The organism is Acinetobacter sp. TAC-1 (genome assembly GCF_029025845.1).
Classification (GTDB): Bacteria; Pseudomonadota; Gammaproteobacteria; order Pseudomonadales; family Moraxellaceae; genus Acinetobacter; species Acinetobacter guillouiae.
The window spans coordinates 2,765,631-2,880,973 of record NZ_CP118892.1; the positions used below are offsets into that span (position 1 = coordinate 2,765,631).

Genomic DNA, 115,343 nt, shown 5'->3' on the forward strand with positions numbered 1-115,343 from the left:
AAATGAGGATACTTGCCAAATCTTTGACGCTTTTAATTCACTGGCACACTGCTGTTCGATTAAAGGTTTTAACATCTTATGCGTAATCGTTTCTGTGCTTGAATCAGCACATGCAACAGTCACAGGTAAAATAATGAATAAGGTTAAACTTGTTAAAAATTTCATTCTATTTTCCTCATGAAAAAAAAGCAGTGTTCACACACTGCTTTTATAGGCTTAAAGAATATAGCTTGATTTAAGCCAATTGATCAATTTGATTGTTCCATTTTTGCTTTTCTTCATTTGAAATAAATGATGCTTCAAATGAATTTTTTGCCAATTGCTTTAACTCTGTATTGGAAAGATCTAGCGCTTCAGCAATCGAAATAAAATTATCATTCATATAGCCACCAAAATACGATGGGTCATCTGAATTGACAGTCACATGCACACCTTTTTGCAATAAACGGTGAATATTATGTTGTGCCATATCATCCACCACACATAATTTTAAATTGCTCAGTGGGCAAACAGTCAAAGGCATCTTTTCTGCAATTAAACGTTGCATCAGTGCTGGGTCTTCTTCTGAACGCACCCCGTGGTCAATACGGTTTACTTTTAATAAATCTAAAGCTTCCCAGACATATTCAGCAGGCCCTTCTTCTCCCGCATGCGCAACCACCAAGAAACCTTCTTTACGTGCTTGAGCAAAAACTCGTTCAAATTTAGCTGGTGGATGCCCAACTTCGCTTGAATCTAAACCTACAGCAATAATTTGATCTTTATATGGCAAGGCTTGCTTTAACGTTTCAAATGCTGCTTCTTCACTTAAGTGACGTAGGAAACACATGATCAAATGAGAGCTTATACCCAACTTTGTTTGAGCATCATCGCATGCACGCTGTAGGCCATTGATCACCGTTTCAAAGGCAACCCCACGGTCGGTATGTGTTTGTGGATCAAAGAACATTTCAGTATGTACAACTTTATCCTCTGCACATTTTTCAAAATATGCCCAAGCTAAATCATAAAAGTCTTGTTCATTGATCAGTACATTGGCACCTGCATAATAAATATCAAGGAAAGACTGTAGATTATGAAAGTTATATGCTTGTTTGACTTCTTCTACAGATTTATACGGGATATCAATTTGATTACGCTGAGCTATCGCAAACATCAGCTCAGGCTCAAACGTGCCTTCGATATGTACATGGAGTTCTGCCTTGGGTAAGGCACGAATAAGTTCTAATCTATTCACGTTTTTCCTCAAACTTATTAAATTAAATTTCAATCATCCAAATCGCTTGGATTCATTTCAATCTGATTAAAACAAAAAAGGGTGCAAACTTGAGTTTACACCCTTTTCTTACTTAAATTTATTAACCACCAAATGCAACGAATTTAATCACCCAAAGCACAGCAATGATCCAAACCATATATGGAACTGTTTTTGCTTTACCTGTAAATAATTTAACCAATGCATAGCTGATAAAGCCCATTGCAATACCGTCTGCAATAGAATAAGCAAATGGCATAAATACAATGGTTAAAAATGCTGGAACTGCCTCTGTAATATCATCCCATTCAATATTGATGATGCCTTGAATCATCAACACACCAACGAATAATAATGCTGGAGCAGTCGCAAATCCAGGAACAGATTGTGCCAGTGGTGCTAAAAATAAACACGCTAAGAATAAAATACCAACAACAACTGCAGTTAAACCTGTACGTCCGCCTGCAGCAACACCCGCCGATGACTCAATATAAGGCGTTGTTGATGATGTACCCAAAGCAGCACCGGCAACAATTGCAGTTGAATCAGCAAATAGCGCCTTTTTCAAACGTGGTAATTTACCATCTTTCAATAAACCAGCACGATGTGAAACCCCGACCAATGTTCCAGTTGAGTCAAATAAATCAACCAAGAAAAATACGAAAATCACGCCCACTAAACTTACCGTAAATAAGTTTTCAAAATTCATTTGCATGAATGTTGGTGCAATAGAAGGGATTGAACCAACAACCCCTTTAAATTCATTTAAACCTAAAGCTGTTGCAATACCAGTGACCGCTAAAATACTGATAATAATTGCGCCACGAATTTTATAGTGGTGCATAATCACGATCAGGAAAAAACCCAGTAATGTCAGTAAAACTGTAGGTTGTTTTAAATCGCCCAAACCCACCAAAGTTGCTTGATTTGCAACAATAATGCCTGAGTTTTTCAATGCAACCAGTGCAAGGAATAATCCAATACCACCACCGATTGCAAATTTCAATGACATTGGAATCGCATTGACAATGGCTTCACGGATTTTAAACATGCTAATTGCGATGAAGACAAGTCCGGAAACAAATACAGCAGCCAAAGCGGTTTGCCATTCAACGCCCATACCTAAACAAACGGAATAGGTAAAATAAGCATTCAGTCCCATACCTGGTGCAAGTGCAATCGGATAGTTTGCAACAACCCCCATGACCAAACAACCAATCGCAGCGGCCAAACACGTTGCCACAAATACGGCGCCATGATCCATACCTGTTTCTGAAAGAATCAATGGGTTAACAATGATGATGTAGCACATTGTTAAAAATGTCGTTAAACCTGCCAGTATTTCGGTTCTAAACGTTGTTTTGTTTTCGCTCAGTTTAAATAAGCGTTCAAGCAAACCCGCTGAAGGATTTGGATTCGTCATTGTTGAGCCCCTGTTAAGTTTGAGCTATTCGTTGATAAAATCGAGTTCATTTAAAAAATGCTAAATGCCGTCAATTAAGGCCATAATTCAGCATTCAATAAACATACCAAAATGACATTTCCGATAAAAAACTTGAATTAAAAAAGCTGCAGATTAGCAGCTTTCGTTTTCTAGAAGGTTTAACGGTCGTTATCGATTACATATTACAAATTATAACATACAGTTTAAATAATTTTATCAATCTGACGCTTTTAGTCATCCAATTCATGTGAACTCAGAAGTTTAATGCTTTAAGGATATACAGTGCCTAAATCAAATCACAGTATTACTTAGTTTGAGATGATTGTGATTATTAGGATTAGACTCAATTTTCCGAATGGTTAAATTCGCATCTTTGATAATATCTTGCATTTCTTGTTGTTTTTTTTGTTGCGAATCGACATAAGAAAAATAGCCTAGAAATATCACACTACTCAACACGAAAAAAGTTACAAGCTTTACCATTTCAAAATCAAATCAAGGTATAAATTTCGCTGATTATACACATAAATGTGACATAAATAACACTTTAACAATAAAATTGTCTGACAAATCACAAGTATTAACTTGCGCTTTCATAGTGCATACTAAATTTTAGAGCCTGCTATACATCTAAAATGGTGCTATTTATTTTAAATAATGATTAAAAAACAACATTAAACTTAATCAATCAAACACAGCTTTTAAATACATAAAGTTTTCAATAACAATAGTTTAGACTGCTTAGCTTACACACTTTAAAATGCATGTAAGATTTTAAAGTGTGTAAGCTTTTAAATCAGTAATGTTCAAATACGCTATTCAAAGATTTAAGCCAAGTCACTTAAGTTTTTACATCGTGCCTTCAACTTATATTGCCACCTAAGGCTGCAATCAGTTGGGCTGTATTTTTTAACTGCAACTGCTTGAGCTGTAAAGTTGCCTGTTCCGCCTGTAAGGTTAAATTCTGTGCTGTAACCACCTCTAAATAACTGACTAAGCCGGCATTATAGCGACGAGTTACAACTTGTTCATTTTCTAAAGCAAGTTTAAATAGTTGAGCCTGCTCAGATTGTTGCTGTTTAAAACTGGATGACTGTAAAAGCGCGTCTTCCACCTCTTTCCAGCCCGTTAAAACAGCCTGTCTATACGCTGCTGCTTTTTCAGCATAACTCGCTTGTGCTTGTGCAATCTCAGCCTTACGTTTTCCACCGTCAAATATCAATGCCGTTGTTTGTAAGCCCGTCGACCACAAATACTGTGGTGCTTGAAACAGTTGACTCAACACACGGCTATTTAATTCACCCGTTAAACCAATACTGAGATCAGGTAACCATGCTGTTTGAGCCAAGCCCAATTGGGCATGTGTTGCCGCCAATTCACGTTCAGCACGGATTACATCAGGACGCTGGATCAGCATCCGACTTGGTAACTGAGTGGGTAATAGTGGAACTTGAAAGTGCTGTTCCTGTTTGGCCAATTGAAATTGAGCAACTGTTTTACCTTGTACCACAGCTAAAATATTTTCTTGTAAATCACGTTGCCGCTGGATTTCTATCTGCTGGATTTGCACTTGTTTGAGCTGTGTTTCAGCCTGTATCACATCCGCGCGCGCGATCATTCCAGCAACATATTGGTTATTTAAAATTTTGACGGAACGCTGATAACTGTGTTGGGTTTGTCGTAAAACATCCAATTGTGCATCCAGTACTCGGATATTCCAATAGGTTTCTGTGCCCAATAATTGTTGATTGAGTTTGACTGCGGCTAAGTCAGCCTGTGAAGCCTCTAAATTTGCCTGTTGTCCTTCAATCGCTTTGGCGACTCTGCCCCATAAATCAGGAATCCAACTGACCTGAACACCCGTCGTAAATTGGTTGTTTGGCGTACTGTCCTTTGTTCCACTCCGTTGTGCAGAACCATTTAACTTTAAACTTGGCAAACGGTTAGCGCGTTGCTGCTCAAGTAAGGCATTGGCTTGTTGATAGCGTGCTTCAGCTTGTTTCAGACTCAAATTTTCTTGATTCAATTGTTGCATCAATTGACTGAGAATAGGGTCTTGATAGATTTCCCACCAAGTGTTGGCATTGACGTCTAAGCTTGAGGTTTTTTTCCAATTTAAAACAGCATATTTATAATGATCATCCGTTTGAAGGACTGGCACTTTATATTCAGGCGGATGCAACACAACAGTAGAATTGCATGCAGTCAATATCAAGAGCACACTAAGGCACATGACATTTTTAATGATTAAACTCTGCATTATATTTTCCTATTTACCTCAATGAAGTGCGTATTTATTTTTTAATTTCAAACAAGATTCAGCACATTTTTCCAACACCAAATACAAGACAGGCGTTGTATACAATGTCAACAATTGACCCAAGGCTAAACCACCTACAATGACCACCCCCAAAGGCTGACGTAGCTCTGCCCCTTCTCCCCAGCTAAGTGCCAGTGGAATTGCACCCAGTAACGCGGCAGTATTGGTCATCAGAATTGGACGGAAACGAAGTGCTGCGGCAGATAAAATAGCCTGATATGCAGTCTTGCCTGCTCTTCTTTCTAATAAAGTAAAATCAATTAAAAGAATGGCATTTTTTACAACAATTCCGATCAATAAAAACATGCCCAAGAGTGCAATTAAGGTGAATTGGAAATTAAATAACCATAAGGTCAACAAAGCCCCCAAAGCCACTGCGGGTACTGTCGATAAAATTGTCAATGGATGAAGTAGACTTTCATAGGTAACCCCGAGAACGATATAAATAAGTAAGATCACCACACAGACAAGTAACGGCGTAGATAAACCAGCCTGCAAACTTTCTGCCTCGACATCTTTATCTGTCATGATAAAAATTTCATTGGGTAACATGACTTCGGGTAAGACACTACGAATAGCTGCATCCGCTTGTTCATAGCTATAGCCTTGTTTAACCACATAACCAATCCCCATTGCGGCATATTGGTTGCGTCGATAAACCCGATCATTGGTGATGCCATAAGACCATGTGGCAAAATTACTGAGTGGTACAGCAATGCCTTGTTGGTTTGGAATGCGTACATTTGCCAGCGCTTCAGGGTGTTCAGTAAAGTGTTTATCGACTTCCATCACCACATAAAACTGTTGGGTTTGATCATAAATAGTCGAAATTTGGCGCTGCGAAAATGAGTTATTGAGTACGCTTGAAATATTGTCTATATCCACACCCAAACGACGTGCTGCTTCACGGTCTATGTCTAAAGTCACATGCTGGGCACCTTCATCGCCCATGGTTTCAACTTCTTCTAACTCTGGAAGCTTCTGCATTGCCTGAGCAACTTTAGGTACCCACTGACGTAGCAACGCAACATCATCAGATTGCAGTAACAACAAATAATCTTGCCCACTTCCACTTGAAAATGGATCATCCAATTCTAGCTCCTGTTTGACTTGTGCAGAAAAAATCGCACCTGCCAGCCATGGGGCATTTTTTTTAATTCTATCTACAATTTCATGTGAAGATTTGCCATCTCGCTCTGCTTTGGGTTTTAAACTCACCATTAAAAAAGAATTGGTGATTCCGCCAGCACCACCAGACGTACCAATCACATCTTTGACTGCGGGATCCTTTAATAGACTTTCACTAAAGGTGGCGATTTTGGGTTGCATAATTTGAAAGGAGAAGCCGTCATCCCCCCGAATAAAAGCTTCAACCCGTCCAGTATCTTGCTCAGGTAATACCCGTTTGGGTAATGTTTGATAGACATATACAGAAGCAGCGATTGCACCGCCCCATAGCAGAATGACCAAATAACCATGTTTAATCATCCATTTCAGTGAATGTAAATAAAGCTGACTCAAGCCTTGCATCAAACGATGGCTATAGCGATATAAAGCCTGGTGTTGATAACGCTCCAATGGTTTTAAACAGCGTGCAAATAAGCTTGGCGTAAGGACTAGGGAGACAAATACAGATAAAATAATGATAAAAATCAGTGTTAAAGAAAACTCCCTAAATAATCGTTCGATTACACCACCCATAAATAGCACGGAAATAAAGATCACCACCAAAGCCAAATTCATTGCCAGCAAGGTCAGACCGACTTCTCGAATACCATTTAAGGCAGCCTGTATAGGCTGTTCACCCTGTTCTATATGACGTTCTATATTTTCCAAAACCACAATTGCATCATCAACAACAAGTCCAATCGCAACAATCACCGCCATAATCGACAAGTTATTCAATGAAAATCCAGCGAGATAAACCAGACTGCATGCGCCAATCAAAGTCACCAGCAAAGCAATACTTGGTACAAGAGCACTTTGCAGACGACCTAACATCAGAGCAACCACAATAATCACCAAAAGCATGGAAAATAATAAAGTATCCCTTGCCTCATTTAAGCCTGCCCGAATAATTTCCGATCCATCCATCACTGTGGTCAGTTGTGAATCTGCTGGAATTAATCTGCTTAACTCTGGTAGTTTTTCTTTGATCTTTTCAATTGTGGCAACGGTATTTGCATTGGGCTGACGGCTGATTTTGATAATGACCGCGGGTTTACCATTGTGAAAACCACTTACATAACGGTTTTCGACCGAATCCTGTACCTCAGCCACATCTTTTAAACGGACAACGGTCTGACCATTTTGATGTACGATCAAATTGGCAAAATCACCCGCTTTTTTTAAATGACTTGGAAGCTCAACTTGCCAACGCAACTGTTCAGTTTCAATTACCCCTAAGGCTTGTACTATATTACTTTTTACAATCGCTTCACGAACTTGCTCCAAAGATACCCCTTGTGAAATCAAGGCATTTGGATTGAGCCGAATCCGCACAGCTGGCATAGACGCCCCGTCAATGACAACTTCACCAACCCCATTAATTTGCGCAAGATTCGGCTGCAACTGATTGCTGGCAATTTCATAGAGTTTGCCCGCAGAAAGATGTTCTGAACTCAAAGCCAAATAAAAAATTGGACTCTGGCTTGGATTGATCTTGAAATATTCAGGAGGGCTTGGCATTCCAGAAGGCAGCTGTGACATCGCAGCATTGATTGCAGCTTGAACCTCTCTGGCGGCTTCATTGATGTCAGTGTTTAAATCAAAATGCAAAACCACTTGGGTTGCGCTTTGATTACTTGAAGAATTAATCGCTTTTACCCCTGAAACGCCCATCATGGCACGCTCTAACGGCGTCGCCACGGTGGCAGACATGCTTTCAGGACTTGCGCCTGGTAAACTTGCTCGCACCACAATCGTTGGAATATCTGCCTGTGGTAAAGCGGCTACAGGTAAGCGAAAATAGGCCAATATCCCCAATAATACAATTGCGATTCCCAGTAAAATACTCGCAACAGGTCGGTGAATAAAGGTCGAGAGAAAAGTCAAAACTCTCTCCTTGTCGTATCATGCTCTGCGGGTAAATCATCTACCGATAAATCTGAATTGGTGTGTTGCAATGAATATTGCAGTCGATCAAAAAATAAATAAACCACTGGTGTCGTAAATAACGTCAGGACTTGGCTTAAAATCAAACCACCGACCATAACGATCCCGAGAGGCTGACGTAATTCTGCCCCTGAACCCGATGCAAGCATCAACGGAATTGCCCCAACCAGTGCCGCAAGTGTGGTCATTAAAATTGGGCGAAAACGCATTAGTGCAGCTTGATAAATTGCTTGCTGTGCTGACAATCCGTCATGACGTTGTGCAGCCAAAGCAAAATCCACCATCATGATGCCATTTTTTTTGACCAGACCAATCAATAAAATGATCCCAATCAAGGCAATCATGTCCAATGGTCGATTGACCATAAACAATGCCAACAAAGCACCAATTGCAGCAGAGGGCAAGGTAGAAAGAATGGTTATCGGGTGAATAAAACTTTCGTACAGAATGCCCAACACAATATACATGGTCACTATTGCTGCAATCACCAACCAAAAAGTATGTTGTTGCGAGCTCTCATAGGCAGCGGCTGCACCTTGCAGTTTTACTTTGACTTCTGTTGGTAGATTTAGACGCTGTTGTACGCGATCAATCGCTTTGATCGCATCCCCGAGCGCGACCCCTGATGCAAGATTAAAAGACACCCCATTGGCTGGAAATTGTGATTGCTGTTGCAGAATAATAGGCACGCGTTTTTGCACAATATTGGCAACGGAACTAAGTAATATCGGCTCTCCACTTTTATTGTGAATATAGGTTTGCCCTAAAGCATCTATACCTTGAGTGAATGTTGGGTCAAGTTCTAAAACAATACGATATTGATTAGATTGCGTGTATAAAGTTGCAATCTGGCGCTGCGCAAATAAATTTTGTAAAGCTAAACTGATATCTTCAATGTTTAAACCCAAACGTGCTGCAGCATCTCGATCGACATCAATAAATGCTTGTAAGCCTTGTCCGCCCTCTTCACTGGTGACTTGTGCAAATTCAGGTTGTTTTCGTAAAGCATCAACAAATATAGGGGTCCATTCGGCTAAATCTGTCGTTTTAGCAGCGCTTATACTCAGTTGATATTGAGTACGACTTATTTTATCTTCAATACTCAGCTCTTGTACTGGTTGCATCCAGCCTTGAATCCCTTCAACTTGAGCGAACTGTCCTCTAAGTCGTGCCATAATTTGATCTACAGGATCTCTTTCAGCATGCGGCTTTAGATTAATTAAAATACGTCCATTACTCAGTTTTGGATTATTGGCATCTATACCAATAAATGAAGACAAACTTTCCACAGCAGGATCTTTTAAGATCTGCCCCGCGAGTGCTTGTTGACGCTGACTCATGGCTTGGAATGAAATATCATCAGGCGCTTCAGTCACCACCTGTATGACCCCACTGTCCTGTACAGGGAAAAAGCCTTTGGGAATCATCCAATACAACAGACCTGCTAAAATGACGCTACTCAACATCACCGCAAGAGTCAGTATTTGATGCCGAAAAACCCACTGTAAAGCTTTACCGTATTGCTGAATAATTCGGTCTAGACTCCAGCGACTGTTTGAACTGGAATGTTTGGCATTTTTTAATAAATATGCGCACATCATTGGCGTCAATGTGAGTGACACCACCAATGAAATTGCGATTGCTGCTGCTAAAGTGACAGCAAATTCATGGAACAGACGCCCAACCACATCCCCCATAAACAGTAATGGGATTAATACTGCGATTAGGGAAATCGTCAGGGAAATTAAGGTAAAGCCGATTTCTTTAGACCCTTTAAGCGCGGCTTGCAATAAGCTTTCGCCGGCCTCTCGATGTCGTGCAATATTTTCCAACATCACAATTGCATCATCGACTACAAAACCTGTCGCAATGGTGAGTGCCATTAAAGTCAGATTATTGACAGAAAAGCCTAAAAAATACATGACGACAAAAGTACCAATAATCGACAGTGGTACGGCAATGCTGGGAATAATCGTAGCGGATAAATTTCTTAAAAATAAAAAAGTCACCATCACCACCAAGCACACGGCAAAAACCAATTCTTTTTGCACATCATCAATGGAGCTGCGAATACTCTCAGTTCGATCGGTTAACACTCGAATTTTGACATTTTCAGGCAGATTCTTTTCTAGCTCAGGCAATATTTGCTTAATCTGATCTGCAACTTGAATCACATTGGCATTCGGTTGGCGCTGTACATTGACTAAGATTGCAGCTTGACTGCCTGCCCAAGCCGCCATATAGCGATCTTCGCTCCCTTCTATGACTTTTGCCACATCTCTAAGACGTATCGGTGCGCCATTGTTCCAGCGTAAAATTAGATTTTCATAATCTGCAATCGAACGAATTTGATCATTGGCATCCAACATGGTGGTGCGATATGGTCCATCAAAACTGCCTTTGGGTTGATTTGCATTGGCAGAATTAATTGCGGAGCGCACATCTTCAGCACTCATTTTATAGGCAGCAAGTGCCGCTGCATTCATTTGCACGCGTATTGCTGGACGTTGCCCACCCGCAAGACTAATCATCCCGACACCTGAAAGCTGAGAAAGCTTTTGTGCAACTCGAGTATCCACCATGTCGTAGACTGTTGTTAATGGTAAAGTTTCTGAGCTGATGGCAAGGGTGATCACAGGAACATCAGCCGGATTTACTTTACGATAAATCGGTGGTGCTGGTAGATCATTAGGTAATTTACTGCTGGCGGTACTGAGTGCTGACTGTACTTCCTGTTCAACGACACCAAGCTCTGCGCTCAGTTCAAACTGCAAGGTAATAACAGATGCGCCCACTGAACTACTGGAAGACATTTGCTTTAAACCAGCAATTTTGCCCATTTCTCGTTCGAGTGGTGCGGTGATTGTGCGTTGTACCGTATCGGGATTAGCCCCAGGTTGAAAAGTATAGACTTGAATAATTGGATAATCGACCTGTGGCAAGGCTGAGACAGGTAGCAGTCGCCAAACCAAGAAACCGCTCAACAGCAGTGCTAACATCAATAATGTGGTTGCGACTGGACGTAAAATAAAGAATCGTGAAATATTCATGATTTATCCAGCAGTTGGCTTGGCCGTAGAAATTGGCTGTTGATTTTCTGCAACAATTTGAACTTCTTTGCCTTCCGAAAGACGATCAATTCCTTCAAGTACTACTTTTTCGCTCCCCTTTAATCCGTCTAAAACTTCAATTTGACCATTTGAGGTCATCCCCAGTTTTAACATGCGAATTTCGGCTTTGTTTTGCGGATTGATAATATAAACATAGCTGCCTTTTGCACCATGTTGTACGGCATCACTCGGGATACTGATTGCATTTTGAATGGTTTGAGTCTTTAAACGCACATTGACAAACTGATTTGGAAATAAAGCATCATCCTGATTTGTAAAAATTGCTTTTATTTTTAAAGTTCCAGTACTGATATCAATCTGATTATCTATTGCTTGTACATGCCCTAGCGCAAGTTGTTTTTGTTCTGTTTTATCCCAAGCACTTGCCAACACCTTATCGCCATTTTTTAAGGATTGACGCAGATTTACTAAATGGTTTTCTGCCACTGCAAATTGCACAAAAATTGGATGCACTTGAGTGATACTGACTAAACCAGCACTTTCATTGGCTTGAATAAGGTTGCCAGCATCTTTCTGTCTAAATCCAACCCGCCCCTCAATAGGTGCATAAATTTTAGTATAAGACAGCTGTAGTTTTGCAGCATCTACTTGCGCCTTGTTCGCCTGTATCTGACCTTTAAGCTGGTTGACCAGCGCCAATTGCTGTTCTACTTGTTGTTTCGCAATCGAATCTTGTTTAAACAGCAATTGATAGCGCTGCAACTCTGTTTCAGCATTGTGCAACTGTGCTAAATTCTGCTGCCGTGTTCCTTCAGCCTGTGCAAGTGCGACCTGAAATGGCGCTGGATCAATTTGTGCAAGGAGCTGTCCTTTTTTTACGGTTTGACCTTCTTTAAAATAAATCTGCTGTAAAACCCCAGCAACCTGACTTTGTACATTCACAGTATGCGTAGGAATGACTGTACCAATTGCTTTGATTTCAACCTGTAAATCTTGTCGTTGTACTGGCACAGTTCGCACGGGTACAGGTTTACTCCATTGGCTATATTCCTCTGCGGGTTTGGATGAGGTTTTTTTCCAATAGAAGCCTGCTAGTCCGAAAATAATCAGCAGCATAAATCCAATTAAATATTTAAACTTACGGTCAATAAAACTTTTTTTTGGGTTTACATTTACAGATGGCTTACTCATAAAAACTCTTATTCATACAGTCGCAGAACGATCAAAATTTACAATTGCGAAATAAATAAAGTGAAATTTCAAAGTTATTCATCATTTATCAATTAGATAATAATGTGAAATTTCACAATTACTAACCACCCATCTCATTAATAATCAAGAAGAAATAGTCTTTTAGCTCGCTAATTATCATGTTGCATTTTGTAATTCTTATTATTGCATTTAATAATCATTATCACTATCATTATTTTCAACACCTCCTTTAACCAATAAAACTCCATGTTGTTGGCTTTTCAAACAGGCAACGCTTATGAATTTGAACGTACAAAAGCAGCAATGGTTTGATCATATTTATCAAGACCATCAAAATACTTTACTTTTGTGGTTCAAACATAAACTTCACAACCATCACCACTCTGAAGATCTTAGTCAGGAAGTTTTTTATCGTGCATTAAAAAGTAACTACTGTTTTGAAAATATTAAAGAACCCAAAGCATGGTTATTGGGAATTGCGAAACACGTGATTATTGATCATTGGCGCCACCAACAAGTTGAACACTTATATCTAGATGCACTAATACATACACCACAGGATGGCTATCCATCTGTAGAACATGAAATATGTATTCGAGAAAGTGTCTATCAAGTTCAACAAACGCTAGAAAAGCTACCCGAACGCGTCGCACAGGTTTTTTTATTATCACAAATGGAAGATATGACTTACCGCGCAATCGGTGAAAAACTTAATATTTCTGAAGCCACAGTAAAACGAGATATGAAACAAGCTTTTTTAGCCTGTTCTAGTATTTATACTACGACATTTAACTCATAGTTTTTTTACTTATAAAACAAATGATTCAATAAAAATAAGTAGATAAAGCCGATTAGGTATATTTAAAAATCCATCTCGAACTTTCATGACATCAATCTATTGATAATACAAATAGTTATAACCCTCTTCCCTATTCGCGCCTGCTCGCTATTGTTGTTACATCCAACGATATCCCTCATTTAAATCATAAAAAAATGAGCTTTTTTTAAAATAAAAACGACTAAGTAGATGAATATGACTCATACGAGAATTTAATGAAGGAACATCAAAGCAAACATGCATTAGCAATTGCAATTCGAACTGCAATTTGGGGCGGATCTATTTGTTTAATACATGGATCTGTATTTGCAGCACCGAACCCATCTGATGGCCAAGAACAAAACTCTACTCAGCTTCCTACCATCACTGTATCTGCCAATAATACCAATAGCCTTACAACCGAAGGCTCTGGTTTATATACCGCTAAAGCTACTACCGCATCAACAGGCTTGGCACTCAGCCTAAAAGAAACACCGCAATCAGTTAGTGTCATGACTCAGCAAAGAATGCAAGATCAAAACCTTACACAATTGACTGATGTTGCAAACCAAGTTGCAGGATTAACCGTTAGCCAGTCTGGAAATGTAGGTTCCGATACTTCACCAATTTACTCACGCGGTAAAAGTGTAGATAGCTATTTACTTGATGGTGTAAAACTCCTAAGTACTTACTCTTCTATTTTTCAAAGCCAAGACACTGCACTTTTCGATAGAATTGAAGTGGTACGAGGAGCGACAGGTTTAATGACTGGTGCAGGTTCCGCCAGCGCTAGTATTAATATGGTTCGGAAAAAACCATTACAAGATTTTAAAGCATCAATCAGCACAGATCTTAGCTCATGGGATTCATACCGTTTCGATGGCGATATCTCAACACCTCTTAATCAATCGGGTACGCTTCGTGGACGTGCTGTCGTTGCTTATCAGAACTCGGACTCATACATAGACCGCTTCAATGAAGAACGCAAAGTGGCCTATGCGGTTGTTGACACTGATTTGTCAGATAAGACTCAAGCAAGTCTAGGCTTAAGCTATCAACAAATTTATATTACTGGACAAGCTCGTGGTGGTTTGCCTGCTTTTTATAGTGATGGGACACGAACAAACTGGTCTCGATCAGATTCAGCAGCACCCAGTTGGTCTTACTCAGATCGAACAACCACTTCACTCTTTGCCGATGTCAATCATCAATTTAATGATAACTGGAAATTAAAGGCTTCATTAGCACGTATCATTACGGACTCAGATGAATTAGTTGGCTATGCAAGTGGTGGAACACCCAACAAAGAAACTGGTAGTGGGGTTTCGATTTATTCTACTCACTGGGCTTATAAACCAATTCAAGACTTGTTTAATGTCAGCTTAAACGGCTCATTTGATTTATTTAATCAAACCCATGATGTGATCTTTGGTTCAACATTAACCAGAAGTGAAAATAGCCAGCCGTACTTTACCAATTGGTGGATTGAGGGTTGGAGTGGAAATATTGATAATATATATAAATGGGATGGGAATACGCCTGCACGTCCAAATAATCCTGCCGTAGGATGGACCAAAGAAAATAATACAAGTTCATCATTTTATACCGCAGCTCGGTTTAAATTAAGTGATGATTTAGCACTGTTGTTGGGATCACGCTTAGAAAATTGGAAGTTAAAAAAAGAAGATAACGACTATAAAGAAAATAAAATTACAATAACCAATCGAAAAGAAGAAAATAAACTCATTCCTTATATTGGCGTAGTTTATGATCTCACTCCCAATTGGTCTGCTTATGCGAGTTATACAAATATATTTGATATGTGCTGAATTAGCAGGAGACTTTCACTTGGGATATGCTAGGCAGCTAACCGATAAAAGTTCTCTGCTATTTGATTTGGCGTTTTAAAATCCAAACTCTTTTGAATTCTTCGCTGATTATAAAATAACACAATGTATTTTGTAATATCTGCTTTAGCTTCATCTCTGGTTTTATAGTTGCAATGATGCACTAATTCATTCTTGAGTATGCCCCAGAAACTTTCAATCGGTGCATTATCGTAACAGTCCCCACGTTTGCTCATTGAACCTTGAAAATCACATTTTTCCAGTATCTTTCGATATTCATGGCTGCAATATTGGCTGCCTCTGTCCGAATGAATAATTAAGCCTTTCGTTGGTTTTTGATTACGAATCGCCATAGTCAGTGCATTGCAAACAAGTTGTGCGGTCATACGCTCATTTAAGCTATAGCCAACCACTTGTTTCGTGTACAGGTCTTTTACTGCTGCCAAGTATAACCAACCTTCAGCAGTCCAAATGTATGTAATATCGCTTGACCATGCAAGATTGGGCTTAGTCATTGAAAACTGTTGCTCTAGTAAATTTGCGTAGATCGCTCGATTATGATCACTCTTCGTAGTTCTTTTGAAACGCTTATGACGCTTACAATACAGCTGGTTGAGCTTTTTTATTTGACGTACAGCATACGTACTGATTTTGATACCTTGCGCTTGTAAATGCTTAGTTAATCGAATATAGCCATAGCTTTGTTTAGTTTCCTCATGAGCTATTTTGACCAAAATTGTCTGTTGATTTCGCTGAACCAATCTTTTATTCATGCCTCGTTTTAGCCAATCATAAAATCGTGACACTGAAACGTGAAGTAATCTAGCCATAAAGCTAATCGGGAATAAATATCTTTGCTGTTTCATATAGGCGTACCTTACTGACTTTCTTTCGCAAAGTACGCTGCTGCCTTTTTTAGAAATTCACGTTCCATTTCAGCTGTTTTGAGCTGTTGTTTGAGCTTTTTATTTTCTTCGAGTAAGGCATTTAGATCAGGTGAATATTGTTTAGTGCCTGCTAAGGTGCCAGTCTTTGCTTTATTATTCCAATTTGAAAGAGTTTGCATTGAAATGCCAAGTTGTCTGGCTGTTTCCGATACATTGCCTTGATTGGCTTCAATCAATTTTATTGCTTCAACTTTAAATTCTGCGGTGTAAGTCTTCTGTTTCTTGCTCATGGTAAACTCCTGATGAGTGTCTATAGTTTACCAAGTTAAAACCTCCTGTTTTCTCAGCACACATCAATTTTCTCCACAAGATCTAAAAACAAAAGCTGGGGATTATATAGACCCATTAGAGGGAAATAGTACAGAACTTGGAATCAAGGGTGCTTTTTTTGACAATCAACTTAATCTAAGTGCAGCAATCTATGAAAATAAAGAAGATAATTTTGCGGTCGCGATTCCTGAACAGCCAGATGGCTCGCATTTAGCTCCTGATGGATCTCAGGCATATATAGCAGAATCTGGAACCAAAAGTCGTGGTATTGAATTAGAAGCCACAGGAAAACTCACAGATGCTTGGCAAATCTCCTCAAGCTTTGCCCGAAATTTAAGCCGAGACCGTAATGGCAAGCTATTAAACTCTAATATTCCAAGTAATACTGCCAAACTTTATACAACCTATAAACTTCCTTATCTTAATGAAGCACTAACCGTTGGCGGAGGTGTTCGTTGGCAAAGTGAAATTCAATCAGCAGATCAGAAATTTACCCAGAGTGAATACAGTGTTGTTGATTTAATGGCACGTTATAAAATAAACAATAAATTAACAGCCAATCTCAATATAAATAATCTTTTTGATAAAAAGTATTATTTAACAACAGGTAATAGCTACTACGGCGCACCGATTAATTTTAGAGTGGGGTTAAAATACGATTGGTAATTCTAAAATCTATTTATGATTAGCTAAACATTAGACTTCTTTCATAAGCCTATTTTAAAACATAGATCAAGATAAAATCCCCCTCTTCCTAGCCTTCTCCCAGTGGGAGAAGGGACTTTCAATAGCAATATGATTTACGCCATATAATCATTTTTTGATTTATGAAAGATCTTTATTGATTTAGCTTTAAATAAACCAATGAGTTAGATGTAGAAGAAATTAGCTTAAAAGTGATTTTCTCTACAAATTCAAATGTTATCAATATAACTAAAATTAACTCCTCTGCTGGTCTAGCAGTAAACCTCATCTATTGTTTTTCCGTTGATTGTTAGACTAACTATACCTATTTTTAAATTTATACTGAAATCTTTGTCAATAATGAATATTATTTATACAAATTAAAATTTATATAGGAATATTTTATGGCTCTAATTTCATGCTATGAGTGTAATAAAACAATTTCAAATTCTGCGAATTCATGTCCACATTGTGGTGCGCCTTCTAAAAATAATTTTAGAACTTATTCTCCCTTAGATACCCCATTTGAAGAAAATGCAATTTCTACAGAATATAAGAAAGTACCATTTTTTATAGCTCTTCTTATCGTTTTATGCCCAATCTTATTTGTGTGGCTTTTGCTTGATCGTAATTATTCCCCGAAGGATAAAAAAATTGGTTTCATATATTTAGCAATAAGTGTCATTTTCTTTATTTTTTTTGTTAAACCATTTGGAATTGAAAATCAACCAAATATTGAACCAACTGAAACTCCCTATCCAGCTTATAATCAAGAAAAAACACCTGCAGAAACAGTGGAAAACCACCCCATTCAAACTACAGCCCATCAAAAAAGTAAAACAAATATTCAGGTTTCAGCTCTAAAATATTATGCGGATTACCAACAAAATGAAGTTTCCGCAGATCAAAAATACAAAGGAAATACCTTACTGTTGCAAGGTATGGTCTTTGGTATAAACAAAGATTACAGTGATCAAATTTACCTTAGTATACTTGGCTCAAACAATTATTATGGTATAGATCGAATACATGCAAACCTCTTGCCAACCGAACTACAAACAGCATCCAAATTAGTTAAAGGTGATATTGTGCAACTTATCTGTACTGGTGGAACCATGATAATGGGATTCCCAATACTGGATGATTGTCAGATTCATGGTATAGATCAGGAACAACATCAAAGAATTACAGGAAGCACAAAATATCTACCAGCAAAACCTACTACTTCACCCTCCAATAATCCAAATTACACAGTTACATCACAAAAGATCGTTACTATTAACTCAGATGAAAGAGATAACGAAACAAGAATTACCCCAACTCAAAGTACTGATAATAAAAATAACTCTCTTTCTAATGAAGTAAATAATGAATTAAATAATGCAAATCCATCAGATAATATGGAACATTAAAACCTAATTCATAACACCCAGGGCATTATGTTTTATTTTAATGCCTTGAGCTGTCGTGACTTTAGTTGTTGTTACAGTATTGGCGTAGTTAGTATTTTGCACTGTTAAATTCACCTGTGGAGTCGTAACAGAATTTTATTACGTCCCTCCGTCATCATCCTGTTTAAAACACTTGCAGTGTACTTATTCTGACTTGGTTAATTAGGCGCAGATCACTTATTAGATGAATTGAGATTATTTGAATACCCAACGCGTTGCACCCGCCCCCACCATAATTATCAAGGGCTCGCTTTAGTACAAAATCAATAATTTTATGCTGAAGTTCAGGACTTGATATAAATTATTTCTAAGCTGCCTGTTTGGCAGTGAACGGTTCGCCCCATGTTTATACAAATATCACATGCTTCTAAGCTGCCTATATGGCAGTGAACGACATTCTTTGTGTAATCATCATTCTTTTCACTTTCTAAGCTGCCTATATGGCAGTGAACTTAACACCACCTTGTAAATATGCAACCCCATATTTCTAAGCTGCCTATATGGCAGTGAACGTGCTGAAACTGAAAATTGTTCTCCGATCGATTTTCTAAGCTGCCTATATGGCAGTGAACTTTACTATGTCATCCCACTACCAACTTTTATTTTTCTAAGCTGCCTATATGGCAGTGAACCCTGTCCGGATGCCATTGCGCAATGCCATACGCTTTCTAAGCTGCCTATATGGCAGTGAACCTTATTCAAATCAGCGCTCAGGAATTTTTGATTTTCTAAGCTGCCTATATGGCAGTGAACCTGTATATTGGCAAAAGAAATGGGTTTGGTTATTTCTAAGCTGCCTATATGGCAGTGAACAGCAAAAATTGCTTGAAATACCATTAACAGTATTTTCTAAGCTGCCTATATGGCAGTGAACGGATTCAACCCATTTCATCACGTCTACATCGATTTCTAAGCTGCCTATATGGCAGTGAACTATAATTTTAAATCAAAAAACATTCTGATAACAGCAAGTTAAATATAAAAACCATAAAATACCCAAAGTTATTTAGAACATATATAACCTACTGATTTTATTAAACTATAGAATTATCAAAAAAATATTGGGGGAAATTTTTGGTGCGAACAAAAAATTCCTAAATTCTGAAGATCATTGCTTTACTATTTTATATACAGCACTTGATTCATCGAAATAAAATCACTTCCTAATAAAAATACATAACAAAAAAACCATCCAAAGATGGTTTTTCTAACGCATGATTTATTAATTGAAGTGAAGTCAATCTTCATTTCAATATAATTGATTAAAATTTAAAGGTTGCACCTACAAATACTTTTTGACGCTCAACGAAGTATGTATCTGCACCATTTGACAATTTTTTATCAAGTAAATTAGTAAAGCCACCACGTACAGTGAGCTTATCATTGACTTGATAATTGCTTGCTAGATTTACAATCGTATGCGGTTTTTGCATCGTAGGAGTAGCGCTTTTATCAGTTAAATATTGCTTACCTAAATATTGCGCAGACAATTCTACATTGAGTGGATCTATCGGTTGCCAATTTAGGGCTGAATTTACCGTTAATTTTGAAGTGGTCAGTAAGGTTGCACCAGTATCTTCATTTTTTGCTTTTAAGAAATACGTTGCATTATTATTCCATTTTAGATTGTCTAAAACTGGGAAATTTACAACCATTTCTAGACCACGCGTTACTGCATTTTGAATATTTTCATTTCGAGTAAACCAAATACCACCTTCGTGACCTAACGGCGAATAAGTGATTTTATTTTTAAAATCTGTATGGAAGAATGTCAAACCTAAATCTGTACCAAAACCAGTATAATTTACACCAATTTCATAGTTTGTGCTTTCCTCAGGCTTAAGGTTTGGATTACCTGTCATAAAGCAGCTACCACCCGTATAGGTATCTGGCTTTTGCTTACTGTCATACCAAATTTTACCTCTTAACCCATTGCAACCATTCCCACCAGATTCAGTTGCCCCACCAGGAGATGATTCTTTCACAGTTGGTGCACGGAAACCTTTTGCGATCCCCCCTTTAATCACAAGATCATCCATTGGACTATAAACTAAATAACCGCGTGGACTATGGTGATCACCATATTTATCATCATGATCTAAACGATTCCCTACTGTTAATGTCAAATTATCGAGCAGTGAAATATTGTCTTCAAGAAATAATGCCCAATTTTTATTATCCACCTTAGGGTCGGTATAGCTTTTCCCATCCCAACTGCCACCAGGTAGAGTGCCAATTGTGTCAGTATTGGTTAATTCTTGTTTTTTCCATTGACCACCAACAGTTAAGACTTGTTTAAACATTGCCTCTAATGGCATGGTTAAACTACCTTCAACAATCATTTCATTTGATTTAGTCTTAGAACCAAGCACACTTGAATCATAGTCATTGTAGTATGCACTTAACTTAGATTTACCAATTGCCCACTCACCATCATGCGATACGCTATATGAATTATGTTCTAATTTTTTAGCTCCCCAACTGGTCTCCTGTTCTGCCCCTGTTTTGGGGTTAATTTGAGAACCTTTTTTATTCTTTTGAATACTGTGCCCTGCTTCAAAACTGAATGACTGTTTATCTGTTGGCTGATAGTGCAACATCGCATTGTAGTTTTGATCTTGAGAACCTGTGGTTCCGTTACCTGCTGAATATTTCTTATCTGCCTCTCGTTCAGTCATCCCTGCAGTCAAGCGCAGACCTAAGGTATCCGTTAATGGACCAGCAGCCATGACACCTGTTTGTAAAGAAGTGCCTAAATCAGACGAAGTTGTTGGCTGAGTATAATTTAAAGTGACATTACCGCCCCAAGCATTGGGAATCTTCTTAGTAATAATATTAATTACACCTCCCATGGCATCTGAACCATATAAGGAAGACATTGGACCACGAACGACTTCAATTCTTTCAATCATATCGGGTGTAATCCAGTTTAAATCCTGACGACCTAAATCTGGACGATAACTTACATCTCTTGAAGACCCGATACGCTTACCATCAACTAAAATCAATGTGTAATTGTCTGGTAAACCACGCAATTTAATCTTAGAACCTTCCTTCGAAGGACTAATTCCACCGGTTACCCCAGGAACTTTACTTAATAACTCTCCAAGACTACCCACAGGTTGTTTTTCGATATCTTCGCTTGTAATAACACTAATACTTGCTGGTGCTTCTTTAACATCTACAGCCTGACTACTCGCAGTCACTACAATTGTTTTTAACTTTGTCGCATCTTCAGAAGTATCTTTTGCATATGCTGAAATTGACATTGCGGTGAGTATAGAAATTGACAGAGTTTGAAATCGTAATTGTTTATTCATGTTAATACGCAACTTAAATTAAGGAGGAATTGTGAAAGAATTGTTGCGCATTGTATTTGAGCAAAACCTCAAATGCAATTGCTAATAATAATAATTATCATTTATTTAATTTTAATTTATGGTCAATTAACAGAAAAATACTTAATCATAATCATATGAAAAACAACGCTATAAAGGTCAAAACCAAGCTGAAGTTTTGTCAAAAATAAATTCAAAAAAATCTATTTTATCGTATTGTTTCTAGACTTTCTTTTCAAAAAAAAGAGCTTACAAGCCATAAAACGGCCTGTAAGCTCTCTTTTGCTTATTTTACTCAATATCATCAAGCTCAAATTGGTCAGCTTTACAGAATCAAATATATTAAAAATTTATAAATATCAAAATCATCAATAATTAGTACAACATTTTTGATCAATCTTACTCAGTTTTCTCTGATTCAATATAAATAAGACCCGCTTTTCCCCCTAAAAAGCACAGTCCCATTTCTTGATAAAATTGATAATTTAAATATTACTTTTTTGGTAAAGTCGGTTTAGTCGCGTAATCAACACCATGCTTTTCTAAATACTCACGAATCAATTGGCGAACCACTTGTGAAGGCTTTAGATCCTGACGGTTGCACAATTCTTCAAAAGCTTCCTTTTTGTTCGGGTCTATCAAAATAGTTAATCTTGCTGTTTTATTTTCCATATCCCCAATCTCTTAATTTATTTAGAAATAGAATTCTAATAACATTTATGAGATTTTCAATGATATTTTTTTATTTTATGCTATTCATATTTATAACTTTACATTCATAGACTTAAGTCGACTATTTCACTCAAGATTTAACATCTTTATATAGCCTATATTCGGGCTGTATTTATATGCTAAATATGCATTCTATTTTCTTAGTATTGATGATTTAAAATGGCTATTACATCGTATCCAATATAATAGCCAATTGCTGCTTTTAAGAAAAATCTAACTCTTTTTCAAAAATTCGAAGTTCATGTCTTGCCATCGCTAAGTTCGATTTTTGGCGATCCAATACTAGATATAAAAATAAATCGCTATTCTTTTCAAGTGGACGTAATAAATGGTACTGCTTCCCGAGTGTGATCAAAACATCATCAATCGTATCTTTCAAATCTAGTGCTTTTGCTGTTTTAATTTTTGCTCTTAAAACTTCCGTATTTCCAGCTGCAGCAAGCTCTAGATCGATCCCCGTTCCTTGAGCGGCAAGTGATAATCCGCTTGTATAGTCGACAAGTGCTGCTGCTGTGAAGCCATCAATCTCAGCCAATGGATTTAAGTCAATTTTAGCCATTATTTTTTACCCCTTTTTTTCAATATAAGATGATTTATATAGATTTATAACACTATATAACAACATAAAAATATCATAAAATGATAATAAAATATTATATTATTATAACAATATGTGATTTTTTTAATATTTTTCAGCACCTTGACACAAAAAAGCCCTCCAATGAGGGCTCTATCAAACTTTTGTACTTTTTAACTCAGTGCTTACATCCTTATAGTAGAATTAGATCTTGCTCTTTTAGCGACTTTGATAATTTTTGTTTGTTTTATTTTTCTTAGGCAAATAGTAAATAAGAAATCAGAGAAAATAATTACAGACCCAAAATATCCAATTAATTTTTAAATCCAACACCATGATTGCATAGCATTTTTTGACAATAAAAAACAGCCAAAAGTACTCTTACTCAAAACCACAAAATTAGTCGTCATTCTGCTTGAATGATATTTTCATTTGTTTAAAAACCAAGCCCGATGCGATAAAACCAAGGCATCCAATAACGATAAACTCAACAATAGCTTCCGCTAAACCGAGAACAAAAAAAACTATGGATAAGACTACCGATACAGCAAAAACGATCTTCCCAAACATTAGAATTAAGCCACTTTAAAGATCAATGTAAATTTAACTATAAAATCATAGTATATAAGTTTTATGAAATTAAATAAGTAACTATAAATTTCTGTGTAATCGTCACTGCACTGAGCTCAATGATTGTCTATGTTTTGGATTTGTAGTCTTGCTTTAATCCACTTTATTTTTATAGCGTTAGATGAAAAATCCTATTTTTAGAAAAAATCTGAATAAATTATCAATCTATTAAATTTAACTGCCCATCCGTTATTTTTAAATTAAATGAAGTTAAGAATTTAGCAGTTCTGTTCTTTTGAAGATGGATCCTTGGGTTTATATCTATCAGCTGCAATACAAACATTATGCACAAGCTGAAGATACGCCAAAGTTAAAATACGATATCGGCAATAGCTGCAGAAACATGATAAAAACACTTTTTTATCTCAAATTTTAGATGCACTTTTCATGTGATACAGGATTAATGATCAGGAAATTATTGATCTTGTCATGATAAAATCATTTTTTTTAAAGTAAGTCAAAAATCGTTTGGAAGAATTTTTCATGAAACTTATAGTAATTTTATCTACTTTTACGGTTTTACTTTCCGGTTGTGCTGCAATGAGTGTTGAACAATGTAAAACTGCAAATTGGTTTAACGTTGGCGAAAAAGATGGCGCTGCTGGAAATAAATCCCACATAGATAAATACTATTCCTCTTGTAAAAAAGCCAATATTACTCCTAGTCAAAATCTTTATGAAATGGGTTACCTAAAAGGTTTAGGGGCTTACTGTCAACCTGAAAATATCTTTTATGAAGCTTTAGAAGGTCGCGGTAATTTTAGAGTTTGCCCTGCAGAGAAACGTGAATCCTTACGTCATTATTATCAAGTGGCCAGTAACTTTTATCATGCGAATTCAGAATTTAATACTTCACAAAACAATCTAGATTACTATCTTGGAAAATTAGACAGCAAAGATCTATCTGCCAAAGATCGCGACGACTATAAAAAGAAATTATCTGATCTTCGTAGCAATAGCAGTCAAGTACGCTCACGTTATCAAGACGCACTTCGGAATCTGGAACGCTTTAAAGCTGAGCATGATCTCTATTAGTTTTAAACAAAGTCACAAACAACTACTCACGAGCGATTTCGAACACTGCTTTGGAATAAGTTATTCGAATAAAAAAGCCTCACATCACTGTGAGGCTTCCCCTTAATTTTGCGCTGATTAAGGATTATTGTATGTTTATTCACTATAATGAATTAACAATCACAGTTTTACTAAATAACGTGAAATGTGTCAATTTTAAATCATAAAATAAGCATACTTTTTCAACTATTCACCGTCATTCAATGATACAGACTTGTTTTCTTAATGGACTATCTCCTGCAAGATCGTCATTAGATGAACCAATACCATGTGTAATGCCATTTTCATCATAAAATGACAAATATGTATAAGTTTTATTTTTATCACAGTCTATATAATTGATCATTTTCATATACTTAAAAGAATTACCCTGCCTATCCTTAGCGACTCTTAGCATAACTGCTTTATATCTAGGCTGGTCCAATTTCGGCTCTCTTTTTACAAGAAAAAGCGACTTTTTTATTTTAGATGTATGTTTATCATCTAGCTCTTTTTTAAACTTTTCAATATCTAATTTTTCTTCAAGAAAAGTTGGTTTTATTGGATCAGCAAAGCTAAATTTCGAATTCAATATAAGAAATGCCAAGAGGATTTTTTTCATCATTGATTTAAATGTCATCTGTAAAAAAAGTTAAATCACATAAATTAAAACCCCAACTTTTGATGGGTACATTTGCGAATTAATTTTAAAGACTTATATCAATATCGATGTTGTTGGCAATATCAGAAACAATATCTTTACTCGTATTCACAATCAACCGACCTGTTTCCAAGATTAGATCAACGGCATCCAAAGGATTGATCGAATTCACGATATCATTCATTACGCTAGAATCTTTTTGCTCTGGTTGAGATTGCTGTTCTAAATCTTGATTTTCTAAATTATTCACTTTGTTCTTCCATAAGCCTCGCATAAGAATTCCACAATGAATTCAGGGGCTATTCAGTTGACTACATCACGATAGCAGAACTATGCCATATTGCCTCTACGCGGCCAATAGCTGACATCTATTCACTGATTTGATCCTGCAAGTGCAGAGTCTTAGATTGATCTTGTTGATATGTATCTTATTTTCGACAAATGATTCAATCCACAATAAAACGAGACAGACTATTGAAATGATTTCCATCGTTGGGACTGCCTTGATTGAAAAATTAAACTCTATTAAAAAGTAAAATTTAGTTCGTTTAGGTGGTGGAATAAAGTTGTGGTTATTTCCTTCAGGAGACATTAAAACTTACAGTACTTTAATTCCAAAAAACAGAAAATATTTTTTCTTTACCAGCATTTTTGATCCTCACCTTGTAGCCTGCTTTCTTAAATTCTTCACCCAAATTAATTATGTCATGTTGAGCAAAATCTTTAGTGATGTATTCACTTACAAATAACTCTCCTTGATCGGCTTTTAATCTAATTTGTGTTTTCAAAAATCTTTTAAGCTGCTCAATTGAAAAATATGGCGCTTGATTGGAATCTGTTTTAGTCTCATTCATTTTAGGTATTGGCATTTAAAAACTCACACTCGCAAAGTAAAAAAATATTATGAACAGCTTAACTTTGAATTGAGTATAAAAATTGAAATATCATGTATTCCATGTCATTTCATTTACATGATTATTTTTTAACAACTTTTAGACAATGATGACACACCGCCAACTCTCCGTCTTTACAATAGTGCGTATCAATCACACGATGAAAGCCAAACATACATTTTAATAACTGGATCAAAATCTATCCCTCCATAAAGTAAAAAGCCCATCTCAAGATGAGCTTTTCCATTGAGCAGTTTTATTTTGGAAACCATACGCCAGTTGGCACATTTCCCAACAGGTGTACCAGTAAAGTTAAGGCAATAAATACGGAAAAGAAAAAAACGATGTTTATTGATTTGTCTATCATGATTTCACCCTCATTTTATTGTTGTTTCTTTTTTATACAATAAATTATGTAAAATATCAAACAATTTAAGTAACTTAAAATATATTTTTTACCATTTGTTAAAATAATTTATCAAATAATCAAAATTGAAAATTCATGGATAATCCAAAATGATCACCATTTCACTGTAACCCAAATGCAGCAAGGCAAAATTAAAAAATATAAAAAAAGACGCCTTAGCATCTTTCATTTATATGAAGTTTATTTAAACAATAATATTTAATTTTTTAAGTAAAAAATTTTTAATAATTTCATTCTCATCTAATAACATCAGTTCATCAGATACCCAAAAAATATAAAATACGTTTTTAAACTGAATCTTTCTTTTAAAATAGTTTGTTGTTGAATTGGGTAATTTGCCTTTTACTTTAAAAGACTTTTTATTATCATTTCCTAGCAACTTACTTCCATGCCAGGGACCGCCTATACAAATATTCATAAGAATTAATTTTAAAGATGTTGTTCTGAATTTACATCAAATCTATAAATAAACAACCTATACCTTCGTATAAATTTTAAGCAAAACAATAATAGGCCACATCATTGGATCAAATAGCGCATTATTTGAACTCCAATGATGTCAAGTTAGAAAGCAGAACATCCGTTTACAGTAGCTATTCCAAATATGAATTCATTCATATTTATTAAAAGTGTGCTTAAAATCACATTAAATCCTCAATATTCTTTCAATAAAGCTTAACTATTCAGCTTTCCATCGATACTAATATTCATTTTTCAAATCGTTTTATGCTTTTAGATAGAAGCCAGATACTTATCATTTATTGATTAGGCTAAAATTAATAAACCCACCTAAAAAATAGGTGGGTTTATTAAAGACTTAAATACCAAGTCAAAGTGAAAAGCACAACCTTCTTCACTGGTTAAATTTTACACAATTCATATTAAGATTCAAGAAAATATTTTACCTTTTGGTAAAGCTTGATATATGTATCGTAAATTTTATGTAACAGGCTGCTTAAATCCTTAGCAAATCGCCTAAGGATTGTCGGTCTAAGCGATCTAAAGCTTAAATTTTCATGGATTACAATAACCACGCGCTTGATTCAAATATATCACACATATAAAAACTGGATTCAACATATTGATTAAATATAATAATTTATAATCCAAAAACGTAGCCCGATAAATTTTCCAATCGCCCCGTAAGTGAAAGTAAATATGAAATATTTAGAGGAATAAGCCTATTACTATAATACTCATACATAAAGTCATTCGCTTTTTAAAAATTTTTTAAGCTTTGGTTATTTATACTTATACGATCATTAATTGGGTTTTGACAAATGATTGACAATCTCACCTATTTTGCAAAAGTTATAAGAGCATATTTTGTCTCAGATAAGCAATATTTAACCAAACGTTTTATTAATAAACTTGGCTATATTCCCAATTTTGATCAACCCAAAAGTTTTAATGAAAAAGTTACAGCAAGAATGATTTTTGAAAGAGATCCATTACATACCTTATTGGCTGATAAATTGGCTGTAAGAGAAGTGATCAGCAATAAAATTTGTTCTTCTCATCTGGTCCCATTGATCGGTGTATACCAATCTTTCAATGAAATTGACTTTAGTCGACTGCCCGATAGGTTTGTTTTGAAATGCAATCATGATAGCGGCAGCGCAATCGTCTGCAATGATAAGTGTCAATTTGATCAAAGAAATGCGCAAAACAAATTAACGCATCATTTAAAGCAAAATATGTATTTCAGGAAAAGAGAATGGCATTACAAAAATATTAAGCCATCAATTTTAGCTGAGCAATATGTTGAATTATTGATTGACCAAGAAACTAAATTAACCATTACCACATGTAGAGTCCATTGCTTTGAAGGTCAACCCAAATTTATCGAAGTCGATGTACAAGATAGTCTCAAAAATGAATATTCAAATATTTACGATACATCGTGGACACTCCAACCATTTACAGTTGATTTAAAAAGCAATAGCCCTGCATATTTAAAAAAACCAGCTCGGCTAAGCATCTTAATTGAGTTATCACAAACGCTCTGCCTGAAATATGGTTATAGTCGAATAGATTTTTTGATATCAAAAAATAATATCTATTTCAGTGAAATAACCCTAACACCTAATGCTGGAAGAATGGTCATTGAGCCCAAAGAGTGGGATATGAAACTTGGCAGTTATTGGCATTTATTTTAAAATAATGTAAAAAACACCCACAAAGAGCTGGACTTGTGGGTATATAAATTATAAAAAATGAGTAAAAAACCCTCGAAGTTTAATTCAATAAAATATAACTTATTGCATGTAGTCTATATATCGCTACACAATAAATTTAAACTCAAATTTTCCTTTATAATCAATAGTATCTAAATAATCTTTGATGTCATGTGCTATATTCTTAAAGGTTTCTAAAACATCACTTGGTGGATCAATAACGACTTCAATTTTATAATTTTCATCTTCTTTTTTTGTAGTATGTGTATATACGCCATCACAGCTCATTTTTAATTTTAGATAATCCTCTAGCGTTTTAGTTAAATGATTTGTTACCAGCTCAATTTTTGAAAATTTGTGCATATCCCCTCTTTCCTAAATCACTAGTCATAACCAGATAAAGAATCTCGTATCTCCCCAATCAAATACTTTTTAACTTATCAGAAAGACCAGTTATCCAGACGTTGGTGCTTAAGTTACGATTCACTATATCGTATTTTATAGATATACTAATTCAATCTTAGGTTGAAAATCAACTACTATTCTTTTGAAATTTCTACTATTTTGAGATTTTATACCAATAAAAAAACAATTTTTAGTTATTTTCCCCTTCTATTCTTATATCTCCTAATATGTTTATACCCATGTAGTTCTTAAAAAAGATCTTTCATAAATCAAAAAATGATCATGTTGAGTGAATCAGATTGATATTGAAAGTTCCTTCTCGCCTTGGGAGAAAGCTAGGATGAGGAGGATTTTATGTTGATCTATGGTCTTACAAAGGACTTATTCAGATGTCTAAAATATAAAACTTAAAGTCATATCTACAATGGTTGCAACCGTTCATATCATTTTACACAGCACTAATCCAAGAGCGAGACAGTCCATGTATGACCTAATCTAAGTACAACCTAATCTAAGTTTGATGAATAAAACACGAAAATATTTTATCTTCAAATGACAACAAAATCAAAAATGTTATTGATTTAAATGAATTAATATTTATAAAACTCAGGATAGTGATTTTAAAACCAATGACAATAAATCATTTATCATCATGCGTTCATCTATTTTCATACAAGACTCATTTAGAGACGATTATAACAATATCTTAAAATTCTTATAACCAATAGACACTTAAATAAAAATTACTGATTAAATTAAGAAACTGATAGACATTTTTAAAGTTTTTTAAAGTTTTTTAAAGTTTTTTAAATGAATACTTTTTGTTTCATAACATTTCCAGCATATAAGTCTATCTATAAAAGTGTTATAGTATAACAATTCAAAAAAGAGCTTTTCATGACAAATCCATATATCAATAGCAAGTTCTATATTTTAATTTTGGTCTTATTTATATCAATTATGACCACTAATGTAATCCACAATGACTTTTCAGACAGCTTATTAACCATAATTAACTGTTTTATCATCATAAAAATATTACATGTATTGTCCATTCAACTTTTAAACACAATCTTTAAAATTTGCAATCCTTAATTCATTTAAACTATATAGTTATATTTATTCAATATAGATAAATAAAATGACCTACAGCAATGACCAAAATATTTAAAATAAAAATACTTATAAGTACAAATAAGTTTAGGAAATGCTAAAATCGTCAATTTAATTTTTATAGAAAAAAACCCTCAAATGAGGGCTCTTATACACTTCTTCTTAGTATCCAACAGTAAAACGTTGATTAATATGGTTGTTATTTTCAATTTCATCAGATAATGCTATTGCAAAATCTTCAGCTGAAATTTTACTGCCGTCTTTACCAATTATAAGTTCATCTTTGCCTAAACGAAATTCTCCTGTACGTTTTCCTGGACCAAACTCTGCCGAAGGTGATATAAAAGTCCATTCAATATCATCGACTTGTTTAAGTTTTTCAAGGAAATTTACAGCAGCTTCTGCTTCAGGTTTATACGCAGCAGGAAAGTCATCTGTATCCAATAAGCGTACATTTTTGTTGGGAATAGTCAATCCACCAGCACCACCAACAACCAAATAACGCTTAACTTTAGAATCCCGAATTGTGTTAATCAATGCATTCGCATCTAAGCCATGAAAAGGAACAGCACTTATCACAACATCTTGCCCTTTTAGAGCTTCTACAAGCGCTTCATGATCATTTAAGTCCACATCTACGGATAAGACACGCTCTGTATCTGGTACTTTATGTGTATTACGTGCGATGGCTTTAACGTAATGACCACGTGAAACAAGCTCTTCTAAAATACGTGAACCCGCCATACCTGTTGCACCAATTAAAGCAATCTTCATAATCGTTCCTCACTTATTTAAGATAATTCAAAAATTTTAATCAAATAGTTTTATAAATCTTTAAATATAAAACTTATAATGTTTAAAATTTTATAAATAATTTACATATGAAATAATCAACAATTTATAGATTAAGATTGATAATCCATTATCACCTATATAACTCCATTTTGAATTATTAGTTAAGTTTACTTTCTGTCAAAATCATGTAAACAATGTCACTTTTTAATAGCTCTCATGTATAAGTATTTATTTTAAGAATAATGATTTTAGTAACTAGCTTTCACTTGAATAAAGTTTATGCCTTATTTTAAAATATACCTACTAAGATGGCTGAGTTGCATTAACTGCCCCCATTAAAGGTGGTCAAGAAACAGAAAAACGTTATGATTATTCACTTCGGGTAGCTAAACACGCAGCCCTAAATTTTCATGTTTAAAAACTGCTAAGAGTGTAGCATCGTATATTCAGGATGTAGTTTTGATTAGTTAAGTTACTCTATGAGGTAACTCTTAGTCACTTTAGACCGATTAAATTAAAGCTAAAATTATAAAAATGAATTGAGAAGCTTAGAATATTTGATTCAACTGCTTCTCATCATTTGTCGTTGCTGGCGAACTAATCCTAGCTGCATCTTTCTCTCAAGTATTTCTTCTTCAGAGAATGATAAAGAATCTTTTAATATTTCAATAGGTAATGAACTATTTTCAATCAAATAGCAGTCTTGATCAGTTGACCATTCTGAAATCAATGCTGCTTTTTTTCGCTTATGTCTATGATGCATATAAATACCCTTAATCAAAAAGCTTATAGATTTATTTGCCGATCTACCCATTCCAAAAAATTATTTTTATTATTTATTTCGGGTGCGTTGACTATTACTATATTTTTTTTACTGCCAAATTTACCCGAGATTTTGTTTGGTTTCTCAAAATTGAACTCATCATCTGTGCCCTCATTTAAAGCTCTAAAATATTCAGCGATCTTCTCAAAATTTGTTTTACTATTAAAGTCAGGTCTTAAAAGTAAAAAATTATAAATTTGTTCTAAAACAAAATCATAGTTAATATTTTTCATAATGTGCTCAGTTCAAATTTATTTAAATGATTTAAGTACTTTCAAATTAATTATATCTAACGATAGAATGATTAAATTCTATCGTTAGATGGTTTATAGTGACTATACCTTTCCACGAGAAATAAAACCAATCACTGTAAGAATAACAGCGACAACCAATAGAATAACTGCAAAATCTTTTGAAAGACCTGCTACACCACCAAATCCTAAAAGACTCGCTATAAGTGCTATTACAGCAAAGATAATCGCCCAACGAAACATACTATATTACTCCCTAAAATATATTTTGATTTAAAATAACACTATAAATTAATATTTTAATTCAAGTGTTATTTTATGTGATTAAAATGTTCTAGTTTATAATATTTACAACTCAAAACAACATTAACACTTAAATTCATCAAGTAAGATCAAATTTGAATAAAAAAATAAAAAGCAATCATTAAAACTCACTTTTTATATAATTTATTAAAAATAAAAAATCGATCGACACGTGTATCCTTTAATTTCGGCATAATCATTTTTATAATCAATAAAACAGAGCAAGAAATAAAAAGCATGACGATGACTTCAACAGAATAACTTATCATGAATAAAAGGCTATAGAATCCTAAGAAGTAAGATAGACTTAGGAATACCTTTTGCAAATAAATTGTGATGAATACCCCATACAGTAAAGCTGATAAAAACAAGTTGAGTTTTTTATTCATCCCCAATTGATCAAAAATAATAATAAGCAATGAAATGCTCAAAACAGAGACAATAAAAATAACAATATTTTTTAAAATTTGCATTTCATCCTCTCTCATTTCATATTTATAAAAATGCTCCCCCCTTAGTTGTCCGACTAAGGGGGAAGACTCCCCCAATACACAACACTTTTTATTCAACACATCATTTTTATAATGAATTATTTTAATTTAAGCGTTAGCGACAATCACCTTAAATTAATATTCAGATTTATAATAATGATGAGCACTTGTGGTGTATCTAGGCAGTATAAATAATATGAAATTTAGCGATATAATCCATGGCTTACATGATTGTGAGAAATTTCGTACATTTGTACGTTTTTTAACCACGCGAAATTAAAAATATATTTATTAAATCTTTTATTTTCAAATATTTAATTTTAACTATAGGCTAAATTTATTTTGTAAAGTAACAAAACACTCAAACAGTGTTAAAAAACTTTACATTTCCTGTTTCGACCCATTGGTACGATTTGTTAGCTTTTGATTAATTATCAATGTATTGTAGTCATCGTTACTAATCTTTCTATGTGAATACATAAAGCTTATTAATAAAATTAAAGCGTTAGCACTAGTTCGAAGTAATTATTTATCGTGGAAGCCTTCTAATGGAATTTGTAAGAGTTTTATATGCAAGTAAAGCTACGAGTACTCATCCAGATCTTAAGAATGATTTGATAGAAATTCTTAACACAGCTGTTGATTTCAACTCTCGCAATGAAATCACAGGTGTTCTTTACTATGGACATGGATATTTTGTTCAATGTCTTGAAGGGCATAAAAGTAAGGTTGATGATCTGTTTTATAATCAAATTTTAAAAGATCAACGTCATCAAAATTGTGAAATTTTATATTACGAAAAATGCGACATAGCTTTGTTTAAGCATTGGAATATGAAATTTGCCCCTGTCAATAAAAGACTTGGTGACTTTTTCCTAGAAAATCATCGTGATGATTTCAATCCATTTCTTCTTTCTAGTGAGACAATCCCTTCTTTTATCGACCTTTTAGCGGGTGAATACGCTATGGAACCATATAATTTTGATATCAATGAATAAGTTTTTTTATATGAATCTACGCGACTTGAGAGAAGATGTATGCTAATTCGATTGTGCTATGCGAGTACTCGAAATGAATTAGCCAATGACCTTATTGAAGATTTAAATGCTATCTTAAATACTGCGCGTGATTTTAATGGAAAAAATAAAATTTTTGGCGTTCTATATTATGCCAATAATCATTTTTTTCAATGTCTTGAAGGTGAAAAGTCTATAGTTCAAGCGTTATTTCAAAGTATAAAAAATGACGCTAGGCATAATAGCATTATTGAATTTGAAATCATGGATATTGACAAAATTAGTTTTAAAAACTGGTCAATGAAATACGTGCAAAAGTGCTCAAAAGTTGATTTATTTTTTAATCAGCTTGGCTATGACTCATTTATGCCAGCTGCCCTCAATAATGCTCATTTAAATAGCTTATTAAATGAGCTTTTGAAAGAAAAGCAAACTCGAGTGCGTAAAAAGGTCGGTTTAAATCAGCGAGGAATCTCCTCTTTTCTTTAAATATCAAAAGAGAGGGTTATAGACCCTCTCTTTTAAAGAATTTCAAAGTTTGACCGATTGACTCGCACCCAGTTGCTCTGATTCACCAGATATAGATGCTTTTACTAATTTAAAAAAGCGACAAGCTTCCCAGCGCCATTACAAACCGAGACTAATTAATGAATGGATTAATCTCTTGATGGCTGCTTGTTAAGTTTTCACTTTTAATTTCCTATACCTATAGAGATGTATTGTTACCATCCCTAAATAGATAAAATTAAATCGTTTTTTACATTAGGTTAATGTTTTAAATTATTATGAAAATTATTTATCTTTAATATAATTAAGTTTTATGAGTAATTCATTTTATTGTTATTATTAATACTAACTACTTTAAAGTTACAATTTTTATAATTAATATTTTCGTTTATTTTTGCATGATCAAGTTCATCCCATAATTCAAAGTAAAAAAATTCAGATGTATCTGAGTAAATCCAAAACCACAAAGTAGATTCATCTTTTTTGACTGGGTCATAAATACTATCTTTAACTTTGACAAGTTTATGTAAATGAAATTTATCATCTTGAAGTACTATTTCATGAATACTCAATAGTGTGATTCCTGCAATTTAAAATCATTTAGACTATAACTCATTTTTATTTCTTTTTTTTATTATGATTTTTTTAAAAATGTAATTTAATGATTAAATGTAAATATTTCTTTCTATATTTAAGATAAATTTAAGGTAGGTTTGAAGCACCTTAGTACTTAACTTAAATACGCCAAGCATTGCTACATGGTCTCGATATTTTTATTTTGTTACTAACTGATTGCAAATAGATTGAATATACCGCCATTTTCTGCAATTTTTCTGATTTCACGAATAATAGAGATGCAACAAAAGCAAAAAAAAGACCTATAAGCTTTTGAATTGCTTATAAGTCTTTAAAAATCTTGGTAGGTATATCCAGACTCGAACTGGAGACCTCTACGATGTCAACGTAGCGCTCTAACCAACTGAGCTATACACCTGAAGTGCTGAGAATATTATTCATTTTTTAATAAGATGACAAGCCTTATTTCTTCACTTTTAATGCATTCGCACACTCTTTAAGCAATTTCTTGATATTTTGAATATCCTGTTGATTTTCATTACCTAAATAGACAATTTTTTGAAAAATCTGATTCACTTGTTCAAACAGATGGTTTTGTTCAGTCTGCAAGGCTAAACGCTGCATCCATTGTTGAAAGGTTTCTGACTCTGCTTTTTGATCAACCTCAGATAATTGATGATTAAATTGAGCAATGATTCGCTCAAGCGCTGACATTTGACGAGTGCGCCAAAATTGCGTCACACCCCAATAGATCAACAGTAATCCAAGAATTCCAAAAATTAAAACCAAACCATAACTATAAGCCGATGTTAAGCCAAGCTTCTTCATCCAGCCACTTTGCTTCTCTGCATCGTAACCGACAACCTTACTCTGCCATTGAAAACTAGCATAGTCACTCCAAACACGCAGCGTTCTAAGCAGCGATGAATGCTGAAAACGTAAATTTGAATAGCCCGCATCACCAAAAATCGAACGATCGTCATTCATCACATTTTGCATACCACGATCAATACGCATCGGCGCAATGATGGCCGTTGGATCAATGCGTTGCCATTGCCCGTGTTGATAAACCTCAGCCCAAGCATGTGCATCTAACTGGCGTACTTCCCAACTTTGACCATCAGGAGACAACTCACCGCCTTGGTAGCCTGTGACCACACGCGCTGGAATTCCAACATAACGCATCAGCAAGACAAAGCTTGAGGCATAATGTTCACAAAACCCCTGCCGAGATTGAAACAAGAACTCATCAACGCGGTTATTCCCCAACCTTCCTGGTGCAAGTGTATAAACAAACTTTTCTTTCTTGTACCAGTTCAATACATTCTGAATATAAGCTTCAGGATTAGACTGGCTCTGCTGATACAGATTTAAAGCAAACTTCTGGGCTTGTAGATCACTCTTTTTCGGATAACTGAGGTTATTTTTCAGCATCATCTGTTCAAAATGTGCATCCTGAATATCTCGAACCCGATTCCCCACCCACTGCAATTCAATTGGCTGGGTACGCTGTACCAGTCGTTTAGGTGTAATCGACCAGTCTTCGTGTAACTCAAAACGTTGTTCTATTGGAATGGACTTTTCCAAACCGGTAATCCATTGCTGACTTGGATCACTGGCAAGATATTGATAATGAAATCCATCAATCTGCCCTGCGATCTTGGAATAAGCTTTTACCTGTTTATTGGCAAACTCACTTGTCCACGTTGTACCATCATAACGATCAAGTACCATCGCTCGCCAATACAACTCATTACGATTTGGCAATTGCTTCATATTGCCAATAACTCGAAATGCCAATGCACTTGACTGTGAAAGCTCAGCAATATCACCCGGTGACATGCGATCACTTAATCCCGTTACCGCTTTATTATTGGGAATGGGGATTTGCCAAAGTGGTGGCAAACGCGGGAAAAACATAAACAGTAAAACAAAGAATGGCAGTGCCAAAGCAATAAATTTAAGAATATGCAATGAATCACTTTTAAGTGACTGGAAAACAGGTTGCTCTATTTCAAAATTGGCGATTTGTACACGATACAGTCCAACCAAACAGCTGATTAAACAACATAAAACCAACAGTGCCATCCAAAAGGCTTGGCTGTGTAAAAATAAACTGGCACTGACGAACAGAGCAAAGTTAAACAGAATAATAAAGTCACGCTTTGATTTGGTTTCCAGTGCTTTCGCAAATAAAAATGTGGAGAGAACCGCTGTACCTGCTTCTACGCCTAAAAAAGTGCGGGAATCAAAATAAATGATGACTAAGGCTAAAAGTGCAAAAACTAATTTTGGGATTTGTGTAAATAATCGAGGCAGATTATAGACTTGATGTTTATTGGTTTTATCATAATACAGTGCCAAAGCCACTATATTCATGAGGAATAAAATAGACAATGCCACAGGCATATAAGCCAGCTGTGCCAGCCAAATCAAACTCAGCACAACTAAAATTGAAATTTGTATCGATTTATTCATTGTTCATCCTCACGCTTGCGCCAATAAGGTTTTGATATGAATATAGTGCTGTTCTCCAATCCCATTTTCAGTTTGTGCATGCGGTAAAATGATGCTATACGGCGTTTCCGTCTGATGACATCGATCGACCAACTCCATCATAAAACTCAGCTTCTCTTCATGGTCTGCGCTTGGCATTTTGCTATATTCAATTTGCATCGCATGGGTATCAACCAAATCATCGAATTGCTTTACAAATAATCCTTGTCCACGCGCAGCCTGTTTCCAAGAAATGCTTTGCAATGAATCACCTGATTTAAAAGTCCTTAACTCTTTAAATTCATCTAAATCAGGTTCACCCGTATTGGAATAATTCTGTGATTGATGCGTTAAAGACTTCGCTTCAGGAGCAATCCAGTAACTTTCAGTTAAATAAATATAGGTCCATGCTCGCACTAAACCGAGTGGATATGTGGAGTAAATTTGAATTGGGGGAACTGAAAATTCCCCTCGTTGTTGAGGAATAAAATTCAATTCAAAACTTTGTTGTTTTTCTTCAAATAGAAAAGATTGTAATTGTTCATCAATTTTAAAGTTTAAAAACTTAGGCGTAGCACGATCTTGTTGTAGGTTAACTCTCACCTTAAAAGCTTCATTGACCTTACCCACTTCATCGACAACCACATCTAATGTAATCGCATGTAATTGTTTAAAACTGAGATAGAAACTAATACATAAAATTGCACTGATTAAAAAACAAAAACCAAGAATTAAATTGTTGGCATAATTAATCCCAGCGATAAAAGTAATCAGAATAAGGACCAGATACAGAAAACCTTGCTGGTACATAAACACCAACACTTGGTTTTGTTTCAGTGTACGGGTTCCTGTATAGCGAAACCGAAGATGCAGCCATTTAACAAATCGTTGACCTAACATAAGCGTTTCCAATTAGCCCTTTACAGGAACTTTTTGCATAAGTGCTCGTGTCTCAGATTCACCTAATCCTATACGATGCGACACCACAGCAACAAACACTGCTTGTACATCATCTGCAATTACAAATTGTCTTTTTTCAATCAAGGCATAGGCTTGTGCTGATTTTTTTAACGCCAATAACCCACGTGGAGATAAGCCATGACGACCTTTACGTGTTTCTTCTGCTAGATCAAGCATATATTCAAAAACAACATCACTCAATGTAATTTGATTTACCATACATTGTAATTGCAAAATTTCCTGATGTTGGAAAATCGCTTGCAACTTTTTAATCAAATCATGGCGCGAGGTTTGCTGCAATAATAGTTTTTCTGCTGCGCGTGATGGATAGCCTAAAGACAGTCGCATCAAGAAACGGTCAAGTTGTGATTCAGGCAAACTATAGGTTCCACTTTGAAAAAGTGGGTTCTGCGTTGCAATCACCCAAAATGGTTGTGGTAAAGGGTAACGTGTACCATCTATAGTAACATTGCCCTCCTCCATTGCTTCAAGCAAAGCACTTTGGGTCTTAGGGCTACAGCGGTTAATTTCATCTGCAAGCAGAATTTGGGTAAAGATTGGACCATGTTTAAACTCAAATTGATGCTCTTTTTGATTAAACATATTGATCCCAATCACATCACTTGCAAGCATATCATTGGTAAACTGAATCCGTTGAAAATCGAGACCTGCAAGACGAGACAAGCTGCTGGCTAAGGTGGTTTTTCCAAGTCCGGGTAAGTCTTCAAAAAGTAAATGTCCACTAGCCAATAGACTACAGAGTGCCAGTTTAGTCTGATGACTTTTATCTAAAATAATTTGGTTGATTTGACTTAAAAAGTCATCAATTTTTGGGTAAAACTGAGTGAGGTCTAAATTTGATACAGTGCTATGTTGTTCTGATGCTTTTACTTGTGTTGTTCCCCAAATCACCTTTTATTTCCCCAATAAAATTATTGTAACTTCCTTAACATACACGGTTTTAAGGAATACTCAATCTTGACTGCGATAAATTCTTATTTTCATTTGCTGAATACACTTCAACATTTATAGCATCCCCCCATCAACCAAAATTTTAAACTTTTAATTTTGCGGCATGTTCTAACTTTGTTTTTAAATCGTGCGCACCAATTGAAAATTCACTTCCTGAAATTTCAGCCTGTTTAATCAATTCGATTAAGGTTTTATTGATAGGCGCTTGTTTACCTAATTGTTGGGCGAGCTGAACAACTTCGCCATTGATCCAATCCACTTCTGTTGTTCGCCCTGCCATCAAATCATCTTGCATAGATGAACGCGCCAAGGGATCGATTGCCAACATTTTACGGCTTAATATTTTGAAAACGAAATTGGGCAAACTGATTATTTTAGGCAATAGATGTGCCGAAATTGCTGTGAGTTTTGCTGGCTTAATTTGTGCTAAATCTAAGAGATGTAACGTTTCTTGTTGTGCCATAGCAAGGCATTGTCGATATTGATGATTAGACAATTGTTGTTTTAACGGTAACTTTGATAAAGCATTGATTGAATTATTTAAATTCAGCAAAATTTTTGCCCATTGCACCGCAAGCATATCCTGATCAAAAACAATCTCTAATTCAGCTTGTTTAAAAAGCTTGGCTAAAGCCTGTTGCTGTATATACGCTTTCACATGCAACGCGCCAGATGTCCCTTGATGAAAATGCCCAACTGCTTGAACTGCAACATTAAAAGGCACCATGCCTTCTAAAATCCTATGATGTTTTAAAATCCGCTTTAAAATTGGAACATTACTCAACCCATTTTGAAAACTCACAATATAGGGTCTGTGTGCGCCCAAGTTGTCATAAAGCTCCTTGGCCACTTGCTCAGTCGCAGCCGATTTTACACATACAAAAATAATATCGGCGTCTGTGACTATTTTAGGATCAACACTGAGCTGTAAATCATTTGCCGCGATTTTTATCGTTTTACCAGTGTAATCTGTCAGTTTTAAACCAGACGTCCTCAATTCTTCATATTCACGAAGACGTGTAATAAAGCTCACATCAGCACCTACCGCTGCTAATCGACCGCCAATATAACATCCAATACTACCCGCACCATAAATACAGATTTTCATAGCAGTCTCCTTTTCATTTATATGTATTACATGATTCTAGCGGAGTTAGACTTTGCCAACTGTCAGTTATACGACAAGTCTCATCATGAAGTGTGCTGTTATTGCGTTAAACCGATAAATCACTTCGCTCATCTTCAATAAAAAACGGCACCCAAGTGCCGTTTCTATTTAAGCTTTAAATCAACTTATACATTCCATCAACATGGACACTTCTTCATTGTTCCACCAGCCGTTGGATAGCGGGCATCTACACAATAGCGATGAAAAGTCTTTTCATCCATTGCATCCATATCGGGATGATGCTTTTTCATGTGTTCCAGATAATTTTGATAATCTGGAACACCCACCATCAAACGGAAACTTTGTTGTAAGCGTGTCCATAATGTTGCAATTCTAGACCAATTTTTAGGATTAAAAATTAGCTCCTTTTGCGACATGATGGTCATCTTGATGATTTTATAAATCACCGTTTTACCACCTTGAGCAAATTTAAGCTTCATCACTCACCTCTCACTCTATCTGCAATATCAACTTAGTGTGATTTAGAAACAGACACTTCTTCAGGATCTGCGTATACCGCTGGAGCTTCATTTACTGTTGGTGTAGGACTTGCCAATGCACGACGAATTGCGCCAATAGCAGCAAACAGCATCACAATCGCAACAATCATAAAGAATGCACACAGTGCAGCATTGATTTGATTGGACAATACAATGGTTTGCATTTCTTCAAGTGTTTTGGCTGGTTTTAAAATTTCACCATTGGCAATTGCTGTTGAGAATTTATCCGCTTGAGCCAAGAATCCAATCTTAGGATTGGTATGGAAGATTTTTTGCCAACCGGCAGTCATACAGGTAATGAATAAGAAAATTGTTGGGATAATGGTGACCCATACATATTTCTCTTTCTTCATTTTAAATAAAATCACTGTACCTAAGATCAAAGCCATTGCCGCAAGCATTTGGTTACCGATACCAAACAGAGGCCATAAGCTGTTAATACCACCAAGCGGGTCGACTACACCTTGATAAACAAAGAAGCCCCATCCAGCGACAGCAACCGCTGTACCGATCATATTCCCCACAAAGTTGTGTGAGTTTTTAAGTGCTGGAACAACGATACCCACCGTATCCTGTACCATAAAACGGCATGCGCGTGTTCCTGCATCGACAGCAGTTAAGATAAACAGCGCTTCAAATAAGATCGCAAAATGATACCAGAACGCCATCATTGAACGATTATTAAAAATATCCGTGATGATGTGAGCCATACCAATTGCAAATGTTGGCGCACCACCAGTACGCGAAAGAATCGTACTTTCACCCACTTCTTTTGCCAGCAAGCTCAAAGTTTCAGGTGTAACCACAAAACCAAGTGTACGTACTGCTTCTGCTGCGCTCTCTACTGTAGTACCCAATACTGCCGCTGGTGCATTAATCGCAAAATAAACACCTGGTTCAAGCACTGTTGCACAAATCATTGCCATGATTGCAACAAATGATTCCATCAACATACCGCCATAACCAATGACACGAATATTGACTTCGTTATCAATCAGTTTAGGTGTAGTTCCAGACGAGACTAAGGCATGGAAACCAGAAATCGCACCACAAGCAATGGTAATAAATAAGAATGGGAACATAGATCCAGCAAATACAGGACCAGTACCATCAACAAAATGCGTAACAGCTGGCATTTTTAACATTGGCATTGCAACAATAATACCCACTGCTAAACCTGCAATTACACCAATTTTCAAGAATGTTGATAAATAATCACGTGGTGCTAATAACAGCCAAACAGGTAGAACCGAAGCCACGAATCCATAAATGATGAGTGCCCAGGTAAGTTGTGTTCCAGTTAAGGTGAAAAATGGTCCCCAATAAGGATCCGCAGCAACATTTCCACCATAAACAATTGCAGCCATCATCAACACAAAACCAATGATAGAAACTTCTGCAATCTTGCCCGGACGGATATAACGCATATAGATGCCCATAAATAAGGCAATTGGTATCGTCGCTGCGATACTAAACACGCCCCATGGACTATGTGCCAGTGCTTTCACCACCACCAATGCCAATACAGCAAGGATGATAATCATCACACCTAATGCACCAAGCATCACCACCACACCAGCAAATGAACCCAGCTCTTGCTTTGCCATTTCACCAAGTGAGCGCCCGTCTCGACGTGTAGAGATAAATAAAACCAAGAAATCCTGAACTGCACCAGCAAGAACAACCCCGACCAAAAGCCAAATTGTTCCTGGTAGATAACCCATTTGGGCAGCAAGAATAGGCCCAACCAATGGCCCCGCTCCTGCAATAGCAGCAAAATGGTGACCAAAAAGTACATATTTATTGGTCGGGACATAATCCAAGCCATCTGCTAAACGATGTGCTGGTGTTAATCGCCGAGGATTCAGTTCAAAAACTTTGGTCGCAATAAATAAACTATAAAAACGATAAGCGATGCTATAGACACATATCGCTGCAAGCACTAGCCAAACCGCATTGACATGCTCACCCTTGCTGACTGCAAGTATTCCAAAAGATACTGCACCAATTATGGCGACAATCACCCAGATCAATTTTGATAAGGGTGATGATTTTGTTTGAATATTTTCCATTAAAACCTCACATCTTGATTACAAAAAGCAGTTCCATTGTTTTTATAAAGCGTAATGCATTTCCGTGACTCATTCCTTGGTGACTCTACTCCTCATTTTTTTGTTTTCATCTAAGACTTTGGCATTAAAACTGGTCTGAATATGTACTATTAGCATGACATCACAGTGACTTAAATCGCGACTTTGTTATTTTTATCATCAATGTAATCATCTGACTCTCTGACTCTACTATTAATTATAGGCTGTCGATCTACGACTTTAGTCGAAAATTTAGTCGATGTTCGCTATTTTTATAAAGGCTTGTACTTTTAAAAAGCCGTATACCAACTCAATCTATGCGCAATAAAAAAGGGATGATTTTCATCATCCCTCAGCGTCATCATTTTTCAATAAAATGATTAAGCACGCTCTAAGTAATCACCAGTACGAGTGTCTACACGAACGCTTTCTTCTTGCTGTACAAATAATGGAACACGTACAACTGCACCCGTTTCAAGTTTAGCTGGTTTACCACCACCACCTGAAGTATCACCACGAACACCTGGATCAGTTTCAACGATTTTCAATACAACGAAGTTTGGTGCACTAACGTTTAATGGAATACCATTAAATAACATAATTGTGCATTTTTCGTTTGAATCGTCTTTTAACCATTTTGCAGCATCGCCCATTGCAACTTTATCAGCAGCAATTTGTTCGAAAGATACTGGATCCATGAAGTTCCACAATTCGCCATCGTTGTAGAGATAATCCATTTCTACTTCTACAATATCAGCTGCTTCTAAAGATTCACCTGATTTAAAAGTTTTTTCTAATACTTTGCCAGATCTTAGGTTACGTAGTTTTACACGGTTAAACGCTTGACCTTTACCTGGTTTTACATATTCGTTTTCCATGATTGAACATGGGTTACCATCAAGCATAACCTTTAGGCCAGCTTTGAAATCATTTGTAGAATAATAGGCCATGAAAGGCACACTCCGAACTTACTAATTTAAATCTCTACTGCGATGCTATCAGCAAATCACCCGATTTGTGACAGTGATCATTCCAAACAGCAAAGAATGTATTTTACATTTTTCGTATTCTAAATGAGCAATACATCGTGAAGCAATGAAAAATTACCCATGTTCGGTCAGATTGAGGGTAAAATCTTCGATTCATTGGTGATTCACAGCTGTTCAATACAAATCAGCTCTACTGAAAGCATTTTTCCAGTGAAACATTTCAGATTGAGCCTGACAGATTCAATCTGAACAAGCAATACCATCCGCTTTCCCCCTATCTTCAACTATTTATCGCACGTGGCATGTTAAATTACTTATATCAAGAGCAAAATTGGCAATCTCAACTCAGTGATTTAATTACTGATCCATTAGAACTGTTAGAAATACTCGAACTTTCTAAAGCACAGTTATTGTCTGGTGCAATCCTTGCGTCTGGACAATTTAAACTACGTGTGCCCCGTGCATTTGTCAGAAAGATGGAAGTTGGCAATCCCCTAGATCCACTTTTATTGCAAGTTTTACCACATCATCTGGAAATGGAAGAACACGAAGGCTTTGTCACAGATCCGCTTGATGAAGAACAAGCCAATCAAATTCCTGGGGTTTTACATAAGTATAAATCACGTTTTTTACTGACCCTCACCGGTGCATGTGCCGTGCACTGCCGTTATTGCTTCCGTCGTCATTTTCCATACCAAGAAAATTTACCTAAAAATGAAGACTGGTTGAACATTAAAGGTTATTTAGAAGCTCATCCTGAAATCAATGAAGTGATTTTAAGTGGTGGCGATCCATTAACTTTATCTAACCGAAAATTAGCCACTTGGATAGAACGTCTAGAATCTCTCAGTCAGATTAAGATCTTGAGAATTCATTCACGCGTTCCAATTGTAATTCCAGAAAGAATCGATGAAGAGCTAGTTTCTTTATTGAAAAACAGTAGGCTACGTGTAATTCTAGTGGTACACTCGAACCATCCTGCAGAATTAGATAATTTGACTTGTGCAAAGTTATCTCATTTAGCAAAACAAAATATTCTTGTGTTGAATCAAGCCGTTTTACTTAAAGGTGTGAATGATTCTGCACAAACTCTCGTTAATTTAAGTCAACGACTTTTTGAAGCACAAATTTTACCGTATTATCTTCATGTTTTAGATAAAGTAAAAGGTGCGCATCATTTCGATTTAGGGGCGGAAAAAATTGATCAGATTTATAAGGATGTATTGGCCAGTTTACCGGGTTATCTAGTTCCTAAATTGGTTCGAGAAGTCGCGGGAGAAAATAATAAAACACCGCTGTTTGGAGTCACAACCTTTTAAGAGTTGAAATGCTCATGATAAATAAAGAAATTTCAGAAATTTTTCAAAATATCACGGTTCTACAACGAGAAAGTCTAAGTTTTGCAGAAAATTCGGTGGCATCTGTCAATGCATGGGTCGCCACACTGTCTATTATGCAACTTGGCGATACCTCAGAGTCGGTCTTAAAAGCGATTTGTGAAATCAGCGAGCTGGATTGTAGCGAAATGCTACGCTTTGATTTAATTCAAGTTTTACACCCAATTACCGAAAGCATTTTATCAAGCCTTGAAAAAAACATCTTAAATCAAGGTCTTTCTCAAAATGCGCGTATTGAACATATTATTGATTTATCCTCTAGAATTCGTACCTATTTTGCCAACGTCTATATCAATATTGTGCGAAGAAGTCATCAGACACTGGTTTCAAATAAATTCTCATTTTTTAATTTTAAACAAAAACGAAATTTACAAACAGCGCGTACACTTGCAACCTTTTATGCTTTAGAACAACTTGGTTTATTGTTGGTTCAACAGCAAATGCTCTACAGTGGTCCATTGACCCATCAATGGCTCACCACACATCATCTTTATGAGCTTGCGGTTAAAAACCAAGAATTTAATATTAATATCAACCAATTACAAGGTACACATTTTACCATTCAAAATATCCAGCAAGCCTATGCACAAGTGCTGCTTTTGGATATTTTTAATACGCACCAGATTCGCCCTTCAGAAACACAAGCGCTTTATCAATGTACTTTTGATTGGGTCAAACTGATCCAAATTTTACCAAGAGAAACCAGCTTATCGCGTTATGTGATTGATGGCTCTAAAGACGTTCCACCAATTTATAATCGCAAACAACATGCAAATTTCCGTACTTCTTTGTATATTTCTACACAGAATCTGCTTGAACATATTAATTCAACAATTCATAAAGACGAATATCTGTCTAAAAATGAGCAAATCTATTTATCTGCTGCGTTAAAATTTCATGTGCAAAATGTCTTGGGTACCACAACTGAACGTCAACATGAGCGTTATGAATACTCTGCACAACTTCAAATTTGTTTTAGCTTACAAACCGCACACTTCTATTTATCCAAAGCTAAGAATTTCTATGAAACACTTAATTTAAATAATAATTATGCATTTCAGTCTGAGTCCAATATTCATTCATCGATTTCAACAGGTTCAAGCACAGCATCGAACTTAGGACAAATCAAAACTTTAGACCGTGAAGCAAAACAGATCTATCAAACCCAAGTACTGGATATCAGTGTAAATGGTTATCGTATTCGCTGGTCAGATGAAACCCCACGAAATTTACGCACGGGTGAGTTTATCTTGGTCAATGAAAGCCTCAATGACAAATGGAAAGGTGCGATCATTCGTTGGATCAAACAATCTGTTAAAAAAACCTATGAAGTGGGTTTAGAGGTTTTAGCTCAAGACATCTACCCATGTGCGGTAAAAGTTCCAGCTGATCGTTCGACGATTAACTACCACCCTTGTCTTATGGTTCAAGTGCAAAACTTAAATGAATCCAACGTTTCTATTATTTTGCCAAATTTACCGTTCTTCAAAGAACAGCAAGCAATTTATCTACGTTTAGACACTGAAGAAATTAAGGTGTATTTAACAAAAACATTGTTAATTACCCAGAGCTTTATTCAGTACGAATTTGAACTGATCAATGATGAAGAAAATGACCGCATTGATCAGTTCATTCAACACCAATCTGCCAATTTGAATAATCAAGATGTATGGGAAGCTTTAAAGTGAGAAATTTATTATTATCGAAAAAATTAAAACTCTCTGAAACTAGATTACTCATTATTGATGATAACCAGATTCGTTATAATCAAATTATTGATCTTTTTCAAAGTAAGAATCATCAAGTACAAGCGCTTTTATTAGATGATTTAAAAAGTTTTGAAAAACAACTCAATACCTCATGGGACTTGATTATTTTTGGTCGTGCTTATGACATCAAAATTGAGCAAGCCATTACCTTAATTCAAGCCTCTGCTGATATTGATCTACCTGTTTTGTTCTTAAAACCTGAAGATTATCAAACCAACCAATATCAATCCTATATTCAAAAAGGCATCTATGATGTTGTTAATTTAGAATATACCGATCGTTTTTATATTAGCCTAATCCGTGCGTTGTCTTATAGCCGTACCTTACAAGCGAAAAAGCACCTTTTAAACGATCTTGAAAGTGCAAAAAATCAAGCTCAAGCCTTGGTTGAAGAACAACATAAAGCGATTGCCTTAATTCAGGAAGGTATCCATACCCAAGCCAATGCTGAATATTTAAAATTGTTTGGTCTAAAAGATGAAGCAGAAATTATTGGATTGCCTGTATTAGATATTTTAAAACCAAAGAATATCAATGATTTTAAACAACGTTTTAAAAAGATTTCTCAAGGTAATTTTGATTTAGCACGTTTTGAAATTGATACACTGAATAGCAATGCTAAATCTGAAAATCCATTAAAAATTGAATTTCTGCCTTCAGATGAAGAAGACTGTATTCAAATCACCATTGAGATCAATTCGGCAAGTCAAAAACCGCAAGCACAATCATCCGAATCGAATAAGAAAAGCATCAGTGCTGTCGCAACTAGTCTGCAAAAAATTCAGTACGCTTTAATCAACCAACCTGCCAAATCTAATGCATTGGTACTGTTTAGCTTTGCCGCTTGTCCTGAGAATATTTTAACTTCTCCTTGGAAAACAGCCGTTCAATACTTAGAAGGCTTTAAAAACTTTATTCAAGAACAAACCAATACCACGGTATATCAAATTGATATGTTGTTGTATGCAGTGATTTTACAAGCTGAGTCTGACACCATTTTAGAATCTCGTGTTCATGGGCTGCATGCTTTAGAAAAACCACAATTATTGGAAATTGATGGTCATACCTACCCACTGAATATCAAGATTGGCTATTCAAACATACAGCAAAACAGCTTTACAGAAGCAAGTTTTAACGACGTTTTAGAACAAGCTTATAATCATCGTCTGGCAAAAAAAGACTCTGTATCCGAGCAACAATTAACGGCGACTTTACAAGACACTAAAATTGAATTGTCATTGCTTGAACCCAAATTAGATCAAGCAGAACCGCAGCAAATACAAAGTAACTCCATTGAATTTGCCCCAAAACCTCAAGTTGAAAATACAGTTGTAGAGAAACCAGTTCAAATTCAAGAAACGCCAGCGCCACATATCTTTAAAACCTCCGCGATTCTTGGTCAAATTGCCCAATCGCTTGAAAAAGGTGAGATTCAGCTAAAATACCAACAGCTTTATGACAAACAAGATAGCAATTTAAATACCTATGAAGTCAGTAGCGGTTTTATTTTTGAAAATCAGTGGAAAAAAGTAAGTAATTTAATTGATTTAGATGATGATATTGAGCTTTCAATTAAATTAGATCGCTGGATTTTAGTTGAAGCATGTAAGCAATTACATAACTTTATCACTCAATATCCAGAAGCAAAATTAATCGTCAATTTAAATCGTCATGTGCTGTTCCATGACAAACAGTTCCCTGAGCTTATTTCTAAACTATTGACCATTGTTGGAAGCCGCCAATCTCATCCACTGATTTTACAATTTGATGAGGAAGATATTGCAAAAAATATCTTAGAAACTCAAAAGCAAATTGGCGTTTTACGTGATCATGGTGCCGAAATCTCAATTCGACGTTTTGGTTCGAGCATTTCAAGTGAAGCAATCTTAAAACAATTGGATGTGAGCTTAGTAACGCTGGATGAGAAGTTTACAAAGCAGCTTAATAGTGATGCGACTATGACGCAATTCCAGCATACTCTTGAAAAATATCATGCAATCAAGCCAATTGAATTGCTACTGAAAAATCTAAATGATATGAACTCTTTTGCAAATGCGTGGAATGTAGATGTCAGATTCTTGCAAGGTGAATATTTCCAAAAGAAACTGGATCACTTGACTGATGTTCAAGATCAATAAATTCTAATACTAAAAAGGTTGAGCGTTTAAAATGCTCAACCTTTTTTTAAATCTATCACTTTGTCTAATCCTGAAATAGATCAACACGAGATAAAATTCAGCAACAAAAAAACGGGCTAAAGCCCGTTTTTTATGTTTTGTCGTATTAACGCTTAACAGAACGTGACATACCAGCAAAACGTTGTTTGAATTTATCGATACGACCGCCAGTATCAACATTCTTCTGTTTACCAGTATAGAATGGGTGGCAAGCTGAACATACGTCTAGATAAAGTGTTTCTTTACCTAAAGCTGAACGAGTTTCGATAACGTTACCACATGAACAAGTAGCAACTAATTTTTCGTATTTTGGGTGAATATCGGCACGCATGGTCGATTCTCCTAAGTTAAGAAAGGTTTAGCTGTCATCGCAATTAACCACTCTCAAAATTTAATAAAACTTTGAGGAAAGCAGATTTAAATTAAAAACCAGCAGGTTAACACCACAACAGACCATTTCTTTTGGCCCACCGAGACTATAAGCGTCAGAGCTAAGCACAACAAGTGGGCAAGATTATACTCGAAATATTTATAAATTGCGAGCCAATCAATTAACAATCGATACTAATTTATTCATCAGAATGCTTTTGCTTAGACCAGTAGTTTGCAATCACCCCACAAACCATTAACTGGATTTGATGGAAAATCATAATCGGTAACACAATCATACCTAAAGGCTGCCCAATAAATAAAATCTGCGCCATAGGCACACCACTGGCAAGGGTTTTCTTCGATCCACAGAAGAAGATTGAAATCTGATCTGCCTTGCTAAATCCAAGCCATTTTGGAACATACAACGCCAATAGCATAATCACCGTGAGTAGAATCGAACATGCCAAGGTGAGATAAATCAATGTAGATAAGCTGACCTGATGCCATAAACCTGCCACCACTGCCCCACTAAATGCACCATAAACCACCATCAATATCGAGCCTTGATCAAAAACTTTGACGATCTTTGGCATTTTCTGCATCAATGGAAATACATAAGGGCGTAATACCTGCCCTAGAACAAATGGAACCAACAACAACAAGGTGATTTCGATAATAGACGAGGTTGGATCGTAATTATGCTTAGATTGACCGAATATAAATATGCTCACCAAAATCGGAGTAATAAACATACCGATCAGGTTTGAAAATGAGGCACTGCATACAGCCGCTGCCACGTTCCCTTTTGCAACTGAGGTAAATGCAATTGACGATTGTACTGTCGATGGCAAAAAGCACATAAACAGAAAACCCCAATACAACTGTTGACCCAGCAAAGGTTCAAGCACAGGTTTTGCCATTAGTCCCAATAAAGGGAAAACCAAGAAGGTAAAAGCAAAAACCAATCCATGCAATTTCCAATGCAAAATCCCCTCAATCACGGCTTCACGTGATAATTTTGCGCCATGTAGGAAAAATAAAATTGCAATCGCAATTGTGGTGATTTTTCCAAAGATAAGCGCTGCCTGACCTGAAATCGGTAAAATAGAAGCTAAAACCACCATCGCGATTAAAAGTATCGTAAAGCGATCCAATGCTAATAATTTCAACATTTTCATAAGCAACGTCCTGTATTTTAAACATGAAAAAGCCCAGTAGTTAAATTTTACTATCGGGTAAAATTCAATCTTACTGAGCGAAATAAATAAAGCTACTCATTTGGCTAAATGTTCACTATTTATTTACGACACATATCAAGTTAATTTAAGGTCTATTAGACTTCTTTCATCAGTCCTTTTTAAAACCATAAATCAACATAAAAGCACCCTCATCCTAACCTTCTCCCAGAGGGAGGAAGAACTTTCAATACCAATATAATTCACTCAACATGATCATTTTTTGATTTATGAAAGATCTTTATTGATATGTCTTTGCCAAATAAACAATAGCCCCATCATTTTTAAATCATCAATTATTTCGTGCATCTTGATCTTGTTGGATCAATTCAATTTTATAACCATCTGGATCTTCAACAAAAGCAATGACTGTGACACCACCTTTCATTGGACCCGCTTCACGTACCACATTACCACCACGCGCTTTGATCTCGTCACAGGCTTTATAGGCATCATCGACACCAATCGCAATATGTCCATAAGCATTACCTAATTCATAACTTGTAGTATCCCAGTTATGAGTAAGTTCTAACACGGTATGATGTTCTTCATCACCATAACCCACAAATGCTAAAGTAAACCGCCCTTCTTCATAATCACGTTTACGAAGTAATGTCATACCGAGAACTTCAGTATAGAACGCTAAAGATTGTTCTAAATTGCCTACTCGTAACATGGTATGCAACATGCGCATGATTTATTTTCCTGTTTGATCAGATATTATCTGCCAATATAGGCAATACAGTTCAATATTTCAATTTATCTATATTTCAGCTGCTCAATGATGCCATCTTCTGGATTATTTTTAAGCAATAACCGCTTATTTTAGATAAACACTACAGCTTTTTATCTTTCGAATAACCAGTTTGAATGTATGACCGACCTAATGATTCAAACCACTTTCCAATAAAAAGCCTACTTTATCTATAAGATAAAATAGGCTTCTTGTGATCATCATAAAGCTATCTTGAGTAATTCAGTCGCTTACTCGATGGATTGATTCACCTTTTGTGCTTGATGTTCTCGCAATAATTTTCCAACCCATAACACAAGCAATAGAATCGGAATACCAATTAAAGTCGTCATTAAAAAGAATTTAGGATAACCAATGTGGGTAACAATTGTTCCAGAATACCCGCCTAAAATCTTAGGTGTAAGCGTCATCAATGAGCTAAAGATCGCATATTGAACTGCTGTAAATGACACACTGGTCAAACTAGACAAGAACGCAATAAATGCTGCACCAGCTAAACCAGAAGCTAAATTATCGACAACAATAGCAAAATATAGCCAACCAGAACTATATTTTTCAATTACTTTCCCCTTAATTTCAACGGCTGCAGAGGAATCCGCTTTAATCACTGGAAGTGGTTGAATATCCACATCGATATCACTTTTTATCGTTGTTAATTGATAGCTTTGTTGAGTACTTAATGCTGCTTGTGCGTGTTGATAATTGACCACAGCGATCACATTTTTTGAGCCAGAAGCATATAAGGCTTTACCGTCAATCGCACCACTAAACAAACCATCTTTATCTAATTTTGCAGGATATGTTTTGCCATCAAGTTTAAGGGTAATCGGCTGATCTGGATTAAGCTCAGATACAGGTATTCCCGCAATCTGCCCCTTAACCACAATACTTTGCTTTGCTTCTGTTGCAGACAATTGATTGTCACTAGTAATAGGCAATAATTGAATTTGGGGCTTGGCATTGTCTTTTAAATAGGGCACCGTATATTCATTCGCGACAGCCTGATCAACTAGTGCTGCTTTGATATGAATGGTATTTTCCCCTACCAAATCCTGACGAGGCACAGAAACTTTCCAATAGCCTACTTCATCAGGTTGAGCTTGAAATTTCTTATCGCCAATCTGTACAGATACAGCTTGCATTGGTGCACCAGATTTCACCAATCCAATAAAGATCAAATTGGTTGAACTTGCCAAAACTGCACCGACAAACATCAATTTCATAATGTTCATGCGTTGTGCAAGTAAGCCACCTAAAAAACCACCCAATAGGCTAAAAATAACCCCGTAAATTTTAACGGCTTCTGCAATTTGTTCTTTGGTGAAGTTTAAATCTTGATAGAAAACATTCGAAATAACACCCGCAATAATGTCTGAAATTCGATAGAAACCGATCAATAACAGTAGAACCAATGCCAGCTTTACCCCATAACGCTTAAAAAAATCAGCAATCGGGTTAACCCAAGTCTCATAGGCCATCTTTTTATTGACGACACCAAAACGAATCAACGATGTTGCAACAAGAATTGCACCAAAACCTGAGCCTAAAAAGCGTACCGCTTCCATTAAAAACTTCAGCAAGTTGTCTTCGACTTTCCAAGTCGCTTGCAGATATTGAACCATGTCATCGGAGTAAATATATAAACAAACAAAACTCGCCACAGCCAAAATAAAGACCAAAACTAAACGATAGTAATCAATATTTTTATAGTGTTTATCAACTCGATTAACCAAGGGTTCTCGGATCACTAAAGTGGTGATAATACCCACTAGCATCACCAGCGCCATCGTTAAATAAGTATATTTCCACGCTTCATAAATATAGTTCCCTTTTGCAGTCCCCAAAGAAGCAGCAAGAAATAAAGCCCCCGCACCAGCGAGAATCATCCCTAAACGATAGCCTGCATTATAGGTCGATGCCAACACCGTTTGCATCTCGGTTTCAGCCAGCTCGATTCGATAGGCATCAATCACAATGTCCTGCGTCGCTGCGGAAAACCCCAGTAATACCGCTCCCACAGCCATTTGGTAAATATAACTTTGGCCCAAAGCAGGATCAGAAAACGCCATAATACAGATCGCACAGATAATCAGTACTTGTGCAATCAACAACCAAGCACGGCGCCGACCCAATTTTTTGGTGAGTATCGGGACGGGTAATTCATCAATCAGCGGTGCCCATACAAATTTAAAAGAATAGCCCAGCGCGGCCCAACTAAAAAAAGTCACTGCACTTTTTTCAATTCCGGCCTCACCTAACCATAAAGATAAACTTGAAAAAATGAGCAGAATAGGAATACCTGCTGAAAACCCAAGAAAGAGCATAATTGCAGCACGCCGATCGATAAAAGCGGCAAAAGCAGATTTCCACCCATTTTTTGCTGTGGAATTCTGCTCAGCTGATTGCTGAGATAGTTGCGTTGTCATTGCGTTGTTATTTTCTGAAAAATGAAATAGTGCTATTCAACCGCTTAATGCTTAGAGTTTCAATCACTTTTATGCAACTGATGAGCGCTTTTACAGATATTTCCGCTTTTGGCGCTTGATCTTTACCCCCAATCCTGTATACCTTTAACTTTTCAACCCATATAAGTTTTGGATTTCACCTGTGACCCAAAGACACGATCAATTAAGCTCTACCACTGTTTCAATTACGACGACTGCAACCCCAATACAAAAAACTGAAACGATTTTTCCATCTGCTTTTGATCAAACGGAAATTCAAAACACGTTGACACAAACCGCACTAAAATCAGAACAACTGACGCATATCCCGAATCTAAGCAAGATTCCTACCTCAACCAAGCGAATCAAGCCCTTAAATAATTTCTTAGGGCAAGATCGCGCCAGAGCCTCTGTAGAAGCAGGGATTGCTTTACCTTATTCAGGCTACAACATTTTTGCTGTGGGGACGGCAGGTCTTGGCAAAAGAACCATGATCAAGCGTTTATTACAACAGCATGCCAAAACCATGCAAACACCTGATGATTGGGTCTATGTTTATAATTTTAAAAATGCGCGACAACCGATTGCACTGCGTTTTCAAGCGGGTCAAGGCAGTAAGTTTCAAGCTTTAATCCACCAAGCCTGGCAAACCATTCTCAAGCAACTTGAACGTCGCTTTAGTGCCGAAACCTATCACAATCGTATTGAACGTATTCGTCAAATCACCGGAAATGAGCAACAACTCGCTTTAGTTGAACTGACCAAAGAAGGCGAAGACCTCGACCTAAAACTGATTAATCGTAACGATGAACATATTTTTGTGCCGATCCATGTCAAAGATGACAAAGTATTGGAAATGTCACAGGAAGATATTAATGCGCTCGACAGTAAACAGCGCGCAGAAATTAATTCCAATATGCGTTATATGGATAAAAAGCTTGAACGGCTTGGTCTTCAGTTAGGTGATTTGGAAGATGATGCACGTGATCAAGTTTCTGAACTGAATCGTGATATCGCCAAACAAGTGGTGATTCCTCGTATAGATTTGATTTTAAGTAAATTTAAAACCGTACATGGACTCGATCAATACTTAAAACATTTTGCAGCAGATATCATTGAAAATGTTGAAACGATTTTAGATCAAGAAGGTGAAGAATTCTCTCCTGCTTTATTTAATCGGGTTCCTTCACGTTACCAAGCCAATGTCGTGGTCAGCAATAAGCCAAACTCTGGTGCACCAGTTATTTTTGAAGACTTCCCAACACACTATAATTTACTGGGACATGTTGAACAGCTGACGCAAAATGGCACCATCACCACTGACTTTACTCTGATTCGCCCAGGCTCATTGCATCAAGCCAATGGTGGTTTTTTAATTTTAGAAGCAGAACAGCTGTTAGAACAGCCTTATGCATGGCAAGGGTTAAAACGCGCTTTAAAATCAGGACAATTAAAGCTGTCTTCTCTAGAGCACATGCTGACTTTAACTGGCAGTATTTCAATTGAGCCTGCATCTGTGCCACTCAACTTAAAAGTGGTTTTATTGGCAGAACCTGAAATTTATTATGAAATTTTAGAACTAGAGCCGGAATTAGGCAGTGTTTTTAAAATTCGTGCTGATTTTACCGATACCCTGCAACGTAATGATGATAATGAACAAGCTTATATGCAACTGATTGCAGACTATGTTCAACAAGACAAATTACTGCCTTTTGATCGCTCAGCATTGGCGGCATTACTAACAGATTCAAGTCGCCAAGCTGAAGACCAGAGTTCATTGTCTTTACATGCTTTAACTTTGGGTGATTTAATCCGTGAATCTCATCATCACGCTGCACAGTCGGAAGAAAAGTTAGTCACCTCTCATCATATCAACACTGCTCTGAAACATCGCCAATATCGCTTAGGCTATTTAAGAGAGCTTTATTGGCAAGACTTGTCACGTGGTACACAACTGATTGAGACACGCGGCCATCGTTTAGGTCAAATCAATGCTTTATCCGTGATCCACTATGCCGATGTCGAATTTGGTTTACCGTCACGCTTAACCGCTTCGGTATATCAAGGTGGCGGTGACATTTTAGATATTGAGCGCAGTGTAGAACTTGGTGGTTCATTACATGCCAAAGGTGTCTTGTTGATGTCGAGTTTCTTAAAAGCTCATTTTGGTCGTGAACAGATTTTGCATTTCTCTGCTGCCCTCGCCTTTGAACAAAGTTATGGTCAAGTGGATGGTGACAGTGCCACGGTTGCAGAACTATCTGCATTGATTTCTGCAATTTGCCAATTGCCTATTGATCAATCGTGGGCGATCACAGGTTCGATGAACCAATTGGGTCAAGTTCAACCTATTGGTGGGGTCAATGCAAAAATTGAAGGATTCTTCGATGCTTGCAAACTCCAAGGATTGACAGGCAAACAAGGGGTGATTATTCCACGTCAAAATATGCAGCATTTAATGCTTCGCCATGATGTGATTGAGGCTGTCAATGAGGATCAATTCCATATACATGCAATAGACACCATTGATCAAGCTTTAGAAATCTTAATGGCTCGACCTGTTGGGGCATTAGATAAAAAAGGTCGTTATACCAAAGGTTCAATCTATGCAGCAGTGATGGCACAGCTTGAATATTGGCAAGCCTTGGAAGATGGTGTTGAAATAGAGCACAAGCCAAAGAAAAAGAAAAAAAAGAACAAAGGGAAAAAACTGAAAAAGGCAGAAGCTGAATCAACAAGCATCATTACTGACGAAAACCAAGCTGAGGTTGCAGCAAAGCAAAATAAGCGTAAGTCAGCTTAAATTGCTTTTTGGTTAGACCTTAGATAGACAAAGCTTTGAATATTCAAAGCTTTGTCTTATATATTTGAGTGGTTTACTAAATATCAAAACCCCATATGCAAAAAAACAAACATTGAAACAGCGCATCAGTCATGACGTAATCTCGTCTAGGCTGCAGATCAGTACAGCCAAGCGAAAACAAAATAATCTTAGCCAATAAAAAAGCACCTTCCGGTGCTTTTTCTACATCATCAACTTATTAAGCATCTGGTGCTGGGCTATATTGTTCAATCAATGGCTTTAATTCACCATTTTGGAACATTTCTAGCATAATGTCGCTACCGCCAATCAATTCGCCATTAATCCACAATTGTGGGAATGTAGGCCAATTTGCAATTTGTGGCAAAGTTGCACGAATATCTGGATTTTCCAAGATATTTACATAAGCAAATGGACGACCAATTTGGCTAAGTGCTTCAACTGCACGTGCAGAAAAACCACATTGTGGAAATTGCGGTGTACCTTTCATATAAAGAAGTACTGCATGTTTAGCTATTTGATCGCGAATTAACGCTTCTGTATCACGCGCTTGTTCAGTCATTGATTAAATCCTCAACTCATCTGCCTGCATTATACCTAAATCCACAATAAAGAATATGTCTAGACGATTATTTCCAATTTTATTTATATTAAAGCTTTAAATCTTGTGCATATTTTGGTTAGATAATCCTTTACCCTTTCCACTCCTAACAGATAAGAGTTAGTTATGAATAACATCACCCTCGCTCCGGTACAAACTGATCAACCTTCACACTTGATGCCTGTATTCAGTCGTCAACCGATCAGCTTTGTCCGAGGACGAGGTTCTTATCTTTATACTGAAAATGGTACTGAGTATTTAGATGCATTGACGGGTATTGCTGTGTGTGGCTTAGGACATGCTCATCCTGTTCTGGCTGAGGCTATAGCAGAACAAGCGGCTACATTAATCCATACCAGCAATATTTACGAAGTCGCTTGGCAAACTGCAGCAGCGCAAAAGCTGGCTGAAGTTTCGGGTATGGAAGAAATCTTTTTCTCAAACAGTGGTGCAGAATCAAATGAAGGTGCAATTAAAATTGCACGTAAATTTGGTCACTTACAAGGTGTTTCCAATCCCAAAATCATTGTTGCGGATCAATCATTCCATGGTCGTACGCTTGCAACGCTTTCAGCTACGGGCAATAAAAAGGTTCAAGAAGGCTTTGCACCACTGGTTGAAGGCTTTATTCGTGTGCCTTTTGGCGATGTAGAAGCCATTGAAGAAGCCGCTATTCAGCATCCTGACATTGTGGCAATTTTGGTCGAACCGATCCAAGGTGAAGGTGGTGTCAATACCGCACCTCAAGGCTTTAGCTACCTTGAAGATATTCGTCGTATTTGCAACCAACATAATTGGTTAATGATGCTAGATGAAGTTCAAACAGGTAATGGCCGTACCGGTAAATACTTTGCTTATCAACACACCAATATTATTCCAGATGTTTTAACCACAGCAAAAGGCCTCGGAAATGGTTTTCCAATCGGTGCTGTGATGACACAAGGTCGTGGTGTTGGAGTACTTGCTGCGGGAAATCATGGCTCTACTTATAGTGGTACGCATTTAGGCTCTCGTGTTGTCTACACAGTGATTGACTTGATCCAAAAAGAAAATATCGTTGCAAATGCTGCTGAAATTGGAACATATCTGGTCGATCAGTTCCGTGCTCAACTTGTGGAGCAAAATGTGATTGTGCGCGGTTTCGGCATGATGATTGGTATCGAATTACCTAAAGACTGTGCCGAATTAGTAAACATTGCACGTGATAAGCATCATTTAATTATTAACGTTACTTCAGGCAATGTGGTTCGTTTACTGCCAGCTTTGAATATGAATCATGAGCAAGCAGATGATCTATTAAAACGCTTAGTACCTGCAATTAAAGAGTTCCTTGCCTAATTGTGAATAAATCCTTTAAGAGATTAACCCGTTAATCTCTTTTGGTTTTGTCATGAATGCTTATCAAATTGCAGGTATAGAAAAGCCGCTTTAAAGCGGCTTTTTTATTAGAACTTATTAGAATTAGAACTTTATGAAGCTTCTTGGAAAATTCTACCACCAGGCAACTGGCTAAAATATTGTTTCAAAGCATCCAAACAACGATGAATTTTCATCGGCTGCTGTTCACGCTTTAAGGTCACAGCACTTAAAGTGAAAGTTGGTAATTTCCACTCTGGAAGCACTTCAACCAATGTTCCGTTCATTAATTCTTTTTGCACATCTAAATAAAGGATTCGCGCAATACCATGCCCATGTTGGCACAATGATTTTGCAACAAATACGTTATTTGTCTGAAGACGATGCTTCATTTCTAAATTAACAACTTCACCTGTTGCACCATGCTGAAATGAAAAATGTTGAGAATTTTTCATGATATTTATCGGAATCAAATCATGATTCTGTAAATCTTCAGGACGTGAAATAGGCGCTGTTTGATTTAAATAACTTGGCGATGCAACTAAGATCTGATCGACTCGTGCAAGTGGCATACAGCTCAAGTTATTCGCATCTTCGATTTTTGAAGACATGCGAATAGCAATATCTATACGCTCTTGAATCAAGTCGATATATTGGTTATCTGCTTCAAAATGAACCATCAAACCTCTATGTGCAGACATCCAATGCGATAAAGCAGGAACAACATGGGTTGCCCCTATTTCCGGGGTTGTCGCAATACGCAAATCCCCAACTAAATCATCGCGCAACTCATTAATGCGGATTTTTCCACGCTCTGCGGCAGCGAGCATTTCTTGACAACTGTGGAAAAAAGCTTGACCAGCCTCAGTTAAACTCAGCTTTCGCGTAGAACGATGTAGAAGTGTCACTTCCATTTCATGTTCTAGAGATCTAATTTGCTGACTAACCGCACTAGTCGTAATGCCAAGGTCACGCGCGGCACCACTAAAAGAGCTTTTTTCAACAACACAAGCAAATACACCCATTGCCCGAAGTTGATCTAACATAAATTTCCCTCTGAAATTATGAGCTGTTTCACACTTTTTTGTTCAAAACAACTCATTGTATTATACGAAGAAAATTACACTTTGCATTAAAATATTTAATTTATTGGTAAAATATTTGCTGGGTTTATCGGTTTTCCATCTAAACGTACCTGAAACTCCAACATGGTACTGCTAGCACCTGAAGATCCCATCTCTGCAATCTTCTGTCCTGCTGTCACAGTTTGACCACTTTTCACCAACATTTTGCTGTTATGAGCATATGCAGTAATGTAACCATCGATATGTTTTACTAAGACAAGATTACCATATTCTTTTAATCCATCTGCAGCATAAACCACCTGTCCATCCGCTGCGGCAAAAATTGGATCACCTTGATTCCCTCCAAAACGTATTCCTTTAATATTATTCGCAATATTATAATTTGCAATAACAGATCCATTTGATGGTTTTACCCATCTCAATTGGGTTGATTGTACTGTCGTCGTCGTTTGTACAGGCGGCGGCGTTACTGGCTGAGCCGTCGTTGTACCAGTTGGCGACGTCGGCTGCTGTGTTGGTAACTTAATCGTTTGACGTTGAATTTGCGGTTCATTGCTCGTCAACGGTTTCGTTGTAGATCGAGTGACATTGCCCCCACCTTTTTTCAAACGTAATGACTGACCTACATAAATTCGATAAGGTGCGGCAATATCATTCATTTCAGCAACACTGAGATAACTCACACCATAACGCATAGAGATTGCGCTTAAGGTATCACCAGAACGAACTGTGTAATAGTCAGGCGCAACAGCATAACGTGTAGGGTTATTAATTTGAGGCTTCGATGCACACCCAGTCACCACTATGGCAGAGGTGATTGCTATTGTGGACAAAATGATTTTCATCCATCGCTTAGGCATTTGAATTGGAAGTGTTGATCGAGCCAAAAGCATTGATTTCCCTCTCTACAATCTTAAAATTTAAAAATATTTGCTTAAGATTAGCAAAATACACACGCATTTCACTGTTTAACAGTGCTTTTTCACAAAGTTATAACACTCATACATCAAAATGACTATGTGAGAGTTGTGATTGTAGTGTTTCAAGAATTGTGTAATTGGTTGCATCCATCTGAATTGGGGTAATACTGACGCAACCATTGGCAATGGCAAAAAAGTCAGATTGCAGGTTTTGTGCATTTTTTTGCGGATCTGTCACCGCTTCACCCGCCAAACCAATCCAATAGACTTGACGACCACGCGGGTCAACCTGACTGGTTATCGGCTTTGATTGTATTCGACGCCCCTGATATGTAATTTGAGCCCCTAAAATTTCAGCGACATCGGGAATATTGATATTTAAGATATGTCGTGGAGGCAGTTCGGGTAAGCCTTTGGCAATAAAGCTGTAAACCCAGTTTGCAGCTTGTGCATAATCTCCAGGGTTGTCATAGGAACGTACATTACTGCCTGCCAATGAAACTGCGATTGCTGGCTGTTTCATCAAACGTCCTTCAAATGCCGCCCCTACGGTTCCAGAATAAAGGACATCGTCACCTAAATTCGCCCCACTATTGATTCCACTGACAACTAAATCAAACTCAAAATCAAATAAACCATTCATGGACAAATAAACACAATCAGCAGGTGTCCCATTGACTGCCCACATATCTGGTGCAACTTGAATCGGTCGAAGTGGTCGATCTAGGGTTAATGCACTTGAATAACCACTGCGCTCACTTTCTGGCGCAACAATAACAACTCGACCTAGAGGTCGTAATGCTTTTGCTAAAGCTTGAATACCTGGTGCAAAAACACCATCATCATTGGCAACTAAAATATTCACTAAAAGATTCTCTGAGTAAAAATTATTAAATGACTACTGAGTAATTTAATTCAAATTTATTGAACAATTATATATAGTTACTTACTCAATTTTAAATCTAATTTGTGACTATAAAGATGATTACACGTTCTCTTACTCATACTATTTCTATCGCACTCATCACACTTTGTGCACAATCTGCATTTTCAGAAACATTAACTTCACAAGAATCTGATCGAATTGCGAAAGAAGATATTGCCGCAACACAGGTGCTTGCCGAAGTTTGCCCAGCGTTAATTGGAAACAACCCTGCATTTCAAACTAAAATTGCAAGTTTAACCCAAACCTTATTAAAGGATTTGTCCAAACCTACAACATTGACTCAGCTTCAACAAGATCCAGAATACCAAACTGTACTCAAAGAAGCACAAATCAGTGCCAAAGAAGTTGATCAAGCTGAACACAAAGCAGTATGTGCTGATGTACTCGAACTTCCACACTAAAATAAGATAAAAAACCTTCCCCCTAATGCGATGTTAAAAAATCCTTTTTTGACATCTTTTGCATTGTTCAGTGTGCGAAAATTTCAAATAAATCTACAACATCGATACACTTTCTCTATATTTTTCACAGTTTTTACGTTTAATCTATGCAGATTCTTAAATTAAAAATTGATTAGGTTATTTATGCGTATGACGTTAAAAATGCTTACATTAAGCCTTGTTTCAGCAAGTGGTTTATTTATGACCCATGCTTTTGCCGCATCTGACAAAATCGAAGTCACCCAGCAACAAGTCTCTAAAGAAGAATTGGCTGCAATTTATGTATTGTCGGATATCTGCCCGAGTCTAATCAAAACAGATGCTGCATTTAATAAAGGTTTTGATCACTTGCTTAAAGACTATATGCCAAATGACAAAGATCCTAAAGCAACCTTAAAATCACTTGCCAAGCAAAAAGATTTCCAAAGAGCATTAAAAGAAGCAAAAAGTGATGCTAAAAAAGCGGGTGATACTGAAAACACAGCAATTTGTAATGACATTAGTAACTATCAGTCATAACGATTTCTGCAATTTATCCAACAAATATTGAATTAGTTACAATAAGTAAGAAATAAGCCGACTTTCCTTATAGAAGTCGGCTTTGCTTTGCCCTAAAATGCTAGCCTGTTTGTGCTCATATAACGATTGGAACGACCTAGAATGACTCGAAAAAGCGCCATTGCTGCATTATTACTTTTACCTTCATTTTCTTATGCAGCAACCGTCTTAACCACTCCGCCAGAATTAAATAATAAATCGTATGTCTTAATGGACTATGAGACAGGTCAAATTCTTGCATCGAAGAATGAAAATGAAAAATTAGCACCTGCTTCGATGACGAAAATGATGACGAGTTACATCATTGAGCAAAAACTTCTTAAAGGCGAACTGACCGAAAGTGAAAAAGTTCGCATGAATGAGTCTGCATGGTGTCGTGGTAGCAGTACTGAATCTTGTATGTATGTGCCGTTAAATGGTACTGCAACAGTTTTAGAAATGTTACGAGGCATTATTATCCAGTCGGGTAATGATGCATCTAAAGCAATGGCTGAACATATTTCAGGTAATGAGGGTTCATTTGCCTATGCAATGAACCAAGAAGCCAAACGTGTAGGTATGGTCAATACACACTTTATCAATGCAACGGGTATGCCTGCTGAGGGTCATTACTCAACTGCAAAAGATATGGCGGTACTTGCTAAACATATCATTCATGACAGTTCAAAATATTATCCTATTTATTCTGAAAAAGAATTTACCTTCAACGGGATTAAACAAGGTAACCGTAATGCCTTACTGTATACCGACCCAAGTGTTGATGGCTTAAAAACAGGTCATACCGATGAAGCAGGTTATTGCTTAACCACATCTTCAAAACGCGGCCCAATGCGTTTGATTTCTGTGATTTTTGGTGCACCATCGATGAATGAACGTGCCAGCCAAACACGCTCATTGTTAGCTTGGGGTTATTCAAACTTTGAAACAGTTAGTGTTCAACCTGCAAATCAAGTGCTTGCTAAAGCAAAAGTTTATTTTGGTAAAGAAAATGATGTACAAATTGGTTTAGCTGAAAACTTCAATGTGACCATGCCTAAAGGTCAAGCCAATGCCATCAAAACACAAGTCACTGTTCAACCCAACTTAAATGCACCATTAAAACAAGGTCAAGTTGTTGGTAAATTAACAGCAACTTTAGATGGTAAAGTGATTGCTGAAAAACCATTAGTGGCGTTAAAAGCTGTAGAAGAAGCAGGCTTCTTCTCTCGCTTGATCGACCATATCAAAATGTTCTTTAGCAACTTGTTCTAAGTTATTCACTTAAACCTAATATTGAATTTATTAGACTAAAGCACAGGCATCCTGATCACAGATTTGGATGCCTTTTTAATTTATACTCGGTAAAAATACACTGGTTAAATTTTGCTTTTGACATGGAAGCCAACATGAAAAAAAATATTCGTTCGTATTTAGGCCATCATCCTAAAATTGATTCAACCTGTTATATCGATGATCTCTCGGTTGTAATCGGTGAAGTAACTTTGGCGGAGAATGTATCGGTTTGGCCTTTTGCGGTGATTCGTGCGGATGTCAATCACATTAAAATTGGCCGTTATTCTAATGTACAAGACCATTGCATGTTACATGTCAGTCATAAAAATGATGCAAAACCCAATGGCTCACCTTTAGTGATTGGAGAAGATGTGACCATTGGACATCATGTCACCTTACATGGTTGTACCATTGGCAACCGGGTTTTAGTGGGAATTAATACAATTGTTCTAGATGATGTGGTGATTGAAGATGATGTCATGATTGGTGCAGGCTCACTGGTTCCACCGCGTAAGCGCTTAGAAAGTGGTTATCTCTATGTAGGAAGCCCAGTGCAAAAGGTTCGCCCTTTAACTGACAAAGAAAAGGAATTTTTGCCTTATTCAGCAAGACACTATGTCAAAGTAGCAAATCATTATTTAGAAGCGAACGATTAACCATAGGATTAAAGCAAATACCTAGGCATGCTTAACAGCGTATTTGTTATTTGAATACATGTTGCTCAAGTAAATCTAATTCCACTGAACTACAGTGGAATTAGGCATTACATTTTGGATCAAACCGCTATTCAGAGACCTTGTAGTATTTGGTTAATTCTTCAAATACTGGTGCTTTGACATTGTCTTTTAAAATATAGCGGGTAATCACACCTTGATCTGTATGTATTTCCATAAAGATATTTTGCGAGCCTTTGAAGTCCCCCATTAGGTTGACTGGAATAAGCACACTGTTACGAGAACGATTTGCTTTAAATGCAAAATCAATTTCAGTTGGCCCAATCACATTAAATGAGTGACTTTTTGCACCATCACTAAATACAACTTTTTCAATATTATATTTGGTATAGGCGCTATTTAAGCTGAGTTTCACCTTTAAAAAGTCTTTATGTGTCTCATTCCACACCACAGTGACGATTGGACAAAGTTCACTTGGCTGGCAAATTAATAATCCCTGTGTACCTACATTTGAAGTGGCATCATTAGGATTTGAAGCACACCCAGTGATCAGCAATACACCTAAAGGTATACATAATAATTTCTTTATCATACTTTTTAAATCCTATTGTATGCCCAAGAATTGGAATGGCTAAGCGATCTTAAAACAAGAACTGGCTTTACCTGTATAAAACATTGCATGATCAAGCCCCAATTCAAGCTTTTTTGATTTGACTATCTTTTATAGCCAATGTCTTTTAATTCTATCCAAAAAACATTCGACGATACAGTAGATTCAAACAAATAAAGTCTTTTATGTTTGAGTGGTGTACACCCGTAAATAGCGAATGTATTTAATTCTGTGTTGGGTATTAAGTCCAATAATCATACAAACATATTGCGTATAACACTTAACACATCTGCACATGAATATTCTAGTCGTATATTGAGCTGGATCGATAGAGCCAAATACATCAGTTTATATAGTAATTTTTATGTGAAACATTCTGACTTACAACAAGCCGATATAAAATAATAGATTAATCAGTTAAAGCGCTGAGATTTCAGCTCCAAATGCAAGATAAGCAAACTTGCCCAGAAGTATTTTGAGCATATTGTCGATACATGTCCGCTTAGGATGATCAAAGAAAATCCGCATGAACATAGCCACCACGTGCTAAATTTTGTAGAATAATGCTTTATCTTCCTTGGTGCTGGTCATGACCGCTTGGACACCCCACGTTACTGTTGCGACAGTTGTAGAAAAAGATGGAAAATTTCTTTTTGTAGAAGAATATACTGAAGGTGTAAGCCATACTGTGTTCAATCAACCCGCTGGCCATGTTGAATGTGGTGAAACTATTATTCAAGCTGCGTTACGTGAAACCATGGAAGAGACAGGATATGCAGTAGAAATCAATTCATTACTGGGGATCTATACCTATACCCCACCCATGTTTCCAGACCGCACTTATTTTAGATTTTGCTTTTTAGCACATGTGACTGAATACTTTCCAGACGCACAACTGGATACAGATATCATTGGTCCACAATGGATGACGCTTGAAGAACTGCTTGAATCTGCTCGCGCCAGAAGTCCTTTGGTCATTAAAGCTGTACAAGATGCACTTTCTGGGCAAAAATACCCACTTTCGCTCATCTATGAGCACCAAAACTCTCCTTTAATTTCAAATTTGGATGCCTAATCCTATGCAACAACGTGTCATCGTCGGTATGTCGGGTGGTGTAGATTCATCTGTTTCTGCTGCACTTTTACTTCAACAAGGATATCAAGTTGAAGGGCTTTTCATGAAAAACTGGGAAGAAGATGATGGCACGGAATATTGTACCGCAATGGATGACCTTGCTGACGCACAAGCGGTGTGTGACAAAATTGGGATCAAACTCCATACTGCAAATTTTGCAATGGAATATTGGGATCGCGTTTTTGAACATTTCTTAGCAGAATATGCCGCTGGTCGTACACCAAACCCAGATATTTTGTGTAATAAAGAAATTAAATTCCGTGCATTCTTAGATCATGCTGTCAATTTAGGCGCGGATTTTATTGCAACTGGACATTATTGTCGTCGTGGCGAAACAACCACCAATTCAAAAGGTGATCAATATGCGCCTTTATTACGTGGTGTAGACAATAACAAAGATCAAACTTATTTTCTTCACGCGGTTCATGGTCGTGAAATCAATAAGACCTTGTTCCCTGTTGGTGAGATTGAAAAACCACAAGTACGTAAAATTGCGGAAGAACTGGGTTTAGCCACTGCCAAGAAAAAAGATTCCACTGGGATTTGCTTTATTGGTGAACGCCGTTTTAATGACTTCTTAAAACAATATTTACCGGCTCAACCTGGGAAAATTGTCTTAGATACAGGAAAAGAGGTTGGTGATCATCACGGCTTAATGTACTATACGCTCGGTCAGCGTGGTGGTATTGGTTTAGGTGGGCTCAAAGGCGCAGAAGAAGGTGCTTGGTTTGTTCTACATAAAGACATCGAAGGTAATCGTCTTGTGGTTGGACAAGGTCATGAACACCCACTGATGCAGAGTACCATTTTATGGTCTGAAACAATTGACTGGGTTGCAGGTGAACAAGCAATTCCTGACACAGGTTTCCGATGCACGGCAAAAACTCGTTACCGTCAACCTGATCAAGCATGTACAATTTATAAAGATGCAAACACGCCAAATGGTGTTCGTGTCGAATTTGATGAAGCACAGCGTGCCGTAACACCGGGACAAAGTGTTGTTTTCTATGTCGATGAAGTCTGTTTAGGTGGGGGTGTGATTCATCATACTAATGCACCAAAACCAGATTTTATTGAGTAATGATTAAAAATTATTTAAAGGAATTTAGGCATGGTTGAGTTGCCCTTTCAACAGCCTCAAACTTTGAATCAACGCCAAAACCGAGCTTTGGCGTTAGCAGCTGTGTTTCAAGCAACACAGCTGACGCATATGACTGCGATGTCAGGACGTCAAAGTATTGGTGAAAGTGGTAATTTCTATTTTGAACAGCTCATCAAAGCCAGCCTCAATATCCGTGCCACTGCCAATTCATCAGGTCAAACTTTAGACTTCTTCAATCAATTGGCAGACATTTCCTTAGGTTTAAAAACTTTAGAAAGTAGCATTACACAACCTTTCTCAGCATCACCGAAATCTAGAATTCCTAAAATTGCCAATGCAAAACTGCCAATGACTTATGCCATGTCATTATTGGCCTTGGAAAAAAAAGTTTATAGCAATCCAAAGTTTGTTGAAATTATTGAACAATCTCAACAAAAAATATTAAAACAGCTGTCTTTTTTTGATAATAACTATTTACATCCAAGTATCATTGCCAACTTAGCACAAACCTATGTCGACACTGCTGGTCAAATTAACCCTCGAATTCTAGTCCGTGGTAATGCAGAAGCCTTTAAAGACTCTGCACATACCAATCGTATCCGTGCCAGCTTATTCACAGGCTTACAAATGGCTCACCTATGGCGTCAATTAGGTGGAAGCTCATGGAATATGATCTTTAGCAAACGCAAACTTCTTCAAGATATTCAAGATCTTGCTCGATTACAATATCAGGTTGTTTAATTTGATACTGTTCGAGTTACGCCATTCGCTCTAATTCCAAAATTTAAGGAATCTTTATGAACGCTTTAACCGCACTTTCTCCACTAGATGGACGCTATGCAAGCAAATGTGATGCATTACGCCCTTACCTCTCTGAGTTTGGTCTAATCCATGCTCGTGTGACTGTTGAAGTGCGTTGGTTACAAGCGCTTGCAAATCGTCCTGAAATCACAGAAGTTCCAGCTTTTTCTGCTGCAACCAATACCGCTTTAGATGCGATTGTTACTCAATTTTCTGAAGATGATGCTAACCGCATTAAAGAGATTGAACGTACTACTAACCATGATGTAAAAGCGGTTGAATATTTCTTAAAAGAAAAAATTGCACATATTGATGAGCTTAAAAATGCAGGCGAATTTATTCACTTTGCTTGTACTTCAGAAGACATCAACAACCTTTCTCACGCTTTGATGTTGAAAAATGGTCGTGAAGTGTTAGTTGTTGCTATGCAACAAATTGTTGATTCTATTGTGGCTTTAGCTGAAACACATGCAGAACAACCAATGCTATCACGCACCCATGGTCAAACTGCGAGCCCAACTACTTTGGGTAAAGAAATGGCCAACGTTGCATATCGTTTAGCGCGTCAAATCAAACAGTTTAAACAAGTTGAATTATTAGGCAAAATTAATGGTGCGGTAGGTAACTACAACGCGCACTACTCTGCTTATCCTGAAATCAATTGGCCTGCTCACTCGCAAGCATTTGTTGAATCACTCGGTTTAACCTTCAACCCTTATACAACTCAAATCGAACCACACGATTACATCGCGGAATTGTTCGATGCTTTACGTCGTTTTAACACAATTTTAATCGACTTTAACCGTGACGTTTGGGGCTATATCTCTTTAGGCTTCTTTAAACAACGTTTAAAAGAAGGTGAAGTCGGTTCTTCTACAATGCCTCACAAAGTCAATCCAATTGATTTTGAAAACTCTGAAGGTAACTTGGGCATTGCCAATGCAGTATTAGCGCACTTAGGTGAAAAATTACCAATTTCTCGTTGGCAGCGTGACCTTACAGACTCGACTGTATTACGTAACATGGGTGTTGGCTTGGCACAAAGTTTAATTGCTTTTGAAGCATGTTCAAAAGGTATTGGTAAACTTGAGCTTAATGCAGCACGTATTCTTGAAGACCTTGATCATGCTCAAGAAGTATTGGCTGAACCAATCCAAACTGTAATGCGTCGTTATGCAGTTGAAAAACCATATGAAAAATTAAAAGCATTGACTCGTGGTCAAGCGATGACACGTGACATGATGGTTGATTTTGTCAATGGCACTGAACTTGAAGCTGTACCTGCTGCTGATCGTGCACGCTTAGCTGAAATGACCCCTGCAACTTACACAGGTAATGCTGCGGATCAAGCCAAACAAATTAAAGATTTGATTGCTAAAATCTAAGCTTTTAATCTTCTAAAAGACCTAAAAAATGCGAAGCCGATGCTTCGCATTTTTTTGCATTTTGATTACAATGCGCAGTAATAATTTTTAGAAAATACCATAATGATTTATCATGCCTTAACAAAAAAACATTGGCTTGTTCTTGCTATGCTTGCAATCGCAATCATTCTTGCCAGTATCAATCCTTTAGAATACCCATCCTACATGCTGCACCAGATTGGCACCTTGCTCATGCTGATTGCCCTGTTTTTCTGTCTAAAGAAAATAGGACTGACATTTTCATCATTTTTATTGTACATCCTCTTCTTGGTAATTCATGTCATTGCTGCACATTATCTTTATTCTTATGTGCCTTATAATGATTGGTCAATCAAATACTTACACTTTGACCTCAATCAAGCAATGGGGTGGACACGTAACATGTTTGACCGCTTTGTACACTTATTCTATGGCTTATTTCTTTATCCATTTTTCTACCGAATTTTCCAAGTATGGTTACCAAGCTTAAAACCTAAAACCTTATTTTTATTGGTCATTCAATTTGTTATGGCAACCAGTTTATTTTATGAATGGATTGAATGGTGGATTGCCATTGGCCTATCCCCAGAAGAAGCTGAAAACTACAATGGGCAACAAGGTGATATATGGGATGCGCATAAGGATATGTTCTTAGCCACCATTGGTGCAATCATGACAGGATTAGTCGCTTTAAAAGCTACGGCAAAAGAGAATCATCCTCAAGAATAAGGCCTCGCTCCCTTCCAATATACTCACTTAGCGATCAAGTTCTTGGTGAGTATAAAATCAACTGAGTTTTACTTTTGCAATCTTTGTTTATTCTCTAAGATATCGGGCAAACTGCGCTCGATCCAACCAATCAAATAGTTTAATTTTTCAGCCGCTTGTGCACCTAAAATGGTCAATTGATACTCTACTTTGGGTGGTACTTCAGGGTAAACCGTTCTCAATATAAAGCCATCTTGTTCAAGCACTTTTAATGTCTGTGCAAGCATTTTTTCGCTGATTCCCTCAATTCGATTACGCAGTTCGCTAAAACGTTGTACGCCATCATTTAAACAACGTAAAACCAATACAGACCATTTGCTAGTTAAATGCTCCAATATTTCTCTAGATGGACACTGGCTGGATAAAACTTGACCAATTAAATCACTTGAAGCATAGATGCTCATAAATTCTCTCTACACAGTAATTAGCTTACTTTTAGGTACGTACTTACATATAGTAAGTTTAATGATTATGATCATAACATCAAGTTTAAAAAACATCCAATTTAAATCATATTTAAAGGTGAAATTATGAAAATCGCAATTACAGGTGCAACGGGCCAACTTGGACAATTGGTGATCCAAGCCTTACTTCAACATACTGCCGCTGAAAATATTGTAGCGCTGGTTCGAAATATAGATAAAGCACAGTCGCTTAAACAACAAGGGATTGAACTTCGCCTATTTAACTATGATCAACCTGAAACATTGATACCTGCATTAAACCACATAGATAAATTACTTTTAATTTCAGCCAATGAAATTGGTCGTCGAACGCCTCAGCATAAAGCAGTTATAGAGGCAGCTGTCGCAGCCAAAGTTGAATACATTGCCTATACCAGCTTACTCAATGCAACAGATAACCCACTCGGTTTAGCACAAGAACATCGTGAAACAGAAGCTCTCATTCTGCAAAGCGGTTTGAAATATACTTTTTTACGCAACAATTGGTATAACGAAAATTATCTTGGCAACGTTAAGCATACTGCGGAAACAGGAACACTTTACGGCAGCGCTCAAAATGGAAAAATCAGTTCAGCTTCTCGTTTAGATTATGCCGAAGCTGCGGCCAAAGTCCTTGCTTCTGCAGGTCATGAAAATAAAACCTATGAGCTTGCGGGTTCAAATCATTTTACCCTTGCAGATTTAGCCTCTTATATTACTTTGGCATCAGGTAAAACTATACAGTATCAAGATATCAGCCCAGAAGATTATACTCAGGCACTGCTTACGGCAGGGTTACCTCAAGCACTGGTAGCGGTTATTGTTGATGCAGATGTACAGGCTGTAAATGGTGCAATGTATAGTGAAAGTAAAGACTTGGAACATTTGATTGGTCGTAAAACAACGCATATTCAGGATCAGGTTAAAGCTTTATTTTAGGCATTTTAAAGATGAGCATGGGCTTAAATACAAAATTTAAGCCCATGCTCTACTGAGTAATTAAGGATGAATATTTTTGATAGGAAAATCGATATTCATCTCCAGATCTGCGAGGGACTGTCTTTCTGTGTTGTACATGGTTGCACGGAACACCGCAATTTTTTTCATCGTCATTGGATCATTAATATTCAGTATTGGCTTAAGTTTATGCTTAACATATAAATGAATCACTTCATCAAATTCTAAATAAACAGGCCCATCAAACATAATTTTGATCGGAACTTGATAACGTCGTTTTAACTTAAATGGCACCGAAAGTTTAATCGGAATATCCACTTTTAAAGGAAATTGAGGCAACAGTTTATTTTGATAAACCAAATCCGTGGTTGTTTCTAATGGCATTAGTGTTTCAATTTGAATATCAGTCTCATAATCAAGCTCAACCTCAATCGGCGTTGTCACAACAAAACTTAAATTAGCCAAATATTTGCCTTTCAAAGGTAAAGCCAATTCACGGTCAATCGTCAACTCAGTATCTAAAGCACCTTGTGCATGTGTTTGTAAATAATTCCCCACATGGATTTTTGTCGGTAAAGATTTCGACAATTGAATTTGTGCGCTTTGTGCAGAAACCTGCATTGAGGCATGAATATTCAAATATAACCAAACGCACAGCGCAATGAGCAATACGACGCTGATAAAAGTGAACAACAAATTTCGTATAGATTTAAAGATCCACATTTCCATACCACCCTATTTTAAAGCTTCGGACTGTGGTTGTTGTGGTTCTACAGGCAGATGATCGCGACGTGATAGCCTTAAACTATTGAGCGGAATTTTAAGCTGCCCTTTTTCAATTTTTACTGGTAATGTGTTTTGAACATCTACTGTTGCTTGAAGTGCTGATTTAATTGGAACATTGAGGTGGCCTTGAATTGGAATATTGGTTTTTAATGTCGCATCAAGTGGCACATGTAAATTTTCTTTAAGTAAGACCTTTACAGGGGCATCAAACTTTAAATGAATATTTTGGTTGAGTGGTACTTGTAAATTAATCGGCACATCCATATGAATCGGGATGTTCCCTTTTAACGGTAAAGTAATATCTTTGCCTAAAACAGTGACTTTAACCTTGGTATCAATCGGCATATCCTGATTGATTTTGATCACTTCATTCACAGGAATTGTAGTTTGAATTGGGACTTCATTATCAAAATACACATGTGGGGTTAAGGTTTGTGTAATCGGTAAGTTTAGCTTTTCATGAATAGGAATTTCAGCTTTCACTTTTCCTTTGACATCCACATCTAATGCGTCATGAATTTGTACTTTGGCTTGTAAAGGCTCTTTTAAATCGATACGTACAGCTTGATTTTCAAGTGGAATATAAATATTAAAATGTTTAAATACCCAGATTGCAATCAACACACCACACACTGTAGCAATAAGAATAAAGGCAACTCCTGCCATAACTTGCTTCAACTGCAAAATCCTGTCCTTAATTTTTATCCTTAATTATTTTTTATTTTAAATACTTATGTGAATTAATATGCGTTTTTATGTATAAAAGTCGAAGAATTTTGTTTAATTAATAAACAATTGATATCTAATCTACGGATTATTTCGAAAAATCAGCTAACCAATAGCACTGCACAATTGCTGTATTATTTTTATACTCAACACTCACATCGCCTTTTTCATGATTTTGATTGAATTTTAGAGTTTTAAATCGCTGCTTTGCTGCTGTAGCACTCAGATCAAAATATAAATATTCATTGTATTGTTGCGCTGGACGACCAAAACTAAATTCTATTTTGCGAATAGGAATGCCAGCATAAGTGACATTTTTTAATTTATAAGTGGTTGAGTCATAAACCTGTTTATCCACATATTTTACATCAATCGTATAGTGTTCAAGTGGTGCAATCAGTTCAGTATCTTCATTATGAAAATCATATTGCTGCCGAATTGCACAGTTTTGTTCAAAACGATCTTTTAATAAAGGACGTAATTCTAGGGATTTGGCATATGTAGCTCCCGTTAGCAGTAACAGCATGCTCAGTAATATCTTTTTCTTCATGTGATTTTCCATTGATGCAAATTACTTTATATAAAATAGCTTTTATTAGACTTTTTGCATTAGTCAAAAATGAGCATTTAATACTTGTATCGTTTTAAATATTGATGAAACCATCGATAGTCTTTCTATCTTAAGGCATCACCTAAGCGAAGCAATTTAAACTTTAAATGTAAAGTTTGGCATTGCCAACTTGCTCTTCATACACCTATTTCGATAGTAAAAGTTTCATCACTTTTAGAAATCATCCCAAAACTTAATTCACAATAACGCTATTGATGTCCATTTTTATCAAGCCAAGAACAGATAGCAATTGCATCACGCTTGCCCTCTCCAGTCATTACAAAATTTGCAGCTTGAGCTGGTTGCTGTATATTGCTTTTAATCTTATTAAATTGCTGTTTGGCTGAAGGCGTTGGAAGATCAAAGTATAACGTCTCGCTCAAAGTCAAACCACGCCCCCATAAAAACTCAATTTTGTTTACGACTAATCCCCTATAAGTCGTATTTTTTAAACTAAAATTTCTGCTGACGTAAGCCGCTTGCTCTTCTACTTCATCCTTAACCACCTGATTCATTAAAATTGCCTGAATCTCATCATCATGAGTATAAAAATCGAACTGTTGACGAATCGCACAATTTTTTTCAAAACGATCCTGCAACATAGGTGTTAAATCGAGACTTGTATGCGGAGTTGCGTGAATCACTGTTGATAAATTCAGCAAACCTAAAGCAAAAATTGATAATTTCTTCTTCATTTTTAATATTCTCTAAGTTTTAATTAAAATCATGAATTAAATTTCAATCGAACCAGCTTTAGAATATAAAAAAAGGAGCTTCATTTGAAGCTCCTTTTCGACGACTATGACAAATTATGCATTTGTTTCAGCCGGTACTTTCGGATAGCTTACGCCACATACTTGTTCAGCGATACGCAATACTTGGCAGCTATAACCAACTTCGTTATCGTACCAAACGTAAGCTGTTAAACGGTTACCAGAAGTAATTGTTGCTTGTGCATCAAATACACCCGCTGTACGCGAACCAATAAAGTCAGACGATACAACTTCTGTAGAGTTGGTATAGCCAATTTGACCTTGAAGGTTAGAGTTGATCGAGATTTGACGAATATATTCGTTCACTTCTTCACGATCTACTTCTTTCTCAAGTGTTAAGTTAAGAATAGCAAGTGAAACGTTCGGTGTTGGAACACGTACTGAATTACCTGTTAATTTACCTTGTAACTGAGGTAATGCTTTCGCAACAGCTTTTGCAGCACCTGTTTCTGTAATAACCATATTCAGTGTTGCAGCACGGCCACGGCGATCTGCTTTGTGATAGTTATCAATCAAGTTCTGGTCATTTGTAAATGAGTGAACAGTTTCCACATGACCATTAATCACTTTGTATTTGTCTTCTAACACTTTTAAAACTGGTGTGATTGCGTTAGTGGTACAGCTTGCAGCAGAAATGATTTTGTCTGAATCAATGATGTCCGCTTGGTTAACACCAAACACGACATTCTTCATGTCACCTTTACCAGGCGCTGTAAGCACAACACGACTTACACCAGGGCATGTAAGATGTTGAGATAAACCATCGATATCACGCCATTTACCTGTGTTATCAATCACTAGTGCATTGTCGATACCATAAGCTGTGTAATCAACTTCAGCAGGGCTAGACGCATAGATCACTTTGATAAAATTACCATTTGCAATGATTGCTTCATTTTGCTCATCAACAGAAATCGTTCCTGCAAATGGACCATGAATTGAGTCACGACGTAACAATGAAGCACGTTTTTCTAAATCACCATCAGATGATTTACGTACAACGATCGCTTTAAGGCTTAAACCACGGCCAAGACCTGATTGGCTAATGATTAAACGCGCTAAAATACGGCCAATACGACCAAAACCATAAAGAACAACATCTTTAGGCTCAACTTGCGCAGGACGACCTTCTAAAGATTGAACAGCTTGAGCAACAAATGCATCAATATCGCCGCCCTTTTCTTTATATTCAACTGCAAGTTTACCTAAATCAACTTCAGCAGAACCGATATTATCTAATTTCGCTAAAGCTTCTAAAATAGGGAATGTATGTACAACAGAAAGCTCAACATCCATCATACGTGTACGACGGTGCGCTTTAAGGATTTGAATTACTGAACGGTTCACTAAAGAACGACCGTACACAGAAGTCACAATGTTTTTTTCACGGTATAATTGACCGATTAATGCAATCATACGTTCCGCGATTTCTTCACGGTTTTTCCAGCGACCTTGGTGCTCTGCATGTAGGGCGATGATAGTGTCTTTGCTCACAGATACGTCCTCTATTTATGTATATCTAGACATGGATTTTTAAACCCCATAATTGTAATGTAATTCTCATTTAGTTGAAATCAAATCGTGATACATTTTTATAATATTTTGTCATACTGGGTATTTTATTTTAAATTATGCCTTGATCTCTAAACAATATTTCAGCCATTTCGGTTTTTTGCATCTATGTAGATTTTTACTATTGATATTGACTTTAACAAAGCAACTGGAAAAATAAAGTAGATAAGAACAAAGTTAAACCAGACAAAACAAAAATAAAGCTGATGTTGTATCGTTAAAAACCCGATTATCGCACTCAGTCTGAGCTTTCTACTCAGCCCCTAACACGCGCTTTAATCATCATTAATCGACGCATTAAATTCTTCCAAATCAAAATCAGCTAAATTTTCAGGCAGCTTCATTAAATAAGGAAAGCGAATAATGCCATTGTCCCCTGAAGGAAATGCATAATGGCGCTCCAATTCACTCATTGAAGTCAGGCTTTCAAACTCAATAAATACACTATACTTTGCTAAACCTTTAGGAACAGTTAATACCTCTAAATAGGTTTGTTTTTTTATCAACATTGCGGCATGGTTTGCTTGAACAATATCCTTTTCAACTTTCCCGCCTTTGATCATTTTTTTTAACAGTGAGCCTTCTACTTCATGTTGTTCATTCTTTAATTGCTTAACATAGCTGTCTAAAGCCCTATAATCTTTCACTTGCTCGGCGATAATTTCTTGAAGTTTTCTAATCGGTTGTTGAGAGCGTTCATGCATCACTTGCCATTCTCGCGGGCTCATTGGAATAAAAATTTCATCTTTACGCTTTTCCAACAGCTTTAGATAAGCCAGCAAACGATATTCAAACAGTTGAACATGAGAATTAAAAAATAATGCGGGTTGTTCTTTAAAGTCACGATAATGCGATAAAATTTCAGAAAATATTCGATGCACACTCATAAACAAATATTCAAATTCTTCAATATGTGATAAATCGCTTTTAACCGCATTTCTTAACGGCATCAATATATTGGCCGTGAGCAACTGTTCAATGGTTTTGATATGATTTTGTGCAACAGTATCACTATTTTTCCCCACCATTCCAAGTGGTTCCATTAAAAATGGCAAGAGTTTATTTTCTGTAAAATCTTCAAATTCTTGCACAATTTCAATCACATCTCTATGAACTTGATGCTGAATTGTGACCATTTTTTGAATTAAAAGATCCGTGCTATCTCGATATTCACTTTCACTCATTTGATCGGTATCGAGTACCAAACCCGTTACATAGACCTGATTTTTATATTCAATATTTTCTTCAAACAGAAAGCGTCGAATTGAATAAGGATTCTGTTCAAAATTTTCAATCGGTGCAATTAAATAGATAAATTCAGAGGTTTTAACAATATCAAACTTACGAATCCGTTGTTCTCTTAAAATAAAATACTTAAAAAAAGGACGTTTCATTAATTCAGATGATTTGGTCAATAAAGGCTTAAACCAATAGCCCAATAATTGTTGTTTAATAAACACTTCAATAATAAAACATTTAATTTGATCAGAAGTTAAGTTTCGGATACCTACTGGTGCTTCAATATTTATTGTGCGGATCAATTTCGCCACATCTTGTAAAAAAACACGGCGAATCAGTAATTTCTCTCGCTGCAAATTTAGATGATCATCCACCGAAATCAAATCAATTTGATACAACGCATTTTCTAAATAGTCTGCGATCTGAATACTATCGGTAATATTTTTTAACCAATTGATTGAGTTGCTCAATTTGGTTGCAATGGAACGCATTCGCTCATTTTCAAAGCTATATTTTAAATTTTCTAATGAATTTGTGATTTTAAATTCGAAGCTGTTATTGCCTTTGTTCCATTGAATTTCTTTCGGTCTTAAAATTTGACGCTCAATTTCTTCACGTACTTCGATATTGGCTTCATCAAAAACATCCCACAAAACCTGTTCCCAGTTTAAATCAGTACTAGGCTCTAATTGCAATAAGGTTGCCCGTGTTTGATAGGGAATTATTGTTGTGTTCATAATATATTCAGCGTTTTTCTACTTAAAAACCAAATTAAAACATGGATTAATGAGATAAATTTAACACTTTTAAAAATTATAGTCCAACAATTATCAATTTATTTTCTTTTGATTAACCGATTCTTTCGTCTAATTTCTCGATATTCAAGGCTAAGTTTTTCCGTTTATTGTTTTGTTGATAGAGATGCCAAATCCCTTCCAATACCAAAACCCCCACAGCACACCAAATTGGAATATAGGTAAACCATTCATCTGCTGAAATAGATTCACCCAACGCCAAGGATGCTAAGGCCAACAAAACAGGTTCTAAATAACTTAACAATCCAAATAAGACCATCGGCAAATGACGACTCGCTAAAATATAGCTTCCTAAACCAATCGCACTCAGTATTCCAAGCCCTGCAACCACAACGATTAAAACGGGTGCATCAGCAAATTGGCTATATGCATCCAATCCGGTTTGAGTGAAATAAATTGCGATGGGAATACAAATTAAAATATCCCACCAAAAGCCACCTAAATTATCGGTTTTAATGGTTTTTCGAACCAGAAAATAAAGCGAATAGCCCAATGCAACACTGAGGGTTTCCCATGCAATACTGCCCAAACGCCATAATTCGTGCCCTACCCCAAGAACAGCAAAAGCAACGGCAACCATCTGGAATTTTGATAATTTCTCTTTATAAAAAATGCTACCAGCAAGGACGAGAACCAAGGGTAAAAGAAAATATCCAAGCGATACTTGTAAACCCCGCCCATTCATCGGCCCCCAAAGAAAAAGCCAGAGTTGAAAACAGGTCAAGATAGAAGTAATGATCAATAACAGTAATAAAGCAGGTTGTTTGACCATTCGATGATAAATGGTTTTGACATGAACAAAATCACCGCTCAATAACATAAATAAGGTCAGGAATGGTAAAGTGGCGATAATCCGCCAACCAAAGGTTTGTTGACTATCTAGATCGCCCAGCAATTTGGTATAAAAGTATAAAACCCCAAATGTTACAGATGCCAATACAGACAATACGACGCCCTTAAACATCTGTCGCCTCACGGTGATTTTCAAATAAATTCTTAGGCATTATAAACATCTTCACCCAAAATTAATTTGAATATTCAATTATTTTTCCAAACTCAAGATTTGCAAATATTGAAATATTCAAAATATATCGGCTTAAATTTTTGATTATTCTTGCGCGTTCTGCTTGGTTCGTATCAGATCTTTTAAGTTAAAACCGACAGTCTGCGCATAACGAAGAAATTCAGTTACTTTTGCTTCATCTGGATGAGGATCCCTAGACAGTAGCCACAAATATTTTCGCTTCGGCTCTCCCACCAATGCCATTTGATAACTTGAATCAATTTTTAATACCCAATAATCACCACGGCCCACGGGCATCCAACGAATCGCTTCTGGAATAAAACTCACTTTAAATTTTGAATTAAATGGCTCATTACTGATAAATGCTTCACCCAATGAACGTAATTCTTGTCCATTTTGATCTACACATCGATTATCAACTGCAACATTGCCATATTCATTCACGGTATATCGTGCAGTCACATCTGACTTACAATCTTTTTGAAAATACATTGGTTTACGGGCGATTTCATACCATAGCCCTAAATATTGACCCAATTCCAATTTTGGAATCGCAGCTAAAGTCGAATTTTCCGCATAGACTTTTGGATAAAAAAAGCTGGAAAAAACCACCCCGAATACGATTATTAATTTTTTAAAGTCATAAGAATTGGGTAATATTTTGAATAATTGCACCTTATACCCTCAGCATTACTTTTTACTATTTATTATAAAATAATCAGAAATTTAAACTTAGACTGTAGCTTTATGTATCCTTGTTCAAACTAAAGCTACAGCAAGTACCAAAGTGTAATCATCCCACAATGAGACAATTACTTTAACATTCTGGTTTTTAAACGCACAATTTCGTCACGTAATCGCGCAGCTTGTTCAAATTGTAACTCTTTAGATGCTTTTAGCATTTCTTTTTCAAGCTTGCTAATGTGCTTCGTAAAGAGTTTTGGATCAGATAAAATGTGACGTTCATCCGCAGTTAACGCCTGATGCTGGTCACTTATACCTGCTTCAATTTCATCATCACTGATCACTTCACCAGTATCAATTTCTTTAATTGCTTGACGTACAGCACTGCGCGGAATAATGCCATGCTCTTCATTAAATTGAATTTGTTTGGCCCGACGACGATCAGTTTCATCTATGGCTTTTTGCATCGAATCGGTTATACGGTCAGCATATAGAATCGCCTTGCCTTTTAAATGACGAGCAGCACGACCGATGGTTTGGATCAATGAGCGTTCAGAACGAAGAAAACCTTCTTTATCTGCGTCAAGAATGGCAACCAACGATACTTCTGGCATATCCAGACCTTCACGCAACAAGTTAATCCCGACCAGAACATCATGTACCCCTGTTCGCAGTTCGTGAATAATTTTGACACGCTCAACGGTATCAATATCTGAATGTAAATAAGCCACCTTCACCCCATATTCTTTTAAATATGAAGTTAAGTCCTCTGCCATACGTTTGGTTAAGGTGGTGACTAAAACACGTTCATCGAGTTCTTTACGGATATTAATTTCTGAAAGCACGTCATCCACTTGAGTCAATACTGGACGTATTTCAATTTCTGGATCGACTAATCCAGTTGGACGTACCACCTGCTCTGCGACTTGTTCAGATTTTTCCAGTTCGTATTTCGCAGGTGTTGCACTGACATAAATAGTGGTTGGAACAATACGCTCCCATTCCTCAAACTTCATCGGACGGTTATCCAATGCACTAGGTAAACGGAAACCATAATTGACCAAATTTTCTTTTCGTGAACGGTCACCTTTATACATTGCCCCAATTTGTGGAACAGTCACATGCGATTCATCAATAATCAGTAACGCATCATCAGGGATATAGTCAAATAATGTCGGAGGTGCTTCACCCGCTGGGCGACCAGATAAATGCCGTGAGTAGTTTTCAATACCATTGGTATAACCCAACTGTTGCATCATTTCTAAATCATAACGGGTCCGTTGTTCGATCCGTTGTGCTTCAAGGAGTTTTTCATGTTCTTTAAAGAACACTAAACGGTCAGCCAATTCATCGCGAATCGTTCCAATTGCACGCTGCAAATTATCTTTTGGCGTTACATAATGACTTTTTGGGTAGATTGTTATACGTGGTGCTTTACGTACCATTTTCCCAGTAATTGGATCAAACCATCGAATTGAATCAACTTCATCATCAAACAACTCAACCCGAACTGCATGTTGGTCCGATTCAGCAGGGAAAATATCGATAATTTCGCCACGAATACGATAGGTACCACGTAAAAATTCCAGCTCATTACGGGTATATTGCATTTCAACAAGTCTACGAATAATGTCATCACGACTAATTCTATCCCCTTGTACAATATGCAATAACATACTCATATAAGCATTGGGATCACCTAAACCATAGATTGCGGATACTGAAGCGACAATAATCGCATCACGGCGTTCTAATAAAGCACGTGTAGCAGAGAGACGCATTTGGTCAATGTGATCATTGATTGCTGAATCTTTTTCAATAAAAGTATCCGAAGAGGGTACATAAGCTTCAGGTTGATAATAGTCATAATAACTGACGAAGTATTCAACTGCATTGTTTGGAAAAAATGCTTTAAATTCGCCATATAATTGTGCAGCGAGGGTTTTGTTATGTGCCATGACAATGGTTGGACGTTGGGTTTGTGCAATCACATTTGCCATGGTATAGGTTTTCCCAGAACCCGTTACACCGAGTAGAAGTTGGTCGTGAAAACCTTTATTTATGCCTTCGACTAATTTTGCTATTGCATGTGGTTGATCCCCAGCAGGTTGATAATTTGTAACAAGTTCAAAAGGTTGATGTTCACTCACAATAATTCACTCTTTAACCAATCGGGAAGAAGCCACAGTAGTTTAACAGAAACCAATTAAACCCATACATTGACACCTATTCTAGATGGGGCTTTTTACACAATATTCAACAAATACCTTGACCCTTTTTTATTTCAATAGCAACATGGAAACAAGCCAATTAAAAGATTGAAAAACATGACATATCACTATCATGATGAAAGCATAATCAAAACTTTGCCAGAAGATACTGTGTTTGTTTTTGGTAGTAATATGGCGGGCACTCATCAAGGCGGTGCGGCAAAAACAGCACATTTACATTTTGGCGCAACCAAAGGTGTTGGACGTGGCTGGGCAGGACAAAGTTTTGCTATACCGACCATGAATGAACATTTACAACAAATGCCACTTTCGCAAATTCAACACTATATTGATGATTTTAAAATTTATACAAAAAATCACCCGAAGATGAAATATTTTATTACGTCGGTGGGTTGTGGTGTTGCAGGCTATAAAGTCGAAGAAATCGCGCCGATGTTTAAAGGTATTTCACGCAATGTGATCTTCCCTGCTTCATTCCGTCCATTTGTAGAAAAAACCTTGCCTAAGCTCACGCAAAAATTACTGCATAGTTTTTTAACTGATGACGTCATATTTAGTTCAGATATAGAGCAAAAGATTCAAAGCTTAGATTTAACTGAAGCTGAAAAAAGCCTTGCTACGATTATTCTCAATACGCCAATGTATCCTAACGACAGTAATGGTCGAGATCGTATTTTTGAAATACAAGATATACTGCACAATTTAAATGGAAAAATATTTGAATTTCAGTCTAATTCAGAAGGTTCAATGATTTTTGGAGGGGCTATTTTAGCGCTTTTAGAACTTTATAATTTAAATGAAACAGACTTTATTGCAGTATGGACTGGTCAGCGTACTATTGCTGCACCAAAAGCAGAACATCGGGCTAAAAAGTAAAATGCTTTGATTATTTTTAATTGAACAACTATTTATGTTAAGTTTTTGCTTATGCTATATAGTTAAGATTAGATTAATAAAAGAGAAATTGGAAAATATATGGAGCAAATGGATTTAACAATATTTGATTTGTCTCCAATTGCCATGTGGCTACAAGATTTTAGTGGTATAAAAAAAATATTTGATGAATGGACTGCGCAAGGTATTTCCGATATTAAGCAACATCTATTGGAAGACACCAACCGTTTAAAACCCTGTTTGGCGGCGATTCGTACCATTCATATCAATAAAAGCACTCTGGTTTTATATGAAGCGCATGATTTAGCAGAGATTTTAGAAAAATTTCCAGAAATGCATACAGAAAATACTGAACTCTTACATATCCAATTTTTTTCAGCGCTTTGGAATAAAGAAACAGATTGCTCAATTCAAGTAGTCAATCTTAGCTGTAAAGGAAAAAAAATTGATATCCAACTCAGAGCCAATATTTTAACGGATGCCAAACAAAGCTGGGATCGAGTTTTATTAACCACGGAAGATATCTCTCAGTGTCAAAATGCACGTCGGATTGCAGAATCCCTATTTTTGCATTCGCCCACTGCACTCTGGGTCAAAGACTACAGCAAAATAAAATCATTATTTAATCAATTAGTAGCGAATAATGTCACGGACTTAGATCAATATATTCAGCAAAATCCAGATTTTCTATTTCTTTGTTTTGAAAGCATCCGATCAGTGGGGGTAAATCAAGCTTTACTGGACTTATTTAATGCCGACAATGAACAACATTTTTATCAGCATTTAAATCATATTTTTAGAGAGAATTATCAACAAAATTTTCACAAACAATTATTACACTTATGGAATAATCATCATCAACTTAAACGAGAATGTGAATACCAGTCAATCAATGGAGATTTGCTGCATGTACTCGAACAGTTTGTTATTTTCCCAGATTCAAAACATAACTGGGATACCGTGCAAATTGCCTTTACCGATTTAACTGAACGAAAAAAATTAGAAGATCACCTGCAACATGCCAGTAAACATGATCAATTAACGCAGTTATATAATCGAACATTTTTTATCGGTGAAATTCAACGCTTACAATCGCAAAAATTTAATTCGCTGTCATGTATGTATTTAGACATCAATGGTTTAAAAAGAGTGAATGATTTACAGGGACACCATGTTGGCGACTTACTGATTCAACGTTTTGCACACCTGTTAAAAAAATCCACCATCAAAACACCTTATTCTGTTTCACGCATTGGGGGTGATGAATTTGTGATTCTTATGCCTGAATCAAATCATCTGCATATAGAAACATTACTGAAGATCATTCAACAAGAATTAGAGATAGATCGAGTGAACAATCCTCAACATCCAATTCATGTGGCGATTGGTTATGCGACAACAAGCCATTATAAAAATATTGATGATTTATTAAAAAAAGCAGATCAAATTATGTATCAAGATAAGCAAGCATATTATTTATTAAATACAGATTAATGCCTTTTAAGAATTAAAGAAATTAATTGAAAATAAACAACATCAAAGTAAACCCAATGAAAGGATAACCAGCGATCATAAAATACAATAAGTAATAAATAACTTGGATTTTATTATTTTATATCGCTCTTTTTTAGGATATATTTCAAACATTCTAGATCACCGCTCAACACACGAGAATCTTATAATGGAATTTTCTGATTCTTCTATTTTTGATATATCACCTACCCCGATGTGGATAGAGGACTATAGCGAAGTAAGAGAACAATTTAATCAGTGGAAAGGCCAAGGAATCACAAATCTTCAAAGCTTTTTAGAAGAAAATCCAGATCAGATTACGGCTTGTGCACATAAAATTAAGATTCTTCATGTCAATAAAAAAACCTTAGATTTATTTGAAGCCAGAAATCAGCAACACCTGTATCAGAACTTAAATATTATTTTTCAGAAAGAAATGCTGCACTCACATATCAAAGAGCTGGTTGCACTTTGGAATGGAGAAGCTGAATTTTCAAATACCACAGTCAATTACACGATTTCAGGGAAAAAATTAGATATCAAATTACGCGGTATCATCATGCCGGGTTCAGAAGCCAGTTTAGACCGGGTTTTAATCACCACTGAAGATATTACGGACTATCAAAATGCGCGCCGTTTAGAAGAAAAAAATCGCCAACTGGCAGAATCTCGCTTTATTTACTCGCCGACTTCATTGTGGGTTGAAGATTTTAGTCGTGTAAGACTCCGTATAGATCAACTCCGTGAAATTGGTATCGAAGATTTTCGCACCTTTTTAGATGTGCATACCGACTTTGTAAACCAGTGTATCGAAGACATCATCTTATTGGATGTCAATCAAGCAACCCTTGATTTATTTAAAGCCAAAGACAAAGAAACCCTGTTTAAAAACTTAAACAAAGTATTTGCAAAAGAGATGTATCAAACTTTCCGTGAGCAACTGATTGAACTCTGGAATGGTAAAATTCATCATCAACGTGAAGCTGTAAATTATGCACTGGATGGTTCAGTACGAAATGTATTGCTTCAATTCACTGTTTTCCCCGGTTATGAACATGACTGGAGTCTAGTGCAAGTTGCATTGACTGATATTACTGCACGGAAAAAAGCAGAAACGTATTTGGAATATCTAGGGAAACATGATGTTCTGACTAAATTATTCAATCGTTCGTTCTATACAGAGGAAATTAATCGTTTAGAGCGTGGTGTACTGCGTCCGACTTCAGCCATTTTTATTGATATGAACGGTTTAAAAGCCATCAATGATCAGTTGGGTCATGATGTCGGTGATGAATTACTGCGACGAATGGGTAATATTCTGACTCGCACCATTGCCAATACAAGTTATACCGCTTCCCGTATTGGTGGAGATGAGTTTGTGATTCTTATGCCAGCGGCAAATGAACAGACCGTCGAATCGATGATTATGACCATTGAAGAATTACTCAATATCGACAATCAATATTATTCGTCACAGCCAATTAGCATTGCCATTGGTTATGCAACAACATCTGCAAATGAAAGTATAGACAATATGTTGAAACGTGCAGATTTATTGATGTATCAAAAGAAAAAAAATTATTATGAATATGTCACGGAAATGTTAAATGGTAGTGCTTAATAATCCATAAGGATAAATGTTATAGCCTTAATAAAAATATTCTTTTTAATTCTTATTATAAAAATAGGTGCATCAAGCACCTATTTTTATATCTCAAACACTTAGCGTTTTCCCATCGAACGGCGTGTACCACGAGGTGGCATCCAAGTACGATCTGCATATTGCTCAGGTTTAGGACGGACGTTGTTGTGGGCAACATCATCATCATTTTCTAAAGATGATGGCATTGGAAATGGTAAATTCACCAATGGCTTCTTTTTGGGAGTATTTTGGGTGCTCATGTGATTCACTCAATTTTAACTGGCTATATTGTACGTAAATTTCAGCTTTGATGCGAGTGCTCTTAAACTTTCGCTTTTATTTGTATTCTCTTGATACATTAATTTCTGCTTTTGATGAATATTTATTGAATTTGCATAGATATTAGACGACCAAACATGAAAAATTAGGCTATGATAATGTGCTTTTTATTTTTTTAATCCCTATAAGAAGGAATAATGCCGTGGACGTACGTCTCTCTGATCGTGTAAATGCCATCAAACCGTCTCCAACGCTTGCTGTTACCAACAAAGCTGCTGAATTAAAAGCTGCGGGTAAAAATGTAATCGGATTGGGCGCTGGCGAACCAGATTTTGACACCCCACAACACATCAAAGATGCTGCTATTACAGCGATTAACAACGGTTTTACCAAATATACCGCTGTTGATGGTACACCAGGCCTTAAAAAAGCAATTATTGCGAAACTAAAACGTGATAACAATCTTGACTATGCTGCAAATCAGATTTTAGTGTCTTGTGGTGGTAAACAGTCTTTCTTTAACTTAGCACTTGCTTTGTTAAACAAAGGTGATGAAGTCATTATTCCAGCGCCATATTGGGTAAGCTATCCAGATATGGTGATCATTGCTGAAGGTGTTCCTGTCATCGTGAAATGTGGTGAAGAACAACGTTTCAAGATTACACCTGCTCAACTAGAAGCTGCGATTACAGACAAAACACGTTTGGTGGTTTTAAATAGCCCTTCTAACCCAACAGGCATGATCTACAGCAAAGCTGAGCTTGAAGCTTTAGCAGAAGTGCTTCGTAAATATCCTCAAGTTTATGTTGCTTCTGATGATATGTATGAGCCGATCCGTTGGGATGATGAGTTCTACAATATTGCGACTGTAGCGCCTGATCTTTATGAGCGTGTTATCGTGCTTAACGGTGTATCTAAAGCATATGCAATGACTGGATGGCGTATCGGCTATGCAGCAGGACCTGCAAAATTGATTGGCGCAATGAAAAAAATCCAATCACAATCAACTTCAAACCCAACTTCGATTTCACAAGTTGCTGCTGAAGCTGCATTGAATGGTCCTCAGGATGTACTTCAACCGATGATTGAAGCATTCAAACGTCGTCATGATTTAGTTGTGAATGGTTTGAATGAAATTCAAGGGATTAGCTGCTTACCTGCTGATGGCGCATTCTATGCTTATGCCAACATTCGTCCTTTGATTCGTGCAAAAGGTTTAAAATCTTGCACAGAATTCTCAGAATGGTTGTTGGAAGAAACTGGTGTTGCTGTTGTTCCTGGTGATGCTTTTGGTTTAGGCGGCTATATGCGTATTTCTTATGCAACTGCTGATGAAGTACTTGTTGATGCACTTGCCCGTATTAAAAAAGCTGCAGATTCTATTGACGGTGTTGATGCAGCAATTGCTTCAATCGCAGCTGAAAAAGCAGCACAATAATACTAGTTGGTTTAAATAAAAAATGGGTGTATTGATTACACCCATTTTTTATCTTTGTTGATCTTACTTATCAACAAGCTTCTATATTTTTTGTAAATCAATCTTTGAGAAGCAAGCCCGTGGTATTGTCTCCATCATTTCCAGTACCGTAATGATCTATACGTACAGTATCAACTTGCACAGTAGATGTGTTTGCCGCATAGTACTTTTCATGATCGACTAATAATAACCCTGTGGTATTGTCTCCATCATTGCCTGTGCCATAATGTTCAATTCTCGGCTCTTTATTTTGATCAAGCTTTGAATAAGGCACAAGTTTTATTGGCTCTTTCAATAAAAGACCTGACGTATTATCTCCATCGCTACCTGTACCAAAGTGATCAATGCGTATTTCTTGTGTATTTTGATGTGATGCAAAACTTAAACTTGAAACACTACAAAGACCAATAACAGCTAATCTGATTAAAGTTTTCATGTCATTCTTCCCATTGAGATATCATTTCATTCTAGAGGCCGAAACTATACAATTCACGGTCTTGGGAATTACATTTATGACATTAACCAATCTAAGCAAGTCTTTAATAAAAATCTAAAACCTAGCCTAAATCTTTAAGTTTTATTGCTGTTCCAGATCAGTTTGGCTAAGTACAATTCAGTGTTAAACGCGTTTAAAGCATAAAAAACTAAAGTTGATTATTTGTATTTATTGATCACTTTGTATCAATGACGCTCTAAATACTTTTGGTGCACATCCGTATGTTTGTATAAAAGCACGAGTGAATGCTGCTTGTGAGCTATATCCTACTAATTCAGCAATTTGAAAGATATTTTTGTCTGTCTCTTTTAGAAACTGACCTGCCAGTCTCATCCGCCAATTTTTTAAATATTGAATTGGTGAAACTCCCACCAGTTCTACAAATTTTTTAGCAAAACTTGAACGTGATTGATGGGTGGATTGAGCCAAATTTTCTACATCCCATGCATAAGCAGGACGATCATGCAGCAAAGATAATGCTTTACTAATCGTGGGATCACGTAAAGCAACAATCCAGCTTTTATGTTCAATGGTTGCCTTTGCCAACCAAAACCGTATTGACCACACCAATAGAAGATCAATGATTCGTGAAAGCATCACTTGACTACCAAGGCTAGGATGCTCAAGCTCAAGCTTTATCGCAGCAACAGTCATTGGCACCCATTCTGCAATTTTACCAGTATCATTATGCGATGGGACATGGATATAGCGAGGCAACCCCTCGATTATGGCTTCACCATAAATTCCACTGAGTTTAAAAATACAGCTAATCACAGCGGCTGTTTGGTTTTCAGCATCCAACAATTCAATCGTGTGTTCTCCAGCCGAAGGTAGAACAATAATATCCCCTGCTTTTAAAACAAGATCTAGATTAGTGTTTGCTACTTTAAGTCTGCATGTCGCCTGCTGAACGATATGGATATATGCATAATCCTGTTCAAAGCTTAACTGTTGTTGATCTGTAAATCGCGCGAAGTCATAGATCTCACCTGATATTTTTGCAAACTGATAAATATCAAAGAATAGATCCGTTAAAGCACTTTTTTCAGCATATTCATCTCTCATTCTTTGTCACAATTCCTAAAAAGTGTTTCTGCAAAAACATTGGTGTTTCTGTTATTGTTAAAGTGAATTTAAACATGAATAATCGTTTATAGAAGCTTTTTGAGTATAAAAATTACATCCTGTATCTATCCAATCTTTATACAAAAAGTCTTCAATCATTTAGCTCAACAAATACAATAGCATTTAGCTAGGAGACACACATGAGTAATAAACCGACAATTATATTCGTACACGGATTTTGGGGAGGCGCTGCTCATTGGAGTAAAGTGGTAACTGAGCTGTCTCACCGAGGATATGAATCATTACGTGCAGTAGAACTCCCGCTGAGCTCACTGGCTGAAGATGTTGAACGAACAAGAAAAATGATTGCGCAAGTTAAAGGAGATGTGCTTCTGGTTGGTCACTCATATGGTGGCGCTGTAATTACTGAAGTTGGCAATCAAACGAATGTCGTAGGTCTGGTTTATATTGCTGCTTTTGCACCTGACTCAAACGAAAGCCCTGGTGGCATTACTCAACAACATTTACCTGAAGCTGCACCAAACTTAGAACCAGACAGTGATGGTTATCTCTGGCTTAAAGCAGATAAATTCCATGAAAGTTTCTGTCAGGATTTAACCAAAGATGAAGGGTTTGCAATGGGTGTCACCCAAAAAGCGCCAGTAGCAAGCACTTTTGGCGATACGATTTCCACGCCAGCATGGAAAACGAAACCGTCTTGGTATCAAATCTCGACTCAAGATCGAATGATCCACCCTGAAAATCAAAAAGTCATGTCGGCACGCTTAAATGCAAAAAAAGTGATTTCGCTAGATGCAAGTCATGCTTCTTTGGCATCACATCCAAAAGAAATTTCAGACTTGATTGAGGAAGCTGTCAGCTTTCTTGCTCAATAAATGATGAATGAATAGAGGGAATCAAAGGATTTCCTCTATATCTTAAACCCATTTAAAACTTAGATTTATTGAAATTCAATTTGGCTATATAAATGTATAAATTAGAATTCAGTAAGAAGACCACTTTGATACGGTTTCAATTCCTCAAATAAAAATAAAACCTCTACAATATTTTAAAACCGATGCTCCAGCTTTAAACTGACATTGTGTTTATCATAAGAATATAGCCACTCTACATTGCTGTTATTTTGATTATATTGATAAGTGAGATTAGGTGTTAAACCATAAAAAGCCCAGCGTGGTGCACTTAGAATCAAAGTATAATTTTGTTCAAAATCCTGTCGTCTAGACTCCAACACTGGAGTAAATTTATCAAATTGACGCCAACGGAAAGAACTAAATAAATTTGCGTTAAAACCTGAGTCAAAGTTTTTGGAAAGGCCTAAACGCACGCCTTGTTGTTGATAAGCCGTAAAATATTGTTCTTGGGTATTATGGTCGACAAAATCCAGTCCGCCAAATAGCGTCCAGTTTTTCGGTAAAATTTTCCAAAAGGTTGAATAGACTGAATATTCCACGCCATCTTGGCCTTTATATTGGGAATAATTTATATCTTTCAATTCGGCTTCTAACTTGACAGCTTTGTCGTTAGAGATAAAACGCATCCACTCACCCCTTAGCCCATAGGCACTATACAGTGGGTCGTGGGCATAGTATTTATGTTCAAATACGGGTGCAATCAAGACTTGATTACGTTCGTTGTAATAACTATAACCCGCATTAAAGTTAAAAGTTAATTCATTATAATCTGTCTGCTCTGGATAAACTTGACCATAGAATAATCCGCGCAATGCAATGCCATGTTGTCCAGAAAGCGACCATCGTTTAGTTAAGGTCGCTTCATAATCCAAACCTTGTGCACTGATCGCATCAGGTGTGCCACGTCTGATCCGTTCTATAGGCACCACTTCGTCTGTATCTGGATCTATACCATAGCGAGTAATGATGTCGTATTTATCGGAAGCATTATTAACATTACTGGCATAACGTGAACCAAAAGCCAATGAACCATGCCATTCATCTCGTTGTTTAAGCCCTTTGAGATACATCTCTACGGTTTGACCTATACCTTGGGCAGCAGGATCTGTAGACAGAACCAGTTGAGATTGAATCTGCTGAAATAACTGTTGACCTTGCTGATTTTTTTGTTGTTCGGTGTAGACACGAGCCAGCTCAAGTTGGGTCATTAAATTATTGGATTGAATCTCTAGGCTATGTTTAAGTTTACTCTCAGCTAAACTTAAATCCCCCTGTGTTCGTGCCATGACGCCCTCAGCGAACTCAGTCAAAGCCTGGTCATAATTTGGAAATTTTTTATATTTTCGAAGATAGCTTAAAGCCACTTGCCATTGTTTTTGCATCACTGCCAAGTAAAGTGCATATGCGACTTCTGCGGGTTCATCCTTAACCACATATTCTTGACCTTGTATGATCAGATTCGGTAATGCTTGTGTGTTTTTAGGGTCTTCTGATTTGAGTAGTTTCTTATCATTTTGATATTGCTGTTGGCTAATTTCCTGATTTAACCTGATACTGGTATCATCCGCTGCATAAACACATTGTCCACACTGCAATACGGCACCAAGCAATACTATTTTTTTCATCTATAAACTCACCAGATAGAATAAAAAAAGAAAGACTTACCGAAGTAAGCCTTTCTCATTTAAATCATTATTTTTTTCCACCAAAAGCAACGTCATGCACATTATTGTTAAATGTTGCAATTCCAGCTAAGCTGCTTTGGCTATTATAGAATTGACCTGAAACTGTCCCTGCACCAGCTGACGGATTAGTCGTCCAAGATGCATTTGAACCACTAATCGTTGCGTCGTTATTAATTGTTGCAGTACCCAAATTAAAGGTACGTGAACTATCGCTCAATGAACCCGTTAACTGTTTGGTTGCAAAGTTAGCAGTAAAAGTACCTGACAATAAATTAGAGCCATTATAATTATTGACACCTTGAACACTATAATTTGCAGTACCTGTAGACGGTACGCTGGTATCTGCATCTTTACCATTGTAATAAACAGTGTGTGTTGCTGGATCAACCGTACCTAAACGCTTACCGCTGGCATCTTTGGCTTCGGCATTCCACTCACCAAACCAAACGTCTTGTGTAGGCACTTGTTTATAGTTGGCATAACCAATCCCAGCATGAGACGCTGGAAGCCCAGGTAAGTACGGGCTTAGACGTACAACGCCATTGCCATCTGCATAGCCGTTAAAACCTGAGAATGCAACAATTGCACCGTTATAAAGAGTGTTAACACCAAAACCAACACCTGAGTTTGGATGAGTCGGTCCAAGTGAACCTGTAGAACCAACTACAATATTACCAATATCACTTGATTCACCTACAACAGCTGCTTGTGCAACACCCACTAAACCAACAGATAGTAAAATAGCCAATGAGATAGATTGAAGTTTCATTTTAAGTTCCTCGATATGAGTTTTAAAGTTTTATCATTAAGAATAAAAATAAAAGTCTTAATGATTATCATTAAAAATAAAACATGTGCTGCACTGATTTTAATTTTTAAATTCAAGTGTAAAATCAAGGAGTACGTGTCTTATTTTCCACACATTTATTGCATTTGGTGTGCAATAAATTCGGTTAATTACCTCTAAGTTCCTTAAAACTTATGGGTAATGCTTAGCTTAAATGTTCGACCTGGTGCTGCAATTGCCGAACGAGTTAATGGATCAATATAGAATTCGTCAGTGAGATTAGTCCCCACCAGTTCAAATAAGGTGTCTTGTTTAAGTCGATAATTGATATAAGCATCCACAATGGTCATTGAGTTCCATGCCAAAGGGGTATTGGCGTAATAACTCATCTCTATATCGTTATAGTTTTTAGTTTCAGGATTTTCATACTTATGGTGATAGCTCGCACGAGTTCCGACTTCAAGTTTTTGATCAAAGAATCGTCCACCAAGTGTTAAATTCACTGAATATTTTGGGGTTGCCATACTGACTAAATATCCACCTACAAATCCATCATCAACACAACGATTTAATAAAAACTGGTGGCTCGCCCCTAAAAGCATCGCTGAGTTTTCATCACAAACTTTATTTTTAAAACGATAATTGGCACTTAAGTCAGTAAAGAAACGCCCATTGTCAAAGCGACTTTGCAGTTCTAATCCTTCTGTGGTAAGGCTATCGACATTGCTAAATGCCAAAGTTGGACTACGCTCAATCGCATTCTTAGTTTTGTTATAGTAATAAGCCAATTTAATATCTGCATAACTACTGTTTTTAAATAACTCAGATAGATTATGAACATAGGCAAGTTCATAATTTGATGCATGCTCTGGTTGTAACTTATAACCACTTAAGGTTCCAGAAAACCCAATCGTGCTTTCAAACATACTTGGCATTCTATAAGCTTCGCTATAACGTAAATACATTCGACTATTGGGGCTAAAATTAACCGTTGCTGAAGCTGTCGGTGTCCAACCATGATCTTTGCTTTTTTTCACACCTGTTTTTGTTAAGTCAATATCTTCATAACCGCTAGGAATGCCACTACCAGAATAATATCCATAATCCCGACCTTGTACTAAGGTCCCATTTAAAAAGGGATTATTGGCAATGGTTAATTTTCCACGGTTATCCATTTTGTAATCAATTTTATTAGATTTCTGATAAATTCGACTTAAAATTCGAGCCTGCTTGCGCTCATCAGTCCAACCTTCCGCTAAAGCAAGAGCCTCTATACTTTCTCGTGTTTGCTGTTCAAGTTCTGGTGTCATATTTGGGCGTTTAGTAAAATAAGTCATACTTAATGCCGTGGCTTTTTTAATCAGGCTAAACTGGGGATCACCCGCATTGACTCGTTCATTAAGAAAATCATCAAAGGCCCAATAGTTTTGATATCTTGCACCTGCGTTTAAATTCAGCCATGAGACAGGTTGATAGTCAAAGTTAAAATTAAATTCTTTTTCTTCTCGACGACCTGCTCTCGGTAACATCCTATAACCCGAATTTGTTCCGTTAATATTCGGGTCTTTATAAATATCATCCGAACTAAGTTTTTCTTTTTGAAAACTCCCCCCAACAGTTAAACCCAGATTAGACAGCAATTTAAACTTATTACTTAAGGTCATTCCTTGGCGAGTATTGTCTGAGTTTGCGGTAGCACTGTTCACAAAAACACCCAAGTTTGCATTGGTATCATTGGGAAATCCACCTGAACTATAAGTATGGCTCTTGGTATCAGTTCGCCAAATATTGCCGTAGAAATCGACTAAATTATTGTTTTTAGGTTGATATTTGTATTCCATATTATAGGCTTTGGAGTCGATATGACTTAAAGGCCATTGTGGTACCCCTGCTTTATTTTTGACGACTTCACCCCAAGCAATTCGTGAAGGTAAAATTTCTCCATTGATGATTGAACTGTCCCGATAACCGAACTCTAAACGCTGTTCATCTGTGGGTTTCCACGCCGCTTTTAACAAATAAGATTCTGTTTCAAGGGATGTATTGGGAACTTCTGTACCTCCTGGGTAAACTTTGGCAAGGTATGGAACGTAATTAAATCGTCCTGTGGCAGGTTTATCATAAAAATCACTGCCATTTTTTCCTGCAAAGTGATTGCCTTTATTACGATAAGCATAAGCAGCCAAAACTTCAAAATTATCACTACGTCCCGCCAAAGCAATACGTGTTGCAACATCATCGCCTGAATAAATATTATTTTCTTTATTCTGACGTGCTACTTTAAATAAGGATGGATCATAATAAGGCTCGAACACTGGATTGCCTTGCCAGTCCGTTCCTGTAGCTGGATAATTTGGATTATCATAAATGCTTTGACCTGTGAGTAATTGTGGTTCTCTAGGTTTCACTGCATTGCTGCTGGTTTCTACTTTTATCTCCCCACCAAAATTTTTACCTTCCTTTAAAACATCATCTACAGCTAGAGTATGAATAACGACCGCACCACCCACACCTGTATTTACATTGCGTGTGATGGAAGGCCCCTTAATGACTTGTAACCCACCGATTAAATTAGGGTCAATATAACTCCGATTATTCGCACCGTTATAACCACGCCATACAGTGAGTGCCTGTTCTGTCCCATCAATAAGGACAGGAACACGGCCCGGCCCTTGAACACCACGGATACTTGGATCTAAAGCACCACTGTTTCGGGCATCACCACTGTATACTCCGACCATTCCCTTGAATAAGTCTGCTGGCTGAGCGCCTTTATATCGTTCTATTTGCTCTTTGCTGGCATAGACGCTAGAAATATCTTGATCATAAACATCATTCTGCCCTTTTGTATCGCGACTGACAGTGCCAAAAACAGTCATTGGGCTAAGTTGTACGACATTTTCTTGATCAGCTATCATCGGCTGAGATTGTACTGGAATGGGTCTAATTTCAGCTTTATCCACATGCTTCAATATATAGCCATTTCCAACTTTCACCACAGTAAACTCGGTTGCTGCTAAAATATGTTGAAAGCCGTTTTCTAAATTATATTGTCCGCTTAAACCTAAGCTACGTTTACCTTTAAGCTGATTTGCATCAATTGCAATCGAGGTCCCCGCTTGCTCGGCAAAGGTATTCAGAACACTGGCAAGTGAACCCGCTGGAATATGATATGACTGCGTTTCTGTACTGAGCGCATAAGTGCTTTGTGTCGCGACTGTTGTTGCTACACCCACACAAACGAGATGAATCGCCAATGCCAATGATGTCACTTTGAAAGAATATTTTGGATGCTTTTGACCGCAAACAGCTTCACTCATTTTACGCCCCAGTAAATGTAAATAAGAATCATTCAATATATTAAATTAAATGTATTCCTAATATTTGCTTCTACTTACTATGACGCTTCAGAATTGAAAAAGTGGAACCATTTATTCAAAATAAATTTAAATTATCTATCTTTTATTTTTCTAAGTTTATTATTAATTATATTTATCAAACAATTAGTAAAAAACGATATAAATTTTAGGCCTAATTTAAAGCTAAACAGCATGATTCAAACCAAGTGCTTAAATCATGCTGTTTATTGCAAAGTCACAACTGTGAAATATGGGGTGATTTGATAGACATTTAGCTGAGGGAATACACTGCTTAATAATTGCAATGCACTTTCGGTATGATCTAAAGGCAATACAGCATTGACCTTAATTTTCTCTAACTTAGCAGCGTTAAATATAATTTTTTCTTTGCTGTTTCGATTCAGCTCATTTAGCACTTTTGACAAAGACATATTTTCAACAATCAAATGCCGTTGATTCCATTTCTGCTGTTCATTGTATAAATTAAAAGTATGTATAGGTTGTATACCATTTCGATCAAGTATGACTTCTTGCCCTGCTGTCACAATCACAGAAGATGCTTTGGTTTGATCTAACTCTTGTTTCGAGGACTGAACTTTCACTTTGGAATGTAGCATTTTAAGCCCAGTCGCATCTGGCTGATATTGAACACTAAATGCAGTTCCCAATGCTTCAATTTGACCATGTTGGGTTTTGACAATAAAAGGACGGGCTTTGTCTCTGGCCACATCTACAAATATTTCCCCTTGAACCAACTCCACAACACGCTGATTTGCTGAGAAGTCCAGATTAACCGCACTCTGACCACTGAGTTTAAGTTGTGAACCGTCTGCTAAGGTTTGGGTTTTCCATTCTCCCGCATGATTTTTAATATCAGCGGTTAGATATGACACTGGATGATAAATAAAATAACTATAAATACCCCCTACACAACACAATATCACCGTTAAAATTCCACCATAGCGCATATTTTTTTGCTTACGGGCACTATGCAAACCTGTTTTTAAGACAGATTGGGTCATTTTCTGTTGTTGTGGAGTCTGTACCAGTTTTTGAATCGAAGTAATATATTGCTCGATATCTTGAGCAATTTTTTGGCGTTGTGGACTCTTGCTTTTCCAAGCATCAAAATCTGTTTGCGCTGTTCTTTTGAGTAAGTCATCATCGGTACTCAGCAGCACAATCCATTCCGCTGCTTCTTCGATTAATTGTTGCTTACTCTTCTCTTCTTCAATCATTTACTCAAACAAATCCTTCTCTTGTTTCAGTGCGTAGCATTGCACAAGGCAAGTTGCTAGATATTTTTGAATCATCTTTGTTGAAACACCAATGATTTCTGCAATTTCTTTATGGGTTAAACCTTCAAAATAATGTAGCACAAAAGCTTGCTGTGCTTTTTCAGAGACGCGTATCAAAGCCTGACAAATCTGGTCAATCGCTTGAACAACCTGAAGTTGATCTTCTGGCGAAGGAATTGTATCCAGCATATATTCCATCTGACTTAATTCATTCAGATAGGCTTGCTCTATGCGCTTACGGCGCACCTGATCAATCATTAAATTTCTAGCAATGGTCACCAGATATGCACGAGGTTCTTTTACTCCAAAAAGTTCATCACGCGTTTGCAGAATTTTAATAAACGTATCTTGTACCAAATCTGCAGCTTGCTCACTATTGCCTACTTTTTTTCTAAGCCATTGATGCAACCAAGATTGGTGATTACGGTACAATTGATCTACAAATGCAGGATTTTTGTTCACAATAGGATCAACTCTTTGATGGTCTGTTAAATGATAATAATTATCATTTAAATGTCAAGACACCCTGAGAGAAAATCCCCGTATATATGATTATTTTTTAGTTCATGTACATCCTTATGCTCTATTTGATCATTTAATATACTTAAAAAATAAAGCTAAATTATCAATAGTTAATGCCCATTGAACCTCAATATCTTGGTTATCATTCAGTTTAAATTTCGATTTATTATTGGGTCTGTTGACAATTCGTCTATGTTTGCGACTACGAGTGCTTTTTAGGTGATACTAGGCGCGAAATACGAAATTTAGTCATTCTAAATGAGTAGTTCGTAACGACGTAGCGGCAAAAAACACTCTAGTCCCGAAGGGTTGTGGCTAAAATTATTTCAGCCTTCATTATGAAACTCGAAAATAGTCTCGCTATTCTCATCGTTTCATGCCTTGCCTGCTCAATTTTAGCCTACAACGCAAACCATTTATGAAATATTAACAGACCCTAATTTTATGGATATTTTTATCATAAAATAATCCACCCTTTGACATGTTGTTTTAATGACTACAATAAAGACAAGAGGGTTTTTCTATAACCAGATGATATGAACTTGCACCATGTTCTAAAATAAGTCCTCGAATTTGCTGCTCTAAAGCCTCATCATTAATTTGTTGCAACTGACTACACTTTTTACAATATATTCTCATATTGGTTTGACTTCCCTTGAATGAATATAATGCTTGTTCACTGCCCAGCTTAAATTTAACTAACAATCCTGCTTTAACAAGCTGTTTCAGGGTTTGATAGACACCAGCAAAAGATAATTTTTTCACTTTTAAATCTGGACTATACAAAATTTCGGCTGCTGTCAGCTCTCGTTGTGCATTTCTTAAAATATTCAGTACAGTCAATCGTGTTGTAGTTACTTTTAAATTTGCTTGCAACAGCAAGCATTTAAGTTCTTCAGTATTTTTATAATATTCAAAGATTTCCATCCTGAGATTATCCTCATTTATGCTTTTAACCACATCCACAATTGCACACAAACCATCATCACAATAATGGTTCCTACTGCCCATGGATGAGGCACAGTCCAAATTAAAATGCCAGCAGCTACACTCATACTGGCCAAAGAAAATAGTTTTACTTTTACTGGCAAAGTTCGTTTGAGTTGCCATTGCTGTAAAATTGGAGCAATGACTTTATTATTGACAATCCACTGATGCATTCGCTGCGAACCCTTTGCAGCAAACAACGTCGCAAGAAAATAAAAATCAAACGTAGGCAAACCAGGAACCACCAAACCGATCGTCCCTAAGACCAGACATAACCCTGCCAGTGCAATACAGATCCAGCGAACCAACCATGACTTCGCCAATCTCGGCTCCGACATAGAAATGCTGGTATTTAGATTGGTCTCTGACCCCGTTTGCTTCATTGCTTGATTTCCTTTATCCATCATCAATTATTTATTTCAGTGTTTTTAATTGTGCTAAAAGTTCACCAAAACGATGAAAGCCTTGCATAGCCCCCTCAATAATCAATTGCTGTTCCTCTAAACTAAAATTTGCATCATCTAGGCTTTGCTTGAAACGCTTCCATACTAATCCACGACCCTCTGGATATGCCGCTAAGTTACGTGCAGCAAAATCAGCATTAAAGCCGAATCTAGCATGAGCCTCTTTGAGTAAAAATGCTGCGCCTAAGGTTGAACCTTCTGAAACATAAATCCAGCCCAAAGATTGTGGAAAACTAATTTCATCGGTTGCAATACCCTGCTGCTGAGGCGTTAAACCTAAATCAGCTAAATCCTGTAAAGCTGCATCGGAACGCCCACGCACATCTAAATCGGGAATCAATTGTTCAACCTGTGAATCTTGATAAAGATGTTCAACATCTTTCTGAAAATAATATTGCGACAGGGTGAATTGCGCATAATTCTCTTTACTCTCAAACGCGCCTGATTGCTGCATCAAGATTTCCATACGTTCATGCTCTGCCAGTGTTTCTTGTTTCAAGCGTTGCATTAAACTACTGCTGATCACTTTTTCTGTTGATGCGTTCATAAAAACTCCTAAATAAACCCTTTCATTGTTTAATGATCCAATCAGCGATTACGACCAAGCTTAAGCTGAATGGGAAAATCCACCACGATTGCCAATGCTTCACCATTGACAATATGTGGTTTAAATTTTGCTTTTTGTGCGGCTTGTATAGCTCTTTCATCCAAACTACTCATGCCTGAGCTTTGCTTTACTCTGACATCTATCGGCTGCCCTTGAGGATTGATTTTGATGGTGAGAACCAACAAGCGCTGCTGGTTTTGCAATTCGCGATCATCGTAATTAAGCTTGCCAAAGCTGAGTACATCGACCCGACTCACGGGAAGCGGTTGCTGTGGTTGAGAAGTAGAGGCAGCGTTTTGTTCTTTTTTATTGTCTTTGCCTGCTTCACCACCTGCACGTTTGGCTATCTCATTTGACTGACCTGAAGCAGTCTGTTCAGTATTCGTAGATGATTTTGTTTCAGTGAATGTTTGTGTTGACTGACGATTTGATTCAGATTTACTTTCCGTCTGTTGATCGGTTGGTTTTTTTTCTTGTGCTTTTGTTGTCTGTTGTGTTGTTTGATCCATCTTCAACTTTTTTGACTCAGTACTGTGTATCACTTTGACCTGTTGTTGATGTTGTACCGCTGTTGCTACTGTAGATTGAGGCTGTGCTTTTGATTGCGTTGCAACTTGCTCTGATGCCGTCTGCAGCTTTGTACTGCTTTGTTGTACAACATCGGTTTTGTTCAAGCTGATAAAACGAATTTGAATCGCATTTTCAGGTGAATGTGATTCAATACGAACATCTGTTTTTAAATAAGACAAAGACCATAACAACAATATATGACTGATCACTACCCCACAAAGCGTAGAGTATTTTTGCTTATCATTTGAAGCGAGAATTACAGCTGACATAGGCTTAGATACAGCGCAAATAAATGTAGCGCATTTGCTGAGTGCTGAATAAAACCCTGTGTTTTTCCTGCCTGCTCAATCTATTGTATTGCGTTGTACTGTTCATGAATCCTTCCTGCTTCGTCTATCAGATCAATTGCCGTGAATTAAAAAACACTGCCTTTATCTATATAGACGAATGAGAAGGCAAAAATGCCTAATGAGAAATGTAATTAAATGTAAATAATAATGATTTGGAAAGTATGTTTTGACGATAAAACAGTGGGCCACTGAATGTATTTATTTAAATGTAAAAAATAAACTTATATAAATAATGCAGTTAAAACAACTGGTCTGTATATCTAAACAAAACTATACGAGATAAAAATAATAGGAAGAAAAATTAGGCATCCAAATAAATGCATATAATAAATGCGGTGGTGCGCTAGAAATATTGTAGAGGACAAATGCTTTATCCTCTACAAAACACAAGACTAAAAATTAAAAGCTTAACGCAGAGCGCTTAAGGCAGTTTACGTACAGGTAAAGCTTTGCCACGTAATTTCTCAACAGCACTGAGGATAAACACAAAAAATACTGGCACAAAAAAGATTGCAAGTATCGTCGCACTGACCATACCACCAAAAACCCCTGTACCAATCGCATGCTGAGTTTCAGAACTTGCACCTGTAGCAATCACCAATGGAATTACACCAGCGGTAAAAGCTAACGATGTCATCAAGATCGGTCTTAAACGAAGTTTGGCAGCTGCAACAGTGGCTTCAATCAGAGTCATTCCTTCTTCTTTTAGCATTTTGGCAAATTCAACAATCAAAATGGCATTTTTTGCAGATAATCCAATGATGGTAATTAAACCCACTTTAAAGAAAATATCATTGGGAATCCCTCGGATCCATACCGCAACCACTGCACCAATCATACCTAAAGGTACAACCAACATCACCGACAATGGAATCGACCAGCTTTCATAGAGTGCGGCAAGGACGAGGAAAACCACCAACATTGACAATGCCAATAAAAAATTGGTTTGTGCTTCTGACTGTTTTTCCTCCAAGGATTGCCCTGTCCACTCATAACCAATTCCTTTTGGTAATTGCTCAATCAATCGCTCCATTTCCTTCATCACTACTCCTGAAGAAACCCCTTCTGCGCCTGCCCCTGCAATACTCAATGATGGTCGTCCATTATAGCGATTGTATTGCTGCGGAGACTGTGTCCACACAGGTGTTACAATCTCAGACAGTTTAACCAGTGCTCCAGTCTTGTTAACCACATTCAAATTTAGAATATCAGTGACTTTCATCCGTGAATCGGCATCGACTTGAACAATCACTTGCTGCATTCGTCCCTGATTTGGAAAATCATTGACATACATTGAGCCCATTGAAGATGAAATGGTGTCTGTCACATCAGCAAAATTCACACCTAAAGCTTCTGCCTTATTCCGATCAATTTTTAAATCGACATTACTGCCTGGTGGTAAACCCTCTGGATAAACATAAGCCAGTTTTTTACTGGTTGCTGCAAGACCAATCAACTGTGCTTGTGCCTCATTCAAAGCTTGCATTCCAAGATTACCACGATCTTGTAAACGTAAAGTAAAGCCCGAAGTTGTTCCCATTTCTTCAATTGCAGGCGGTAAAACAGACATAATCGTACCTTCTGCACTGTCTGCCATTGCCGCATTTACAGCGTTAACTTCATCTGCAGCGGAGGTATTTCTGTCTTTAAAATCTTTTAAATTTGTAAAGGCAATGGCTGTGTTATTACCAGAACCACTAAAGCCAAACCCAAGTACAGAAACATTTTCCTTAATACTTTCTCTGCTTTTTAAATGTTCCTCAAACGATTTTACAATGGTCAATGTACGCTCTTGACTGGCATCTGCAGGCAATTGAAATGAGGTGATAAATGAGCCTTGGTCTTCTTCTGGTAAAAAAGCAGTTGGGATCGATTTAAACGCAAATACTAAGAAACCTGTCAGAACAACAAATACAATCATCACAGTAAAAATGTGTTTCAACAATTTCACTAAAATTGCTTCATACTTTTTATTGACGCGGTCAAAAAAGCGATCAAACCACGCAAAGAAGCCTTTTTTCTGATGATCTGCTTCAATCGGTTTTAACAAGGTTGCACAAAGTGCAGGGGTTAAGGTCAGTGCTAAAAATGCTGAGAATGCAATGGATACCGCCATGGTCACGGTAAATTGTCTATAGATAATCCCGACCGAACCACTGGCAAAGGCCATCGGTAAAAAAACCGCCACCAGTACCAATGTTATCCCGATGATTGGACTGGTAATTTCTTGCATTGCTTTAGAAGTGGCATCAACAGGTGATAAGCCTTCCGTTGCCATGATACGTTCCACATTTTCAATCACCACAATCGCATCATCGACAATAATACCTATGGCTAAAACCATACCAAACATGGTTAAAACATTGACCGAAAAACCACTGATCAACATCACTGCAAATGTGCCTAGAAGTGCAATCGGTGCAACAATTGAAGGGATCAAAGTGTAGCGAATGTTATGTAAAAATAAATACATGACAAGGAAAACCAACACCATTGCTTCCAGCAATGTCATGATTACTTTTTCAATCGAAATCTTAACAAACGGTGCAGTATCATAAGGAATCGAATATTGCATTCCCTTTGGTAAAACTTTACTGAGCTCCTCAACTTTTGCTTTGACCGCTTCAGAGGTCTTGACTGCATTCCCGCCTGGGCTCATTTGAATCGCCAAAGCGGTTGCTGGCTTTCCATTTTCTAAAATAGAAAAACTATAGGTTTGCGCCCCAAGCTCCACTCGTGCAACATCTTTCAGTGTGACTTGTGCGCCACTCTGGTTGGCACGCAAAGTAATATTTTGAAATTCTTCAACTGTACTTAACTGCCCTTCAGCCGTTAATGGCAGTGTAATCATCTGTCCTTGGACCGCCGGCAAACTCCCGACACTTCCCGGAGATATCGGCGTATTTTGTGCTTGAATGGCATTTGTGACATCTTTAATCGACAACTGATAAGACACCAGTTTGTTTGGATCTATCCAAATACGCATGGCCTTTTCAGATCCAAAGGATTGGATACGTCCTACCCCTTCAACCCGTTTTAATTCTTCAACCACATTTCGAACCAAATAATCACTTAAATCAATTTCTTTAAATTGATCATTTGGTGAGTTGATTCCGACCATCATCAGAAATCCAGAAGATGCCGCTTCAACAATCAGGCCTTGCTGTCTAACCGATTGTGGCAATCTCGGTTCGATAGACTTTAGTTTATTTTGCACATCTACCTGAGCCAACTCTGGATCAGTCCCCGGTTTAAATGTGGCGGTGATACTCGCTTGACCACTGGCATCTGAGGTGGCGCTGTAATAAAGTAAATTCTTTACTCCCGATAACTCTCTCTCAATCAAGGTGACAACACTATCATTCAAGGTTTCTGGTGTTGCTCCCGGATAGGTTGCATAGATACTAATCGAAGGTGGTGCAACTGAAGGAAAACGAGAAATCGGCAACTTTGGAATACTTAAGACACCAAACAGAATAATAAAGAGTGCAATTACCCAAGCAAAGATTGGTCGTTTAATAAAGAACTGCGATATCATAATTTTTCTCCTGTATTCGGAGAAGACTGACCTGCAGTGCTTTGATCACTGCCCTTATTTTGCGTTTGTAAAGTCCCAACACCGGTTGTGTATTGCGACTTCCACTGGGTTATTTTTAAAGGCTGTTCTGGCTGTTGAATTCGATCATGCCCCTCAACAATGACTTTTTCACCTGCTTTAATTCCACTATTCACCACATAGAAACCTTTATATAACTGTCCTAAACTCACTGGACGTGTTTCTGCAGTCTGATTTGCTTTTACAATCAACAGTTGTGCTTGACCTGAAATATCTCTTTGCACGGCTTGCTCAGGTACAAGTAAGGCATTGGGTTGTGATGCTCTGTTTAAACCAACTCTGACATACATCCCTGGCAATAATTTCCGTTGAGGATTATTTACTTCCACACGGATAGTCACGTCACCGGTATTGGGATCCACGCTGGTATCTGAGAATAAAATCTTTCCTGTGACTGGATACAATTTACCCTGACTATTGGATATGCTAACCTCAGCACCACCACGTTGTAATAACGAACCATCATTCAAACGATCTTGCAATTGCTCATATTCAGAAATTGATTGTTTAACATCCACATAGACTTTATCTAACTGATGCACCAAAGCCATTGGATTGGTATCGCTGGTACTGACCAATGCACCTTCGGTTACCAGCAACTTACCAATTTGACCTGAAATCGGGGCGCGTACAGTCGCATAGCGTAAGTTTAAATTTTGTCGTGCCAATGCTGCCTTGGTTTGAGCAACTTCGGCCAAAGCCTGTTGATAAGCAGCTTCCGTATTATTAAATTCCTGTTTACTAATGGCATTGGAAGGAAGCAGTTGTCGATATCGCTCCTGTTGCGTTTTTAAACGCACCACTTCGGCCTGTGCTTTTGCCAATAAAGCCTGATTACTATTGACATCGGCTTGAAGAATTTCCGAATTAATCTTAAATAAGGGTTGTCCAGCCTTAACTTCACTGCCTTGGGTAAACAGCACCTTTTCAATAATTCCGCCAACTTGTGGGCGAATTTCTGAAATTCGATAGGCTTGTACACGTGCAGGTAAGTTTTCAATCAAATGAATATCTTGCTGTTGAACGGTATAAATACTGACTTTGGCTGGTGCAGCCTGCTGTGCTTGTTCTGCTTCAGCATTTCCTGAGCGATTACATCCAGTTAACGCACTCCCACTTAAAACAACCAATAAAATAATAAAAAAATAAGGCTTAGGCATCATCTGCACCCAGAGTTCTAGATATGACGATTATTGGCAATATTTGTGTACTTAGCGTCACTAAAGTGTGGAGATTGTGTGGATATAACCACTAAAAATAAATTATGATGGTGCTGTATCCATTTTAAAGTATCCAGCGATGGGCAATATTTCTTTTGCGTCTGATCCAGCCAGTAAACAAATTTTAGTCGTTGAAGATGATTATGATATCGGTGATATTGTGGAGCATTATCTGAAAAAAAATGGCTTCAATGTGCTTAGAGCACTTAATGGACAGCAAGCCATCGAAATACATGCGCAACAACAGATTGATCTGGTGATTCTTGACGTGAAATTGCCGATCTTAAATGGTTGGGAAGTTTTAAATCATATTCGTCAATCCAAACAAACGCCTGTGATTATGCTGACCGCATTAGATCAAGAGGTGGATAAAGTCACAGCACTTAGAATCGGCGCTGATGACTTTGTGGTAAAACCATTTAATCCAAATGAAATTATTGCCAGAGTTGAGGCAGTATTGAGAAGAAGTGCAATGTCATCTCAGGCGAAAGCCCAAATCATTAGCTTTAAATCAATTGAAATTAATACAGAAACACTTTGTGTATACATTATCAAAGAACATTCGAAAGCACTGTTAAACCTTACCTTAACGGAATTTAAGATTCTTGCGTTGATGTCGCAAGCGCCCTACAAGGTTTTTACCCGATCAGAATTAATGAACCATTGCTTGCCTGATGGTGATGCCTTAGAGCGTACTGTAGACAGTCACATCAGTAAATTACGTAAAAAACTGGAAGATCATCATCAAACTGACTTACTGATCAATGTCCGTGGTGTTGGCTATCGTTTAAGGCAAAATGATGAAAAATAACATTGGAATTAGCCGCCAGCTGATTATCACCATGGCCAAAGTGAGCTTATTGACCACTTGTTTTTCCTTGATTTTTGGCTATTTAACTTATTTTGTCGCCATTGAGTTTAAATTGGTCTCACTTGAACAATTAAATTCCGAAGACTGGTCATTTAATTTTGTTGATCTCACTTGGATTTTATTGGTGACTTTATTCGGTTCACTAACTTCTGTTTATTTAGGATTAAAATTAGCGCAACGCTTTATCGCCCCGCTAAATTCTTTAGCCATTGCAGCAAGAGAAATTAGTTTGGGCAATCTTTCCGTAAGAGCACAATTGGACAATCCCTCTTCTGTCGCTGAAATCACAAAGATGATCAATGACTTTAATCGTATGGCAGAAAAACTAGAAATCTCAGTCAACAATGCATCTATTTGGAATGCCGCAATTGCACATGAATTAAGAACACCTGTGACTATCTTACAAGGTCGCTTACAAGGCGTGCTTGACGATATATTCACCCCAGATAAAGCCCTATTAAAAAACTTGCTCAATCAAGTTGAGCAACTGTCATTTTTAATCGAAGATCTAAGAACCCTAAGTCTTGCGGATAATCAACAACTTCGACTTAACCTAGAGTCAGTTTGTCTATCTGACGTCATTACACAATCTGTAAATTTACTTCAAGACCGTTTTGATCAAGCAAAATTAATCATCGAAACCGATCTATCAGATCAAGCCTGCTTTTTTGACCGACAACGGCTTGAACAGATTTTAATTGCGTTATTTGAAAATGAAATTCGTTATGCACAGGCAGGGATTTTACGGATTAGCACCCAAAAAAAATCAGAAGGTTTGGTTTTAACCATTGAAGATCAAGGACCCGGTATCGCAGATCAGCATATTCCCTTTATATTTGATGCGTTTTATCGACTTGAAGAATCCAGAGGCAAAAAGAATGGTGGCAGTGGTTTAGGTCTATCTGTTGTCAATGCAATTATGATCGCACATGAAGGTCGGATTGAATATTCCAAGTCACAAGCTTTAGGAGGAAGTTGTTTTAGTATTTTATTTAAGCCCGACGATTTAAATTTAAATAAAATATGAGATCAACATCCAAGTATAAAATTGACTTCATTGAAACAAGCATTCAACTCATCTGTTTTAAATTGATAGCTATCAACAACTATAGACAGATAACATAGCGGCCTGAAGCTGATCAAAGCGCTATCCAAGCACATTTCTATGGCTATTGGCCTATGGTTATTGGGACCAATTTGATTTTAACCTAACGTAATTTTCTTTAAACGGTAATCCAATGTTGCTCGACTAATTCCAAGCATACGGGCAGCTTCTGAGACATTCTGCTGGCTTTTATCCATTGCGCTACGAATAATATTTTGTTCAAGTTGATCTAAAGAGAAATTCTCACTAAATAAATCCTCTACATTGATCAGCGATTGTGCAGTTTCACCCACTGCTTCTAAATCCTTATGTTGAGGAAACAAACTGTCCAATTTAATTTCCTGTTGATGATCGGTCAGTAAGGTGGCTCTTTCCAACAAGTTTTCCAGCTCACGAATATTGCCAGGCCAATCATATTTCATCATAAAGTTTTTTGCTTTATCACTGAGCCCTTTTAGAGTTTTGTTATACATATTTTCAAAACGTGCCAAAAAATGATTAATCAGCAATGGAATATCTTCTCTTCGCTCACGTAAAGGCGGAATAATCACAGGAAAAATATTTAAGCGATAATATAAATCTGCACGGAATTTCCCATCTTTTACGGCCTGCTCTAAATCCTCATTGGTCGCAGCAACAAGTCTGACATCGACTTGGCGGGTGCGACTATCTCCTACCCGTTCAAACTCACCTTCTTGCAGCATACGTAATAACGCAGCTTGTGCACGCGGTGAAAGCTCAACCACCTCATCTAGAAAAATTGTTCCACCATGGGCGCGTTCAAATTTTCCCATTCGAGATTGAACCGCACCAGTAAATGCGCCTTTTTCCACTCCAAACAGTTCTGACTCAATCAGATCAGGAGGAATACAGGCACAATTCACTGCCACAAATGGTTGCGCTTGGCGCTGACTGCCATTATGAATACCACGTGCAAATGCTTCTTTGCCAACGCCTGTTTCACCTTGTAATAAAACTGCGACTTTACTCCCTGCTGCTTTTTTAAGTAGATCACAGACTTTGCGATAGGCGACCGACTCTCCTACCGCATTAAACATGGTGTAATCACTTTCAGCATCGGTATAGATATTTTTCTTTAATTGATTGAGTTCCGCCTGTAAGGCAATGATTTCGTCCGAGACAGCATCGGGTGACATAAAGCGAATCAACTCATCGGCATTTTCCCATTCACTCAACGGCTTTCCAATGATTCGACAATGCTCATCACCCTGAGCAACGCAATGTGTCTCTTGATAGATAATGGTCTGCCCCATGACAAAGCTGCTATAGCCACAGGCATAGCCCAATAACATCCAACAAGCAGGTTGATCTGAAGCACCAAATTCACTTAAATGCACCTCTGCCTCAAATGAATTAAGCCAGTTAAAATCAGCATAAAACTGTTTTAAATCATGACTTAAATGCAGCTCATTGACGTCAACCTGCACCATGCCACGGATGCCATGCATTTGCGGTCCAGCCATAAAAGCTTCTGCTTCATTTAAATTTGGTCGTAGTTTTGAGGTTACTTCTGCATCGCGCATGCCAGCTTGGTAACCACAACGAATAAAAAAGCGTTTGGTGCGTTCAAGCCCCAGCATTTGATAGAGATCTTTTCTTAAAAAGCCCAGAATACTGGTATGCATTAACAACATCCGATTTTCATCAAACCAGATTTGTCCGTGTTGAGCATCAAAAACGATTTTATCGAGTAAATCTTGAATATCTTTGTTCTGTTCCAGTATTTTTTTATATACCTTCACATCTTTGGCTGGGGGCATGATATATCCATCCTTGGCTATATGTCTTTGTGAATGCAATCTTGATATTACCTAATTCTGACCCAAAAGCTTCACTACCTTTTCTTATATTTTCATACCTTTAAGGTATATTGTTCTTATTTTAATCGATATCAAGTCGTTATTGGTTTTTATAAACATTAACTCGACCTTCCCCCATCAAAATCACTGTTTCATCTTTTGATGAAATCAGCATCTCTTTAGGTTCATTATTTGATGAAAATAATGCTGTCGTACTTCATATCCTCATGAGCAAAAAAATAATAAATATTTGAATTTTAATTAAATTTTAAAGTTGGCACGACTTTTGGAATATCTAGAGCAAACCTAGCACATGAGCATGAAGCTCTACATCAAAATTGTTTTGATGTTGATAAAAGGATAAGCACATGATTGACGCTAAACAGCCTACCGCATTGGTCAAATATATCCGTATTACTGGTGAGCGGAATGCCAAATTTGTCGAGTTCGATTTTGCCATTCAAGACCCCACGCTTTTTGTTGAACTGATTCTCCCCCAACAGGCTTTCCAACATTTTTGTGAAATTAATCATGTCATTGAAATGACCGCAAAACAACAAGCTTGGAACGATGCGCAGGAAGATAAATGGCGTTATGGCATTGAACCGACTGTTTTAAATCATGCTCGCCAACATTCTGATCAAGACGATCAGGCTTAATTCTACAAGGAGAAAGTAATGACTTTAGAAATTAAAACATCCAATTTGCAACCGATTCGTCAGACTTATGCGTATATCGAACGCCGTTTTGGAGCCAAGCCCGCAACACGCTATCAAGAAGTCAGCTTTGATATTCAAGCTTCGACAAATTTTCACTATCGCCCCTTATGGAAGCCAGATAAAACCTTAAATGATAAAACCCATACCGCTTTGCAAATGCAAGATTGGTATGCATTTAAAGACCCTCGTCAATTTTATTACGGCGCTTATGTGCAACATCGTGCACGTCTGCAAGATACCGCTGAAAGTCATTATGCTTTTTTTGAAAAACGTCAGTTGATCAATAATCTCAGTGATGAAGTGAAACAAAAAATCATCCAGTGTTTATTACCTTTTCGCTATGTCGAACAAACGGCCAACTTACATATGATGTCAGGCAGTGCTTATGGTTATGGCACTGTCATCACCCAAGCATGTATTTTTGCGGCTATGGATCGTCTCGGTATGGCGCAATACATTTCACGTATTGGCTTGATTCTTGATGGCAATACAGGTGAATCCTTACAACAGGCCAAACACGCTTGGCTAAATGATGAAACTTGGCAACCCTTACGTAAACTTTGTGAACAAAGCCTAACTGAACAAGACTGGTTCAAACTTTACATTCTGCAAAATCTGTTGATTGACAGCATGTTACAAGAGCTGGTTTTTGGACAGCTGGATGAATGGCTGGTTGAAAATGGCGGGCGTGATATTGCCATTCTTACTGAATTTATGAAGGACTGTTTAACTGATTTAGCGAAGTGGTCAGACAGTGTTTTAAAAACTGCAATTTCTGAATCTGAAGACAATAAAACCCTGATTCAATCATGGATCACGGAATTACTACCCCAAGTTAAACAAGCATTTAGTGCTTGGGCACAAACCACACTCACGGATTCAGGGATTGATTCAGGTCTAAATAAGATCTCTGAACGTAGCAAAAAAGCCGGCAACATTTTACTCGATTTAGCAGCATAAGGATTTGCCATCATGACCTCTAAAGTTTATTTAGCATTGCAAGACAATGACACCTCACGCTACATCATTGAAGCGATTGAACAGGACAATCCTCAAGCAACAATTCAATATCTTCCCGCGATGATTCGGGTCGAAAGCACTGGCGAGCTGGTAGTACGGGCAGAAACAGTATCAGAAAAACTTGGGCAAAACTGGGATATCCAAGAACTACAACTCAACATGATTACCTTAGGTGGCAATGTTGATGAAGATGATGACAGTTTTACCTTGAAGTGGAACTAAGCCGTACTTCCCCTAGATTTAAAGCATAAATAGCAGGCAGCTGCATGTAAGTTAAAGGATGATCAAAATGAATAGCCAAGCCAAAGTAAACAATAAAAAGCTCAATGCCAAAGAACGTTATCGGATACTCACCCGTGATCTAGATTGGGACTTTTCCTATGCAGATCGTAAAGATGCCTTTCCGTATGAAGAGTTTGAAGGCATCAAAATTACCGACTGGTCGAAATGGGAAGATCCTTTCCGTTTAACCATGGATAACTATTGGAAATACCAAGCAGAAAAAGAAAAGAAGCTATATGCCATTTTTGATGCTTTTGCACAAAACAATGGGCAAATGAATGTTTCAAATGAACGTTATGTCAACGCGATTAAATTGTTTTTAACCGCGGTAACCCCGCTTGAGTATCAAGCATACCAAGGCTATGCCCATGTTGGACGTCAGTTTAGTGGCATTGGTGCACGTATCGCCTCGCAAATGCAATCCATTGATGAATTACGTCATGTACAAACCCAGATTCATGCAATGAGCCATTACAACAAGTTCTTTGATGGCTTCCAAGACTGGGCACATATGCATGACCGTGTCTGGTACTTGTCTGTACCTAAATCATTCTTTGAAGATGCACGTTCAGCGGGGCCTTTTGAGTTTTTATTGGCAATCAGCTTTGCCTTTGAATATGTCCTTACTAACTTATTGTTCGTTCCTTTCATGTCGGGAGCAGCTTACAACGGTGATATGGCGACCGTAACATTTGGCTTTAGTGCACAATCAGACGAAGCACGCCACATGACGCTAGGACTGGAAATCGTAAAATTCTTACTGGAACAGCACGAAGATAATGTGCCAATCGTACAAGAATGGATTGATAAATGGTTCTGGCGAGGAACTCGCCTGCTGTCCATCGTCGGCATGATGATGGATTACATGTTGCCAAATAAAGTCATGTCATGGAAAGAAGCTTGGGAAACTTATTTTGAAGAAGCAGGTGGCGCTTTGTTTAAAGACTTAAGTCGCTACGGGATTCGTATGCCGAAATATAGTGAAGTGATTAGCAAAGAGAAAGAACATGTTTCGCATCAAGCATGGTGGATTTTCTATAACTTCGGTCATGCAGCAGGCTTCCATACGTGGATTCCAACAGATGAGGAAATGGATTGGCTCTCAGAAAAATACCCTGACACGTTTGATAAATACTACCGCCCACGTTGGGAACTTGCTCGAAAAATGGAAGCTGAAGGTAAACGCTTCTATAGCGCGGGTTTACCTCAATTGTGCCAAGTATGCCAAATTCCAATGACCTTTACAGAAATGGATGGCGACCCAACACTATTTAGCTATCGTGATTCAATTTACAAAGATGAGCGTTATCACACTTGCTCTGATGGTTGTCATGACATTTTTGAACGCGAACCTGAGAAATACATCCAAGCGTGGTTGCCTGTACATCAAATTTTGCAGGGTAACTGTGGTGGTCCAGATTTAGAAAGTATTTTAAGGGATTACTACAACTTTAATGTCGGTGCAGACAATCTCGATATTGAAGGTTCACCTGACCAACAGCGCTGGAAAAAATGGAAAGGCAACGCAGCTTAAACCCTCATCCAAAAATTAAAAAATAAGCAATGGATGTTGTCTAATTCGACAGCATCCGCTCAAGGATTTATTCAAAAGTTTAAGGAAATACACCATGACTGTACAAGCGATTGTTGAAAAATATCAATTTGAACCACTAGATCTACAACAAAATTACGGCGAAAACATGTTGTTGTTTATTGGTTGGGATCATCACACCCTATTTTGTTCGGCACATGCTTTTGTGGTTTCACCAAAACAAAGCTTACAAGCCTTGATTGATGGGCAAATTCAGGCGGGTTTTGAGCAACATCCCGATTTTAAACATATTGATTGGTCTAAAGTTGAATTCCGTTTAAACCGCAATCTTTTACAGGCTGATTTTTCTAAGTCCCTAGAAGATTTGGGTTTTGATCATAAATCTCTCCTGCGCTTTGTAACGCCTGATCTAACGGGTTACCAAGGCACACATGTTTAAGGAGAACACAGATGAGCTATCAAGTCACGATTGAACCAGCAGGAACCATCATTCAAGTTGAAGAAGATCAAACCATTTTAGATGCAGCATTGCGTCAAGGTGTTTGGTTGCCCTTTGCTTGCGGACATGGCACTTGTGGTACATGTAAAGTTCAAGTCACAGACGGTTTTTATGATGTTGGTGAAGCCTCGCCTTTTGCGCTTATGGACATTGAACGTGAAGAAAATAAAGTGTTGGCTTGTTGTTGCAAGCCCGAATCTGACATGGTCATCGAAGCGGATGTGGATGAAGACGAGGATTTCTTAGGCTATTTAGTCCAAGACTACCAAGCCAAAGTCATTGAAATAACGGATTTATCGCCGACGATTAAAGGTATTCGACTTCAGCTTGATCGACCAATGCAGTTTCAAGCAGGCCAATACATCAATATCCAACTCCCTAATATTGAAGGAACCCGGGCATTTTCAATCGCCAATACACCGAGCGAAGCAAATCTGATCGAATTACATATTCGTAAAGTGCAAGGTGGTGCAGCAACACGCTATGTGCATGATGAACTGAGTGTTGGTGAAGAAATGGCGCTTTCAGGACCTTATGGACAATTTTTTGTGCGTAAGTCTGATCAGCAAAATGTCATTTTCATTGCAGGTGGTTCAGGGCTTTCAAGCCCTCAATCGATGATTCTGGATCTTTTAGAACAAGGTGACACCCGTATCATTTATTTGTTCCAAGGTGCACGGGATGTTGCTGAATTATATAACCGTGAAAAATTCGAACAGCTTGTCAAAGAATATCCAAATTTCAGATACATCCCTGCCTTAAATGCGCCTAAGCCAGAAGACCAATGGACAGGGTTTACAGGTTATGTACATGAAGCGGTTGCCAATTATTTTGA

General features: G+C 37.1%; 96 protein-coding genes, 1 tRNA gene, 2 pseudogenes and 1 CRISPR repeat array (2 of these 100 cut by a window edge). Of the genes and pseudogenes, 36 read left to right on the forward strand and 63 right to left on the reverse strand.

What is annotated here, in order from left to right; genetic code table 11:
• From PYV58_RS12990 to PYV58_RS13020, 7 genes are all read right to left on the reverse strand, one after another.
• Positions 1–165: the start of a hypothetical protein gene (locus PYV58_RS12990; protein WP_034611944.1), read on the reverse strand. Its footprint begins 189 nt before the window's first position; the window shows 165 of its 354 coding nt (coding positions 1–165); the start codon lies at positions 163–165; its stop codon lies off the left edge, out of view.
• Between the two features lie 70 nt (positions 166–235).
• A complete protein-coding gene (locus PYV58_RS12995) occupies positions 236–1,237 on the reverse strand; it encodes an adenosine deaminase (RefSeq protein ID WP_004721186.1) in 1,002 nt (333 codons plus the stop codon).
• A 121-nt stretch (positions 1,238–1,358) separates the two neighbouring features.
• Positions 1,359–2,678, reverse strand: coding sequence for an NCS2 family permease (locus PYV58_RS13000; RefSeq protein ID WP_004820795.1), 1,320 nt, complete (start codon positions 2,676–2,678; stop codon positions 1,359–1,361).
• 883 nt (positions 2,679–3,561) lie between these two features.
• On the reverse strand, positions 3,562–4,959 hold the full coding sequence (locus PYV58_RS13005; RefSeq protein WP_034611940.1) for an efflux transporter outer membrane subunit: 1,398 nt from the start codon (positions 4,957–4,959) through the stop codon (positions 3,562–3,564).
• Between the two features lie 18 nt (positions 4,960–4,977).
• Positions 4,978–8,073, reverse strand: a complete 3,096-nt coding sequence (locus tag PYV58_RS13010; protein ID WP_034611936.1) for an efflux RND transporter permease subunit — start codon at positions 8,071–8,073, stop codon at positions 4,978–4,980.
• On the reverse strand, positions 8,070–11,183 hold the full coding sequence (locus PYV58_RS13015; protein WP_275059539.1) for a multidrug efflux RND transporter permease subunit: 3,114 nt from the start codon (positions 11,181–11,183) through the stop codon (positions 8,070–8,072). The genes PYV58_RS13010 and PYV58_RS13015 overlap by 4 nt, the downstream gene beginning before the upstream one ends.
• 3 nt (positions 11,184–11,186) lie before the next feature.
• Positions 11,187–12,395, reverse strand: a complete 1,209-nt coding sequence (locus PYV58_RS13020; protein ID WP_004820785.1) for an efflux RND transporter periplasmic adaptor subunit — start codon at positions 12,393–12,395, stop codon at positions 11,187–11,189.
• Positions 12,396–12,693: 298 nt separating this feature from the next.
• On the opposite strand from PYV58_RS13020, the gene PYV58_RS13025 reads away from it, so the two are divergent.
• Both PYV58_RS13025 and PYV58_RS13030 read left to right on the forward strand, forming a co-directional pair.
• Entirely contained in the window at positions 12,694–13,215 is a 522-nt protein-coding gene (locus tag PYV58_RS13025; RefSeq protein WP_004820783.1) for an RNA polymerase sigma factor, read from the forward strand.
• 254 nt (positions 13,216–13,469) lie between these two features.
• Positions 13,470–15,050, forward strand: a pseudogene (locus PYV58_RS13030) (TonB-dependent receptor); the annotation flags it as partial.
• 41 nt (positions 15,051–15,091) lie between these two features.
• On the opposite strand, the gene PYV58_RS13035 reads toward PYV58_RS13030, so the two are convergent.
• A protein-coding gene (locus PYV58_RS13035) for an IS3-like element ISAba21 family transposase (RefSeq protein ID WP_085947552.1) occupies positions 15,092–16,257 on the reverse strand; the annotation gives its coding sequence in 2 pieces (ribosomal slippage) (positions 15,092–15,999 and positions 15,999–16,257; 1,167 coding nt in all).
• 58 nt (positions 16,258–16,315) lie between these two features.
• Between PYV58_RS13035 and PYV58_RS13040 the strand changes: the two are divergent.
• Together PYV58_RS13040 and PYV58_RS13045 are read left to right on the forward strand one after the other, a co-directional pair.
• A pseudogene (locus PYV58_RS13040) lies at positions 16,316–16,963 on the forward strand (TonB-dependent receptor); the annotation flags it as partial.
• Positions 16,964–17,385: 422 nt separating this feature from the next.
• Positions 17,386–18,393, forward strand: coding sequence for a hypothetical protein (locus PYV58_RS13045; RefSeq protein ID WP_051670995.1), 1,008 nt, complete (start codon positions 17,386–17,388; stop codon positions 18,391–18,393).
• Between the two features lie 343 nt (positions 18,394–18,736).
• Positions 18,737–19,366: direct repeats of the CRISPR family, unit length 28 nt; unit sequence TTTCTAAGCTGCCTATATGGCAGTGAAC.
• A 328-nt stretch (positions 19,367–19,694) separates the two neighbouring features.
• On the opposite strand, the gene PYV58_RS13050 is transcribed toward PYV58_RS13045, so the two are convergent.
• The 3 genes from PYV58_RS13050 to PYV58_RS13060 form a co-directional block, all read right to left on the reverse strand.
• Positions 19,695–21,752: a TonB-dependent receptor gene (locus PYV58_RS13050; RefSeq protein ID WP_034611924.1), complete on the reverse strand. Its 2,058-nt coding sequence runs from the start codon at positions 21,750–21,752 to the stop codon at positions 19,695–19,697.
• A 510-nt stretch (positions 21,753–22,262) separates the two neighbouring features.
• Entirely contained in the window at positions 22,263–22,442 is a 180-nt protein-coding gene (locus PYV58_RS13055; RefSeq protein ID WP_004721206.1) for a ribbon-helix-helix protein, CopG family, read from the reverse strand.
• Between the two features lie 262 nt (positions 22,443–22,704).
• The gene (locus PYV58_RS13060; RefSeq protein ID WP_004721210.1) at positions 22,705–23,061 is read right to left on the reverse strand and encodes a hypothetical protein; all 357 of its coding nucleotides are present in this window, start codon (positions 23,059–23,061) and stop codon (positions 22,705–22,707) included.
• A 1,131-nt stretch (positions 23,062–24,192) separates the two neighbouring features.
• On the opposite strand from PYV58_RS13060, the gene PYV58_RS13065 reads away from it, so the two are divergent.
• Entirely contained in the window at positions 24,193–24,744 is a 552-nt protein-coding gene (locus tag PYV58_RS13065) for a DUF2799 domain-containing protein (protein WP_034611921.1), read from the forward strand.
• 235 nt (positions 24,745–24,979) lie between these two features.
• Here PYV58_RS13065 and PYV58_RS13070 read toward each other — a convergent pair whose 3' ends face one another.
• From PYV58_RS13070 to PYV58_RS13080, 3 genes are all read right to left on the reverse strand, one after another.
• Positions 24,980–25,387: a hypothetical protein gene (locus PYV58_RS13070; protein WP_275059540.1), complete on the reverse strand. Its 408-nt coding sequence runs from the start codon at positions 25,385–25,387 to the stop codon at positions 24,980–24,982.
• A gap of 82 nt (positions 25,388–25,469) precedes the next feature.
• On the reverse strand, positions 25,470–25,673 hold the full coding sequence (locus PYV58_RS13075; protein ID WP_034612074.1) for a hypothetical protein: 204 nt from the start codon (positions 25,671–25,673) through the stop codon (positions 25,470–25,472).
• A 358-nt stretch (positions 25,674–26,031) separates the two neighbouring features.
• On the reverse strand, positions 26,032–26,292 hold the full coding sequence (locus tag PYV58_RS13080) for a hypothetical protein (protein WP_034611919.1): 261 nt from the start codon (positions 26,290–26,292) through the stop codon (positions 26,032–26,034).
• Positions 26,293–28,023: 1,731 nt separating this feature from the next.
• Between PYV58_RS13080 and PYV58_RS13085 the strand changes: the two genes are divergently transcribed.
• On the forward strand, positions 28,024–28,902 hold the full coding sequence (locus PYV58_RS13085) for an ATP-grasp fold amidoligase family protein (RefSeq protein ID WP_034611917.1): 879 nt from the start codon (positions 28,024–28,026) through the stop codon (positions 28,900–28,902).
• Positions 28,903–29,025: 123 nt separating this feature from the next.
• Here PYV58_RS13085 and PYV58_RS13090 read toward each other — a convergent pair whose 3' ends face one another.
• The 6 genes from PYV58_RS13090 to PYV58_RS13115 form a co-directional block, all read right to left on the reverse strand.
• A complete protein-coding gene (locus PYV58_RS13090; RefSeq protein WP_004820762.1) occupies positions 29,026–29,283 on the reverse strand; it encodes a hypothetical protein in 258 nt (85 codons plus the stop codon).
• A gap of 1,317 nt (positions 29,284–30,600) precedes the next feature.
• Positions 30,601–31,212, reverse strand: coding sequence for an NAD(P)-dependent oxidoreductase (locus tag PYV58_RS13095; RefSeq protein WP_004820758.1), 612 nt, complete (start codon positions 31,210–31,212; stop codon positions 30,601–30,603).
• 583 nt (positions 31,213–31,795) lie between these two features.
• Complete coding sequence (locus PYV58_RS13100) at positions 31,796–31,996, reverse strand: hypothetical protein (RefSeq protein ID WP_004820756.1); 201 nt, start codon at positions 31,994–31,996, stop codon at positions 31,796–31,798.
• A 23-nt stretch (positions 31,997–32,019) separates the two neighbouring features.
• Positions 32,020–32,289, reverse strand: a complete 270-nt coding sequence (locus PYV58_RS13105; RefSeq protein ID WP_034611914.1) for a hypothetical protein — start codon at positions 32,287–32,289, stop codon at positions 32,020–32,022.
• A 102-nt stretch (positions 32,290–32,391) separates the two neighbouring features.
• The gene (locus PYV58_RS13110) at positions 32,392–32,550 is read right to left on the reverse strand and encodes a DUF1328 domain-containing protein (RefSeq protein ID WP_004721227.1); all 159 of its coding nucleotides are present in this window, start codon (positions 32,548–32,550) and stop codon (positions 32,392–32,394) included.
• Between the two features lie 188 nt (positions 32,551–32,738).
• On the reverse strand, positions 32,739–33,083 hold the full coding sequence (locus tag PYV58_RS13115; RefSeq protein ID WP_034611911.1) for a hypothetical protein: 345 nt from the start codon (positions 33,081–33,083) through the stop codon (positions 32,739–32,741).
• 566 nt (positions 33,084–33,649) lie between these two features.
• Here PYV58_RS13115 and PYV58_RS13120 point away from each other — a divergent pair.
• Both PYV58_RS13120 and PYV58_RS13125 read left to right on the forward strand, forming a co-directional pair.
• The gene (locus tag PYV58_RS13120; RefSeq protein WP_034611909.1) at positions 33,650–34,099 is read left to right on the forward strand and encodes a BLUF domain-containing protein; all 450 of its coding nucleotides are present in this window, start codon (positions 33,650–33,652) and stop codon (positions 34,097–34,099) included.
• Between the two features lie 39 nt (positions 34,100–34,138).
• Complete coding sequence (locus tag PYV58_RS13125; RefSeq protein ID WP_034611907.1) at positions 34,139–34,606, forward strand: BLUF domain-containing protein; 468 nt, start codon at positions 34,139–34,141, stop codon at positions 34,604–34,606.
• Positions 34,607–34,935: 329 nt separating this feature from the next.
• On the opposite strand, the gene PYV58_RS13130 is transcribed toward PYV58_RS13125, so the two are convergent.
• From PYV58_RS13130 to efp, 9 genes are all read right to left on the reverse strand, one after another.
• On the reverse strand, positions 34,936–35,196 hold the full coding sequence (locus PYV58_RS13130; protein ID WP_034611905.1) for a hypothetical protein: 261 nt from the start codon (positions 35,194–35,196) through the stop codon (positions 34,936–34,938).
• Between the two features lie 345 nt (positions 35,197–35,541).
• A tRNA-Val gene (locus PYV58_RS13135) sits at positions 35,542–35,618 on the reverse strand.
• A gap of 44 nt (positions 35,619–35,662) precedes the next feature.
• Complete coding sequence (locus PYV58_RS13140; RefSeq protein WP_034611902.1) at positions 35,663–37,678, reverse strand: DUF3488 and transglutaminase-like domain-containing protein; 2,016 nt, start codon at positions 37,676–37,678, stop codon at positions 35,663–35,665.
• A gap of 9 nt (positions 37,679–37,687) precedes the next feature.
• Positions 37,688–38,596, reverse strand: a complete 909-nt coding sequence (locus PYV58_RS13145) for a DUF58 domain-containing protein (protein ID WP_034611900.1) — start codon at positions 38,594–38,596, stop codon at positions 37,688–37,690.
• Between the two features lie 12 nt (positions 38,597–38,608).
• Positions 38,609–39,568 carry an AAA family ATPase gene (locus PYV58_RS13150; RefSeq protein WP_034611896.1) on the reverse strand — a complete coding sequence of 320 codons (960 nt, stop codon included), beginning with the start codon at positions 39,566–39,568 and terminating at the stop codon, positions 38,609–38,611.
• A 142-nt stretch (positions 39,569–39,710) separates the two neighbouring features.
• Positions 39,711–40,736, reverse strand: coding sequence for a 2-dehydropantoate 2-reductase (locus PYV58_RS13155; RefSeq protein WP_275059541.1), 1,026 nt, complete (start codon positions 40,734–40,736; stop codon positions 39,711–39,713).
• 197 nt (positions 40,737–40,933) lie between these two features.
• Entirely contained in the window at positions 40,934–41,236 is a 303-nt protein-coding gene (locus PYV58_RS13160; RefSeq protein WP_004721243.1) for a YbdD/YjiX family protein, read from the reverse strand.
• A gap of 32 nt (positions 41,237–41,268) precedes the next feature.
• A complete protein-coding gene (locus PYV58_RS13165; RefSeq protein WP_004820734.1) occupies positions 41,269–43,368 on the reverse strand; it encodes a carbon starvation CstA family protein in 2,100 nt (699 codons plus the stop codon).
• 398 nt (positions 43,369–43,766) lie between these two features.
• Complete coding sequence (gene efp, locus PYV58_RS13170; protein ID WP_004721246.1) at positions 43,767–44,336, reverse strand: elongation factor P; 570 nt, start codon at positions 44,334–44,336, stop codon at positions 43,767–43,769.
• Positions 44,337–44,677: 341 nt separating this feature from the next.
• On the opposite strand from efp, the gene epmB reads away from it, so the two are divergent.
• Genes epmB through PYV58_RS13185 form a run of 3 tightly spaced genes read left to right on the forward strand, consistent with a single transcriptional unit; the run spans position 44,678 to position 49,679 of the window.
• Positions 44,678–45,694: an EF-P beta-lysylation protein EpmB gene (gene epmB, locus PYV58_RS13175; protein ID WP_034611889.1), complete on the forward strand. Its 1,017-nt coding sequence runs from the start codon at positions 44,678–44,680 to the stop codon at positions 45,692–45,694.
• Positions 45,695–45,708: 14 nt separating this feature from the next.
• On the forward strand, positions 45,709–47,460 hold the full coding sequence (locus PYV58_RS13180) for a hypothetical protein (RefSeq protein WP_034612070.1): 1,752 nt from the start codon (positions 45,709–45,711) through the stop codon (positions 47,458–47,460).
• On the forward strand, positions 47,442–49,679 hold the full coding sequence (locus PYV58_RS13185) for an EAL domain-containing protein (protein ID WP_034611884.1): 2,238 nt from the start codon (positions 47,442–47,444) through the stop codon (positions 49,677–49,679). Before PYV58_RS13180 ends, PYV58_RS13185 begins: the two co-directional genes overlap by 19 nt.
• A 145-nt stretch (positions 49,680–49,824) precedes the next feature.
• Here the strand turns inward: PYV58_RS13185 and rpmE are convergent, their stop codons facing one another.
• From rpmE to PYV58_RS13205, 4 genes are all read right to left on the reverse strand, one after another.
• Positions 49,825–50,049 (reverse strand): 50S ribosomal protein L31, encoded by a 225-nt coding sequence (gene rpmE / locus PYV58_RS13190; RefSeq protein ID WP_004721254.1) that lies wholly within the window; start codon positions 50,047–50,049, stop codon positions 49,825–49,827.
• Positions 50,050–50,287: 238 nt separating this feature from the next.
• Positions 50,288–51,268 carry a bile acid:sodium symporter family protein gene (locus PYV58_RS13195; protein ID WP_004820726.1) on the reverse strand — a complete coding sequence of 327 codons (981 nt, stop codon included), beginning with the start codon at positions 51,266–51,268 and terminating at the stop codon, positions 50,288–50,290.
• 349 nt (positions 51,269–51,617) lie between these two features.
• Positions 51,618–52,019 carry a lactoylglutathione lyase gene (gene gloA, locus PYV58_RS13200; protein ID WP_034613652.1) on the reverse strand — a complete coding sequence of 134 codons (402 nt, stop codon included), beginning with the start codon at positions 52,017–52,019 and terminating at the stop codon, positions 51,618–51,620.
• A gap of 290 nt (positions 52,020–52,309) precedes the next feature.
• Positions 52,310–54,505 (reverse strand): MFS transporter, encoded by a 2,196-nt coding sequence (locus tag PYV58_RS13205; protein ID WP_034613654.1) that lies wholly within the window; start codon positions 54,503–54,505, stop codon positions 52,310–52,312.
• A 181-nt stretch (positions 54,506–54,686) separates the two neighbouring features.
• Between PYV58_RS13205 and PYV58_RS13210 the strand changes: the two genes are divergently transcribed.
• Complete coding sequence (locus PYV58_RS13210; RefSeq protein WP_034613655.1) at positions 54,687–57,326, forward strand: ATP-binding protein; 2,640 nt, start codon at positions 54,687–54,689, stop codon at positions 57,324–57,326.
• Positions 57,327–57,564: 238 nt separating this feature from the next.
• Here PYV58_RS13210 and grxD read toward each other — a convergent pair whose 3' ends face one another.
• Positions 57,565–57,906: a Grx4 family monothiol glutaredoxin gene (grxD, locus tag PYV58_RS13215; protein WP_004820720.1), complete on the reverse strand. Its 342-nt coding sequence runs from the start codon at positions 57,904–57,906 to the stop codon at positions 57,565–57,567.
• Positions 57,907–58,071: 165 nt separating this feature from the next.
• Here grxD and PYV58_RS13220 point away from each other — a divergent pair, with 165 nt between their 5' ends.
• Positions 58,072–59,283, forward strand: coding sequence for an aspartate aminotransferase family protein (locus PYV58_RS13220; RefSeq protein ID WP_034613657.1), 1,212 nt, complete (start codon positions 58,072–58,074; stop codon positions 59,281–59,283).
• Between the two features lie 131 nt (positions 59,284–59,414).
• Here PYV58_RS13220 and PYV58_RS13225 read toward each other — a convergent pair whose 3' ends face one another.
• From PYV58_RS13225 to surE, 3 genes are all read right to left on the reverse strand, one after another.
• A complete protein-coding gene (locus PYV58_RS13225; protein ID WP_004721269.1) occupies positions 59,415–60,347 on the reverse strand; it encodes a LysR substrate-binding domain-containing protein in 933 nt (310 codons plus the stop codon).
• A gap of 95 nt (positions 60,348–60,442) precedes the next feature.
• On the reverse strand, positions 60,443–61,279 hold the full coding sequence (locus tag PYV58_RS13230; protein ID WP_275059542.1) for a peptidoglycan DD-metalloendopeptidase family protein: 837 nt from the start codon (positions 61,277–61,279) through the stop codon (positions 60,443–60,445).
• A 106-nt stretch (positions 61,280–61,385) separates the two neighbouring features.
• The gene (surE, locus tag PYV58_RS13235) at positions 61,386–62,171 is read right to left on the reverse strand and encodes a 5'/3'-nucleotidase SurE (RefSeq protein ID WP_034613661.1); all 786 of its coding nucleotides are present in this window, start codon (positions 62,169–62,171) and stop codon (positions 61,386–61,388) included.
• Positions 62,172–62,287: 116 nt separating this feature from the next.
• Between surE and PYV58_RS13240 the strand changes: the two genes are divergently transcribed.
• The 4 genes from PYV58_RS13240 to PYV58_RS13255 all read left to right on the forward strand — a co-directional run bounded on the left by PYV58_RS13240 (position 62,288) and on the right by PYV58_RS13255 (position 65,178).
• Positions 62,288–62,653, forward strand: a complete 366-nt coding sequence (locus PYV58_RS13240; protein WP_034613664.1) for a hypothetical protein — start codon at positions 62,288–62,290, stop codon at positions 62,651–62,653.
• Between the two features lie 183 nt (positions 62,654–62,836).
• The gene (locus PYV58_RS13245) at positions 62,837–63,211 is read left to right on the forward strand and encodes a hypothetical protein (RefSeq protein WP_004721274.1); all 375 of its coding nucleotides are present in this window, start codon (positions 62,837–62,839) and stop codon (positions 63,209–63,211) included.
• A gap of 141 nt (positions 63,212–63,352) precedes the next feature.
• The gene (gene dacC / locus PYV58_RS13250; RefSeq protein WP_004820709.1) at positions 63,353–64,501 is read left to right on the forward strand and encodes a D-alanyl-D-alanine carboxypeptidase PBP5/6; all 1,149 of its coding nucleotides are present in this window, start codon (positions 63,353–63,355) and stop codon (positions 64,499–64,501) included.
• A gap of 134 nt (positions 64,502–64,635) precedes the next feature.
• Positions 64,636–65,178: a gamma carbonic anhydrase family protein gene (locus tag PYV58_RS13255; RefSeq protein WP_034613668.1), complete on the forward strand. Its 543-nt coding sequence runs from the start codon at positions 64,636–64,638 to the stop codon at positions 65,176–65,178.
• Between the two features lie 127 nt (positions 65,179–65,305).
• On the opposite strand, the gene PYV58_RS13260 is transcribed toward PYV58_RS13255, so the two are convergent.
• Positions 65,306–65,788, reverse strand: a complete 483-nt coding sequence (locus PYV58_RS13260; RefSeq protein ID WP_004820707.1) for a hypothetical protein — start codon at positions 65,786–65,788, stop codon at positions 65,306–65,308.
• A 607-nt stretch (positions 65,789–66,395) separates the two neighbouring features.
• Here PYV58_RS13260 and PYV58_RS13265 point away from each other — a divergent pair.
• The 5 genes from PYV58_RS13265 to PYV58_RS13285 all read left to right on the forward strand — a co-directional run bounded on the left by PYV58_RS13265 (position 66,396) and on the right by PYV58_RS13285 (position 70,976).
• Positions 66,396–66,881 (forward strand): NUDIX hydrolase, encoded by a 486-nt coding sequence (locus tag PYV58_RS13265; protein ID WP_004820704.1) that lies wholly within the window; start codon positions 66,396–66,398, stop codon positions 66,879–66,881.
• Positions 66,882–66,885: 4 nt separating this feature from the next.
• Positions 66,886–68,022: a tRNA 2-thiouridine(34) synthase MnmA gene (gene mnmA, locus PYV58_RS13270; protein ID WP_034613669.1), complete on the forward strand. Its 1,137-nt coding sequence runs from the start codon at positions 66,886–66,888 to the stop codon at positions 68,020–68,022.
• Positions 68,023–68,052: 30 nt separating this feature from the next.
• The gene (hflD, locus tag PYV58_RS13275) at positions 68,053–68,784 is read left to right on the forward strand and encodes a high frequency lysogenization protein HflD (protein WP_004820699.1); all 732 of its coding nucleotides are present in this window, start codon (positions 68,053–68,055) and stop codon (positions 68,782–68,784) included.
• Between the two features lie 56 nt (positions 68,785–68,840).
• Positions 68,841–70,229, forward strand: a complete 1,389-nt coding sequence (purB, locus tag PYV58_RS13280) for an adenylosuccinate lyase (RefSeq protein ID WP_034613672.1) — start codon at positions 68,841–68,843, stop codon at positions 70,227–70,229.
• Positions 70,230–70,331: 102 nt separating this feature from the next.
• Positions 70,332–70,976 carry a DUF2238 domain-containing protein gene (locus PYV58_RS13285; RefSeq protein ID WP_034613675.1) on the forward strand — a complete coding sequence of 215 codons (645 nt, stop codon included), beginning with the start codon at positions 70,332–70,334 and terminating at the stop codon, positions 70,974–70,976.
• A 68-nt stretch (positions 70,977–71,044) separates the two neighbouring features.
• On the opposite strand, the gene PYV58_RS13290 is transcribed toward PYV58_RS13285, so the two are convergent.
• Entirely contained in the window at positions 71,045–71,419 is a 375-nt protein-coding gene (locus tag PYV58_RS13290; protein ID WP_004721299.1) for a helix-turn-helix domain-containing protein, read from the reverse strand.
• Between the two features lie 126 nt (positions 71,420–71,545).
• Between PYV58_RS13290 and PYV58_RS13295 the strand changes: the two genes are divergently transcribed.
• Positions 71,546–72,397, forward strand: coding sequence for an SDR family oxidoreductase (locus PYV58_RS13295; protein ID WP_034613679.1), 852 nt, complete (start codon positions 71,546–71,548; stop codon positions 72,395–72,397).
• 60 nt (positions 72,398–72,457) lie between these two features.
• Here PYV58_RS13295 and PYV58_RS13300 read toward each other — a convergent pair whose 3' ends face one another.
• The 9 genes from PYV58_RS13300 to uvrB form a co-directional block, all read right to left on the reverse strand.
• The gene (locus tag PYV58_RS13300) at positions 72,458–73,138 is read right to left on the reverse strand and encodes a hypothetical protein (RefSeq protein ID WP_034613752.1); all 681 of its coding nucleotides are present in this window, start codon (positions 73,136–73,138) and stop codon (positions 72,458–72,460) included.
• 12 nt (positions 73,139–73,150) lie between these two features.
• Positions 73,151–73,885: a hypothetical protein gene (locus tag PYV58_RS13305; RefSeq protein ID WP_034613682.1), complete on the reverse strand. Its 735-nt coding sequence runs from the start codon at positions 73,883–73,885 to the stop codon at positions 73,151–73,153.
• A 130-nt stretch (positions 73,886–74,015) separates the two neighbouring features.
• The gene (locus tag PYV58_RS13310; protein ID WP_034613685.1) at positions 74,016–74,477 is read right to left on the reverse strand and encodes a hypothetical protein; all 462 of its coding nucleotides are present in this window, start codon (positions 74,475–74,477) and stop codon (positions 74,016–74,018) included.
• A 269-nt stretch (positions 74,478–74,746) separates the two neighbouring features.
• Positions 74,747–75,232: a hypothetical protein gene (locus tag PYV58_RS13315; protein ID WP_034613689.1), complete on the reverse strand. Its 486-nt coding sequence runs from the start codon at positions 75,230–75,232 to the stop codon at positions 74,747–74,749.
• Positions 75,233–75,346: 114 nt separating this feature from the next.
• Positions 75,347–76,804 (reverse strand): glyceraldehyde-3-phosphate dehydrogenase, encoded by a 1,458-nt coding sequence (locus tag PYV58_RS13320; protein ID WP_034613693.1) that lies wholly within the window; start codon positions 76,802–76,804, stop codon positions 75,347–75,349.
• Between the two features lie 353 nt (positions 76,805–77,157).
• Positions 77,158–78,858: a hypothetical protein gene (locus tag PYV58_RS13325; RefSeq protein ID WP_275059543.1), complete on the reverse strand. Its 1,701-nt coding sequence runs from the start codon at positions 78,856–78,858 to the stop codon at positions 77,158–77,160.
• Positions 78,859–78,970: 112 nt separating this feature from the next.
• Positions 78,971–79,900, reverse strand: a complete 930-nt coding sequence (gene rarD / locus PYV58_RS13330; protein WP_034613698.1) for an EamA family transporter RarD — start codon at positions 79,898–79,900, stop codon at positions 78,971–78,973.
• Positions 79,901–80,044: 144 nt separating this feature from the next.
• A complete protein-coding gene (locus PYV58_RS13335; protein ID WP_034613701.1) occupies positions 80,045–80,635 on the reverse strand; it encodes a lipocalin family protein in 591 nt (196 codons plus the stop codon).
• A 137-nt stretch (positions 80,636–80,772) separates the two neighbouring features.
• On the reverse strand, positions 80,773–82,794 hold the full coding sequence (gene uvrB, locus PYV58_RS13340; RefSeq protein WP_275059544.1) for an excinuclease ABC subunit UvrB: 2,022 nt from the start codon (positions 82,792–82,794) through the stop codon (positions 80,773–80,775).
• Positions 82,795–82,971: 177 nt separating this feature from the next.
• Between uvrB and PYV58_RS13345 the strand changes: the two genes are divergently transcribed.
• From PYV58_RS13345 to PYV58_RS13355, 3 genes are all read left to right on the forward strand, one after another.
• A complete protein-coding gene (locus tag PYV58_RS13345) occupies positions 82,972–83,751 on the forward strand; it encodes a hypothetical protein (protein ID WP_004721311.1) in 780 nt (259 codons plus the stop codon).
• 108 nt (positions 83,752–83,859) lie between these two features.
• Positions 83,860–85,263 (forward strand): GGDEF domain-containing protein, encoded by a 1,404-nt coding sequence (locus PYV58_RS13350; RefSeq protein ID WP_275059545.1) that lies wholly within the window; start codon positions 83,860–83,862, stop codon positions 85,261–85,263.
• 187 nt (positions 85,264–85,450) lie between these two features.
• Positions 85,451–86,902 (forward strand): GGDEF domain-containing protein, encoded by a 1,452-nt coding sequence (locus tag PYV58_RS13355; protein WP_034613708.1) that lies wholly within the window; start codon positions 85,451–85,453, stop codon positions 86,900–86,902.
• Positions 86,903–87,003: 101 nt separating this feature from the next.
• Here PYV58_RS13355 and PYV58_RS13360 read toward each other — a convergent pair whose 3' ends face one another.
• On the reverse strand, positions 87,004–87,183 hold the full coding sequence (locus tag PYV58_RS13360; protein ID WP_004721316.1) for a hypothetical protein: 180 nt from the start codon (positions 87,181–87,183) through the stop codon (positions 87,004–87,006).
• 221 nt (positions 87,184–87,404) lie between these two features.
• On the opposite strand from PYV58_RS13360, the gene PYV58_RS13365 reads away from it, so the two are divergent.
• Positions 87,405–88,640: a pyridoxal phosphate-dependent aminotransferase gene (locus PYV58_RS13365; RefSeq protein ID WP_004721317.1), complete on the forward strand. Its 1,236-nt coding sequence runs from the start codon at positions 87,405–87,407 to the stop codon at positions 88,638–88,640.
• Between the two features lie 97 nt (positions 88,641–88,737).
• Here PYV58_RS13365 and PYV58_RS13370 read toward each other — a convergent pair whose 3' ends face one another.
• Entirely contained in the window at positions 88,738–89,115 is a 378-nt protein-coding gene (locus PYV58_RS13370) for a hypothetical protein (RefSeq protein ID WP_004820668.1), read from the reverse strand.
• 228 nt (positions 89,116–89,343) lie between these two features.
• Positions 89,344–90,240 carry an AraC family transcriptional regulator gene (locus tag PYV58_RS13375; RefSeq protein WP_034613712.1) on the reverse strand — a complete coding sequence of 299 codons (897 nt, stop codon included), beginning with the start codon at positions 90,238–90,240 and terminating at the stop codon, positions 89,344–89,346.
• A 200-nt stretch (positions 90,241–90,440) separates the two neighbouring features.
• Here PYV58_RS13375 and PYV58_RS13380 point away from each other — a divergent pair, with 200 nt between their 5' ends.
• A complete protein-coding gene (locus PYV58_RS13380) occupies positions 90,441–91,136 on the forward strand; it encodes an alpha/beta hydrolase (protein ID WP_034613715.1) in 696 nt (231 codons plus the stop codon).
• Positions 91,137–91,309: 173 nt separating this feature from the next.
• On the opposite strand, the gene PYV58_RS13385 is transcribed toward PYV58_RS13380, so the two are convergent.
• The 11 genes from PYV58_RS13385 to PYV58_RS13435 form a co-directional block, all read right to left on the reverse strand.
• Positions 91,310–92,800 (reverse strand): surface lipoprotein assembly modifier, encoded by a 1,491-nt coding sequence (locus tag PYV58_RS13385; protein ID WP_034613718.1) that lies wholly within the window; start codon positions 92,798–92,800, stop codon positions 91,310–91,312.
• Positions 92,801–92,867: 67 nt separating this feature from the next.
• Entirely contained in the window at positions 92,868–93,629 is a 762-nt protein-coding gene (locus PYV58_RS13390) for a Slam-dependent surface lipoprotein (protein ID WP_004820661.1), read from the reverse strand.
• 203 nt (positions 93,630–93,832) lie between these two features.
• Entirely contained in the window at positions 93,833–96,967 is a 3,135-nt protein-coding gene (locus PYV58_RS13395; protein WP_275059546.1) for a TonB-dependent receptor, read from the reverse strand.
• Positions 96,968–97,230: 263 nt separating this feature from the next.
• A complete protein-coding gene (locus PYV58_RS13400; protein ID WP_016539056.1) occupies positions 97,231–98,244 on the reverse strand; it encodes a FecR domain-containing protein in 1,014 nt (337 codons plus the stop codon).
• Positions 98,245–98,766, reverse strand: coding sequence for a sigma-70 family RNA polymerase sigma factor (locus tag PYV58_RS13405; protein WP_004721334.1), 522 nt, complete (start codon positions 98,764–98,766; stop codon positions 98,245–98,247). It lies immediately after the preceding gene.
• A 549-nt stretch (positions 98,767–99,315) separates the two neighbouring features.
• On the reverse strand, positions 99,316–99,753 hold the full coding sequence (locus PYV58_RS13410; RefSeq protein ID WP_034615081.1) for a transcriptional repressor: 438 nt from the start codon (positions 99,751–99,753) through the stop codon (positions 99,316–99,318).
• 17 nt (positions 99,754–99,770) lie between these two features.
• Positions 99,771–100,196 carry a YbaN family protein gene (locus PYV58_RS13415; RefSeq protein WP_034615170.1) on the reverse strand — a complete coding sequence of 142 codons (426 nt, stop codon included), beginning with the start codon at positions 100,194–100,196 and terminating at the stop codon, positions 99,771–99,773.
• 31 nt (positions 100,197–100,227) lie between these two features.
• A complete protein-coding gene (locus PYV58_RS13420) occupies positions 100,228–100,824 on the reverse strand; it encodes a biliverdin-producing heme oxygenase (RefSeq protein WP_034615085.1) in 597 nt (198 codons plus the stop codon).
• Positions 100,825–100,865: 41 nt separating this feature from the next.
• Positions 100,866–101,723 (reverse strand): energy transducer TonB, encoded by an 858-nt coding sequence (locus tag PYV58_RS13425; protein WP_034615088.1) that lies wholly within the window; start codon positions 101,721–101,723, stop codon positions 100,866–100,868.
• A 502-nt stretch (positions 101,724–102,225) separates the two neighbouring features.
• Positions 102,226–105,342, reverse strand: a complete 3,117-nt coding sequence (locus PYV58_RS13430; protein ID WP_034615091.1) for an efflux RND transporter permease subunit — start codon at positions 105,340–105,342, stop codon at positions 102,226–102,228.
• The gene (locus tag PYV58_RS13435; RefSeq protein ID WP_081407388.1) at positions 105,339–106,583 is read right to left on the reverse strand and encodes an efflux RND transporter periplasmic adaptor subunit; all 1,245 of its coding nucleotides are present in this window, start codon (positions 106,581–106,583) and stop codon (positions 105,339–105,341) included. Before PYV58_RS13435 ends, PYV58_RS13430 begins: the two co-directional genes overlap by 4 nt.
• Before the next feature lie 136 nt (positions 106,584–106,719).
• Here PYV58_RS13435 and adeR point away from each other — a divergent pair, with 136 nt between their 5' ends.
• A complete protein-coding gene (gene adeR / locus PYV58_RS13440; RefSeq protein WP_004721351.1) occupies positions 106,720–107,451 on the forward strand; it encodes an efflux system response regulator transcription factor AdeR in 732 nt (243 codons plus the stop codon).
• Positions 107,441–108,538 (forward strand): two-component sensor histidine kinase AdeS, encoded by a 1,098-nt coding sequence (gene adeS / locus PYV58_RS13445; RefSeq protein ID WP_034615098.1) that lies wholly within the window; start codon positions 107,441–107,443, stop codon positions 108,536–108,538. Before adeR ends, adeS begins: the two co-directional genes overlap by 11 nt.
• A gap of 176 nt (positions 108,539–108,714) precedes the next feature.
• On the opposite strand, the gene mobR is transcribed toward adeS, so the two are convergent.
• Positions 108,715–110,397 (reverse strand): phenol degradation transcriptional regulator MobR, encoded by a 1,683-nt coding sequence (gene mobR / locus PYV58_RS13450; protein WP_034615101.1) that lies wholly within the window; start codon positions 110,395–110,397, stop codon positions 108,715–108,717.
• 407 nt (positions 110,398–110,804) lie between these two features.
• On the opposite strand from mobR, the gene PYV58_RS13455 reads away from it, so the two are divergent.
• From PYV58_RS13455 to PYV58_RS13480, 6 genes are all read left to right on the forward strand, one after another.
• Entirely contained in the window at positions 110,805–111,095 is a 291-nt protein-coding gene (locus PYV58_RS13455) for a phenol hydroxylase subunit (protein WP_034615104.1), read from the forward strand.
• A gap of 18 nt (positions 111,096–111,113) precedes the next feature.
• Positions 111,114–112,115, forward strand: coding sequence for an aromatic/alkene monooxygenase hydroxylase subunit beta (locus PYV58_RS13460; RefSeq protein WP_034615106.1), 1,002 nt, complete (start codon positions 111,114–111,116; stop codon positions 112,113–112,115).
• Positions 112,116–112,127: 12 nt separating this feature from the next.
• Positions 112,128–112,397, forward strand: coding sequence for an MmoB/DmpM family protein (locus PYV58_RS13465; RefSeq protein ID WP_034615112.1), 270 nt, complete (start codon positions 112,128–112,130; stop codon positions 112,395–112,397).
• 67 nt (positions 112,398–112,464) lie between these two features.
• Positions 112,465–113,991, forward strand: a complete 1,527-nt coding sequence (locus PYV58_RS13470; protein ID WP_004820631.1) for an aromatic/alkene/methane monooxygenase hydroxylase/oxygenase subunit alpha — start codon at positions 112,465–112,467, stop codon at positions 113,989–113,991.
• 94 nt (positions 113,992–114,085) lie between these two features.
• Positions 114,086–114,448: a phenol hydroxylase subunit P4 gene (locus PYV58_RS13475; protein WP_034615115.1), complete on the forward strand. Its 363-nt coding sequence runs from the start codon at positions 114,086–114,088 to the stop codon at positions 114,446–114,448.
• Between the two features lie 11 nt (positions 114,449–114,459).
• A protein-coding gene (locus PYV58_RS13480; RefSeq protein ID WP_034615118.1) for a phenol 2-monooxygenase domain-containing protein crosses the window boundary here: on the forward strand, positions 114,460–115,343 show its 5' portion. Its footprint extends 178 nt past the window's final position; 884 of the gene's 1,062 nt are visible here — the first part of the coding sequence; it begins with the start codon at positions 114,460–114,462; the stop codon falls past the right edge of the window.

What these genes read in the sequence shown, in the direction of transcription:
- PYV58_RS13315 (WP_034613689.1), bottom strand. Translation starts at nt 75,232, where the DNA reads ATGAAGAAGAAATTATCAATTTTTGCTTTAGGTTTGCTGAATTTATCA.
- PYV58_RS13205 (WP_034613654.1), bottom strand. Translation starts at nt 54,505, where the DNA reads ATGACAACGCAACTATCTCAGCAATCAGCTGAGCAGAATTCCACAGCA.
- mobR (WP_034615101.1), bottom strand. Translation starts at nt 110,397, where the DNA reads ATGCCCCCAGCCAAAGATGTGAAGGTATATAAAAAAATACTGGAACAG.
- rpmE (WP_004721254.1), bottom strand. Translation starts at nt 50,049, where the DNA reads ATGCGTGCCGATATTCACCCAAAATACGAAAAATTAGTTGCTACTTGT.
- PYV58_RS13185 (WP_034611884.1), top strand. Translation starts at nt 47,442, where the DNA reads ATGGGAAGCTTTAAAGTGAGAAATTTATTATTATCGAAAAAATTAAAA.
- PYV58_RS13265 (WP_004820704.1), top strand. Translation starts at nt 66,396, where the DNA reads ATGACCGCTTGGACACCCCACGTTACTGTTGCGACAGTTGTAGAAAAA.
- PYV58_RS13140 (WP_034611902.1), bottom strand. Translation starts at nt 37,678, where the DNA reads ATGAATAAATCGATACAAATTTCAATTTTAGTTGTGCTGAGTTTGATT.
- PYV58_RS13090 (WP_004820762.1), bottom strand. Translation starts at nt 29,283, where the DNA reads ATGCACAAATTTTCAAAAATTGAGCTGGTAACAAATCATTTAACTAAA.
- PYV58_RS13065 (WP_034611921.1), top strand. Translation starts at nt 24,193, where the DNA reads ATGAAACTTATAGTAATTTTATCTACTTTTACGGTTTTACTTTCCGGT.
- mnmA (WP_034613669.1), top strand. Translation starts at nt 66,886, where the DNA reads ATGCAACAACGTGTCATCGTCGGTATGTCGGGTGGTGTAGATTCATCT.
- PYV58_RS13415 (WP_034615170.1), bottom strand. Translation starts at nt 100,196, where the DNA reads ATGAAGCAAACGGGGTCAGAGACCAATCTAAATACCAGCATTTCTATG.
- PYV58_RS13375 (WP_034613712.1), bottom strand. Translation starts at nt 90,240, where the DNA reads ATGAGAGATGAATATGCTGAAAAAAGTGCTTTAACGGATCTATTCTTT.
- PYV58_RS13125 (WP_034611907.1), top strand. Translation starts at nt 34,139, where the DNA reads ATGCTAATTCGATTGTGCTATGCGAGTACTCGAAATGAATTAGCCAAT.
- PYV58_RS13285 (WP_034613675.1), top strand. Translation starts at nt 70,332, where the DNA reads ATGATTTATCATGCCTTAACAAAAAAACATTGGCTTGTTCTTGCTATG.
- PYV58_RS13045 (WP_051670995.1), top strand. Translation starts at nt 17,386, where the DNA reads ATGGCTCTAATTTCATGCTATGAGTGTAATAAAACAATTTCAAATTCT.
- PYV58_RS13070 (WP_275059540.1), bottom strand. Translation starts at nt 25,387, where the DNA reads ATGATGAAAAAAATCCTCTTGGCATTTCTTATATTGAATTCGAAATTT.
- PYV58_RS13355 (WP_034613708.1), top strand. Translation starts at nt 85,451, where the DNA reads ATGGAATTTTCTGATTCTTCTATTTTTGATATATCACCTACCCCGATG.
- PYV58_RS13310 (WP_034613685.1), bottom strand. Translation starts at nt 74,477, where the DNA reads ATGAAGAAAAAGATATTACTGAGCATGCTGTTACTGCTAACGGGAGCT.
- PYV58_RS13385 (WP_034613718.1), bottom strand. Translation starts at nt 92,800, where the DNA reads ATGAAAAAAATAGTATTGCTTGGTGCCGTATTGCAGTGTGGACAATGT.
- PYV58_RS13420 (WP_034615085.1), bottom strand. Translation starts at nt 100,824, where the DNA reads ATGAACGCATCAACAGAAAAAGTGATCAGCAGTAGTTTAATGCAACGC.
- PYV58_RS13390 (WP_004820661.1), bottom strand. Translation starts at nt 93,629, where the DNA reads ATGAAACTTCAATCTATCTCATTGGCTATTTTACTATCTGTTGGTTTA.
- hflD (WP_004820699.1), top strand. Translation starts at nt 68,053, where the DNA reads ATGGTTGAGTTGCCCTTTCAACAGCCTCAAACTTTGAATCAACGCCAA.
- adeS (WP_034615098.1), top strand. Translation starts at nt 107,441, where the DNA reads ATGAAAAATAACATTGGAATTAGCCGCCAGCTGATTATCACCATGGCC.
- dacC (WP_004820709.1), top strand. Translation starts at nt 63,353, where the DNA reads ATGACTCGAAAAAGCGCCATTGCTGCATTATTACTTTTACCTTCATTT.
- PYV58_RS13425 (WP_034615088.1), bottom strand. Translation starts at nt 101,723, where the DNA reads ATGTCAGCTGTAATTCTCGCTTCAAATGATAAGCAAAAATACTCTACG.
- PYV58_RS13460 (WP_034615106.1), top strand. Translation starts at nt 111,114, where the DNA reads ATGACTTTAGAAATTAAAACATCCAATTTGCAACCGATTCGTCAGACT.
- purB (WP_034613672.1), top strand. Translation starts at nt 68,841, where the DNA reads ATGAACGCTTTAACCGCACTTTCTCCACTAGATGGACGCTATGCAAGC.
- PYV58_RS13025 (WP_004820783.1), top strand. Translation starts at nt 12,694, where the DNA reads ATGAATTTGAACGTACAAAAGCAGCAATGGTTTGATCATATTTATCAA.
- PYV58_RS13395 (WP_275059546.1), bottom strand. Translation starts at nt 96,967, where the DNA reads ATGAGTGAAGCTGTTTGCGGTCAAAAGCATCCAAAATATTCTTTCAAA.
- PYV58_RS13015 (WP_275059539.1), bottom strand. Translation starts at nt 11,183, where the DNA reads ATGAATATTTCACGATTCTTTATTTTACGTCCAGTCGCAACCACATTA.
- PYV58_RS13325 (WP_275059543.1), bottom strand. Translation starts at nt 78,858, where the DNA reads ATGAACACAACAATAATTCCCTATCAAACACGGGCAACCTTATTGCAA.
- PYV58_RS13370 (WP_004820668.1), bottom strand. Translation starts at nt 89,115, where the DNA reads ATGAAAACTTTAATCAGATTAGCTGTTATTGGTCTTTGTAGTGTTTCA.
- PYV58_RS13470 (WP_004820631.1), top strand. Translation starts at nt 112,465, where the DNA reads ATGAATAGCCAAGCCAAAGTAAACAATAAAAAGCTCAATGCCAAAGAA.
- PYV58_RS13455 (WP_034615104.1), top strand. Translation starts at nt 110,805, where the DNA reads ATGATTGACGCTAAACAGCCTACCGCATTGGTCAAATATATCCGTATT.
- PYV58_RS13295 (WP_034613679.1), top strand. Translation starts at nt 71,546, where the DNA reads ATGAAAATCGCAATTACAGGTGCAACGGGCCAACTTGGACAATTGGTG.
- PYV58_RS13255 (WP_034613668.1), top strand. Translation starts at nt 64,636, where the DNA reads ATGAAAAAAAATATTCGTTCGTATTTAGGCCATCATCCTAAAATTGAT.
- PYV58_RS13115 (WP_034611911.1), bottom strand. Translation starts at nt 33,083, where the DNA reads ATGCAAATTTTAAAAAATATTGTTATTTTTATTGTCTCTGTTTTGAGC.
- PYV58_RS13435 (WP_081407388.1), bottom strand. Translation starts at nt 106,583, where the DNA reads ATGATGCCTAAGCCTTATTTTTTTATTATTTTATTGGTTGTTTTAAGT.
- PYV58_RS13360 (WP_004721316.1), bottom strand. Translation starts at nt 87,183, where the DNA reads ATGAGCACCCAAAATACTCCCAAAAAGAAGCCATTGGTGAATTTACCA.
- PYV58_RS13100 (WP_004820756.1), bottom strand. Translation starts at nt 31,996, where the DNA reads ATGCATCATAGACATAAGCGAAAAAAAGCAGCATTGATTTCAGAATGG.
- epmB (WP_034611889.1), top strand. Translation starts at nt 44,678, where the DNA reads ATGTTAAATTACTTATATCAAGAGCAAAATTGGCAATCTCAACTCAGT.
- grxD (WP_004820720.1), bottom strand. Translation starts at nt 57,906, where the DNA reads ATGACTGAACAAGCGCGTGATACAGAAGCGTTAATTCGCGATCAAATA.
- efp (WP_004721246.1), bottom strand. Translation starts at nt 44,336, where the DNA reads ATGGCCTATTATTCTACAAATGATTTCAAAGCTGGCCTAAAGGTTATG.
- PYV58_RS13120 (WP_034611909.1), top strand. Translation starts at nt 33,650, where the DNA reads ATGGAATTTGTAAGAGTTTTATATGCAAGTAAAGCTACGAGTACTCAT.
- rarD (WP_034613698.1), bottom strand. Translation starts at nt 79,900, where the DNA reads ATGTTTAAGGGCGTCGTATTGTCTGTATTGGCATCTGTAACATTTGGG.
- PYV58_RS13050 (WP_034611924.1), bottom strand. Translation starts at nt 21,752, where the DNA reads ATGAATAAACAATTACGATTTCAAACTCTGTCAATTTCTATACTCACC.
- PYV58_RS13060 (WP_004721210.1), bottom strand. Translation starts at nt 23,061, where the DNA reads ATGGCTAAAATTGACTTAAATCCATTGGCTGAGATTGATGGCTTCACA.
- PYV58_RS13300 (WP_034613752.1), bottom strand. Translation starts at nt 73,138, where the DNA reads ATGTGGATCTTTAAATCTATACGAAATTTGTTGTTCACTTTTATCAGC.
- PYV58_RS13055 (WP_004721206.1), bottom strand. Translation starts at nt 22,442, where the DNA reads ATGGAAAATAAAACAGCAAGATTAACTATTTTGATAGACCCGAACAAA.
- PYV58_RS13165 (WP_004820734.1), bottom strand. Translation starts at nt 43,368, where the DNA reads ATGGAAAATATTCAAACAAAATCATCACCCTTATCAAAATTGATCTGG.
- PYV58_RS13350 (WP_275059545.1), top strand. Translation starts at nt 83,860, where the DNA reads ATGGATTTAACAATATTTGATTTGTCTCCAATTGCCATGTGGCTACAA.
- PYV58_RS13110 (WP_004721227.1), bottom strand. Translation starts at nt 32,550, where the DNA reads ATGTTTCGTTGGGCGATTATCTTTGCTGTAATAGCACTTATAGCGAGT.
- adeR (WP_004721351.1), top strand. Translation starts at nt 106,720, where the DNA reads ATGGGCAATATTTCTTTTGCGTCTGATCCAGCCAGTAAACAAATTTTA.
- PYV58_RS13095 (WP_004820758.1), bottom strand. Translation starts at nt 31,212, where the DNA reads ATGAAGATTGCTTTAATTGGTGCAACAGGTATGGCGGGTTCACGTATT.
- PYV58_RS13085 (WP_034611917.1), top strand. Translation starts at nt 28,024, where the DNA reads ATGATTGACAATCTCACCTATTTTGCAAAAGTTATAAGAGCATATTTT.
- PYV58_RS13005 (WP_034611940.1), bottom strand. Translation starts at nt 4,959, where the DNA reads ATGCAGAGTTTAATCATTAAAAATGTCATGTGCCTTAGTGTGCTCTTG.
- PYV58_RS13380 (WP_034613715.1), top strand. Translation starts at nt 90,441, where the DNA reads ATGAGTAATAAACCGACAATTATATTCGTACACGGATTTTGGGGAGGC.
- PYV58_RS13155 (WP_275059541.1), bottom strand. Translation starts at nt 40,736, where the DNA reads ATGAAAATCTGTATTTATGGTGCGGGTAGTATTGGATGTTATATTGGC.
- PYV58_RS13290 (WP_004721299.1), bottom strand. Translation starts at nt 71,419, where the DNA reads ATGAGCATCTATGCTTCAAGTGATTTAATTGGTCAAGTTTTATCCAGC.
- PYV58_RS13230 (WP_275059542.1), bottom strand. Translation starts at nt 61,279, where the DNA reads ATGCTTTTGGCTCGATCAACACTTCCAATTCAAATGCCTAAGCGATGG.
- PYV58_RS13475 (WP_034615115.1), top strand. Translation starts at nt 114,086, where the DNA reads ATGACTGTACAAGCGATTGTTGAAAAATATCAATTTGAACCACTAGAT.
- PYV58_RS13020 (WP_004820785.1), bottom strand. Translation starts at nt 12,395, where the DNA reads ATGAGTAAGCCATCTGTAAATGTAAACCCAAAAAAAAGTTTTATTGAC.
- PYV58_RS13240 (WP_034613664.1), top strand. Translation starts at nt 62,288, where the DNA reads ATGATTACACGTTCTCTTACTCATACTATTTCTATCGCACTCATCACA.
- PYV58_RS13410 (WP_034615081.1), bottom strand. Translation starts at nt 99,753, where the DNA reads ATGGAAATCTTTGAATATTATAAAAATACTGAAGAACTTAAATGCTTG.
- PYV58_RS13245 (WP_004721274.1), top strand. Translation starts at nt 62,837, where the DNA reads ATGCGTATGACGTTAAAAATGCTTACATTAAGCCTTGTTTCAGCAAGT.
- PYV58_RS13080 (WP_034611919.1), bottom strand. Translation starts at nt 26,292, where the DNA reads ATGCCAATACCTAAAATGAATGAGACTAAAACAGATTCCAATCAAGCG.
- PYV58_RS13145 (WP_034611900.1), bottom strand. Translation starts at nt 38,596, where the DNA reads ATGTTAGGTCAACGATTTGTTAAATGGCTGCATCTTCGGTTTCGCTAT.
- PYV58_RS13465 (WP_034615112.1), top strand. Translation starts at nt 112,128, where the DNA reads ATGACCTCTAAAGTTTATTTAGCATTGCAAGACAATGACACCTCACGC.
- PYV58_RS13105 (WP_034611914.1), bottom strand. Translation starts at nt 32,289, where the DNA reads ATGAAAAATATTAACTATGATTTTGTTTTAGAACAAATTTATAATTTT.
- PYV58_RS13220 (WP_034613657.1), top strand. Translation starts at nt 58,072, where the DNA reads ATGAATAACATCACCCTCGCTCCGGTACAAACTGATCAACCTTCACAC.
- PYV58_RS13430 (WP_034615091.1), bottom strand. Translation starts at nt 105,342, where the DNA reads ATGATATCGCAGTTCTTTATTAAACGACCAATCTTTGCTTGGGTAATT.
- PYV58_RS13260 (WP_004820707.1), bottom strand. Translation starts at nt 65,788, where the DNA reads ATGATAAAGAAATTATTATGTATACCTTTAGGTGTATTGCTGATCACT.
- PYV58_RS13195 (WP_004820726.1), bottom strand. Translation starts at nt 51,268, where the DNA reads ATGAAAATGTTGAAATTATTAGCATTGGATCGCTTTACGATACTTTTA.
- PYV58_RS13180 (WP_034612070.1), top strand. Translation starts at nt 45,709, where the DNA reads ATGATAAATAAAGAAATTTCAGAAATTTTTCAAAATATCACGGTTCTA.
- PYV58_RS13160 (WP_004721243.1), bottom strand. Translation starts at nt 41,236, where the DNA reads ATGAAGCTTAAATTTGCTCAAGGTGGTAAAACGGTGATTTATAAAATC.
- PYV58_RS13000 (WP_004820795.1), bottom strand. Translation starts at nt 2,678, where the DNA reads ATGACGAATCCAAATCCTTCAGCGGGTTTGCTTGAACGCTTATTTAAA.
- PYV58_RS13225 (WP_004721269.1), bottom strand. Translation starts at nt 60,347, where the DNA reads ATGTTAGATCAACTTCGGGCAATGGGTGTATTTGCTTGTGTTGTTGAA.
- gloA (WP_034613652.1), bottom strand. Translation starts at nt 52,019, where the DNA reads ATGCGCATGTTGCATACCATGTTACGAGTAGGCAATTTAGAACAATCT.
- PYV58_RS13345 (WP_004721311.1), top strand. Translation starts at nt 82,972, where the DNA reads ATGACATATCACTATCATGATGAAAGCATAATCAAAACTTTGCCAGAA.
- PYV58_RS13400 (WP_016539056.1), bottom strand. Translation starts at nt 98,244, where the DNA reads ATGATTGAAGAAGAGAAGAGTAAGCAACAATTAATCGAAGAAGCAGCG.